This window comes from Methylopila sp. 73B (assembly GCF_000526315.1).
Taxonomy (GTDB): Bacteria; Pseudomonadota; Alphaproteobacteria; order Rhizobiales; family Methylopilaceae; genus Methylopila.
Genome location: NZ_JAFV01000001.1, coordinates 784,763 through 897,987, shown reverse-complemented (window position 1 = coordinate 897,987; position 113,225 = coordinate 784,763). Strand labels below are relative to the sequence as shown.

Here is a 113,225-nt window from a genome sequence, read left to right as displayed (position 1 = left end):
CGCAGCGCCGCCGCCTCCACCACCGCCTCGCGGCGGTCCTTGCCCTGCTCCTGCAGCTGGTTCGCGAACTCCACGATCAGGATGCCGTGCTTGGTGATCAGGCCGATCAGCGTGACGAGGCCGATCTGCGAGTAGACGTTGAGCGTGCCGCCGGTCAGCCACAACGCCCCGAGCGCGCCGGTCATGGAGAGCGGCACGGTCAGCAGGATGATGAATGGGTCGACGAAGCTCTCGAACTGCGCCGCGAGCACGAGGTAGATGAACAGGATCGCGAGGCCGAAGATCAGCCCCAGGCTCTGGTTGGAGGCGAGATACTCGCGGCTCTGGCCGTTGACGTCGGTCTGCACGGTCTCCGGCAGCGTCTCGGCGGCGATCCGCTCGAGATAGGCCAGCGCCTCGCCCATGGTGTAGCCGTCGGCGAGGTTCATCTCGATGGTCGCCGAGCGCAGCTGGTTGAAGCGGCGCAGCTCGCGCGGGGCGACGGAGTCCGCCACCTTCACAAGGTTCGACAGCTGGATCATCTGCGCGCCCTGCCCGCCCCGGTCCGGCGTGCGGACGTAGATCGTCGACAAGGTCTCCGGCGTCGCGCGGTCGGCGTTCGCGAGCTGCACGATGACGTCGTACTGTTCGCCGTCGCGCTCGAACCGGGTGACCTGCCGGGAGCCCAGCATGGTCTCGAGGGTTCGGCCCACCATCGCGACGTCCAGTCCGAGATCGGCGATCTTGGCGCGGTCGAGCTCCACCCTGAGCTCGGGCGCGTTCAGCTCCAGATCGCTCTCGATGTTCGTCAGGTTGGGGTTCTCGGAGATCTTCGCGACGAAGGCCTTGGCGGTGCGGTCCAGGTCCTCGTAGGCGCCCGAGGTCTGCAGCACGAACTGCACGGGACGCGCGCCGCCGCGCTGGCCGAGCGCCGGCGGATTGGTGGTGAACAGCGCGAGGCCGGGGATGTCGCGCAGCTTCTTCGACAGCTCCGCCATGATCTGCTGCTGCGAACGGTCGCGCTCGCTCCAGTCCTTCAGCGGCGCGCGGCCGAGCACGTTGGCGATCAGCGGCTGGCCGATGATGGTGAGGTAGCCGTCGACCTCCGGCGTGGCGCGCAGGATCGCCTCCAACTGCTCGGTGTAGCGGGTGCTGTAGGCGATGGTGGAGCCTTCGGGCGCCTGGCCGCGGATCTGCAGGATGCCGCGGTCCTCGACCGGCGAAAGCTCCGAGGTGAGGCTCGTGAACAGCAGGCCCGCCCCGCCGGCGACGCCGAGCGCCAGCAGCACGACCAGCACGCGCGCCTTGAGCGCCGCGCCGACGAGGCGCTTGTAGCCGCGCTCGGTGGCCCGGAAGCCGCGCTCCATCGCCATGAAGACGCGGCCGGGGTTCGGGTCGTGCTTCAGCATGCGCGAGCACATCATCGGCGTCAGCGTCAGCGCGACGAACCCCGAGACGATGACGGCGCCGGCGAGCGTCAGCGCGAACTCGGTGAACAGCCGCCCCGTCCGGCCAGGCGAGAACGCCACCGGCGCATAGACGGCGGCGAGCGTCACCGTCATCGCGATGACGGCGAAGCCGATCTCGCGCGAGCCCTTGATCGCCGCGTCGACGGGCTTCATGCCCTCCTCGACGTGGCGATAGATGTTCTCCAGCACCACGATGGCGTCGTCGACCACGAGGCCGATCGCGAGCACCAGCGCGAGCAGCGTCAGCGTGTTCACAGTGAAGCCCAGCGCCAGCATCATCGCGAAGGTCGCGACCAGCGAGACCGGGATCGTCACCACCGGGATCAGCGAGGCGCGCACGGTGCGCAGGAAGAAGAAGATCACCAGAACCACGAGCACGATCGCCTCGACGATCGTGTGCCACACCGCCTCGATCGACTTGTCGATGAAGACCGCCTGATCGTAGTTCAGCAGCACCGTGACGCCTTCGGGCAGCGTCCCCTGGATCTCGGGCATCGCCTTGCGGACGCCCTGCGACACCTCGAGCGGGTTCGCCGTCGCCTGCTTGATGACGCCGATCGCGACCGCGGGGCCGGAATCGTAGCGCGACTGCTTGCGCTCGTCGGCCGCTCCGAGCTCGACCTTTGCGACGTCGCGGAGGCGCACCTGGGCGCCGTCCGCCACCTTGACGACGATGTTCCCGAATTCCTCGGGCGTCTGCAGGCCGGTGCGCGACAGCACCGAGAACTCCCGGTCGGCGCTTTCGATCCGACCGGAGGGGATCTCGACGTTCTGCTGGGCGAGCCCGGTCTCGACGTCCTGGACGGTGAGCGCGTAGGCCGCGAGACGGTTGCGGTCGACATAGATCCGCATTGCATACTTACGCTCGCCGAAAATCTGGATGTCGGCGACGCCGGGCAGGATCTTGAAACGGTCGAGCACGTAGCGATTGACGTAGTCGGTCAGGTCCAGCTGGTTCATCCGGTCGGACCGGAACGCCAGATACATCACCGGCTGAGCGTCGGCCTCGACCTTGGCGATGACCGGCTCGTCGATCTCGTCGGGCAGGTTCTGACGCACACGCGCCACCCGGTCGCGCACGTCGCTCGCCGCGACGTCCGGGTTCACGTTGAGGTTGAACCGCACGGTGATGCGGCTCGACTCCTGCCGGCTCTGGCTCTCGATGACGTCTATGCCCTCGATGCCGGAGATCGAATCCTCCAGCACCTGAGTGACCTGGCTCTCGATGATCCGCGCGGCAGCGCCGGGATAGGCGGTCGTGACCGAGACCGTCGGCTCGTCGACGTTGGGATATTCGCGCACCGCCAGCCGTTGGTAGGACACGAAGCCGACCAGCAGGATGACGAGACTGAGCACCGTCGCGAAGACGGGACGGCGGATGCAGATTTCGGCGATCTTCATGGCGGCGCGCCCCGCGTCAGCGGGCGGCTTTGGCGGGCGCCGCGGCGGCCTGCCGGGCGGGATCGACGACCCGCACCGCAGCGCCGTCCTTCAAGCGCTGCTGGCCGGCGACCACGACCATCTCGTCGCCCGAGACCCCGTCGACGATCTCGACCTCGCCGACCCGCCGTTCGCCGAGCTTCACGGTCGTCTCGACCGCCTTGCCGTCCTTCACCCGGTAGACGAGATTCTCGGAGCCGCGCGGCACCAGGGCGCTTTCCGGGATCACCACCACCGATTGGGTCTCGTCCGCCGTCACGTCGACGCGGGCGAACAGGCCGGGCCGCAGCAGACGGTCCGCGTTGTCGAGGCGGGCGCGAACCTTCAAAGCCCGGCCGTTGACGTCGACCAGCGGATCGATCGCGTAGATCTTCCCCTCGAAGGTCCGGCCGGGATAGGCGTCGACCGACACCGAGACGCCGAGACCGACCTTGACGTCGCCGAGGCGGGTCTCAGGCACGCGGAAATCGACCTTCAGGGTGTCGATGCTCTCGAGATTGACGATCGGCTGGCCGGCCTGGACATAGGCCCCGACCGAAGCGAGTCGGAAGCCGACGACGCCGTCGAACGGCGCGCGGATCTCGGTCTTGCCGAGCCGCACCTTTACGAGCTCCACCGCGGCCTTTGCGATCGCCCGGTCGGCGATCGCCTGGTCGCGGGCGGTGTCGGTGGCGTAGCCCGATTTCGAGAGCGACTGGGCGCGCTTGTAGTTGGCCTCGGCGAGCGCGAGCCTCGCTTCGAGGTCCTGCAGCTCCGCCATCAGCAGCGTGTCGTCGAACTTGAGCACCGGCGCGTTCGCCGCCACCCGGTCGCCGTCCTTGAAGTTAATCGACACGAGCCGCCCGGGTTGTTCGGCCGCGAGTTGCACCGACTCCTCGGACACTAAAGAGCCCACGGAAGCGAAGCGCGACGAGACCGTCTGAGGCTTCGCCGCGACGGCCTCCACGGCGACGCCGGTCGCCGGGGCTTGAGCGGGCTTCGCCGCGGCGCTTGAGCCGGAACGGCCCGCAGCGACGGCGACCTTGTCGAAAGCGCTTTGGACGGGAGACGGCAACAGATCGTTCAGTCCGGCGTAAGCGCCGGCTCCAACCGCGGCGAGCGCCGCGAGGGCGATGAACGACGTGCGCATGCGATCTCCTGACAACAACCATAATCCAGCGCGAGCGGCGGCGCCATGGACACCCGCGCTGTCCTCTTACGACGCGGGGCTCCGCTCCGTGCGCCGCGATCACGCGATCGGGATGCGAAACGGCGGGACGCCAGCGCGGGAGCCATGCCATCCCCCGCCTTGACCCGGCGGGCGCGGGCGGCCCACCCTGCCGCCGCCTTCGCTTGTCTTCGAGACCGGATCAGCCGTCATGTCCCCGAGTTCCGCCGCCGCATTCGCCCCCGCGGCGACCAACAATCTCGACGCCTTCTGGATGCCGTTCACCGCCAACCGGCAGTTCAAGGACGCGCCGCGCCTGCTCGTGGGCGCCAAGGACATGCACTACACCACCTCCGACGGCCGGCAGGTTCTCGACGGCACCGCGGGGCTCTGGTGCGTCAACGCCGGCCACGCGCGGCCGAAGATCGTCGAGGCGGTGCAGCGGCAGGTGGCGGAGCTCGACTACGCGCCCGCCTTTCAGATGGGCCACCCCAAGGCCTTCGAGTTCGCGAGCCGCCTGACCGCGCTCGCCCCGAAGGGCCTCGACCATGTGTTCTTCACCAACTCAGGCTCGGAGTCGGTCGACACCGCGCTGAAGATCGCGCTCGCCTACCAGAAGGTGCGGGGCGAAGGCGGCCGCTTCCGGCTGATCGGCCGCGAGCGCGGCTATCACGGCGTCGGCTTCGGCGGCATCTCGGTCGGCGGCATCGTCACGAATCGAAAGGCCTTCGGTCCCGGCCTGCCTGGCACCGACCATCTGCGCCACACCTACGACCGCGAGCGAAACGCCTACTCGCGCGGGATCCCGGAACACGGCGCGGAGCTCGCCGACGACCTCGAGCGGCTCGTGGCGCTGCACGACGCCTCCACCATCGCGGCCGTGATCGTCGAACCGGTCGCGGGCTCGACCGGCGTGGTGCTGCCGCCCAAGGGCTATCTCGAACGGCTGCGCGCGCTCTGCGACAAGCACGGCCTGCTGCTGATCTTCGACGAGGTCATCACTGGCTTCGGCCGACTCGGCGCGCCTTTTGCCGCCGACTGGTTCGGCGTGACGCCGGACATCATGGTGACCGCCAAGGGCATCACCAACGGCGTGGTGCCGATGGGCGCGGTGTTCGTGTCCTCGGCGATCTACGAAGCCTTCATGAACGGTCCGGAGCACGTCATCGAGCTGTTCCACGGCTACACCTACTCGGCGCATCCGCTCGCCTGCGCGGCGGGGCTCGCCACCCTCGACACCTACGCCGAGGAAGGCCTGCTGACGCGGGCGAGCGAGACCGGCGCGCGGTTCGCCGACGAGCTGCATGCGCTGAAGGGCCTTCCCCACGTCGTCGACATCCGCAACATCGGCCTCGTCGGGGCGGTCGAGCTCGAGCCGATCCCGGGGCAGCCGACCAAGCGCGCCTTCTCCGCCTTCCTGAAGGCCTACGAGAAAGGGATCATGATCCGCACCACCGGCGACATCATCGCGATGTCGCCGCCGCTGATCATTTCGGAAGCGCAGATCGACGAACTGGTCGGCACGCTCGCCGACGTGCTGCGCACGCTCGACTGAGATGACGCTTCCCGACAGATCCCCCACCCCTCGCCCCTCCGACGACCGCCCCCTGAGCCGCGCCGCCTTCTTCGGATGGGGCCTCGGTTTCATCAGCCTGATCGCGCTGTCTGTGGTCGGCCTCGGCCACAGCCCGCAGATCCGCGGCGCAGCGAACCTGCGCTACGCGATCGTCGTCGTGCTCGTGGCCGCCGCGCTCGCCGCCGCCATCGTCATGCTGGCGCGCGCCGAGGCCGCGACCCGCGTGGGCGACGCCTTCCGGCGCTTCGGCGTGGCGTTCGGAGCGACGGCGCTCGTGCTGTTCGTCTGGGAGGCGATCGCGGTCGGCCGGGGGCTCTCCCCTTCGCCGGTCGGCATCGTCGCCGCCCTGCTCGGCTACTGATCCTCCGGAGGCATCCCATGGCGACGCCCACCACTCACAACCTTGCCGTCGACGGCCGGCGGCTCTGGGACGCAATCCACGAGACCGCGGCCTTCGGCGGCACGCCCAAGGGCGGCGTGCGGCGGCTGACGCTGTCCGACGAAGACCGTCAGGTGCGCGACTGGTTCCGCGCGGCCTGCGAGGCGCTCGGCTGCGCGGTGACGGTGGACGACATGGGCAACATGTTCGCCCGCCGGCCGGGCCGTCGCGACGACCTCGCGCCGATCGCCTTCGGCTCCCACCTCGACACCCAGCCGACCGGCGGCAAGTTCGACGGCGTGCTGGGCGTTCTGGCGGGGCTCGAGGTCCTCCGCACTCTTCACGACGCCGGCTACGAGACCAATGCGCCGCTGGAGTTGGTAAACTGGACCAACGAGGAAGGCTCGCGCTTCGCCCCAGCCATGCTCGCATCGGGCGTGTTCGCCGGCGCGATCGCGAAGGAGACGGCGCTCGCCCAGACCGACCGCGAGGGCGCGACCTTCGGAGCCGAGCTCGAACGCATCGGCTACCGCGGCGACGAGCCCTGCGGGGCGCGGACGTTCTCCGCCTTCTTCGAGCTCCACATCGAGCAAGGGCCGATCCTGCAGGACGAGGACAAGATGGTCGGCGTGGTCGAGGCCGTGCAGGGCATCCGCTGGTACGAGATCACGCTCATCGGCCAAGACGCCCATTCCGGCGCGACGCCGATGCGGCTCCGCCGCGACGCGCTGGTCGGCGCCTCGCGCGTGGTGGCGGCGGTCGATCGCATCGGCCGGGCGCGGCCGGACTGCGTCGGCACCGTCGGCCTGATGGAGGTCAAGCCGAACTCCCGCAACGTCTCCCCCGGCGAGGTCTTCCTCACCGTCGACTTCCGCTCGCCCGACGACGCCAAGGTCGCGGCCATGGAGGCCGACCTCATCGCGGCGGTCGCGGAGATCACGTCGGACCTCGGCCTCGAAGGCGCGCCGGTCCGCATCTGGGACCAGCCCGCGACGATCTTCGACGCCGAATGCGTGGCGGCGGTCGAGGCCGCGGCTGAGGCCTTCGGCCAAGGCTCGCGCAGGATGGTCTCCGGCGCCGGGCATGACGCCGCCTACGTGGCGCGGGTGGCGCCGACCGCGATGATCTTCGTGCCGTGCAAGGACGGGATCAGCCACAACGAGGCCGAAAGCTCCACGCTGGAGCAGTGCGCCGCCGGCGCCCAGGTCCTGCTCGACGCCGCCCTTCGCTACGACCGGAAGTTCGGCTAAGGCGTGGTCCGCTGACGGCACCCATCCTACGAACGGCGGCTGCGCTTTCCGTTGTCCCGCCCTCCGTCGTCTGCTACGCCTCGGTCATTCGCTTCGGCGTCCTTCGGGACCTCTGAGGGAATCCGGTGGGACGCGCCTCGGCGCGTCGAATCCGGAGCTGCCCCCGCAACTGTGAGCGGCGAGCGGCGCGCCAAGGACCATGGCCACTGGGTTTCGACCTGGGAAGGCCGGCGCGACCGCCGCGACCCGCGAGCCAGGACACCTGCCGGAACCGCGAGCAACCGCCAACGCCCTCGGTGGGAGGGCACATGAGGCCTGTGATGACCGACCTGACCCGTTCCCCGACCCGCGCCGGCGCCCTCTCCGCGACCCGCGCGCTGCCGATCGTCTGCGCCTTTCTGCTTGGCGTGATCGTAATTGGCGGGACCGGCTTCGCGCAGATGGCGGCCGCCCACAACGCGGCGCACGACCACAGGCATTCCATCGGCTTTCCCTGCCACTGAGGGAATCACCAAGATGACCCTCTTTCGCACCATCGTCCTTCTCGCGGCGCTGGTGGGCTTCGGCGCGGGCGTCGTCCTGACCGTCGTCCAGCAGTTCGGCGCCCAGCCGCTGATCGTGAAGGCGGAAGTCTTCGAGCAGGCGCGCTCCGAGGCGTCGGCGCCAAAGCCCCACGACCATGAAGCCTCTGGCGTCCATGACCACCTCGCGGCGTCCGCCGCCGACGTGGCGGCGGCCGAAGCCCACGAGCACGGCGGCGGCGACGAATGGGCGCCCGCCGACGGGGCCGAGCGCTTCCTCTGGACGCTCGCCGCCAACGTCGTCAGCGGCGTCGGCTTCGCGTTGCTGCTTGTGGCCGCGAGTGAGCTCAAGGGCGGCCTGACTTCGTGGCGCGAGGGCCTGTTCTGGGGCCTCGCCGGCTTCGCGGTGTTCACGCTCGCGCCCTCCATCGGCCTGCCGCCGGAGGCGCCTGGCGTCGAAGGGGCGCCGCTGATGGACCGCCAGATCTGGTGGATCGGCACGGCGATCGCGACCGCGGCCGGCCTCGCCCTGCTCGCCTACGGCCGCTCGCCCATGGCTGCGCTCGGCGCGATCGTGCTGATCGCCGCGCCGCACGTGATCGGCGCGCCACAGGCGACCGAAGCGCCGGCCATCCCGCGCGATCTGGAGCACGACTTCGTGGTGGCGGTGATCGTCACCGGCTTCGTGTTCTGGGCGGCGATCGGCGTTCTCGCCGGCGCCCTGCGCGGGCGCTTCGCGGCGGCCTGACGGGACGATGCCCATCCCCGCGCGCCGCGGGACCGTCACCCTCGTCCTCGGCGGCGCGCGCTCTGGAAAGAGCCGCTTCGCCGAGGGGCTGGTGACGGCGACCGGGCTCGACCTCGTCTATGTCGCAACGGCGCAGGCCTTCGACGACGAGATGCGGGAGCGGATCGCCCGTCACCGCGCCGACCGCGCCGGCGAGGGCTGGCGCACGGTCGAGGCGCCGCTGGCGCTCGCGGGCGTCGTCGCCGCCGAATCCGCGCCCGGGACGGCGCTGCTGGTCGACTGCCTGACGCTGTGGCTGACCAACGTGATGCTGGCGGATCTCGACGTGGAGCGCGAAGTCGATGGCCTGCTCGTGGCGCTCGGCGCCGCGCAAGCTCCCGTCGTCCTGGTCTCCAACGAGGTAGGCTACGGCATCGTCCCCGAGAACGCGCTGGCCCGCGCCTTCCGCGATCATCAGGGCCGGCTGAACCAGCTTGTCGCCGCGATCGCGGACCGCGTGACGCTGGTGGCGGCGGGCCTCCCCCTCAATCTCAAGCTCCCGAAGGAGCCGACCCCATGACCGCATCCCACAAGATCCCCGCGACCGTCGTCACCGGCTTCCTCGGGGCCGGCAAGACCACGCTGATCCGCCACCTGCTGCAGAACGCCGGCGGCCGGAAGATCGCGCTGATCGTCAACGAGTTCGGCGACGTCGGGATCGACGGCGACGTGCTGCGCGCCTGCGAAAGCGAGGCCTGCCGCGAGGAGGACATCGTCGAGCTCGCGAACGGCTGCATCTGCTGCACCGTCGCCGACGACTTCATCCCGACCATGGAGAAGATCCTCGCCCGCAACCCGACGCCGGACCACATCGTGATCGAGACCTCCGGCCTCGCCCTGCCCCAGCCGCTGGTGCGCGCCTTCCGCTGGCCGGAAATCGCGACCCGCGTGACGGTGGACGGCGTGGTGACCGTGGTCGACGGCCCCGCGGTCCGCGACGGCCGCTTCGCCCACGACGAGGAGGCGGTCGCCGCCCAGCGCGCCGCCGACCCCAACGTCGATCACGAGAACCCGATCGAGGAGCTGTTCCAGGACCAGGTCCGTTCGGCCGACCTCATCATCGTGCACAAGGCCGACCGCCTGTCGGAAGACGAGATCGAAGCCGTGAAGGCCGACGTGCTGACGCATTCCAGCGCCGGCGTGCGCGTGGTGTCCGCCGCCAACGGCGACCTGCCGGCCGACGTGCTGCTGAGCCTCGCCTCGGGCGTCGAAGACAAGATCGACGCGCGCCCCACGACCCATGAGCTCGAGGGCGAGGTGCAGCACGACCACGACGACTTCGAGAGCTTCATCGCCGAGACGCCCGAGGCCGCCGACGCCGGCGAACTGGAGGCGCGGGTGCGCCGCGTGCTCGAGGCGCACGACGTGCTGCGGCTGAAGGGCTTCGTGCCGGTGGCGGGCAAGACCGCGCGGCTCGTGGTGCAGGCGGTCGGGACGCGCGTCGACACCTATTTCGACCGCGCCTGGAAGCCCGGCGAAGCGCGGCTGGGCCGGCTGGTGGTGATCGGCGAGAAGGGCGTGGACCAGGCCGCGATCGCGAAGGCGTTGGCGGGGTGAAGCGGATGCCGTCATCCCGGCCGAGGCGTCAGTCGAGAGCCGGGATCGTCATGAGGAAGCGGCGCTTCGTTCTGAAGACGGTCCCGGCTCTGCGCGGCTGCGCCGCGCCGGCCGGGACGACGCGCGCCTCCATCGAGGAGATCTGAATGCACCTCCTGAAGGCCCAAGGGCAGCCGATCGGCGACGGGACGGAGGCGGTCGATCTCGACCTGACGCCGGCCGACGTCGTGATCGTCTCCGCGGCCGACACGGAGATCGCGGGCCTTGCCCGCGCGCATGCTGCGCTCGGCGACGGGGCGCCGTCGCTGCGGCTCGCGAGCCTGCAGAAGTTGCGCCACAACATGTCGGTCGATCTCTTCCTCGAGAAGACGGTCGCGCGCTCCAAGCTGCTGGTGCTGCGGCTCCTCGGCGGCGCCGCCTACTGGCCCTACGGGGTCGAGGAGGCGGTCCGCATGGCGCGGCGCCATGGCGTCAAGCTCGCGGTCATGCCCGGCTGCCACAACGCCGATCCCGACCTTATCGCCCGCTCCACCGTGCCCTTGGACGAGGCCGACCGGCTGTGGCGACTGCTGGTGGAGGGCGGGCCCGCGAACGTCGCGGCGGCGCTCGACGCCTGCCGCGCCTGGGTCGACGGAGCGCCGGTCGGCGCCGAGCCGATCGCGACGCCCGCCGCGGGCCTCTACTGGCCAGGCCTCGCCGCGCCGGACCTTGGCTCAATCGCCGCTCAGTGGCCAGAAGGCGCGCCCGCGTCGCCGATCGTGTTCTACCGCGCGCAGTACCAGGCCGGCGACGTCGCTGCGATCGACGCGCTCATCGCGGCGCTGGTCGCCCGAGGCCTCGGGCCGCTGCCGATCTTCGTCTCCTCGCTGAAGGAGGCCGCGGCCGCCGCCTTCGTGCGCGAGACCTTCGCGGCCGTCCGCCCCGCCGTGGTGCTGAACACGACCGTGTTCGCGGTGTCGAAGCCCGGCGCGGTCTGGGCCGCGACGCCGCTCGATTCGGCGGACGCGCCGGTGCTGCAGGTCGCGCTCGCCGCCATGGACCGCGCGACCTGGGAGGCCTCCCCCCGGGGCTTGAGCGCGCGCGACCTCGCCATGGGCGTGGCGTTACCCGAGATCGACGGCCGTATCTTCACGCGCGCCATCGCCTTCAAGACCGCCGGCCGCGTCGACGCCGCGACCGAGACGGAGATCGTCGCCTTCGAGGCGGCTCCTGACCGCGTGGCTTTCGTGGCCGACCTCGCGGCGAACTGGGCGCGGCTGCGCACCACGCCGCGGACCGACCGCCGGGTCGCGCTGATCCTCGCCAACTACCCCACCGGCGCGGCGCGCCTCGCCAACGGCGTCGGCCTCGACACGCCCCAAAGCACCGCCGTGATGCTCGACGCCCTGCGCTCCGCCGGCTACGCGGCGGGGGGCGCGCCGGAGACCGGCGCCGCGGTGGTGGAGGCGATGACGGCGGCGCTGACACGCTCCACCGCTTGTCCCGGCGAAGGCCGGGACACGAGCGCGGCGCTTCTCCACCTCCCCGCCTACACGCGCTTCCTCGCCGCCCTCCCGGACGCCGCGCGGAACAAGATGCGCGACCGCTGGGGCGCGCCCGAGAGCGATCCGACCTTCGACCGCGCCGCCGGCGGCTTCCGCCTCGCGCTGCGCGTCTACGGCAACCTCGTCCTCGGCGTGCAGCCCTCACGCGGCTTCGACGTCGACCCGAAGGCCGCGCATCATGATCCAGACCTGCCGCCGCCCCATGGTCACCTCGCCTTCTACGTCTGGCTGCGCGAGGTCTTCGGCGTCCATGCAGTCGTCCACGTCGGCAAGCACGGCAACCTCGAATGGCTGCCGGGCAAGTCGCTGGCGCTGAGCAGCGCCTGCTACCCCGAGATCGCGCTGGGGCCCCTGCCCCACGTCTACCCCTTCATCGTGAACGACCCCGGCGAAGGCGCCGCCGCCAAGCGCCGTGCGGCGGCCGTGATCATCGATCACCTCACGCCGCCTCTCGCGCGCGCGGACGGAACCGCTGATTTGCGCGAGGTCGAGACGCTGGTGGACGAATACGCCGAGGCGCAGGGGCTGGACCCGCGCCGGGCGGCAAGCCTGGGCAAGGAGATCCTCGCCCGCGCGGCGAGTCTCGGCCTCGACCGCGACTGCGGCTTCTCGATCGCCGACGACCCCGACGACGCCCTGACCAAGCTCGACGCCTTCCTGTGCGAGGTGAAGGAGCTTCAGGTCCGCAACGGGCTGCATGTCTTCGGCCGCTCGCCGACAGGCGCGAAGCGGGCCGAACTGCTTGTCGCGCTGGTGCGCTCCCCACGCGGGGCGCGGCCGGAGGACGCCTCGCTGACGCGGGCCTTGGCGAGCGATCTCGGGCTCCACGGCTTCGACCCGCTCAGGCCCGATTTCGCCGCGCCTTGGACCGGCCCGCGGCCCGTGGCGCTGGTCGAGGTGTCCGACGAGCCTTGGCGCACCGTGGGCGACACGGTAGAGCGGCTGGAGCGCCTGGCGTTGCGGCTGGTGGAGGCGAGCGCGGGGATCCCTCCTCGCGCCGAAGGCGTGGGGAGGGTGGCGCCGCCGGAGGCGGCGTCGGGTGGGGTCGCGGGCGTAGAGCTCAGTCCCGACGCCCACCCCACCCGACCCGGCTTCGCCGGGCCACCCTCCCCTGTCCCAGGGGAGGGATCGCGGGCCGTCCTCCATGAACTCGCGACCGTCGTCGCGCCGCGCGTCGACGTCTCCGGCGCGGCCGAGATCGACGGCCTGCTGCGCGCGCTCGACGGGCGCTTCGTGGCGCCCGGCCCGTCCGGCGCGCCGACGCGGGCGCGGCTTGACGCGCTGCCCACGGGCCGCAACTTCTTCGCGCTCGATCCGCGCTCGGCCCCGACCGAGGCCGCTTGGCGGCTGGGGCGGACGGCGGCCGACGTGCTGTGTCGCCGGCACTTCCAGGATCAGGGCGAGTGGCCGCGCCGGCTCGCCATCTCCGCCTGGGGCACCGCCAACATGCGCACCGGCGGCGACGACATCGCCCAGGCGCTCGCGCTGATGGGCGTCGCCCCGCAGTGGGAGGCGGGCTCGTCCCGCGTGGTGGGGCTCGTTCCGCTGACCTTGGCCGAGCTTCGGCGCCCGCGCGTGGACGTGCTGTTCCGCATCTCCGGCTTCTTCCGCGACGCCTTCCCGTTCCAGATCGACCTGATCGACGAGGCCGTTCGGCTCGTCGGCGCGCTGGGCGAGGACGACGAGGCCAATCCGATCCGCGCCCGCCTGCGCACTGAGGCGGAGGCCGGCCGCGCCGGCCACAGCGTGTTCGGGGCGGCGCCCGGCGCCTACGGCACGGGCCTCGCGCCGCTGCTGGACGCCGGCGCCTGGGAGACCCGCGCGGATTTGGCCGAGGCCTATCTCACGGCGAGCGGCTTCGCCTACGCCCAGGGCGTTGAGGGAACGGCGGCCCGGGCGGAGCTGAACGCGATCGCGCAAGGGGTCGACGGCGTGGTGCAGACGCAGGACGCCCGCGAGTTCGACCTGCTCGATTCCGACGACGTCCACGAGTTCGCCGGCGGCCTCTCCGCGGCGGTGGAGGCGCTGAAGGGCGTGGCGCCTGCGATCTACCACCTCGACACCTCCCGGACCGAGACGCCGGTGGTGCGCTCGCTCCAAGAGGAGATCGCGCTGGTGGTGCGGGCGCGGGCGACGAACCCCAAGTGGATCGACGCCATGCGCGAGCACGGCCACAAGGGCGCGGCGGAGATGCTGGCGACCGTGACGAACCTCTCGGGCTTCGCCGCCACCACCGACGTCGTCGGCTCGCACCAGTTCGACGCGCTCTACGGCGCCTATCTCGGCGACGAGGCGGTGCGCGGATTCATCGCGGAGGCGAACCCCGCGGCGCTCGCCGCCATGGCCCGCGCCTTCCTGGAGGCGGAGCGCCGCGGCTTCTGGCGGCCGACCCGCAACAGCGCGATGGCGCAGTTGGAAGCGCTAGCGATCCCTCCCCTGGGACAGGGGAGGGTGGACGGCGAAGCCGGCCGGGTGGGGTTCGCCGCCGGACTGCGCTCGACGTCGAAGACCCCACCCGACCTCGACCTGACGGCCGAGGCCACCCTCCCCGCGCTGGCGCGCGAGGAGGGATAAAGGAGAGCCCGATGACCGAAGATCTCGCCCGCCACGCCGAGAAGATGAAAAAGCGCAAGGAGCATCAGGACAAGATCGTCTCCGAGCGGCAGGTCGAAAAAGGGCTGCTGATCGTCCACACCGGCAAGGGCAAGGGCAAGTCCACCGCCGCCTTCGGCATGGCGATGCGCGCCATCGCCCACGGCCAGAAGGTCGGCGTGGTGCAGTTCATCAAGGGCCCGTGGGAGAGCGGGGAGCGCGACCTGCTGCGCAGGTTCCCGGATCAGGTCGAGGTGCACGCCATGGGCGAGGGCTTCACCTGGGAGACGCAGGACCGCGAGCGCGACATCCGCGCCGCGCAGGAGGCGTGGGAGATGTCGAAGCGCTTCATCGCGGATCCCTCGATCAAGATGGTGATCCTCGACGAGCTCAACATCGTGCTGCGCTACGACTACCTCGACCTGAAGGAGGTGCTCGCCGCCATCGCGGCGCGGCCCGAGGGCTGCCATGTGGTCGTCACCGGCCGCAACGCCAAGGACGAGATGATCGAGATCGCCGACCTCGTCACCGAGATGACCCAGATCAAGCACCCCTTCCGAGATGGCGTGAAGGCGCAGGCGGGAGTCGAGTTCTAGCGCGGAAGCCGGGGACACAGAATGAAGCGACGCTCTGCGTCGATGCGATCTATCGCGTCGTCATTCCGCCAAGGCCGCGATACGACGCGAGGCTCTCCCTTAGAGAGCCAGGATTTGCGAGCTCACGCCCGCCCTCACTTCCACTGCTTCTCCTCGTTCACCCAGAACGATCCCGGCAGCAGTCCGGGCTTAGTGAAGGCGTCGACCAGATTGCCCAGCAGCTTCGAGATGTTGTTGTCGAAGCCGTTGATCGGCAGCGCCTGGCAGAAGGCGATCGAACCGGTGCTGAACACGGCGCCGTTGTTGGGCGTCGGGAAGTACACGAGGTCGGCGCGCAGCCGGTAGTCCTGCGAGCCGGCGAGGCCGGGGTACGGGTAGAGGATCTCCTCGATCGACAGCATGTAGTTGTCGCTGTGGCCGCCCGAGGAGGCGATGATCTTGGCGTGCGGCGGCGTGCCGAGCGTGAGGTCGTAGCGGTCGAGTTCGAGGCCCGCGGCGCCGCCGTAGGCGAGGCCGAAGTCGCCGATGATCTCGCCCTCGATGCCCTCGAACATCCAGTCGACCGTGCGGTGGTAGCTGTCGGGCATCCGGCGGAACGGCCGGCTGGTCTCGAAGCCCTCGCCGATGAACCCGACGCCGAAGGTCTTCTGCGGCGGACGGCCGAGGTTCTTCCAGAGCCCGCTCTTCTGCCCGGTGGTGGCGAGATAGTGCTCGCCCGGCCGCGCCTGCCAGGCGCGCATGCCGGAGTCGAGCTTGCGCACCTCCATCACCCAGGGCTCCTCCTCCCGGAACGCCACGTTCCAGTAGAAGCCGTTGCCGCCCATGTAGATGAAGCGCCCGCCGCCGGCGACGTAGTCCTCCATCGCGTCCAGCATCGGCTCGGAGGTGTATTCGGGGTGCGAGCCGGTCAGCACGCAGGCGTAGGGCTCGATCGCCGCCAGGCCCTCGCGGTGCAGGTCCTCATCGGTGACGACGTCGTAGTCGTAGCCCTTCGTCTCCAGCCAGGCGAGGATCGAGAGGTCGGCGGGAAACGCCCAGGTGACGCCCATGCTCGACATGCGCGCCTTGGGCCGCATGTTCAGGATCGGGCGGCGGTAGGAGGTGTAGCAGACGCCGTTGCCGTCGGCCCAGCTGTCGTAGGTCGAGAAGCCGAACTCCCAATTCTTGTACATCTCGATGTCGATTTCGGTGACGATCGGCGGCTGCCCGGTCATCGGCTGGATGATCTGGGCGTCGAAGCTCAGATGCTCGTTGGCGTAGGCGAGATAGGTCGCGGTCGGGAACAGCAGCGCGACCTTGCCCTTCGGCGTCTTGGGCCGGACGAAGAACACGACGTACTCTTCCGCGAGGCCCTTGCCCGGCCCCGCCCGCAGGCGGATCGCGTAGCAGCCGCTCTTGAGTTCGTTGGGCAGCCGGACCGTCCGTGTCTTCTCCCAGTTCGAATCCACCACCTGGTCGTAGTGGAACTCGACCCCGCCGTACTCTTGCGGCGCGAGGCGGAAGCAGTCGTTGCGGCCGTTCCAGTTCCAGCCGGTCTGGGCGCGCACGGGACGGTTGAAGCCGAGCGCGTTCAGCCTGTGCGGGCCGACGTCGATCACGACGTCGCCGATCCCCTGGTCGGTGTAGCCCGCGGTCGTGTCCCAGTAGGCGACGAGACCGTCCGGCTTCGGCGGCTTGCCGTCGCGGATCTCGTCCAGTTCGGCGCGGGTCAGGGCGCGGCCGTAGACGCCGGGGCGGTCGATCTTGCCGCAGTAGGTCTCGGAGACGAAGGCGCCGCGGGTCTCGTGGAAATCCTGCGAACCGGCGATCAGGAACGGCGTTTCGGCCAGATGCTTCGGCCGGAAACGAAAGGTCTCGGTGACGTGGCTGCGGTACTCGATCGGGCAGACCTTGCCGAGCAGGCTGTTGTACCGGTTGGCGACGCTTTCCTGATAGATCTCCGTCCGGCCGGTCTTGGGATCGTAGCTCGCGGCGACGAAGTACCACATCTTCACCAGCAGCGGGGCCTCCGCCTGGATGTAGTCGACCTCGCTCCCCTGCCCCACCCAGAACTCCAGATGGCCGCGCTGGTTGATCCCGAGCGAGTAGCCGAAGTTGCGGTCGTTGTTCCAGCGCGCAAGCAGGCACTGCCGCAGGCCCGCGTCCGGTATGCCGGGGAAGATGAAGGCGAACAGCGTGATCGGCCCGTCGAGCGCCAGCACGTTGGTGGGGTCGTCGACCTTCAGGTAGGAGCCGACCTGGGTGTACTGCTTGCGCACGGCCCAGGCGCCGTCCGCCTCGCAAGCCACCTCCTCCTCGATGAAGCCGGGGCCGTCGGGATGCTCGTCGCCGTGGATCAGGCGCACGAGCTTGGCGTCCGCTGTCTCCACGCCGTCGGCCGAGACGTGGATGTCGATGCTCTCGCCCGGCTTCACCGAGATCTTGTCGGCGTAACCGAACAGTTTCACCTGGGCCATGTCATGCTCCGAAACGCGATCGCCGAGCGCCGTCGGCGGCGATGATCAGGACTCGAGGAGATCTCAGGACTCGAGGAGATCCTGGACGCGGCGGAGGAAGACGCCGTGATAGGCCTCGTCCGTCGACGTGTAGATCTTGTCCTCGACGATGCGCGGCGCGACGCCGCGCTGCCCCGAGAGGGCGACGATGCGGTAGGCCTTGAACGGCTCAACAGCCACGATCGCGTACTTGTCGTTCTGGGGCGCGCGGCGGAAGTAGAGCAGGAGGCGCTCCAGCGGCTCGCTGTGCTGGCCGAGCGGCTTTTTGCGGTGCTCCTCGATCAGCTCGGGCGAGATCACCGTCTTCAGGAACTCGCGCTGCATCTTGTCGTAGCGGCGCCAGTACAGAAGGTCCTTGTCCTTGGTCTCGGTGGCTTCCTCAGGCAACATCTCGCCTCCTTTCTCGGCCCGCATGGACCGGCGTTCGCTCTTCTTCTTGTCGCGCCAGGCCCGGAACTGGGCCTTGATGCCGAACAGCCCGCCTTTCAGGAACAGCACCACCCCAAGCATGATCAGGCCGATGAGGATCAGCCGAAGCGGGCCGGTGGAGAGCAGCACCTTGTCGAGCAGGATCACGATTGCGGTGCCGACCACCGCGCCCTCGGCCCGGCCGATGCCGCCGATGACCAGCATCGCGAGCCCGAGCAGCACCGTGTCGAAGCTGAAGATCGAGAACGACACGCCGCGGTAATGAGCGGCGTAAAACCCGCCGATGAAGCCGAGCCCGATCGACGAGATCACGAACACCCAGATGCGAGCGCGCCGAAAGTCGACGCCGGTCGCCTCCGCGAAGGCTTCGCGCTTCTCGGGCGCCATCTTCAGGATGCGTCCGAGCCTGCGGCCGTCGATGAAGCGGTAGAGCGCAAGGCCCGCCAGCATCACGCCGAAGCAGGCGTAGTAGGCGAGCAGCGACTGGTCGTACTGGTCCCACCCCTGCGGGATGTACGTATCGGCGCCGTAGAGCCCGCCGGTCGAGGAGCCGAACTGCTTCGACTGCAGCGTGTAGACCCGGCAGAGCTCGTTCAGGCCGATGGTCAGCAGCGCGTAGTAGAACCCGTCGAGACGGATCGCGGGCACGGCGATGATCATGCCGAACACCAGGCCGATGCCGGCGCCGACAAGCGGCAGCGCCCACCAGGGCAGGCCAAGGTTGATCGACAGCCACGACGTCCCGAACGCCGCGGCGCCCACCACGGCGTAGCTCGCCAGCGAGTAGATGCCGGCGGTGCCGATGATCAGCATCCAGCAGAGGTTGATCGCGGCGTAGATCGAGAAGGTCGCGCCCGCCGTCAGCAGCGTGTTCTGGAACGACGTCGGCATCACCAGCGGCGCCAGCATGAAGGCGAGCAGGCCGAGCACCCACCAGATCGGCCGCTTGTCGACGATGGTCTTCTCGAGACGCATCGTCTTCGGATTGTAGACGCTGCGGATGTTCAGCGCCCGCCGGCGCGTCCCCCAGTAGCGGAAGCGCGGCCAGGTCAGGCCGCCGTGGCCCGGCCACTTGTAGTAGTAGCGCAGCCGCCCGACCGGCAGCATCGTCGCCTTGGACGTGGTGGTCTCGTCCCACACGTCCTGCGGGCTCTTGTGCGGGATGGAGGGGACCTCCTTCTCCGCGCCTTCGACGCCCCAGAAATAAAGCGGATTGCGCCAGGTATGGCCGGTCATGCTCAAGCTTCCCGAGCGCGGTCGAGGATGCCCGCGATGCCGCGGGGACGGACGAGCAGGATCAGGATGATCAGGATGAACTGGGTGATCAGGACGTACTGGCCGCCGAGCAGGCGGGCGGTGAGCGCCTCGTTGAGGCCGAGGATGATCGCCGCGATCACCGCGCCGCGCACGCTGCCGAGCCCGCCGCAGAGCGCGATGCTGACGCCCTTGATCATCGGCGCGAGCCCGCCGAAGGGCGAGATGTAATAGGTCTGGGACAGCAGCACCGCCGCGAGGCCCGCGAGCCCGCCGGTGATCGCCATCACGTAGAAGCCGGTCTTGCGCACCCCGATGCCGACAATCGAGGCGGCGTGCGGGTTCATCATCATCGCCCGGATCTCGAGCCCCCGCCGGCTCGATCGCATCCAGAGCAGCACCGCGGTCACCACGACGATGGAGACGACGACGTTGCCGATTTTGTCGGAGGTCAGGACGATCCCGCCGACGTTCACCTTCCAGAAGCCGAAGATGTCCGGCAGGTTCTTCGACCGCGGGCCGAAGAAGTAGAGCAGCGCCTGCGTGCCGATGAGGCTGATGGCCAGCGTCGCGATCAGGCCGCGGACGGTGAAATTCGGCTTGTCGTGGATCGGGATGAAGGCCAGCGCGCAGACCAGCAGCCCGCCGAGCGCGCCGGTCAGGACGCCCGCGGTGAGCACCACCACGCCGTTGGTCGAGACGTACTGCGAGGCGAGCCAGGCGCCGTAGCCCGACAGCGCGAAGATGAAGCCGTAGCCGAGGTTGATCAGGCCGACGCTGGACCAGGTGATGGAGAGCCCGATCGCGAGCGTGCCGTAGATGCAGGCGAGCACGATCGCGTTGGTCAGGATGAAGCCGACGTCCATGGGATCAGAGCTCCCGGCGGGTCTGGAAGGACAGCGACGCCGAGGCCTCGCCCTTGAGCTTGCCGACATGCATGCCGATGACGCGGTCGACGCGGCCTTCGAGCAGCGCGACGTTCTGCTCGGCGATGATCATCGCGGACTGGCCGAGCTCGACGTCGAACAGAGCCTCCATCACGCCCTTGCCGATCTTGGGCGCGAGGCCGAGCGAGGGCTCGTCGACGAGGAACAGCGAGGCGTCCGCCATCAGCCCGCGGCCGATCGAGACCATGCGCCGTTCGCCGCCGGACAGCCGGCCGACCGGGGTCTTCAACAGCTTCACGAGAGGCGGGAAGATCTTGAGGATCTTCTCCTTGCGCTCCTTGCGCTCTTTCCAAGCGCGCGGCGTGAAGGCGCCGGAGTCGAGGTGCTCCTCGACGGTGAGGCCGTGGAAGATCTCGTCGCCCTGCGGAATGAGCGCGAGGCCCTGGCGCACCACGAGGTGGGTGTAGCGGCCCGGACCCTGGCTGCGCGTCCGCCCGACCTCCACGCCGTTCAGCAGGATCGAGCCGCGCTGCCAGCCCGTGAGCCCGGCGATCGCGTAGAAGAGGGTCGACTTGCCGTGGCCGTTCAGGCCAACGATGCCGACCCGCTCGCCGGAGTAGACCGACAGGTCGAGGTCGTGGATGACGCGCATCGGGCCGTAGCCGGCGGACAGGCCCTTGACCTTCAGGATCTCGCGCCGCTCCGGCGCCGCTGCCGGCGAGACGGCGGCGGGGGCGCTCACGCGGCGTCCCCTTCGCCGGGCCCTTCGAAGTAGGCGGCGTGGACCTTGGGGTCGGTCAGGATGTCGGCGAGCGACCCTGAGGCGATAACGGAGCCCGCATCCATCACCATCACGCGGTCGGCGATGGTCTCCAGCAGCTCGATCCGATGCTCGACGATGACGATCGCCACGTTCATCTCCTTCGAGAGCATGCGGATGAGGTGGTCGATCTCGTCGACCTCGGAGTTGATGAGGCCGGCCGCGGGCTCGTCCATCAGCAGGATCGCCGGGCGCCGCATGAGCAGGCAGGCCAGCAGCAGCTTCCGCCGGTTCATGGTTTCGAGCTGCGCGGTCGCGTCATCGTGGTCGACGTGCAGATGCACGAGTTCCGCGCCGTACTCCGCGTCGAGCCGCGTCAGATAGGGGCGGTAGGCCTGACGGGCGGCCTTGAAGGTCTGGCCGACCGTCAATTCGTCGGGCACCACCGGGGTCTGGTAGGTGCGCCCGACGCCGAGGCGCGCCCGCGCGTGCAGCGGCAGCCGGGTGATGTCCTCGCCCCTGAAGGTCACCCGCCCGCTCTTCGGCCGCATGCGGCCCGAGAGCACCTCGAACAGGCTGGTTTTGCCCGCGCCGTTCGGTCCGATGATCCCGAGCACTTCGCCGGGACGGACGCTCAGGCTGATTCCGTGCAGGATCGAGCGGCCGCCAAGATCGAGCGTGATGTCCTCGCACGCGAAGAGCGGCGCGTCCGAAACGCGCGCCGCAGGCGCCGCCATCAGCTCCACCACGGCGCGGGCTTGAGCGCCGATTCCTTGATCTCGTACGGGTAAATGATCTTATGCTCGACGTCCTGAACCTGGACGTAGAGCTGGCTCATGCCCTTCTCGAGCTCGGTCGCCGTGACCGCGAAACCGTTGTCCGGGAAATGCCCGGACTCCTGGTACTCGTTGTTCATGTCCATGTAGCCGCAGACCCCGCGGTAGGGGTGCGTGCGAATCCAGTCGCACACGGCCTTGAAGTTGGAGGGATCGCCCGTCGCCTCCCACGCGGCCTTCAGATAGTAGGCGATGTCGTAGCCGTTGCCGGTGTAGACGAGGCCCATGATGCCGGGGAAACGCTTCTTGTACTTGGCGCGGAAGGCGTTGCCCTTCTCGTCGGCGTAGACGCCGAGCACCGTCGACCAGCAGAAGCCGTTGGCCGCCTCCCCCGCGAGCGTCAGGAACTCAGGCTGCGACGGGCCGTACTGAAGATAAACCAGCGAGTCCGGCACCGGATCGGCCTGGAACTGTTTGCAGAAGGCGGCGTATTCGGCGGCGACCCAATGGTCGATCATGATCGCGCCGGCGTCGACCTCCTTCAGCTCCTGGATCACCGGGCCCCAATCCTGCACCGGGAACTGGATGTCGGTGATCTTGGCGACCTCGAAATCGCTCTTCTTCAGCGCCTCCTGGGCCGCGCGCGAAATCGTCTGGCAGTAGGCGACCTGCTCCTGGACGATGTGCACCTTGCGGTTCTTCGGCTTCCAGGCGCCGGAGCTCTCCATCGCCTTCAGCCAGATCGGGTAGGTGTAGCCGTAGTGGACTTCCGACGGGTCCGTCTGGAAGACATGGCTGTACTTGTCCGGATTCTTCTTGAACGCCTCGGTGGCGGCGCGCTGCGTATTGCCGTTGAGATAGGGGCACTTGTACTTGGCCGAGGCGTCCATCGCCGGGATCGGCACGAACACGAAGGCGTTCGAGATCGCGTGCACCTTGGCGTCGACGCAGGCGGCGATCGCCTGCTGGCAGCTCTCGGGAGAAAGCTTGTCGACGTCGGTGACGTAGAGCTTGAGCGGCCGCCCCAGGATGCCGCCGGCGGCGTTGATCTCCTCCATCGCGAGCGTGGTGCCGTTGAGGTGATCGAGGTCGTCGGCCACGCCCGCGGCGGCCGTCTGCGAGGTCGGAACGCCGAGCAGGATCGGCTCGGCCGCCCAGGCCCGCGAGATGAAGGGGGCTGAGAGCGCCGCCGCGGCGCCGCCCGCCGCCGTCGCCTTCACAAGTGTCCGCCGCGTGATGTCTTTCATCGTGCCGCCCCCAGGGTCGCGTTAAACGATCGCGAGATCACTACGCATTACGTCTAGCTCTCTGGGCTAGAGGCTAGGCGGCGGGCTTTTAGAGTGTCAACTGCATTTCGTCCCACGAAACGAATTTTCTTTTGCGCTCTGTTCTACGCCTCTCTGCGTTTGGCGCCTCGGTTCGCCTAAGCATGAGGCAGGCGTCTTCCCAAAGTGGCTATTGAGTAAGCTAGCCAATTCGTTTAGATCGGAACCATGCTGAACTCCCTCGAAAGCGTCGACCCCAAGCTGAGGCGCTGCGGCCGCGCAGGCGGCGCCGACCACGCGCCGCGTTCCGACGCTTCGCGCGAGGCCCCTGCGGGCGCGCGGCTGAAGGTCGTGATCGCCGACGATCACTGGATGGTCCGGCAGTCGCTCAAACAGGTCATGGAGCGGCTGGAGCAGACGATCGAGATCTACGAAGCGGAGAGCTTCGCGGAGGCTGCGGACACGCTGGCGCGCCATCCCGACGTCGATCTCATGCTCGTCGACCTGGTGATGCCGGGGTTCGAGGCTTTCGCGGGGCTGCGCCGACTGCGCAAGGAGTTCCCGACCGTCCCGCTCGTGGTCGTCTCGGTGCACGAGGACGTCGAGCACGTCATGCGCTCGGTCGAACACGGCGTCATCGGCTACATCCCGAAGTCGGCGGGCGCGCCCGAAGTGGAGCGCGCGCTGGAGCGCGTCCTCGCCGGCGAGGTGTCGTTCCCGCGCCGCATCATCGAGCGGTCGGCCCCCGGAACGTCGGCCGACGCGGCGCCCGAGCCGGCGTCGGACGCGCAGGCTCTCACCGACCGCGAACGCGAGGTTCTCGAGCTGCTGGGACGGGGCAAGTCGGTGCGGAAGATCGCGGAAGCATGCGGCGTCGCGGAGCAGACCGTGCGCGTCCACCTGCGCAACGCGATGAAGAAGCTGAACCTGCCCGACAGATCCGCGGCCCTGCACTACGCCATGAGCCTGTTCGGCGGCGCCAACCCCGGCCGTGGCTGACGGAGAGGCTGCGACGGAGGCGAACGCCGGTCGCGTGTTCGCCGGTTTCAACGCTTTGCCGAACGGGGCCGCGGTCTGGGACGAGACGGGCGCCCTGCTCTTCGCAAACCGCGCGTTCCGCCAGAGCTTCGACTTCGCGCTGCCTGTCGGCCTCCCCTACGCGCGCTTCCTGACGGCCGTCGCGGCCTCCCGGGAGTGGCGGCTGCCAGTTCCGCCGGAGCTCTGGATCGCGGACCAGGCCGTGGCCTTCGGAGACGAAAGCGAAGCCGACTACAAATCGGCGGACGGGCGCGTCGTCCGGATGTCGATCGCCCCCGTCGACGGCGGCGGCGCCGTCACCATGCTCTCGGACGTAACCGCCGCGGAGCGCCGGGAGGCGACGCTGCTGGCCGCAAAGGAGAAGGCCGAGGCCGTCGACGAGGCGAAGTCGCGCTTTCTGCGGGCCGCCAACCACGACCTCAGGCAGCCTCTCGCGGCGCTGAAGATCATGATCTTCAATTGCGTGCGCGAGACCGACGAGGCGCGCCGTCGCGAACTGCTGCACGGCATGGACGTGTCGGCGTCCGTGATGGAGGACCTGCTCGGCGCGCTGCTGCAGATCGGACAGTTGGACGCCGGCCGGATCAAGCCCCGGATCGCGACGTTCCAGCTGTCGACCCTGTTCGAGCGTCTGGAGATCCAGTTCCGGCATCAGGCGGCGGACAAGGGCTTGCGCCTGCGGATCGTCGGCGCCCGCGCCGCGGTGTCCAGTGACCGCGCCCTGCTCGAGCGGATCCTCAGCAACATCGTCGCCAACGCGCTCCGCTTCACCGACGTCGGCGGCGTGCTGGTCGGCTGCCGGCGGCGCGGCGACGGGCTGCGCATCGACGTCGTGGACACCGGGCGCGGCGTCCCGCCGGAGGACCAGGAGAGGATCTTCGACGAGTTCTACCGCGCGGCGGACGACCGGCGGCTCGAGAAGACCGGCCTCGGCCTCGGCCTCAACATCGTCAAGCGCCTGTCGGACCTGCTCGGCCATCGGATCCAGCTGAAGTCTGCGCCGGGCGCCGGGTCGCGCTTCTCGGTGTTCGTGCCGCTCGGCAACGTCTGGCACAGCGAGGTCGTGGAGACCGAGGTCAACGAGGCGGTCGCCGGAGAGTTCGTCGGCGCGCCCATCCTGCTCGTCGAAGACGATGACGCGCTGCGGGAGGCGATGGGCCAGCTGCTCGACCGCTGGGGCGTCGACCGGCGCTCCGCGGCGGGAGCGGAGGAGGCCGCGGCGATCGTCGCCGGCGGCTTCCGGCCACGGCTGATCATCGCCGACTACAGCATCCGCATGAGCACCGGCCTCGACGTGATCGCCCACGTCCGGGCCGTGTCGGAAGCGGAGATCCCCGCCTGCATCATCACCGCCGACGCGGAGCCCGGCGTCGTCGAGCGGGTCCGCGCCGCGGGCGTGCCCCTGATGGTGAAGCCCGTCAGCCCACCCCGGCTGAGGGTGATGATGCACCATCTGCTGTTCGAACGAGACCCCGTCTGAACACCGAAACGCCGGAAGGACGAACGCCGTGGTCGACGCCTTCATTCCCATCGGCAGCATGGTGCCCCTGACCGGGCCCTCGGCGGCCGACGGCGCCGAGTTCCGCAAGGGCGTCATCCTGGCGGCCGAAGAGGTGAACGCCCGTGGCGGCCTTCTGGGCCGCCCGATCAAGCCGATCTTCGCGGACACCGGACGCCAGGGGGCCGAGGACGTGGTCGCGGCGGCCCGCGCGTTGATCGGGACGCACAAGGTCCACGCCATCGTCAACGGCTACAACATCGGCCCGCAGAACTCCGAGTACGAGCCGGTGGCGGAGGCTGGCGTGATCTACATCCACGCCAACACGCTGCTCCAGCACCACGACACGGTGATGAGCGATCCCGACCGTTACTTCGGCTGCTTCATGACCGACCCGGCCGACTACTGGTACGGGCCGGGCTTCCTGAAGTTCATCTCGTGGCTGCGGGACTCCGGCCAGTGGAAGCCGTCGTCGAACCGCATCGCCATCGTGTCGGGTTCAAAACCCTACAGCATCGTCATCGCCCAGGCGATGGCCGCGTCCGCCGCCAAGTTCGGCTGGCGCGTGAGCTTCGGTCCCGAGATCGTGCAGACGCCGACCTCCGACTGGCGCGAGGCGCTCGACGCGATCCGCGCGACGGAGCCCGCGGTGATCGCCAACACGCATTTCTACTCGGGCGATCTTGCGAGCTTTCAGTTGCAGTTCATGGAGCGGCCGACCGACAGCCTCGTCTATCTCCAGTACGGCGCCATGCACCAGTCGTTCTCGGACATCGCTCAGGGCAAAGGCGTCGGCGTGCTGACGAGCACGGTGATCGGCCTGCTGCGCGACGAGATGGGCCAAAGCTTCGCCTCACGCTACGTCGCCCGCTTCGGCGAGGGCTCGACGCCGCACATCGGCTGCCAGTCCTACAGCGCGCTGCATCACTACGTGCTCGCCGCCTCCCTCGCCGGCGGCTCCGCCGGGCCCGGCGGCTTCGAGCAGAACCGGAAGGTGGCGAAGGCGCTGAAGGCGGTGATCTACCGCAGCGTCTCCGGCACGATCCGCTACGACGAGCAGTGGCAGGCCGCGGCGCCCTACCCCGTGGTCTCCCAGGACCCTTCGCTCGGCCTGCCGCACCTGTTCTTCCAGATCCAGGACTACCGGAAACCGCTCGCCCTGATCGCGCCGGAGCCGTTCAACACCGACCGCTTCGTCCTGCCGTTCTGGATCGACGCTCGCGGCTGACGACGGTCGAGCTTGAAGAGCCCTACGCCGCCGCCGATAGTCGTAAGCCGCCGGCACGGATCGTCGACGGCCAGGACAGGTTCGCATGAACGGCACCGAGCACAGCTCCGGCGACATGCTCCTCTCGGAGGAGCAGGCGGACGCGGCTCCTGCGCCGGGCATCCTCGGTCCCCTCGCGCCGGAGGATCGCGCGCGCGTCGAAGCCCATGGGCGGCGGATCGCGTATGAGCGCGGCCAGGCCATCTTCCGGCAGGGCGACGCGCACGACGGCGTGATGCTGATCCAGCGCGGGCTGGTCCGCAGCTTCTACGCCGCGCCGCAGGGCCGCGAGATCACGCTGGCCTACTGGCGGCCCGGCGCGTTCGTGGGCGGACCCGACGTCTTCGGCGGCGGGCGGCACATCTGGGCGGCTGAAGCGGCCCGCCCCACCGAAGCGCTGCACCTCCCCGGCGCCGGCCTGCGGGCTTTGGCGCGCGAGGTGCCCGACCTCGCCCTCGGCATAATCGACGCGCTCGCCTACAAGGCCCGCTGCTACTCCTCGCTGGCGCAGATGCTCGGCACCCGCTCGCTCGGCGAGCGGCTGGCGCATGTGCTGCTGCATATGATGCAGATCCATGGGGCGCCGGACGACGATCCGGCGAAGGGCGTCGCCATCGCGGCCTCGTTCACCCATGCCGAAATCGCGGCGCTGATCGGCTCCACCCGGCAATGGGTCACGATCAGCCTCAACCGGCTGCAGAAGGACGGGGTCCTCAGCCAGAGGCGGGGCGTGCTCCGGATCCTGAAGCCGGACGCGATCCTGGCGCTCGCCTCCGGCGGCGACCGCCAGGGCTGAGGCCCCGGCGCGGAACATGGCGACGTGCGCCCGGCCGGGCGCCCGACTTGGCGCCATTCCGCCCCCTGAGGAAATTTTCTGACACTTCGCCCGCCGTCGTCGCAGTCCGTTGATTTTCAACGGACGATGGCGCCGCGCGCCTCCCGACGAGCGGTTGCGAGAGCGTGGCATGGCGCTTGCGCTTGAGAGCCCGACAGCGGCGAACGCGCTTCATCGCCGAATAAGGAAACTAATCGACTCAACTGATCGATTTAATCTGGTAGATCGCCTCAGCATGACCACCGCCCTCCTTGCTCCCGCCCCCATGACCGACCTCCAGCGCCGCGTGCTCGACGCCGTCACCGAAGAGGCCTGGCTCAGCCTGGCCTGCGCCCTCATCCCCGCGGGGCAGCCGGAGGCGGAGAACCCGCTCGACCCCGATCAGCCGGCGGGGCGCGAGGAAGGCGCGGCGCTGTTCATCGGCGGCATTCTTCAAGACATGGGCTTCGCGGTGGAGTTTCCAACAAAGCGGGAGGGTCGGCCCAACGTCGTGGCGTCGCTGCCCGGCGAAGGCGGCGGCGCGTCGCTGATCCTGAACGACCATCTCGACACCTATCCCGCGGGCGACTGGTCCGCCTGGACCATGACCGGCGGCCATCCGTTCCGCCCAACGCGCCACGGCGACCGGCTCTACGCCCGTGGCGCCTCCGACACCCGCGGCAACCTTGCCTGCACGCTGCTCGCGACGCGCGCGGTGCTCGCCGCCGGCGCGCGGCTCAAGGGCGACCTGAAATGCGTCTACACCGCGGACGAGGAGAAGAACGGGCCGGACGGGTCGATCTTCCTGCTCGACGAGATGGGGCTTGACGCGGATTACGTCATCGTCTGCGAGCCCACCGCGTGGACCGCCCCCGACGAAAGCTGGGGCATGGGCGTCGCCGTCGCGAACGGCGGCAATTATCTGGTCGAGGTCGAGGCGCGGGGAACCAAGACCCACCTCTGGCGCCCCGACACCGGCGTCAACGCGGTCGCCAAGATGGCGCGGCTGCTGCCGGCGCTCGAGACCATGACCTTCGCCCACACGCCGGCGAAGCTCGAAGGCGGCACGCCGCCCCGCACCACCATCCTGCGCATCGGCGGCGGCGTTCCACGCGAGATGCAGTTCACGCCGGACGTCTGCCGCGTCGTTCTGGGCGTGGTGGGGATACTGCCTGGGATGACGGCGGAGAGCGTGATGGCCGACATCGACGCCGTGATCGCGAAGGCCATGAAGGCCGATCCGGAGCTCGACGCCTCCGCGCGGCCCTATCCCGGCGCGCTGTTCGTCGACGGCACGCTGGAGCAGGACGGCGACGCCGAGCCGACCGCGGCGCTTCGGCGGGCCTACGTCCGCATCCTGGGGAGCGAGCCGAAGCTCTACCGAAAGAACGCCTTCAACGACACGATCCGCTTCGCCGAACGCGGCAAGGCGGCGGTGACCTTCGGCCCCGGCGACGACGGCTGGGCTCCGATCAACGAAAGCATCCACATCGGCAAGGCGGTCGTGGCCACCCAGGTGCTCGCGCTCGCCATGCTGGACATCCTCGGCGTCGCCGAATGAGCGCCGCCCTGCCCCACCCATCGAGGAGACGTTCGATGATCCGCGCAGCCTTCGGCCTGAGCCGCCGTCTCGTACTTCTGGCCGGCCTTGCGCTTGGTCTCGCCGCCCCCGCCGCGGCGCAGGACGCGAAGCCGATCCGTCTCGGCTTCCAGACCGGCGAGATCAACGTGCTGCTGAGCTACGCCCTCGGCGCCGGCCTGTTCAAGAAGGAAGGGCTCGACGTCTCCACCAAGCCGTTCCCGGCTGGTCCTGCGATGCTGCCGGCGCTCGCGGGCGAAGAGATCGACCTCGCCTGGATGGGCGAGTTTCCCTCCGTCACCGGCTACGCCAACGGACTGCCGATCGCGATCCTTTTCATGGAGCGGATCGACGCCACCAACGTGCGGCTGGTGGTCAACCCGAAGGCGGGGATCGAGAAGCTGGAGGACCTGAAGGGCAAGCGCCTCGGCGTCGCGATCGGCTCCACCAGCCACTACCACACGCTGCGGGCGCTCGCGAAGGCGGGGCTGAAGTCCGAGGACGTCACCCTTGTCAACCTAACCCCGGCCAACATGCCGCCGGCCTACGTCGCCGGCCAGATCGACGCCGCCTTCGTGTGGGAGCCGAACGTCGGCGCCATGGAGCGCGAGGGCGCGAAGGCGATCGCGAACACCAAAAGTCTCGGCATGATCACCGGCGGCGTCTGGGTCGGACGGCGGCCCTTCATGGACGGCGAACCGGAGACCATGCGCCGCTTCCTGAAGGCGTGGGACCAGGCTCAGCAGGACTACAAGGCGAACCCCGCCGCGGTCCGCGTCTACGAGGCGAAACGCGTAGGCATGACCGCCGAACAGTTCGACAAGCTGGTCGAAGGCCAGAGCGTCGCGCACCCGACCTTCCGGGAGACCCTGACCGCCGACTTCCTGGGCGCGCCGGGCCAGGAGCTGGACTCCCGCCTGATGAAGCACCTGCAGGGCATCGGAGCCTTCCTGCTGGAGCAGAAGCGCATCCAGGCCGAGCCCAAGGACTGGCCGGGCCTGTTCGACACCAAGCCGATCCAGGCCTACCTCACGAGCGCGTCGCAGTGACGGTCGCGGCGCGTCCCCTGTCCCCGCCCGCGCCTGGGGCCGCCCCGCTTCAGGCCAAGGCCGCGGACGCGCCGCCGGTGCTGAAGTTCGAGAAGGTCGGCTTCGCCTACGACGGCCGCACCATCATGAAGGACGTCTCCTTCGCGGTCGCGCCGGGCGAGCTCGTCGCGCTGCTTGGGCCGTCCGGCTGCGGCAAGACGACGATCCTCAACATGGTCGCGGGCTTCCTGCGGCCGACGGACGGCGTCGCGGTGGTGGACGGACGCGAGATCACGGGGCCCGGCCCAGACCGCGGCGTCGTGTTTCAGGCGGCCGCGCTGTTCGACTGGATGACGGTGGCCGAGAACATCGCCTTCTCCCTGCGCTGCGCGGGCGCCCGTAAGGGTGAGCGTCGCGCGGTCGCCGAGGAGATGGCGGCCCTTGTCGGCCTCACCGGCTTCGAGGACGCCTACCCCTACCAACTCTCCGGCGGCATGCGGCAGCGCGTGGGCCTCGCACGGGTGCTGGCCGCGAAGCCCAAGGTCATGCTGATGGACGAGCCGTTCTCCGCGCTCGACGTGCAGACCCGGGAGAGCCTTCAGGAGGAGGTGCTGCGCATCCGCGACCGGACCGGCTGCACCATCCTGTTCGTCACCCACGCGATCGACGAGGCGGCGTTCCTCGGCGACCGCATCTTCCTGCTGAACGACCTCCCGTCCGGGGCCTACGACACCTTCGACGTCGATCTGCCGACGCCGCGCGCCTCGCCCGAGAACCGGCTTCACCCCTCGTTCCTGCGCCTGCGGGAGACGATCTACCGGAGGATGCGGCATTGAGCCGGACGGACGAGCGCCGCGAGCGCCTGCGGTACGTTCTGGTCGCGACGCTGTCGCCGCTCGCGATCCTGGCCCTCTGGGCCTTCGCGGCCGCGCGCGGCTGGACCTCGCCGATCATCCTGCCGCCGCCCTCCGCGATCTGGGCGAGCTTCCTCGACATGGCGACGAACGGCTACTCCGGCGTCTCGCTCTGGACGCATGTGGGCGCGAGCCTCGCGCGCGTGTCCGTGGCCTACGTCGCCGGCGCGGCGCTCGGCGTCGGGCTCGGCCTGCTGCGCGGCCGCTCCCGCCTGATCGACGCCCTGCTGCTGGCCCCCTCCGAGCTGCTGCGCCCGATCCCGCCGCTTGGGCTGATCCCGCTGTTCATCCTGTGGTTCGGCGTGGGCGAAACCTCCAAGGTGCTCCTGATCTTCCTGTCGGTCCTGCTGATCATGATGGTCAACGCCCAAGCCGGCGTCCGCGCTTGCTCGCTCGACTCGCTGCGCGCCGCGCAGTCCATGGGGGCCAATCGCTGGCAGGTGTTCCGGTTCGTGGTGCTGCCGTCGGCGCTGCCGCAGATCATGACGGGCCTGCGGGTCGCGATGGGGACCGCGCTCACCATCCTCGTCGCCTCCGAACTGCTCGGCGGCGACCGCGGCCTGGGCTTCCTCATCCTCGACGCCTCCAGCTTCTTCCGCACGACCTATGTCTTCGCCGGCGTCGCGGTGATCGGCCTGATCGGCCTCGCCACCGACCGCGGGCTCGCCTGGGCGGGGCGCCGCATCGTTCACTGGGAGGGACGGCGATGATCCTGGCCTCGCCGCAGGCGCGTCCCGCGCCGACCGATCTCGACGCGCCGCCGTTCGACTTCGCCTCCGTCCGCGCCGCTCTCGCGGACGGCGCCGATCCCGTCGCGCTCGCGCTCGAAAGCTGGCGGCGCGCCGCGGCGGCGGCGGGCGACGGCGTTTTCACCGCGCTCGTCCCGGAAGAGACCGTGCGCGCGCGCGCCGAGGACACGACCGCCCGCGCGCGCGCCGGCGAGGACCTGCCGCTGCTGGGCCTGACCTTCGCGGTCAAGGACAACATCCACGTCGCGGGAATGACGACGACGTCGAACTGCCCCGCGCTGGCGCTCGACCCCGGCGCGGGCTCGCCGCTGGTCGGCGTGCTGGAGCGCGCCGGCGCGGTGCTCATCGGCAAGAACACCATGGACCAGTTCGCGACTGGCCTGAACGGCACGCGCTCGCCGGAGCCGCTCTGCCGGAACGCCGTGAACCCCGCCTACATCCCGGGCGGCTCCAGCTCCGGTTCGGCGGTGGCGGTCGCGCGCGACGTGGTGTCGTTCTCGCTCGGCAGCGACACCGGAGGCTCCGGCCGCGTGCCGGCCGCCTGCAACGGGATCGTCGGCCTGAAGCCGACGCTCGGTCTCGTGAGCACGCAGGGGCTCGTCTACAACAGCCGCTTCCTCGACTGCGTGCCGGTCTTTGCAAAGCGGGTGGCCGACGCCGCGGAGATTCTGCGTGCGATCGCCGGTTTCGATCCCCTCGATCCCTGGAGCCGACGCGACGCCGGCGCCATCGACCTGACGCCGACGCCGCCGGACGTCGGCGCGCGGATCGCCGTGCCGCGCCGCGACCAGCTTCGCTTCTTCGGCGACGCCGCCGCGGAGGCGGCCCACGACGCCAATCTGGGCAACTTGCGGGCGATGGGCTTCGAGCTGGTCGAAATCGACTTCGCGCCGTTCGAAGAGGCGGGGCGGCTGGTGTTCCAATCGGCCTTGGTGGCGGAGCGCCTGGTCGACTACGGCGAGGTTTTCGCGAACCGACCGGAGGGCGTCCACCCCGTGGTGCGCGCCTCGATCGAGCCTGGTCTGGCCTACTCCGCGCGCGACGCCTTCGAGGCGATCTACCGCATGCGCGAACTTGCACGCGCCGCAGAGATCGCGCTCGACGGCTTCGCGGCGCTGGTGACGCCGACCGTCCCGACGATCTTCACGATAGAGGAGCTGCTCGCCGAGCCGATGGCGCGCAACACCGTGATGGGGACTTACACCTACTATGTGAACCCGATGAACCTCTGCGCCGCGTCCGTCCCCGGCGCGCCCCGGGCGGACGGGTTGCCGTCCGCGATCAGCGTGGTCGGGCTGGCGGCGGCCGACGGCCGGATCATAAGCCTCGCCGAAAGGTTCGAGAGGCGGCTCGACGAGGCGAGATAGCGCCGCGCGGCCGGCGCGATTCGGGCATCACCGGTGTATCAAGACCGCTCGGACGGCGCGGGAGAGCGGGCATGTCGAACTCTGAGACCGAGGCGAGCGCGCCGCATCGCGCGCGCGGTCCGTCGTTGGGCGATCTCGCGCGCGGGCGCGCCAGGGGCGACCTCGGCACGGCGCCCTACTGGTGGGACGCCGCCCCGCCGATGTCGTCCGGTTTCCCGCGACCGCCTGGAAAGGCCGACGTCGTCGTCATCGGCTCCGGCTTCACCGGCCTGTCGGCGGCGCTGGTTCTCGCGCGGGCCGGGCGTCAGGTGGTCGTTCTCGACGCCGGTGTTCCCGGCTTCGGCGCGAGCACCCGGAACGGCGGCCAGGTCGGCAGCGGAAACCAGAAGTTTCGCGTCCGCACGCTGATCGCAATGATGGGCGAACGGAAGGCCGTCGAACTGCTGCGCGAAGGCGTCGAGATGCTGGATGGCGTCGAAGCCCTGATCGCTCGGGAAAAGATCGATTGCGGCTTCACGCGCTGCGGCCGCTTCCGCGGCGCGATGCGTCCCAAGCATTACGAGAGCATGGCCCGCGACATGGGCGATCTAACGCGCTGGGCCGGCGTAGAGACCGCCATGGTCCCGAGGCCTGAGCAGACGAGCGAGATCGGCTCGGATCTGTTCCACGGCGGCGCCGTCCTGCCCCAGGATGCGGGACTTCATCCCGGCCGCTATCATGCCGGCCTGATGCAGAGGCTCATCGAGGCGGGAGCCGTCGTCTGCGGGAACGCCGCTGTCCGGGACATCGTCTCCGAGCATGGGCGGCGCTCTGTCCGCCTCGACGACCAGACGATCGACGCCCGTGACGTTCTGGTCGCGACCAACGGCTACACAAAGAACGTCGGCGCCTTCTTTGCGAAGCGCATCGTGCCGATCGTCTCGGCCCAGATCGCGACCGAATCTATGCCGCAGGAGCTGTTCGACGCGATCCTGCCCAAGACGCGCATGTTCGGAAACTCGAACCGCGTGTTCTTCTACTTCCGCCCCGCGCCGGGCGAGAACCGCCTGATCTGGGGCGGTCGGTCGAACCATCTGGCGTCAAAGACCTCGGCCGCCGCCTACGCCCATCTCGCGCGCGATCTGCTGCGCACGTTCCCGGCGCTCGAAAACGTCGCCGTCAGCCATGCCTGGAGCGGGCGGATCGGCTACACCTTCGACGAGTTCCCCCATCTCGGCCGGACCGACGAGGGCGTGCACTACGCCATGGGGTACTGCGGGACCGGCGTGTCGCGCTCGACCCATTTCGGGCGGAAGATCGCGCTCCAGATGTTGGGACGCCCCGAAGGCGTCAGCGCCTTCAGCGACATCACCTTCCCGAGCCACCGGTTCCAGAAGCTTGCGAAGGCGGCGGTCCCGCTGGTCGAATCCTGGTACCGGCTCCGCGACGCAGGCAATTTCTGACAGCCCAGCCTCGCCTCGCGGATCAATCCGGCCACCGACGTCGGCGACGAGAACCGCTCGCGCGTGCGATCCGGGAGGGAATCAGCGAAGACTGCGTCTGGCCGATTCGGGCTTCGGGAGACGGCGGTGACGACAGATCGCGAGACGGAGGCGCGCGCCGAAGGCGCGACGGTCGGACTTGAGCTCGCGCGCGCCGCGATCCGCCAGAGCCGGCAGAACCCGACCGACGAACAGCGCGCCCAGCTCCGGGCCGGCATCAACCGCCGCGTCAAGGCGGGCGCCGCGAGCCTCAAGATCGCGGGCGAGCCCGAGGCGGTGATCGACGCCTGGCTGGCCGGACTTCAGTCCGCGTTCACCCGCGAGGTCGACGCGGCGTCGCGGGTCATCAAATCAGCCCTTTCCCAGCGCGGCCCGCGCAAGGCCGGACGGGCCTAAGGGCGCACCGCCAATCGCCTCTGTAGACGAAAAAGGCCCCGCAGCTCGCGCTGCGGGGCCTTTCATTTCAGCCGACTAAAAAGCTTACCAGCCGAACTTGTAAGCGACGCCAACCATCACGCGGTGCTCGTCGGAGTCGACCCGCGCCGACTCGCCAGCGATGCGGAACGTGTCGCGGCCATAGTCGGTGTAGCGGTACTCAGCGCGAGCGACCACGTTGTCAGTCGCAGCAAACTCGACACCGCCGCCTGCGGTCCAGCCGACAGCCGTCTTGCTGTTCTTACCCACGCCCGAGACCTTCACTTCACGATCGGCGTAAGCCACACCGGCCGCGCCGTAGACTAGGAAACGATCGAACGCGTAACCGATGCGGGCGCGGGTCGCACCGGCCCAGTCGTAGCTCAGCTTGACGCCAAACCGGCTGTCGTCGACATCGGCGTAGTTGAAGTCGGTCTCGACGCCGATCACGAGCGGCGAATTGTCGAACTGGTAGTTGTAGCCCGCGTAAGCTCCCACCAGGAACCCATCCGGGTCAATGCCGCGACCATTCGAGTCGCCAAAGCCGTAGCCGGCCTGGACGCCGACGTAGGCGCCGGTCCAGGTGAAGGACGGAACGGCGATCGACGGAGCCGGCTCATAGGCCGGGAGGTCAGCCGCGAAAGCGCCGGTGGCGAGGGCGGAGAGAGCCGCGGCCGAGACGGCGACGGCGAGACGGTGACGAAGCATAGCTTCCCCCCAAACTTGAGTGGAACGCAGGTGACCCCCGCGCTTGCGGCACTGAAATGAGCGATGGACGATGAAAAGTCGAGCACCGATCGATGCGAAAGTCAGCAGTGTGGCGAAACCGCATCACTTAAAAGCGCGCGCCGCCAGATCGGCCCGCGCAACGGCGTACTCCGCGCACATGCGGCCAACAACCGTTTCGACCGAGGGCGCGTCCATGATTGCGCCGAGGCCCTGGCCTGCGCCCCAGACGTCCCGCCAGGCCTTTGCGTCGACCGCTCCGAAGTTCATGGCGGTCTTGTCGGCCCCGGGCAGCGCGTCGGGATCGAGGCCGGCGGCGGCGATCGAAGGCTTGAGGTAGTTGCCGCTCACGCCGGTGAAGAGCGACGAGGTGACGATGTCGCTCGCGGCGCCGTCGACCAGCATCCGCTTGTAAGCCTCGAGCGCATTGGCCTCCGCGGTCGCGATGAACCGGGTGCCGACGTAGGCGAGGTCGGCGCCCGCCGCCTGGGCCGCCAGCACCGCGCGCCCTGTCGCGAGCGCGCCGGACAGCAACAGCGGCCCGTCGTAAAAGGCCCGAACCTCCTGCAGCAGCGCGAACGGACTGAGGGCTCCCGCGTGGCCTCCGGCGCCGGCGCAGACCAGGATGAGCCCGTCGACACCGGCCTCCAGGGCCTTCTGCGCGTGCCGGACGGAGATCACGTCGTGCCAGACGATCCCGCCCCAGCCGTGGACGGCCTCGACGACCTCGTTCGGCGGCCGCAGCGAGGTGATGACGATGGGGACGCGGTGCTTGCCGCAGGTCTCCATGTCCTGCCGGAGACGGGCGTTGGACGCGTGGACGATCTGGTTCACGGCGAAGGGCGCGACCGGCTGGTCCGGATGCGCGCCCGCATAGGCGTCGAGCTCGGCGCGGATGCGCGTGAGCCAGAGATCGAGCTGGCCCTGCGGCCGCGCGTTCAAGGCCGGAAACGAGCCGACCACCCCCGCCTTGCACTGCGCGACGACGAGTTCCGGCCCCGACACGATGAACATCGGCGCCGCGACCACCGGCAGGGCGAGGCGTCCTTCGAGCACGTTCGGAATCGGCATGCAGATCTCCCGCTCGGGCGCCGTCGACGGGGGCTCGTCCGTTCGCCGATCCAGCCATATCCCGGTTCGGCCGGCGCGGGCCAGAGTTCGGGACGGCTGCGCTCGCCGGGGCGGCCGACTCTGCTACAAGGCGTCGGTCGTCAATACCCCCAGGAGGCGCAAGGTTCGTGCGGTGGTCCCCCCAGCAGGATGAGGCGCTCGCCTCCGTGGCCGATTGGCTGAAGCGGCCGCGGCAGCAGGTCTTCCGCCTGTTCGGCTACGCCGGCACGGGCAAGACCACGCTCGCCCGGCATCTGGCCGAGGATCTGGACGGCGACGTCGCCTTCGGGGCCTACACCGGCAAGGCCGCCCTCGTCATGCGCTCGAAGGGGTGCGAAGGCGCGACGACGATCCACGCGATGATCTACCGCCCGCGCGGCGGCGACGAGGAGGGCCCCTCCTTCGCGATCAACCGCGACGGCGCCGCCGCCAAGGCCGATCTGATCGTCGTTGACGAGTGCTCGATGGTGGACGAGGAGCTCGGCCGCGACCTGCTGTCGTTCGGCACCAAGGTGCTGGTGCTGGGCGATCCGGCGCAGCTGCCGCCGGTGAAGGGCGGCGGCTTCTTCACCGAGGCCGAGCCCGACGCGATGCTCACGGAGGTTCATCGCCAGGCGGTCGACGACCCGATCATCCGCATGTCGCTCGCCATCCGCGAGGGCGGGACGCTGGACTACGGCCCTTATGGCGAAAGCCGGGTGGTGACGCGACGGGAGATCACGACTGAAGACGTCACCTCGGCCGACCAGGTGCTGGTGGGCCTGAACAAGACGCGAAAGCTCTACAATGGCCGCCTGCGGGAGTTGAAGGGCCTGCTCGACCCCCTGCCCGCCGTCGGCGACAAGCTGGTCTGCCTCCGGAACGACAAGACCAAGGGCCTGCTGAACGGCGGCGTGTTCCAGGTGCAGCGGCTAAAGTCGTCGGACGCCACACGGGTGAAGATGGACCTCAGCCCGGAGGACGATCTCGGGCGCAAGTCCGTCTCGGTGAGCGTGCTCAAGGCCTTTTTCGAAGGCGACGCGGAGGGGATCCCCTTCGCCCAGCGTCGGAAATCGGACGAGTTCGACTACGGCTACGCGCTCACCGTGCACAAGGCGCAGGGTTCGCAATGGGACGACGTGGTGCTGTTCGACGAGAGCTACGCCTTCCGCGAGCACCGCGCCCGATGGCTCTACACCGGCCTGACGCGCGCCGCGAAGCGGGTGACGGTGGTGCGCTGAAGGGCGCTTTAAGCACTTCGGCCAGTCATCCGACGAGGCGCGTCCTTTCGTAGTATCGTGCGTTAGGAAACCGACCAAGACACGCGCAAGGCGTGCGTTCGCTCCGGGAGACCTCGATGTCCACGCCCTTCTCGTCCTCCGCTCGCGGCCTCCGTCGGGGAGCGTACGCGCTCGCGGCGCTCGGCTGCGCCGCCACGCTCGCCGTCGCGCCCGCGCGGGCCGAGGACACCGACAAGACCTTCGCCACCTTCAAGGATGACGCCTTCGGCGCGCGCCCGATCGAGGCGGACAGCCCGTTCGTCATCCTCGACGCGCCCAAGCGCGCGGAAGACGCCGCGGTGGTTCCGATCGACGTGCAGGTGAGGCTGCCCGACAACGATCCACGCAGCATCGCAAAGGTGACCCTGATCGTCGACGAGAACCCTTCGCCGGTCGCCGCCACCTTCGCGCTGGGCCAGAAGCGCCAGGAGTTCGGCCTGTCGACGCGGCTGCGCGTGAACGCCTACTCCTCCGTTCGCGCCGTGGTCGAGACCGACGACGGCAAGCTGCACATGGCCGCCCGCTTCGTGAAGGCGAGCGGAGGCTGCTCCGCTCCCGCCCTCAAGGACGAGGACCAGGCGCTGGCGCATCTCGGCGAGATGAAGTTCCGGCGCGTGACCGAGAAGGCCTCGGAGAGGCCGTCGGAGGCGAACGCCGGCATGTCGCAGGCGCAGCTCATGATCCGCCATCCGAATTTCTCCGGGCTGCAGATGGACCCGATCAGCCGGACCTACGTTCCCGCCCGCTTCGTGAACCACATCGTAGTGAAGCAAGGCGAGGAAACGGTGTTCACGATGGACGGCGGGATCTCGCTGAGCGAAGACCCGGCCATCTCGTTCACCTATCCCGCCGGCAAGGGCGGCGTGACGGTGGCCGCGAGCGACACCGAGGGCGTGCAGTTCTCGGGCGCGCTCGATCAGAAGAAGCCGGGTTCGTGAGCCTGAGGTAAGTCGCAGGACCAAGGCGCGGGGCGCTCGCCCCGCGACCTCTGGACGCGTCCGTAACCGGAAGCGCACCCCTCGCAACCGCCGTAAAGCGAGCGACCGTCAGCCGCGCGCCCCGAGCCGGCGACGGCGCTGGAGTTTTAGGGGAAACACTTCACCTCGGCCTCGGCCTGGGCGCGCCGCATGGTGGAGACCACGTCGCGCAACTGGCCGGTCGAGCGGAACACCTCGGACGACTGGCCGGCCACCTTGTTCATGCGCAGGACCGTCTCGGCCTGCTCGTACTCGGCGAAGGGCAGGATGGTCGCGATGGTGTCGATCGAGCAGGAGCAGCGATCGAGCGACTCGCGGGTCTGCCCGTTCGCGGCCATGCAGCCGAAGATGTAGTCGGCTTTTTCCGCCGTCGGATAATCCTCGCCGACCGCCGCCTGCGCGGCGCCGGCTCCGACCGCGCAGAACACCGCGGCCGCGATCAGCGAAACCTTGAACGTCATGGCTTGGCTCCCGATGCGCCCTCTCCTGTGACCGTCAGGGTCTCCACGAGCAACGGCGTCGTCGCGCCGGCCTTCGGCGTGACGGTGTGGATGGCGTAGAGGCCGCCGGGCACCTTGTCCGAGAAGGTGATCTCGTAGGTCCGGTCGGCGAAGTCCTTCAGCTTCGCGCGGTTCGGGTCTTTCAGGAACGGCGAAACCTTGATCGACCAGGCGTCGATTGATTGGCCCTTGTAGTCGACCTTGACCTCTTCGACCTTTTCCGCAGACGTCAGCGCGTCGCGAATCCGACCTCGGATGTAGTAGGGGCTGCCGCCCAGCACCTTCTGCATCTCGACCACGTCCTGCTCGAGCAAGACCAGCACGACCGGATTGTAGGTGGCGGGCATCGGCCCGAACGAGCGCGCCTTAGCGCCTGAGAAAAGCTGGACCACGGCCGCCTTGCCGCCGTCCGGCGCGTCGTCCGGCTTCACGACGCTGAGCGTCACGACGTCCTCGAACGACGGCGCAAGGTTGGCGTCGGCGGCGACCCGGGAAAACCGGTAGGAGATCGACGCGCCCGGCTCAAACGTCTCGAGGAAGGGCTGCTCGAACACCAACTGCTCGGGGGTCGGCGCGGCCTGCGCCGCCGCCCCGAACGCCCCGGCGAGCATCAGGGCCGACGCGGCGCCGGCGAAACGCCAGCGTACTGACTTCGACATTTTGAACGCTTCCCTTGCCAGGAGCTTCTCGCACGGTCGATCGAGCGGGCTCCGTGTTCTCAGAATACGCTCATTATGGCCCGACGGATGCGCCGGCGCCATGCCGGGGGCGCTCGGCAGATAGGAGGGGCGGGGTCAGTCCGGGGCGTACATGAAGCCGCGGCCGCGCACCGTGACGATCAGTCGAGCGCCGTCGGTCGTCGCGTCGGCGAGCTTGTGGCGGAGGTACCCGATGTAGACGTCGACGACGTTGAGCGAGGCGCCGCCATGCCCGGCCCACAGCGCCGCGAAGATGTCGGCGCGGGCCAGCGGCTCGCCGGCGTGGCGCATGAGCAGGGCGAGCAGATCGACCTCGCGCTCGGTGAGACGGGTGGAGCCCTCGGCGCTCGTCGCGACCCGCGTTTCGAGATCGAGGTCGAGCGGGCCGACGATCAGGTGGCGCTGGTCCGTTCCGTCGTTCTCGCGGCGCAGTTCCTGCACCTTCACGCGCGCCAGCAGCTCTTCGAAATCGAACGGCTTCACCATGTAGTCGTCGGCGCCGGCGAGCAGGCCTTCGGTGCGCTCGGAGACGCTGGAACGCGCGGACAGCATGATGATCGGCGCGGTCTGGCCCGCGGCGCGCAGCGCCTTGCAGACCTCGATGCCCGACCGCCCGGGAAGCATCACGTCGAGGATGATGGCGGCGAGCGGCTTGCCGGAGGCGGCCGCTAGCGCGGAATCGCCGTCGGCCACCAACTCGACGTCGTAGCTCTCGGCCGCGAAACCCCGCCTCAGGACCGAGCCGATGTCGGCGTCGTCTTCAACGATCAGAATGGTCATGAGCGTGCTCCGATCACGAGGCGATGCGTCAGCGCGGGAAGGCGGATGAGAACGGTGGTGCCGGAGGCGGCATCCGGCGAGGCGGTGCGGCTGTCGATCGCGATCGTCCCCTGGTGGCGCTCCACCACCCAGCGGGCCAAGGCGAGGCCGATGCCGAAACCGGAGCCTTCGCGCTCGGAGGCGCCGCGGTAGAACCGCTCGAACACATGGGGGAGATCGGCTTGGGGGATGCCCTCGCCGTCGTCCGAAACCGCGACGGTGACGGCGCCGTCCGAATCGATGCCGCCGATGACGCGGACCGTGCCGCCATAGGCGGTGTGGCGCAACGCGTTCGCGATCAGCGCCTCGACCACCTGGCGCAGCCAGTCGGCGTCGGCCTCGACCTGCAGATCGAAGGGCGGGAGCTCGGGTGCGAGCGCCACGCCACGGGCGCGCGCGCTGGGCTCGAGGCTGGCGCGCGCCGCGGTGATGAGGTCGTTCACCGACAGCGGCTCAAGCTCGAGCTCGAGCTGCCCGCTCTCGGAGCGCGCGACCCTGAGCAGGTCCTCGACGCGCCGGTGCAGGCCCTTGGCGCGTCCCCTGATCTTGGTCAGCGCAGCGGTGAGATCTTCGACGCCGCCCTTGGTGCGCAGCGTCACGTCCGCCTCGCCCAGGATGACGGTCAACGGCGTGCGAAGCTCGTGGCTGACGTCCGTGAAGAAGCGGCGGCGCGCACGGTCGGCGTCTGTCAGCCGCTCGTTCGCGCCCCGCAGCTCCGCCGTCCGCTCGTCCACGATCTCCTGGAGCCGCGCCTGCGCCTCCATCAGCCGCCGCTCGCGGCGGGCGAGCTGCGCGGCCATGCGGTTGAAGCGGATCATGGCGAGGCTGAGCTCGTCGTGACCACGCACCTTCAGCCGGATCCCGCTGTCGCCCCGGGCGATCTCCCCCGCCGCGGCCGCGACGTCCGAGATCCGCGAAACCAAAGGCCGCGCGATGGCGCGATAGAGCACGAAGGCCAGCAGGGCCGCGAGCCCGGCCGCGATCGCCGCGCCGGGCACCAGCGCGGAGCGCAAGCCCGCCATCGCGGCCTCCGCCTCGCGGGCGGTGGCGCGCTCCTCGCCGATCGCCTGGGAGAGCCCAGGCCCAAAGCTCGCGGCGAAACTGTCGAGGGCGACGCGCAGACGCTCGACGTTGCCGCCCTGCCCGTCCCGCGCGTCGCGGATCGACTGCAGGGCCTGACGGTCGAGGAAGTCGAACCGGCCGCGCATCTGCGCGAACACGCGGCTCCGAGCTGCGACCATCGTCGCGCCCTGTTCGTCCCGCGCCCTCGCCACCGCGCGGGCAAGCTCCTCGTCCAGCCGGACGAAGGTCTCCTGCACGCGCTTGCGGGGCAGCGAGAGCCGGTCGGGCTGGCCCTGCGATTCCGTGGTCTGAAGCGCGACGAGCGCGTAGTCGCCCACCCGGCCGGAGATCGCCGACAGCAGCTCAAGCCGGCGCTGCGCCGAGGCGAGCTCCTCCACGTGGTCGTCCGCCACCTTGAAGGTGAGGGCGACCGCCAGCCCCGCCGCCGCGGTCGTGAGCACCGCCGTCGCAAGCAGCAGGGCCATGCGGACCCGAAGCGATCTGAAGATCGAGCGCCACATCCGGCGAACGCCTTCTGGAGAGCCGGCGGCGCGGGGCCGTCGGCGTTCCGGGGGAGCGATGGGACGGGGCGCGGACGCCTCCGTCCCTGTGGAACGTGTCACTTTACTTGGCTCCGAGCGCCTTCTTGGCGTCGGCGACGGCGTCGAGACACTCGTCGTATTCCTTCTCGCCCTTCTCGCGCTTCGCGACCCGCAACGCGGTCTTAAGCGCGTCGGCGACGGGAGCCGGATGCGTCTTGGCCTGTTCGGCCTCGATCATCGCGATTCCCTGGTCGCACTCGGCGGCGTCGTCGGCGCGCGCGGCGCCCGCGCCGAGCGTCATCGCCGCAATCGCGGCGGCCAGAACCGTCATCTTCGTCATGCCAGTCGTTCCTTCCCTCTCGCAGATCGGCGCTTGGCGCGCCTTGTTCTGAGCGCCCGTCAGGGCTTGACCTTGAACGTCCCCGTCATGCCGCGGGATTCGAGGCCGTCGATCCACCATTTGAAGTCCCCGGGCCGGATCACGACGAACTCGATGCGGATAGCGCCGGCGTCGTCCCATTCCAGATGGTGCGGCGCGCCGGGTCCGTGGATCTCGAGGTGGTTGATCACGATCTGGTTGATCCAGATATGACGAAACAACTCCGGCGAGAAGAATTTGTACTCCTTGCCGCCCTTGGAGACGATGTCGAGCTGGTAGGCTTTGCCCGACTCGAGCTCGTAGTCTTTCTGGCTGACGGCGTAGTCGCTGCCGTTCTCCTCGCCGAGCACGAGGTCCGGAAGCGTCACCCGACCCTTGGCGAGGTCCCCCGCGCCCGCCGGCGCAGCCGCGAGGCCGAGGGCGATCGCAGCCGCCGCAGCGGCCAATCTCTTGAGCATCGTTCTCTCCGCGTTGGTCCGCTTGAGGTGCGGACATGTCGTTGGGATCCAAGATCCGTCGCCAAGACCGGAGACGAAACGTCACCCTTCCACGGAGGCCCGACGCGCCGCGCCGCCCGGATGGCCGCGTCGCCCGTTGCGAACGTCGTCGGTCGGAAGACCAAGACGCCACAACGGCGGAGCGCAGCATCGGGCGTGTCCCGTCCCAGTCTTGGACTGCAAGACTAAACACGAGAAAGTACGTCGTCCACTCTTCTAAGTATTATTCTTTTCTTATGATGAAGAGCTTACGGCTCAGTTTGCGCCGATCTTGCGGTCAAGCGCCGCCGCGCGCGACGCACGGCCGCACTTCCAGCGCGCGACGCGCCAGTCGGGGTTGGTCTCGGACCATTCCGCTATCACGGGAACGGCGCCGGCCATGCACATCCGGGGATCGGTCAGCTCGTAGCCGATCGCGACATGCTCTTCGCGGCAGATTTCCGGGGACGCAAGAAGGCACACCATCAGGACGAGATCCATCGGTCAGGCTCCCTTTGGACGCGGCGCGCCACAGCGCCGCCCGTGCGCGCGGGAAACCCAAGAGGCCCCCTCGGCAACTCCAGCCTACGCTTATTATTTTGCGCCGCAACAATGATATGTTGCAATGCAGTGACAGCCGGCGGATGATTTTTGGCCAGTCTGAAGCGGCAGGTCGTCGCGTGCGGCATATGGAGCGCTCCCTAAGAAGCGCTTGCGGTCGCCGGGAAGTCCCGACTAGTGTGCGCGCCGCATGCCCCTGCATGGCGCTATCGGGTCAACCGGTTCGGCTCCCACCGAACGCAGACGCAAAGATAGCCTAGGGCATCGGTCGGCGCGCCCTTCGGGTCGCCGGCTACACCATGGCTTAACCTGGGAGGATGCTTATGGCGAAGATCACCAAGACCCTGATCGGCGAGTCGCTCGTCGGCGACGGCAACGAGGTCGCTCACATCGACCTGATCATTGGACCGCGCGGCTCGACCGCCGAGTCGGCGTTCGTGAACGCTCTGACCAACAACAAGGACGGCTTCACCTCGCTCCTCGCGGTGGTGACCCCCAACCTGCTGGCCAAGCCGAACACGATCCTGTTCAACAAGGTCACCATCAAGGACGCCCGTCAGGCCGTCCAGATGTTTGGCCCGGCGCAGTACGGCGTCGCCAAGGCTGTCGTCGACTGCGTCGCCGACGGCACGATCCCCGAGGACGAGGCCGATGACCTGTTCATTTCGGTCGGCGTGTTCATCCACTGGGAAGCTGCTGACGACGCCAAGATCCAGCAGTACAACTACGAAGCGACCAAGGAAGCCCTCAAGCGCGCCGTCGCCGGCGAGCCGAAGGCCAAGGACGTCGTCGCCCAGTCGGCGACTGCGAAGCACCCCTTCGCTTCGAACGCGTAGAGCGGAAACCACCCTGGACAGACTCCGCCTGCAGCAAAGCCTCCAGGCCTGCTCCAGCGGTTGGCCGCGATCTTATTTGGTAAGTAAGACTGACGGCGACGGCTCGAAGCGCAAGCTTCGGGCCGTTTCCTTCTTCTGACATTCGCCGCGGCGCTGACGCGTCTCGGCGGTTCCAACGAAAAAGGCCCCCGACATCTCGCCGGGGGCCTTTTTTAGTTTCGGGCGTCCGACCCGTTTCAGTACTTCGTGACGAGCACGGGCGCGGGTTCGCCGCCGAACTTGTAACGCACGGACGCGGAGACGATGTGAACGTTGGACTTCGAGGTCGCCTCGAAATCGAACGGCAGGGGAGCGGGCAGGTCGACGTCGATCTTGGAGCGGCCTGGAACGAACACGTAGGAGTAGCCGATGTCGAACGACAGACGGTCGGAATAGTTGTACGTGCCGCCCGCCGACAGCCACCAGCGGTCGTCGTCCGGCAAGCGGACGTCGCGGTTCTTGTCAGTGATCGGCGAGAGCTCGTAGCCGACGCCGGCCCGTCCGGTGAACTCCGGCGAGAAGGCGTACTCGGCGCCGGCCGAGAAGAACCACCCGTCCTCATACTCGAACGGAAGCGAGGTCAACGTCGCGCCGCCGTTCCGCGCCTTGACGTTGATCGTGCTCAGACGGCTCCAGTTCGTCCATTCGACGCCGCCGAGGATCGTGAGCTCCGGCGTGATCGCCTGCCGCACGCCGACGGAGACCGTCTCAGGCAGCGTGACGTCGGCGTCGATCTTCGAATCGCCGAGCGGCGTCTTGAGCTTGCCTTCGAGCTTGTGCTTGATCGCCGAGCGGAAGCCGACGCCGACCGACGTGCCCTCGGCGGGCGTCACCGTGAAGCCTGCCGTGAATCCGAAGCCGACGTCGTCTCCGGTTAGCGTCGCCGACGGCGACGTCGGAAAAACGCCGGTCGCGCGCCGCAGCCGGATGTCGAAATACTGGATCTGCACGCCGCCCGCGATCGACAGCCAGTCGGTGACCGCCACGCCCAGCGTCGGCGAGACGTTGACCGACATGACCTTCGACGAGCGGGCCAGAACCTGCCCGCCCCACGCCCCGTGCGGGTCCGTCACCAGGCCGAAGGGCGCCGTGACGGTGAGACCGACGGCGACCTTGTCGCTGATGCGATAGGCGTTGTAGCCGGCGGCGAGGAGAGCGCCCTGCCCGATGTCGCCGGAGTCGCCGGTGGCGCCCGTCCCGAAAGTCGCAGCGCCGATGTTCCGCTTGGTCGCGTCGCTCACGTCGATCTTCGACGACGGGAACACGCCGGTGACGTGCTGCTCGCTTTGGAAGGTGGCGACCTGATTCACGACCGCCGGGTTCCAGAACATCCCCGAAATCGAGTCGCCGCCGCCCGCCGCCATGCCGGCGAACGACATGCCCTGCCCGGTCGTGCTCTGCTCGCGGAGACCGAACGCGCCCGCCATCGCGGTCGACGAGGCGCAGGCCAACAGCGCTGCGGCGGCGCCTGCCAAGACAAAGCGGCTAGGGCGGGTACGGATCGCGACCATGAACGTTTCCCTCGACAGGCGCCGACCCTGCGAAAGAGCCGGTCGTTGATTCCGTCTCGCTGGACGGCGTAGGTCGAGCGTGACGCGGCCGATTCCACCGAACAACCGTCGCGCCGGAGTTCGCCGCCGTTTCGCCGCAGCAGTGGCAAGCGAGCACCACATTTCGCAGCCGCCTCCCACGTTTCGGTGTCGAAAGTCTAAGGCTGGGGCGCTATTGCTTGCCGCCGCGCGGGTCCGGTCGCATGATCCGCGCGCAAAAGTTCAGGTGACGCACAACGCGCGCTGGTGAAATGAGGAGACGTCATGAAGCTTGTGCGATTCGGTCCCGCAGGCGCTGAGAAGCCCGGTATCGTCGACAAGGACGGCGCAATCCGCGACCTGAGCGGGATTGTTGCCGACATCGCCGGCGAGGCGCTGACCGCCGTGGGGCTCGACAGGATCCGCGCAGTCGATCCCGCCTCTCTTCCGCTCGCGCCGGCCGGCGCGCGGCTCGGGCCCTGCGTCGGCGGCGTTCGCCATTTCGTCGCCGTCGGCCTGAACTACGTCGACCACGCCCACGAGACCGGCCTTCCCATCCCCGAGGAGCCGATCCTCTTCAACAAGGCGCCGAACTGCATCGTCGGCCCGGACGACGACGTGATCCTGCCCAAGACCCATCAGAAGGTGGACTGGGAGGTGGAGATCGCCTTCGTCATCGGCGACAGGGCGGAAAACGTCGCGAAGGACGGCGCGCTGTCCCACGTCGCCGGCGTCTGCATCTGCAACGACGTCTCGGAGCGCCACTTCCAGGTGGAGCGCGGCGGCCAGTGGATGAAGGGCAAGGGCTGCCCGACCTTCGGTCCGCTCGGGCCTTGGCTCGTGACCCTGGACGAGATCCCGGATCTTCAGAACCTCGACATGTGGCTGGACGTGAACGGCGAGCGGAAGCAGACCGGCTCGACGTCGACGATGATCTTCGACATCGAATATCTCGTCAGCTACATCAGCGACTTCGTCACGCTGGACCCGGGCGACGTCGTCACCACCGGCACGCCTCCCGGCGTCGGCATGGGCATGAAGCCGCCGCAGTACCTGAAGGCGGGCGACGTCGTGACCCTCGGCATCGATCTTCTGGGCGAGCAGCGCCAGACCGTCGTTCCCTACGGCGGCTGACGCCCGGACGAGGCCGGCGGCGGCGCGTATTCGCTTTGTCGCCGGTGCGTCATGCGCCATTATTAACCTCCCGCAGCGCTTTGGTGGATCGGCGCGTGTCGCTCCCACGGGCGTAAGCGGACGAGGACACCTCTATGACGGCCTATTCGGTCGCGTCCGGCGACACGCTCGCCGAGCGCCTCACCATGGCGGGCGGCGACATGCTGCAGGTCGACGGGATCTTCTCGGTCGCGGCCAACGCCCAGACCGTGCGCTTCTCGACCGCGCCCGACGGCGCCGAGATCCAGAACGACGGCCTGATCGAGAACACGGCCGCGGGCGGTCGAGCCATCCGCTTCGAAAGCGGGGTCGGCGCGGAGCTCACGGCGGTCATCGACAACGAAGGCACGATCGTCGCTGTCGACGACGCGATCCAGATCGAGGCCGGGACGGTGAGTTCCGGCACGCTGACGATCACGAACGGCGTCCATGGAAAGATCCTTTCCGCGGAAGGCCAAGCCCTCGATCTGGCGGCCGCCAGCGGGGAGTTCGTGGCCTACGTCGAGAACGCCGGCTCCGTCGTCTCCCAGATCTCCGACGGCGTCCGGATCGGCGGCGGCATGCAGCTCCTCAACAGCGGAGCGATTCGCGGTGGCGCAGCCGCAGGCTACGTTCAGGGCGCGGACGGCGTGCAGATCGAGGATGGAGCAGCAGGCCTGATCTGGAACATCGCGGGGGCCGTCATCGTGGGCGACCGCCACGGAATCAACGCGAGCGAGACTCGCTTTTTCGGCCTCAGCAACGACGCCGGCGCGTCGATCGTGGGTCGGAACGGCTCCGGCGTGGGGTCCGACGGCATGGGGCTGGTCGTCAACTATGGCGTGATCACCGGCTTCTTCGCGGACGCCACGGGCTCGGACGTGAATGGGTCGACGACCGGCGTCGCTAACGGCGGCGGCCCGGACGGCGTCAACGACGGCGACGGCGACGGGATCGATATCGACGGCGAGGCGGGGATCGAGAACTACGGCCTCATCCGCGGCCTCGGCGCCGGGGGAACCGGATCGGATGGTCTGCCGAACACCGCCGAGGGCATAGCAGCCGGCGGCGGCGACATCACGAACTTCGCCGGCGCGCGGATCTACGGCGCGGGCCTCGGCATTCTGATCGACGACAGCTCCCAGGGCGACGCGCGGTTCGAGACCACGATCGAGAACGCCGGCACGATCCAGGGCGGCTCGAGCTACGCCATCAAGATCGTCAGTGACTTCGACGACGTCATCATCAACAGCGGGCGCATTCTCGGCGGCGGCGGACACGCCATCCTCTTCGGCTCCGGCGACAACGTGCTGGCGATCGACGCCGGCTCCGGCATCCGGGGCCTGAGCGACGGCGGCGCCGGCGACGACGCGCTCGACTACTCCTTCTACGGCGCGGCGGCCCGCGTCGATCTCGAGACCGGCCGCGCCTCGGGGACGGGCGTCGTCACCAACTTCGAGACCGTGGCGGGATCCGGTTTTGGCGACACGATCATAGGGAACGCTGCGGCGAACACGCTGTTCGGCCAGGACGGAAACGATCGTCTGTTCGGCGGCGCCGGCGACGACACGCTCATCGGCGGAGCAGGCGCCGACACGCTCCTAGGCGACAGCGGCGCGGACACCTTCGCCTTCGACGTCCTTCCGCCCGTCGGAGGCCAGGATCGGGTGGCCGACTTCACCCATGGCGAAGACGTCATCGCCTTCGACTCCGCGGTCTTCACAGCCTTGTCCGCCGGCGCGCTCACCGAGGACGCGTTCGGCGTCGGGTCCGCGGTGACGACCTTGGACCAGCGGATCCTCTACGACGCGCGCACGGGTCGCCTTTTCTACGACGCGGACGGCTCCGACGAGACGCAGGCCGCGGTGCTGATCGCGACGCTCACCGGCAAGCCGCCGGTCGAGGCCTCCGACATCCTGGTGGTGTGAGGCCTAGGACCAAAGCCAACGGCGGTCGTCGCGCGATGGCCGTCCGTTGCTCCGGCATAGGGCTGACGCCCGCCTATCGCCCACAGCGGGTCAGCGGCGTGCGGGCCACCACGCGTGAAAATGGTGCACCGGTCCGTGGCCCGCGCCGATCGTTAGATCGTCGGCCGCGGCGATCGCTGCGCTGACATAGGCCTTCGCGGTCGCGACAGCTTCGATCAGGCTGCGCCCCTTGGCGATCTCCGCCGCAATGGCGGAGGACATGGTGCAGCCTGTGCCGTGGGTGTTGCGCGTGACATGGCGCTCCGCCACGAAGCGCGTCACGCCGCCGTCTTCGTCGACGAGGACATCGACGCTGTCGGCGCCTGCCGCATGACCGCCCTTCACGAGCACCGCCCGGGCGCCCAGCGCCTGCAGCGCCCTCCCCTGCTCGGCCATCTCCTGTTCGTCGCCGGCCGTCGCGCCGCCGAGCAAAGCGGCGGCCTCCGGGAGGTTCGGCGTCAGGAGACGAGCGCGGGGAATCAGCCGGCGCTTCAGCGTCTCGACCGCGTCCTCCTGCAGCAACCGCGCGCCGGAGGCCGCGACCATCACGGGATCCGCCACCACGTCGACGACGGCGCGCGCTTCCAGAGCGGCGGCGATCGCCTCGATCGTCGCGCTCTGCGACACCATCCCGATCTTCACGGCGCCGACCGTGAGGTCGTCGAACACCGCGTCGATCTGCGCGGTCACGAAGGCCGCCGGCGCGTCGTGGATGGCCGTCACCCCGCGTGTGTTCTGCGCGGTGAGCGCCACGATCACCGACGCGCCATAGACGCCGAGCGCCGAGAAGGTCTTGAGGTCGGCTTGTATCCCCGCGCCGCCGGACGAATCGGAGCCGGCGATGGTGAGGGCGATGGGCGTGGTCATGCCTGTCTCTTAGCCGTGCGGCGATCCGTCGCCAAGCGCTCCGTCCCGTCGACGGCGGCGCCTAAAAGAGACCGCCGCGAACAACCCGTCGGCAGGGACCCGCGATCGATCGCGTCGACTTCGCGCGCGACAGCGATTGAAATCTGGCTCGATCCGGCGTAAACGACGGCCGTTCCGCATCGGCGCCCGAATAGCTCAGCGGGAGAGCACACCCTTCACACGGGTGGGGTCACAGGTTCGATCCCTGTTTCGGGCACCATTTTCATCAGTTTTCCATGCTCGGCGCGGACGAACCGCGCGCTACTTGGCGTTTGCGGGATCGGCCTATCGAAGGTTCGTCCCGCTGCTCGGGCGCGCCGGCGCTCCCTGACGTCGGGGCATAGGCTGTTGAAGCGATCCCTTTTCGTGCGGGAGTCCCTGTTAGGTTGACCGCTCACGCTTTCCTGAGACCGAGATGGCGCGCCGAGCGATATTTATCGATTGACGATAAAGACGGAATTGCGACAGATTGGGTGTTGCGGTTCGCTGAAATCCGACCTCGCTCCCCCCTTATGATGTAAGGTTTTATGAGCCACGCCGTCGAGGACCTGCGCGCCACGTTGGACCGCGCCCAAAGCCGTCTCGCCTACGTCCGTTATGTCGGAGCGAACACGACGATCGAGCAGGAAGCGCACGACCTCAATGCAGAGGCTGCTAGGCTGGTGAAGGAAATTGCGCGGCTTCGGAAAGAAATCGAATCCGCGTCAGTCGATCCCGAAGGATCAAACGCACGCGGATGCGGCTAGCGCCTCGCGCCGCTGACGCGAGATCGCAGCACGGACGCGTCCGGTATTCAAAGGGCGATTCCACAGAGCGCTGGACCTGCCCCATCCCGCCGCGGCCGATCGAGCGTGACGGCTATCGCTAGCGACCTCGATACGTCGTCGGCGCCCCCGGCCACATCGGCTTCATGCGATGCAGAAGCGGGGCTCGATCATCGTCGCGCACTTGGAGCGCGGGCCGGCGGCGGCTTGAATTCGCCTCGGCCCCATGTCATATGAGCCTCATCGGAACGTCCAGGCCTCGAACGCGGAAGCGTTTGTCACACGCCGGTCGCCCGACACTCTCATACATCGGACAGGCGTCGCTCCCCGCAGCTTCGCGCGCTGTCCGGCAGTTTGGGCCGCTGACTCAAAAGCTTCAGCGGCCAAAGGAAAACAATGAAAAAGACCACGAAAACTCTTCGCGCCAACGAGCGCAGCCATCGTCGCGTTCATGCGGCCCCGACGCCCATGACCTCAAAGGCGGCTTGGGCTCCCGAGCCCTGCGGTCTGTCGCGCGCGGAAATGCGCGTGATCGTCGCCGAGATGCTCGGCTGAACGAACGATCTGGCGGCGGCGAACCTCGCCGCCGCTCCGCATCGAAAAACGGCGTCTCTCACGACGCCGTTTTTTATTGTCCGCGAGCCAGGCGTGCGGAGTGCGCCCGACGGCGTTGTGAGCGCTCAGCCGAGCGCGAGGCTCTCCGGCGTGAGCCATGGGACCATGACGCCGATCTGCGGCAGCGCATGGGAGCGGGCCACCGCCCTGGCGACGTCGGCGATCCGCGGCGCCAGAGCCTCAAGATCGCCCCGCCGCATCGTCAGCAACAGGTCGCGCGAGAACCCGGGCCCCGGCAGCGGCAGCGCGACGACCGCGGCCGCATGCGCCAACCCCTGCAGCAGGCAGAGCGGGGTGGTGATCGCGACGCCCATGCCGGTCGCGACCATGGCGACCAGAGCGTCGGACGTGTCGAACTCGAAGGCGCGCGGCGGCCTCAGACCGATGCGCTCGAGGTGGCGCTCCACCTGCCGACCGGCATGGGAGCGGGCGCTGTGGCGCACCAGCCGGCGGCTCTCCAACACCTCGCGCAGCGTCGACGCGCGAAGCTCGTCCGCAGCGCCTCGGGGCGCGATCAGCACATATGGCTCCCGGAACAGTAGGATCCGCTCCATGTCCACGAGCCCTTCCATCGGGTCGCAGGTCAGCGCGGCGTCGATCTCCCGCCGCATCAGCGCCTCCGCGTGCGAATGCGCGAGGCCCGACCAGGCGGTGACGCTGAGCGCCAGGGCCCCGTCCGCGAGCTCCTTCACGATGCGCGCGCCGATGGTGCCGGCGAGCGAATCCACCAGCCCGATCCGAAGGTCGATCCGGCCCGGCAGCTCGGCTGCGGCGCGGGCGTCCGCCAGCAACGCTGCGGCGTCTCGCGCGAGGTCATGCGCGCGGCTCGCGACCATGCGGCCCACGGTGGTCGGCGTGAGTGGCCGTCGGCCTCGGTTGAACAGCGGCGCCCCGATCAGCGCCTCGGCGCGCCTCAACGCCTGCGAAGCGGCGGACTGGGTGACGCCGGCCCGTTCGGCCGCGGAGGTGACGCTGCCGGTTTCTGCGATCGCCGCGACGAGTTGCAGGGTCTTTAGGTCAAGGTCGATCATGCCACATCATAAGCTTGATTCATGCTTTGCGGTAGTTTGGCTTCATATGTCCGCCTGCGATTGCTTCAATGCCTCCGTCATGGTCGTTTAGGGACATGACCGATATTTATGCATCTCCTTCATCCGCAACGTCTGAACGCGTGCAGGTCGCCGTCGTCGGCCTTGGCGCGATGGGCGCGGCGGCGCTTTATCAGCTCGCGAAACTCGGGGCCGACGTGATCGGCGTCGACCGGTTCGCGCCGCCCCACACGCTTGGTTCGAGCCATGGCGAGACCCGTATCACCCGCCAGGCTGTCGGCGAAGGCGCGGCCTACGCGCCGCTCGTGCTGGCCTCCCACCGCATCTGGCGCGAGCTCGAGGCGGACACCGGCGAGAGCCTGCTCGAGGCCTGCGGCGTGCTGGTGATCGCGCCCGGCTCAGGGGCCTCCTCGCACCACGGCAAGCCGGATTTCGTCGCGCGATCGATCGCGACGGCGGAGGAGTTCGGCATTCCGCACGAGGTGCTGGACGGCGCGGCGGCGCGGCGGCGGTTTCCGCAGTTCGAGGGCCTCGCGGGCGACGAAAAGGTCTACTTCGAGCCCGGCGGCGGCTACGTGCGCCCAGAGCGCTGCATCGCCGCGCAGCTGTCGCGCGCCGTCGCGCTGGGGGCGCGGACCCGTCTCGACACGCAGGTGACGTCCATCCGGCAGGAGGGGGACATGGTCCGCGTCAGCACGCCCGGCGGCGACGTGCTCGCCGACCAGGCGGTCGTCTCCGCCGGGGGGTGGACCGCTCCGCTGCTCGGCGCGCCGTTCGATCGCCTGCTGACGGTCAACCGTCAGGTCCTGCACTGGTTTCGCCTCGATCGGCCAAGCGATTACGGCCCCAGCGCGCCGGTGTTCATTTGGATGCACGGATCGGGAGACGAGGACTATCTCTACGGCTTCCCGCCCCTGCCCGGCGACGATCGCCTGAAGGTCGCGACCGAACAGTACGGCGTCGCCACGACGGCGGAGGCGATCGACCGCGCGGTCACAGCGTCCGAATCGGCGGCGATGCACGGGACCCATGTCGCCGGCCGTCTCGCGGGCGTAAGGACCGAGGTCGCCGACGCCGCGGCGTGCCTCTACACGGTCACGCCTGACAACGGTTTCATCATCGACCGTCATCCCCGCCAGGATCGCGTGATGGTGGTGTCCGCCTGCTCCGGGCACGGCTTCAAGCATTCGGCAGGCATCGGGCAGGCGGTCGCGGAAGCTGTGGTCGGCGCGCCGAGCGCCTTCGATCTCGCGCCATTTTCGCTTGCCCGCTTCGACCGCTAACCGCAGCATGGCACGCCAATTACTCATCCCTCGCACGATCGTTCCCTTACAGCGACCGTATCCCCCGGGGCCCCTCGCCCAAGCTTCCGCACAAAGGCCCGCTTCCATGCGCAAGACCCTCGCTCTCATCATCGCCGCGGCGATCGCGCCGTTCGCTGCGCAGGCCGCCGACGGCGTCGACGCCATCAAGCAGCGCGGCACTCTCATCGTGGGCGTGAAGGCGGACTACAAGCCCTTCGGTTTCCGCGATCCGAGCGGCGCGGTCATCGGCATCGAGCCTGATTTGGCGGCCGACGTCGCGAAGCGCCTCGGCGTGAAGCTGGAGCTGGTGCCGGTGGTTTCGTCGAACCGGATCGAGTTCCTGCAGCAGGGCAAGGTCGACATGCTGATCGCGACCATGTCCGACAAGCCGGAGCGCCGGAAGGTCGTGCAGGCGATCGACCCGCAGTACTACTCGGACTTCGTCAACGTGCTGCTGCCCAAGAAGGCCGGCGTGAAGGACTGGAACGAGCTCAAGGGCAAGCCGCTCTGCGCCACCTCGGGCGCTTGGTACAACAAGGACATCGCGCGCACCTACGGCCCCGAGATCGTCGCGTTCGACGGCTCCGAGAAGCCCCTGTTCGCGCTGAAGCAGGGCAACTGCGTCGGCTACGTCTACGACCAGACCTTCATCCAGGGCCGCCTGCTGGATGCCGAGTGGAGCACGGACTTCGAGATGCCGCTGAAGGGCGTGCTCGACGCGCCGTGGATCATGGCGGTGGCGCTCGGCAACGACAGCCTCAAGACCCTTTTGGAGGAGACCACCAAGGACTGGATGAAGACCGGCTTCATCGTCGCCGAGGAGAAGAAGTACGGCATCGAGCCGACTGAATACTCGAAGGCGACGCACGAGAAGATGAAAAGCGCGACCAACTGATCGGATGCGCGGCCGGGGTCTCGTAAGAGTCCGGCCGCGCTCCGTTCCCGATGTAACGAACGGGGCGCGCCACGGCGGGCCCGCAACCGGATCGCGCAATGGACGTCATACCGGCCTGGTTCCAGAACCTCTACGAGACGACGGGCCTGAACTTTACGGTCTTCTACGACGCCTACGACTGGAACCGCTACGCCAACGGGCTGAAGACGACGCTGCTGCTGGTGGTGGTCACCATCGTCCTTAGCCTCGTCATCGGCGCCGTCGGGGCGCTGCTGCAGAGCGCGCCCTCGCGCGTGGTGCGCGGCGCGATCAACGCCTTCGTGGTGGTCTTCCGCAACACGCCGCCGCTGGTCCAGCTGTTCTTCTTCTATTTCGGCGTGGGCGCGGTGCTGCCCGCTGGGCAGGACCAGTTCGGCCTGCGCCAGCCGATCATCGACAACCTGCAATGGGCGATCATCGCGCTGTCGCTGTTCGCGGGCGCCTTCAACGTCGAGATCTTCCGGTCCGGCATCGAGGCGGTGCCGAAGACGACGGTGGAGGCGGCCGAGGCCCTCGGCTACACGCGGATCCGGGCCTACCTCTTCATCATCCTGCCGCTCGCGCTGCGGGTGTGCCTGCCGGCGCTCAACAACAACCTCGTCAATCTGCTCAAGACCACCACCCTCGCCTACGCGATCGCCGTGCCCGAGACGCTGTACGCGGTGAAGCAGATCTGGTCGGAATCGCAGAACGTGCTGGAGATGATGCTGGTGCTGTTCGCCACCTATGGCGTGCTGGTCGGCGTGCTGGTCTGGATCATGCACCGCTGGGAGAAGGCGCTGCGCATCCCGGGGTACGGCCGATGAGCGCCGAGCCGAAGACGGGCGCGCCCCTGGCCGTGCTGCTGCCGTTCAAGGTCGAGACCACACGCCTGTCCGCGCCGCGGCTCGCGCCGGTCCACGCCGCGCTGTTCGGCGCGGGGCTCGCGCTTCTGGCGGGGACGGCCTGGGCGCAGTCAGGAGCCGCGCAGCTCTCGCCGCTCGAGGTCATCGTGAAGTGGGCGCCGCTGCTGCTCAGCGGCTTCGTGTTCAACATCCTGATCTCGATGGTCGCCATGGCGCTCGGCACCGCGGCGGGGCTTGGGCTCGGCCTCGCCATGCTGGCGCAGAACCCGCTTCTCGCCCGCGTCGCCTGGGCGCTGACCCAGTTCTTCCGCAACGCGCCGTGGCTGGTGCTGCTGTTCTTCGTGATGTTCCTCGTGCCGTTCCAGGTCACGATCTTCGGCGTGCGCATCCCCCTGCCCGACTGGGCCAAGGCGACGGTGGGCTTCTCGCTCCCCGTCATGGCGAACGTCGCGGAGATCGTCCGCGGCGCCGTCCGCTCCGTGCCCTCGACGCAGTGGGAGGCGGCGGAATCGCTCGCCTTCACGCCGCGGCAGATCATGTGGCGGATCATCCTGCCGCAATGCGTGAAGCGCATGCTGCCGCCGTGGATGAACCTCTACGCGCTGGTGGCCATGGCGACGGTGCAGGCCTCGATCGTCGGCGTCTCCGAGATGCTGACGCTGACCGCGCAGGTCCACACCGCTGAGGGCGGCCGGCCCGAACTGTTCGCGCCGCTCTACGGCTTCGCCCTGCTCTGCTTCTTCCTCTACTGCTACCCGATCGACCGGTTCACCGCCCGGCTCGAGCGTCGGTTCCAGATCCGCTGAAAGCCTCAGTCCCCATGGCCGCTCCGACCGTCTCTCCCCCCGTCTGGACGCCCGATCAGCCGATCGTCCAGCTAATCGACGTCCACAAGTCCTTCGGCTCCTTCGAGGTGCTGAAGGGCGTCAGCTTCGACGTGAAGAAGGGCGAGGTGATCTGCATCATCGGCCCCTCCGGCTCCGGCAAATCGACGCTGATCCGCTGCATCAACGCGCTCGTGCCGGTGAGTTCCGGCACGATTCGGGTGGAGAACATCGAGGTCGCCGACCCGAAGCTCGACAAGCTGGCGCTACGCCGGAAGGTCGGGATGGTGTTCCAGCAGTACAACCTGTTCCCGCACAAGACGGCGCTGCAGAACGTGATGATGGCGCCTGTCCACGTGCTGGGTCAGGACAAGCGCGAGGTCGAAGAACGCGCACGCGCCCTGCTTCAGAAGGTCCGGCTGGCCGGCAAGGAAGACAGCTATCCCGGCGAGCTTTCCGGCGGCCAGCAGCAGCGCGTCGCGATCGCCCGCTCGCTCGCGATGCGGCCCGACGTGATGCTGTTCGACGAGGTGACGGCGGCGCTGGACCCTGAGACCGTGAAGGAGGTGCTCGTCACCATCCGCGAGCTCGCCGAGGAGGGCATGACCTGCCTGCTCGTGACGCACGAGATGAACTTCGCCCGCGACATCGCCGACCACATCTACTTCACCGACCGCGGGGTCATCGTCGAGCACGGCCCGCCGGCGACCTTCTTCACCGCCGCGAGCGACCCCCGCACCCGGGAGTTCCTCTCCCAGGTGCTGTGATGGCGGCCGGTCGGCCGACCGTCGCCGAGCAGGCCGCCGACTTCCTGCTCGGCCTGCGGTTCGAGATGCTTGACGCAGCGGTCGTCGCCGCGGCGCGCGAGGCGATCGTCGACTATGTCGGGGTCGCCCTCGCCGGCGCGCAGGAGCCCGTCGCCCGCAACGTCCGCGCCTGGGCCGCCGCCCGCTCCCACGCCCCTGACGCCGCGGTGCTGGGCGCCGGCGGACTGAAGCTCGACGCCGAGAACGCGGCGATGTGCAACGCCGTCGCCGGCCATGCGCTCGACTTCGACGACACCAGCTGGACCACCATCGGCCACCCGACGACCGTCGTCGCGCCCGCGGCCTTCGCCATCGCCGAGAGCCGTGGCGCGTCGGGCGCGGACGCGCTTGTCGCCTATGTCGCGGGCGTCGAGGTCGCCCATCGCATCGCGGAGTTGGCGATGCCGGGGGCGTCGGAGAACGGCTGGCACACGACAGGCGCGTTCTACGCCCTCGGGGCCGCGGCCGCCGCCTGCGCGCTGCTCCGGCTCGACCGCGCGACGACCGTCAACGCGCTCGGCCTCGCCGCTTCGCGCTCCGGCGGCGTCCGCGCAAATTTCGGGACGCAGGCGAAGCCGTGGCACGCGGGCGTCGCCGCGCGGAACGGGCTGGAAGCCGCATCTCTGGCGCAGGCCGGCGTCACCGCATCTCCCGCCTCGATCGAGGGGCCGGACGGCTTCGTGCGCTGCCTCGGGGGCGCCGAGGCCTTCGAGCGGCTTGACGATCGCCCCTTGCGGTTCGGCGCGCCCTTTGATCTCGCGGCGCGTGGGCTGGCCTTCAAGCGCTACCCCTGCTGCAGCGGATCGCATCCGGCCTGCGACCTGATCGCGGACCTCGCCGCCGCGCACGGCTTCCGGGCGGTCGACGTCGTCGCGATCGACGTCGGCGTAAGCTTGCTGGCCGAACGCGAGCTGGTCGCCCATGCGCCGACCACGCCGCAGGAGGCGCGCTTCTCCATGGAGTTCGCGCTGGCGGCGGCCCTCGTCGCTGGTCCGCTGACGCTCCGATCGTTCAAGGCGGAGACCCTCCACGATCCCGAGGTCCGGCGCCTCATGGGGATCGTGCGGATGAGCCTCGATCCCGGACTCGCCGCTCTTGGCTTCATCGGCACCGCGCCGGTCACCTTGGCCGTCCGACTCGCCGACGGCCGGACGGCGGCCGGAGAGCGCGATCTCGCCGTCGGGAATCCGGAACGGCCCATGAGCGCGCAGGACCACGCCGCGAAATTCATGTCGTGCGCCGGCAGGGCGCTGACCGCCGTCGGCTCCGCGGCGCTACTGGAGCGGCTTCAGGCGATCGAGCGCGAGCCCAGTCTCGTCGCGCTCTGGGCGACATCCCCGTCAGCGGCGTAATCCTCGAGCGCTGCACTGCAGCAGCCTCCGGCGGACCCCTTGCTGCGCCGCAGTATTCGGCATGCTGGTCTTTATTGATTCCTCGCGCTAATCTTCTCGTCGATACGTCTTGAACGACAACGACAGGAGGAACGCGATGCAGTGGCTCCAACTGACGGCGGCGGGGTCGCACGACGTCTTCGTGAACATGTCGCTAGCGGTGCACATGCGGCGCTTCGGCGAGAAGACCGTCATCGACATGCTGACGAGCGCGCTCGACCGGACGCACGCGATCACCGTGGTGGAAACGCCCGCGGAGATTCTGCAGAAGATGTGCGACTGCGGCTGGGTCTCCCCGCCCGCGACGGAAAGCGTGACCGTCCCGCCCCCGCACTGAGCGGGCTCGGCTCAGCCCCGGCTGAGGCCGCGTTCGGCGAGGGCCTTCTCATAGACGGCGAGAAGCTCGTCGCCCTCCTGGCCGAAGCGCCGGAGCGCGGGCCAGGTGAAGATGCCGGTGTCGTGCCCGTCGCTGAACACCAGGCGAACGGCATAGGAGCCCACCTCCTGCACGTCGCGGATCGCGACGTCGCGCTTTCCCGGAACGATGGTCTTCTGCTCCGCCGAGTGGCCCTGGACTTCGGCGCTCGGGCTCTCGACGCGCAGCAGCTCCGCGGAAAGCGCGTCGCTGCGGCCGTCCGCCCAGGTTAGGGTGAGCACGCGCCCGTCACGCGAAAGCTTGATCTCGATCGGCCAGTCCGCGTCCGCCATTTCGTCACCTCTTCGGGCGCTGACCTTTACGCGCGCCGCTCCAACTCCTAGCTTCTGGACGCTGTTCCGGCCAGCCATCCGTGGCGTCGGGACGAAAGAGGTTCCGCATCCCATGTCGTTTGCCGCCGTCACGCCCGCCCCGCTCGTCGATCCGTTTCAGCGGGCCATCAGCTACCTCCGCGTGTCGGTCACGGACCGCTGCGATTTTCGTTGCGTGTACTGCATGTCGGAGCACATGCAGTTCCTGCCGAAGCGCGAGCTTCTGACGCTCGAAGAGCTCGATCGGCTGTGCAGTTCGTTCATCACGCTCGGCGTGAAGAAGCTCAGGCTCACCGGCGGCGAGCCGCTGGTCCGACGCGATCTGATGACGCTCATCAGTTCGCTCGGCCGTCACCTCGACAGCGGCGCGCTCGAGGAGCTGACGCTGACGACGAACGGCAGCCAGCTGGAAACCCACGCGCGGGACCTGTTCGCGGCCGGCGTGCGGCGCATCAACGTGTCGATCGACACGCTCGATCCGGACAAGTTCCGCGAGATCACACGCCGCGGCGACCTCGCGCAGGTGATCCGCGGCGTCGACGCCGCTCTGGCGGCCGGCCTCAAGATCAAGATCAACACCGTGGCGCTGCGCGGCGTGAACGAGGACGAGATCGCCTCGATCGCCGAATGGTCCCATGCAAGGGGCATGGACCTCTCGCTGATCGAGACCATGCCGCTCGGCGACATCGACGGCGACCGGACGGACCAGTACCTGCCGCTCAGCCTCGTGAAGGCCCGCCTGGCGCAGCGCTGGACGTTGAACGAGAGCGCGTACCGAACCGGCGGGCCGGCGCGGTACGTCTCGGTGGCGGAGACCGGCGGGCGCATCGGCTTCATCACGCCGATGACCCACAATTTCTGCGAGAGCTGCAACCGGGTGCGCGTCACCTGCACGGGCACGCTCTACATGTGCCTCGGCCAGGACGACGCCGCGGACCTGCGGACGCCGCTGCGCGCGAGCGAAGACGACGGCAAGCTCGTCGAGGCGATCCGCGAGGCGATCCGGCGGAAGCCCAAGGGCCACGACTTCATCATCGACCGCCGCAACGCGAAGCCCGCCGTGGCCCGGCACATGTCGACCACCGGCGGCTGAGCCTTGCTCCGCCCATGCCCTGCGGCCTGAGCGGAGGTCGGAAACGTCCGCCGTCGTATCCCGGCCTTGAGCCGGGGCCCAGACGCTCGGCGCCGGACGACGTCGCTCGGCCCCCGTGATCTTTTTCGGATAGGGCGATGGTTCTGGGTCCCGGCTCAAGGCCGGGACACGAGCGAGCGATCCCTTGCGTCCGTTCGGAACGATCGCTCTTCAGCGAACGGCGGCGATCCGGCCCGCCTGCGGCGGCGCGGCCTCCTCGTTTTCCAGCGCGTCAAGAAAGCTGCGGCACCACCAAGCGACGTCGTACTCCAAGATGCGCTCGAACATCGACGACCACCGGTCCTTCCGCTCCTCGAGCGGCATATCGAGCGCGCGAGCGATCGACCCGGCGGTGCCGTCGACGTCGTAAGGGTTCGTCAGCAGCGCGCCGTCCAGTTCGGAGGCCGCGCCGGCGAACCGCGACAGCAACAGGACGCCGGGGTTTTCAGGGTCCTGCGCCGCCACGAACTCCTTCGCGACCAGGTTCATGCCGTCGCGCAGCGGGGTGACGAGGCCGACGCGGGCGTAGCGGTAGAGCCCGGCGAGGGCGTTCCGGCCGACGGTGCGATTGACGTAGCGGAGCGGCGTCCAGTCCAGCTCCGAGAAGGTCCCGTTGATGCGGCCGGCCAGACCCGCGACCTCCCGCTCCATGGCGGCGTATTCCGGCACCTCGCCGCGGGATTTGGGCGTGATCTGGAGGTAGGTGCAGCGGCCCCGCCACTCCGGGTCCAGCAGCAGAAAGGTCTCGAACGCCTGGATGCGTTCGGCGATGCCCTTGGAGTAGTCGAGACGGTCGACGCCGATGATCAGCTTGCGGTCGCCCAAGCTTTCCTTCGTCCGGCGCACCAGCGCGTTACGTTCCGAGGCGGCGGCCACGTCGGCGAAGGTCTGCGTTTCGATGCCGACGGGATAGGCCTCGACCCGCACAGTCCGGCCGTGCACCATGAAGCGCCCGTCCGGCAGCCGACGCCCGATCTTCTCGCGGCGGACGTAGGTCTCGAAATTCTCGACGTCGATCGGCGTCTGGAAGCCGACGACGTCGTAGGCGGCGAGCGACCGCACGACGTCGGCGTGGTTCGGGAGCACAGTCAGGATGTCAGGGGGCGGAAACGGGATGTGCAGAAAGAAGCCCATCCGGTTCTTGCAGCCGATGCTCCTGAGCTCGGCCGCGAGCGGGATCAGGTGGTAGTCGTGCACCCAGATGGCGTCGTCGGCGGCGATCTGCGGCGCGAGCAAACGGGAGAACAGCCGGTTGACGCGGTGATAGCCGGCGAGGTTGACCCGGGTGAATTCGGTGAGGTCCATCCGGTAGTGGAACAGCGGCCACAGCATCCGGTTGGAGAAGCCCGCGTAGTAATCGTCGAGGTCGCGTTCGGACAGGTCGACAACCGCGTAGGTCACGCCCTCGCTTTCGGTGAGTTCGGCGGCGCGAGGCTCGCCGGCGTCCGGAGGCAAGGTGCGGCCGCTCCAGCCGAACCAGAGCCCGCCGCGCGCCTTCATGGCGCCCGACAGGGCCACGGCGAGACCGCCGGCCGGCGGCGTGCCGGGCGTCGGCACGGGCACGCGGTTCGAGACGACGACGAGACGGCTCATGGGCGCTCCCCCTTGGTTGGGCCGAGGGCGATGCAGGCTAGCTCATCGTCGCCGGCCGCGGCTATGACCGTTGGCAAAGTCATCGCGCGCATGTGAAAACGGCCGCGTGCGGCCGCGAGTTCCGCCGTCGTGGGGCGGCCCGCCCTCAAAAGGCGTCTTCCCACGGGCGCGACAGACGCATCGCGGCCTTGACGACGCCGACCATCGAGTAGGTCTGCGGGAAATTGCCCCACAGCTCGCCGGTGCCGACATGCAGCCCCTCGGACAGCAGTCCGAGGTGGTTGCAGTGGTCGAGCACCTCCTGGAACGCCGCCCTCGCCTCGTCCATCCGCCCGACGGCGGCGAGCGCGTTGATCAGCCAGAAGGTGCAGGCGGTGAACGCGGTCTCCGGCTCGCCGAAATCGTCGGGCGCCTTGTAGCGGTAAATGTGATTGCCGTAGCGGAGCTGACGCTCCACCTCGGCCAAGGTGCCGAGGAACCGCGGGTCCTGCGGCGCGACGATGCCGATCTCCGGCAGCAGCAACAGGCTGGCGTCCACCGTGTCCCCGCCGAAGACGCTGGTGAAGCTCTTCATCTCGACGTTCCAGGCGCTCTGCAGGATGTCGGCCTTCAGCTCCGCCGCCCGTCCGCCCCACTCTCCGGCCTTCTCGGACAGGCCGAGCCGGTCGGCGATGCGGGAGAGCCGGTCGCAGGCGGCCCAGCACATCGCGGAGGAATGGGTGTGGACGCCCTCGCGGGTGCGGTACTCCCAGATCCCGGCGTCCGGCTGGTCCCAGCGCTGCACGGCCTGCCGGCCGAGCTTCTCAAGCCGCTCGAACAGCGCCTCGTCGCCTGGGGTCGGCAGGCGCGCGTCGAAGAAGCATTGCGCCACCGCGAGGATCACCGAACCGTAGCCGTCGTTCTGCACCTGCGTGTAGGCGGCGTTGCCCTTCCGGACGGGGCCGAAGTTCTGGTAGCCGGGCAGCGCCTCGGCTTGGGATTCGTCGAGCGTGGTCTCGAAGCCGAGACCGAAGAGCGGCTGCAGATAGCCGTTGGGGGACCCCGCCACGAGATTGGTCACGTAGGAGAGGTAGCCCTCCATCGTGTTGGTGGCCCCCAGCCGATTCAACGCTTCAACCGTGAAGTAGCTGTCGCGCAGCCAGCAGAAGCGGTAGTCCCAGGTCCGGCCCGTGTCGCCGTATTCCGGGATCGACGTGGTCAGCGCGGCGACGATGCCGCCCGTCTCCTCGTGGCTGCAGAGCTTCAGCGTGATGGCGGCGCGGATCACGATCTCCTGCCACTCGAACGGCAGCGAGAGGTAGCGCGTCCAGTCGATCCAGTAGTCGCGCGTGCGCTCGTAGAACTCGCGGCTGATGCGCGCCGGCGAGTCGGTCAGCGACTCGTCCGGGCCCAGCACGAAAGCGAGCGCGCGATCGAGCACGAAAGGCGTCTCGTCGGCGACGAAGGCCACCGGCGCGTCAGTCGTCAGCCGCAGCACGCTGTCGCCGAGCAAAAAGCGGATGTGGTTCGAGCCGCGCGTCGTGTCCGGCGCCGCGGCGCCCCAGTCGCGGCATGGCCGCATCCGCACGGCGACGCGCGGCGACCCGGAGATCGGCTCCACACGGCGGACGATCATGTTCGGCCGGAACATGCGACCGGAGCGGCGAAAGCGCGGGGCGAAGTCCACCACGCGGATTGCGCCCTCGTGGCCGAACAGGCGAGTCTCAAGGATCGCCGTGTTGCGGTGATACTCCTGTTCGACCCGCGTCAGGCCTTCAAGTTGGAAGTCCCAGAACCCCGTCTCGGCGTCGTCGCCGGCAAGCAGGCCGCAGAAGGTGGGATCGCCGTCGAACCGCGGCACGCACATCCACACCAGGCGCGCGCGCCGGTCGATGAGAGCGGCGGCGGCGGCGTTTCCGACGACCCCGAGTTCGAGCGACGCGCGACCGTTCGGAACCGTCATGCCGCCGCCGCGAGCGCGACGAGCCAGGCGCGCATAGCGTCGGGATCCGCCAGACCGTGCCGCGCGACGCTCGGACGGCAGACCGCGCCGATCAGAACCGAAACGCCGCCGAGATCGTTCGCCGCCGCGAAGGCGAACTCGTCGGTCAGATCGTCGCCGAACATCCAGGGGGTGCGCCCGGCGAAGGGCTTCTCGGCCATCATGCGCTTGAGCGCGGTGCCCTTGTCGCAGCCGCGGGGGCGCACCTCGACGACCATCTTGCCCGGCTGGAGCTCGTGTGTCGGCGCGAGCTGCGCGACGAGTTCGCCGATGCGCTCCTTCACCTCGCCCTCGCGGTGCGGCGCCTGGCGGAAGTGCACCGCGACGCTCGCGCCCTTGTCCTCGAGCGCAAGGCCGGGACGCGCGTCGACGAAGGCGCCGAGCGCCGCCGTGAGCCTGTCCGGGGGCGCGCCGACGCCGGCCTCGGACACCCGCCCGCCGCCGCAGCGGCGAAGCTCGGCGCCATGGAGTGCCGCGGCGGGAAGCCGAAGCGGCGACAGGATGCGGTCGACGTCCTCGAGCCCGCGACCGGTCACGATCGCTAGGGCGCCGTCGAGCCGCTGGGCCAGCACGCCGATCGCAGCCAGGGCTTCAGGCGTGATCGAGACGCCGCCCGGCGTGGCGGCGAGGTCGAGCACGGTGCCGTCGAGATCGAGAAACAGGGCGATCCGGTCCGGAAAGCCCGCGGGCGCCGAAGGCGGCGAACCGGGACGGCGCGAAGCGTCATTCTCGCGCGCGGCCGTCGCCGCAGTTTCGAGGCCCATCGTCGACGCTCCGATCACGGGATTTCACAAAGGCGACCGATAGCTAGAAGCCGTGGAGGCGAAGGGCAACCCCTGTGCGGCGGCGGGGCGGCGAATGGTGATCGAGTGGGACGTGCCGAAACCAACCGTCCGGGGCTTCGAGACAGCGCCGCATCGGCGAGCGTCACGCCGGGCGATCAGCCCGCGTGACCCGCCAGATGGTTGTCCCACCGCAGCACGCTCGCGCGCCGATCCACGATCGCCGCGCCGTCTTCGCGGACCGCGATCAACGCCACCTCGCCCAGTCCCGACGTCGCCACGAAGCGCCCCTCGCCGGTTGGGGCCAGCCCGCAGACGTCGGGGATCGCGACCGCGCCGACCGCGGCGTTGGTCAGGAGATCGAAGGCGACGACCGCCCCGCCCTTCGGACCGGACGCCGCAGCGAAGCGCCCCGACCGGTCGATCGCGAGCGAGCACACCGAGCCGCCGAGCCGCGCCAGCAGGTCGGGATCGGCGTCGAACCAGCGCAGCCGCGCGCCCTCAAGCCGCGCCACCAGCGGCCGGTCCCGCGCGCCGGCCTCGGTGTCCTGAGCCGCGACCAGAAGGCCGCCGTTCGGCGTCCCGACCACGTGGCGCAGCGACAGGCTCGCGAGATCGGCCTCGGTCTCGGCGATCGCCTCCACCGCGCCGGTCGAGGGGTCGAGCAGCGCCACATTGGAGCGCGCGGTCGTGACGCCGAGGCTCTTGATGCCCGGATCGGTCTTCGGCTCCTTCGCTCCGTTCGCGACGACGATGCGGCCGCCAAGGGACGCGACGTCGTGGGGCCCGATCCCGCCCGAGCGCCACTCCGCCCGCGGCGCGTAGCCGCCCGCGACGTCGCGCAGCACGATCCAGCCCTCGCCGGTGTCGGCGTCGATCTCGGTCGTCAGAAAGGTTCGGCCGCCGGCGGCGTAGGCGCCATGACCGGCGAAGCGGCGGCCGGGGCTGGCGCCGAACGTCGATCGCATCGCATCGCCCGCCTCGTCCAGCACCAGTGCGAGATCGCCGGGCCTGCGGCCCACCGCGACCGCCTCCGCGCCGTCCGGCCGGACGCTCAGCGCATGCAGCCGCACGGGGACCGCGACGCCGTCGCGGGCTTCGAGCGCGCCGTCGAGCCCGCCGATGCGGTACCCGCCGTCGCCGTCGCGGGCGGCGGAGAGAAACGCCCGCTTGTCCGGCGAGGCGTGGGCGCGGCCGTGGCCAAGCCCCGCGAGCGCCAGGGCGCCGAGGCCGCCCAGCGCGGCGCGGCGGGTGAGCGGCATCAGCTCAGTCCCCGTCCAGCGCATTGAAGCCGAGCGGAACGCCGATGGCGGGGGCCACGTCCTTGACGATGTTGGCCTGCGCGACCTTGAGCGCGGCGACCGCCTGCTCCACGACCTTGCGGCGCTTGGGGTCCGCCGCGGCCTCGCCGACGTCCTCGGGGAGCTTCGCCACGGCGGCCTGCGCCGCGGCGAAGGCCTTGCCGTCGCTCGCCGCGATCTCTGCGGGCGCGGCCTTGGCGAAGATCGCGGCCATGGCCGCGAGGCTCGCGACAGACGCCTTCAGCGCGCGCGCCGAGCGGTTCGAGCGCCAGCCTTCTGCGGCCTTCGGCCGCGCGGTGTCGAGGTTTGCGCCCAGCACCGGCAGCAACTTCATGTCCACGTCGCGCTGAATGCCGCCGGCGAGATCGGTGAGCAGGCGCGCGGCCGCCTGGCCTGGATCGGCGAAGTGCACCGGGTCGCCCTGCCCGGCCTTCAGCTTCGCCAAGGGCCCGGCGTCGCTGCGCCATTCGTCGCGGATCTGGCCGGTGAGCGTCGCAAGGTTGCCGGCGATGGCGACGCCGACCCGGCAACGGGCGGCGGGCTCCCCGTCCGGCGCCTCGTAGAGCAGGCGCTCCAGCGCGGGAAAGCCTTGCCCTGCCACGCTCGAGGCCCGGAACGTGTCGTCCGGCACCTCGTCGGCCTTGGCCTTGGCTTCGAGTTCGGCGAGCGCCTTCGCCACCGCGTTGCGCTTGTCGGGGAAGAAGAAGATGCGGTCCGGCCGGAGCGACAGGCTCACCGGCCCGGTAGTGACGTGCTCGACCGCCGCCCAGGCGTCGGCCGCCGCCTGGTAGCGCTGTTTCAGCGCGGCGAGGTCACCGGCGTAGTCGCCGTCCGCGCAGGCCGCGCGCCATGCGTCCCTCTGGACGGCCGCGGCCTCGGCCAAGGCGTCGATGCGCGGCAGGAGCCACTGCTCGATCACCGAGATGGCGAGAGGTCCTGGCTCGGGCGTCGCCGCCCAGGCGGCCCCGGCCGGGGCGAGGACGGAGCAGGCGATCATGAGGGTCTTGCGCATATTGCGCTGGAACCTTGATGTCATCTCTAAAGTCCTGAGACGTAGTCGACGAGCGTCTTACGCTCCGCCGGGGTCAAGGCGTCGAAGCGGGAGCGGGCGGCGGCGGCTTCGCCGTCGTGCCAGCGCACGGCGTCCGCAACCGTGGCCGCGCGGCCGTCGTGGAGCAAGCCCGACCCCTGCGCGAGCGTCCGCGACAGCCCCCACAGCGGAGCGGTCCGCCACTCGGCGCTCGCGGCCGCCTGCTCGCCCACGCCGTCGTCGAGGCCCGGCCCCATGTCATGCAGCAGCAGGTCGGTGAAAGCCGCGACCCCAGCGCCGCCGCCAAGCGGCAGCGACGGCGCGTGGCATGCGGCGCAGCCCGTTGCGGCGAAGAGCGTCACGCCGCGCCGAGAGAGTGCGGGCGGCGGCGGGGCGGGCCGATGTTCGAGAAAAGCGACGAGGCTCGCGAACAGATCGGACGCCACCTCCGGCTCGCCGGGCGGCGCCCCTTGCGGCGCGTCGCGGCACGCGGTCTGGAACGGCGTGCAGTCGCCGGCGACCTCGGGGCGGCGCTCGGTGGAAAGGCCAAGGTCGAGCGTGAACGCGGACGCCGCCTGTGCGGCGAGCGTCGGCTCGGAGGCTTTCCAGCCGAACCGGCCGAGCGACTTGCCCTTCGGGCCTTCGATCCAGTGCGGCCGGCCGGAGACGCCGTCGCGCGCCTCCGTCTCGGCGCGGGCGAGGATCGCGGCCTCCGGCACGCGTTCGAGCAGGCTGAGACCGGCGAGCGACGGCGCCACCCGCGCCGACATGGCGGTGGCCGGTGCGAGCGCGCCGTAGCCCGGCCCCTCGATCCGCCAGGACGGCTTGCCGGACGCTGCAAAGCTGACGGCCGCCCGGCCCTCGCCCGGCGCCTTGCCGAGGCCCTCCGGCTGAAGCTCCGCGCCGTAGATCGGGTCCGGCGCGCCGCTCGACGAACCGAGACGCACGACGAGGCCGGGGTCCTGGCCGGGATCGTCGCGGCCGAGACGGAAGCGCGTGCGGCCGGCCTCCGCCGAATGGCAGCTGGCGCAGGAGCGCGCGGCGAACAGCGGGCCCAGCCCGTCGGCATGGCGCGTGGAGGCCGGCGCCGGGACCCACATCCGCCCGAAGATCGCCTTGCCGATCGCGGCGTCGAGCCCGTCGCGGGCGGCCATGGAGGCTGTGGCGAGGGTGAGGGCTGCGACGCCGAGCGACAGGCCGATGAGGCGAGCTCTTCTCCCCTCCCCCTTGCGGAGAGGGGTAGGGGGTGGGGGTGGCGCCGCGGAGCGCTCACGGACCGTGGCGGACGCAGCGTCGCGTTCCGCGCCCTCTTCTGGACCACCCCCCTCCCCGACCCTCCCCCGCAAGGGGGGAGGGAGCAGAGGCCTAGCGAGCCGGCCCATCACGCGACCTTCAGGTAGCCCATCATCCCCGTCTCCTGGTGCTCGATCAGGTGGCAATGGATCATCCAGTCGCCTGGCCGGTCCGCGACGAAGGCGATGGTGATGCGCTCGTTCGGCGTCAGCAGCACGGTGTCGGCGAAGTGCACGGGCAGGTCGCGCTTGGTGGAGGCCAGCACCTTGAAGGTGAAACCGTGCAGATGGATCGGGTGCACGTGCGGCGTCTCGTTCGAAAGCTCCGCCACGTAGGTCCGTCCCTCCCGGAGCAGGGCGAGCGGCTTCGGAACCCGCGAGTGGTCGCCGACAGGCCAAGCTTCGCGGTTGATGCTCCAGTTCACGGTGGAGGCCGCGCACAGGCTGTCCAGCAGCGCGGCGGCGAGCGGGTCGCCGTCATCCGCCGAGACCGCGAGCGCCGCCTTCTGCTTGGACGCGGTGGCGAAGGCGAAGGTGAGCCGCTCCGCGCCCTTCATCCGGGGCTCGGGAATGGCGGAGCGCGTCAGCGGCGCGGGATCGAACGCCTTGCGTCGGAGCTGCCCTCCCTCGCCCAAGAGCGTCGCCAGGACCACCGGCTCGGCGGCGAAATAGTCCATCAGCCGAACCTCGCCGCCCGCCGCCGGCGCCCGCACCACGAGATCGAGCCGCATGGCGGGGCCGAGGCGCCAGTCCTTCAGCGGGAACGGCGCGATCGGGTTGCCGTCGATCGCGATCACGGCCGCCTCTCCGCCGTCCACGCCGATGTCGCCGACGCGGGTGGAGTCGAGGTTGAGCAGCCGCAGCCGCACGTCGCCGCCGGCGGGAACCCCAATGCGCGGCGCCGTCTCGCCATTGACGGTGCGCACCGTGCCGAAGGTGCCGGCCCGCAGCGCGCCGCGCTGGGTCATGAACGGCAGGTAGCCGCCGGTCGCCGCGTCAAGCCGCCAGTCCTTCAGCACCAGCGCGAGGTCGGCGTCGTAGCGCGCGGTCTCGTCGCCCTCGACGATCAGCACGCCCGCAAGCCCGCGGCCGAGTTGGGCGATCGTGTCGCAATGCGGGTGGAACCAGAAGGTGCCGGTGTCCGGCGGCGTGAAGCGGTAGCTGTGCCGCTCGCCCGGCCGCACCGGCGGCTGCGTGACGTAGGGCACGCCGTCCTGGTCGTTGGGGATCCGGAGGCCGTGCCAATGGATCGCGGTGTGCTCCGGCAGCCGGTTCTCCAGCTCGACCGCAAGCGTTTCGCCCTGGGACATCCGCACGACGTCGAATAAGCGCTCGCCATAGGTCCAGACCGCGCTGTCCGGGCCGTCGGGGCCGAGCAGCTTCGCCCGCCGTTCGGCGGCGACGAGCGACAGCGTCCGTTCGCCGGGCGTCTCCGCGCGGCTGCGCGGCGGCAGCGTCGCGGGCTTCGCATAGCTCCGCCCACGCACCGCGACGACGCCCGCGACGGCGAGCCCGCCGCCGAGAAGCGCGCGGCGGGTGAGACGACGCGATGCGGTGGCCGATGACATGACGCTGATCCTATCGCCTGCGGGCCGCGGCGGAACGAGGCTCGGCGCTCCCCTATGACGCGACGTCGTAGTACCTCTCCCCTTGCGGGAGAGGGGAAGGGTGAGGGGTCGTCCGGGACGCCACCCGTCAGCGTCGAGGATGTCCCGGACGACCCCTCATCCGGCGCTCCGCGCCACCTTCTCCCGCAAGGGGAGAAGGGAAGAGAGCGCGCGCTCGACTACCTTTACTGCGACACCTTCTCCGGCGCGTCGAGGCTGTCTGAGCCCTCGACCGTGATCTTCACGCCGAGCTTGGCGACCACCGCCTCCACGCCGCGGGTCTGCTGCACCAAGCCGTCGATCACGTCCTGCACGACCTTGTTCCCTTCGGCGTTGCCCTCGCCGATCATCTGGTCGTAGGCTTCCCTGCCGCTGTCGGCCCGGTCCTTCAGCACCTGCGCCTTCCCGAGAGTCGCGGCGAAATCCGCGTCGAGCGTCTTGGCCTCCGCCGGCGCCTTCGCCTCGGCGTAGGCCTTGAGCGAGGGCCCTTCCACCTTGGTCCCGTCGAGCCGAACGTAGGTTCCGGCCCAGATCTCGGTCATCCCCTTGATGTCGAAATAGTGCGAGTTGTGGGTGTTGTCGGAAAAGCAGTCGTGCTCCTCCTCTGGATCATGGAGGATGAGGCCGAGCTTCATGCGCTCGCCCGCCAACTCGCCGTAGGACAGGCTGCCGAGGCCGGTGAACATCGTGGCGATCGCCGCGCCGGGCTTCTTCTTGGTGAGCGCCACGCGCGCCTTGCCCTTCGGCCCCCAAAGCGCGGCCATGTCCTTGAGGTCCGCCACCAGCAGATCGGTGACGACGGTCAGGTACTGCGCGCGGCGGTCGCAGTTCTTGTTGGTGCAGCCCTCGCCCTGAACGTAGTCGGTCGCCTTGCGGTCGCCGGCGCCGGGGCTCGTGCCGTTCAGGTCCTGCCCCCACAGCAGGAACTCGATGGCGTGGTAGCCGATGGCGACATTCGACTCGACCTCGCCCGCCTCCTGCAGCGAGTTCAGCAGCTTCGTGGTGATCTTGCTGGCGTCGACCGTCTTGCGGCCGAGCTTCAGTTTCGGGTTCGCGATGACGTTGAGCGTGTAATAGGGGTTTTCGTCTGAGGTTTCGCCATAGGCGGGCGCCACGTAGTCGATCAGCCCCTCGTCCAGCGGCCAGGCGTTGACCCGGCCTTCGAGGTCGTCGACGGACGGGTTGCCGAAGCGGTAGCCTTCGGTCTTCTGGTAGGGAACCCGCGCCGCGATCCACGCCTTCCGGGCATCCGCCAAAGTCGCGTCCGTCGGGTCCTTCAGGAAGGCGTCGATCTTGGCCTTGAGGTCGGAGGCGGCGATGACCGCGTCGCCGTACATGGCGGCGGCGACGTCGGAATAGGTCTTCACCACCTCCTTCGCCGCGGGCGCCTCCGCCTGCGCCCCGCCGGTCGCCAAAGCCCCGAGCGCCACGGCCGTCAGCGCCCCGATCCAGGTCTTGGTCATTGTCCGTCTCCTCGGCCGTGCGACCGTCGCGCCATGCGGTCCGATAGCTCTCCGGGCCGCCCCGCAGAACCGAAACGCCTCGCTCACGAGAAAGTCAAACCCGCCCTAACGGATTTTGAATGAACGACTTTTTTCGCCCGCGACTTGATTTGGAATAAATCCAGTCTGGGCTGGAGCGCTGGGGCGGCGCGTGGTCAGCCGGGTCGCCGTGCCGAGCCGCGGCTCCGCTCCACCGCCGCGAGGATGACGGCGAGCAGTTCCGCCCGCGCCGAGTTCGCGTCGATCTCCCCGATCGCCGCGGCGCTGGACAAGGCGTCCGCGGCGCCGAGCGCGCCGACAAGAGCCGGCGTGGAGACGCCGCCCAACGCAAAGGGATCGAGAGCGGCGCGGCGTTTTTCGAAGAACGCGGCCTCGCACTTCCGTTTGACGCTTTCGAGTTCCGGCGTGTCCTTTCCCGCCGCCGCGCTTGATCGCGCCCGCGCCATCGGCCTCGCCGTCGCTCACGAGCACGGGGCTTGCGGAGGCCGGCGCGTGACGCCGCCGGCGGTCCTCACCGCTCGATGACGATCCGAGGCGCCGTGCGGCCCGGGGCGCCGGACGTCAGCCGGTTCCACACCGCGGCCGCGATGCGGCCGTAGGCCTTGGAGTGCTCTGAGCCGGGGTCCTTGGCGACGATCGGCGCGCCGGCGTCGGAGGTCGTGCGGATTTCAAGAGCAAGCGGAATTTCGCCGAGGAACGGCGTCTTCATGCGCTCAGCCTCCGCGCGGGCGCCGCCATGGCCGAACACCTCCGCCCGGTGGCCGCAGTTCGGGCAGCAGTAGTAGCTCATGTTCTCGACGATCCCGAGGATCGGCACGTCCACCCGTTCGAACATCGCGACGCCGCGCCGCGCGTCGGCGAGCGCGAGGTCCTGCGGCGTGGAGACGATCACGGCGCCGGACAGCTTCACGCGCTGCGCCATCGTGAGCTGGGCGTCGCCGGTGCCGGGCGGCATGTCGACCACCAGAACGTCGAGTTGGCCCCAGGACACCTCGGTCAGCATCTGGGTCAGCGCCGACATCACCATCGGGCCGCGCCAGATCATCGCCGTCCCGGCCTCGACCAGGAAGCCGATCGACATGATCTTGAGCCCGTGGGCCTCGAGCGGCTTCATCATCTTGCCCTCGACCTCAGGCTTCTCGTGCAGGCCGAACAAGGTGGGCACGGAGGGGCCGTAGACGTCGGCGTCCATCAGCCCGACGCGCAGGCCCTGCGCCCGGAAGGCGAGCGCCAGGTTGGCGGCCGTGGTCGACTTGCCGACGCCGCCCTTCCCCGAGGCCACCGCGATGATGTGGCGGACGCCCGGCACGCCGGCGCCGCCGGAGGCCTGTCGCGGCGCGGGCGCGGCCCCCGAGGGGGCGTCGCGGCCGCCGCGCGCGGCCATCGGGCTCGCGGGCCGCGGCGGCGGCGCGGACCCGGCCGGGCGATCGGCGGTGAGCGCGACCAGCACGTCGGTGACGCCGGGAACGGCGCGCACGGCGGCTTCGGCGGCCTTGCGGACCGGTTCGAGCGCGGCCGCGCGGTCCGGCGTGGTCTGGATCGAGAAGATCACCCGGCCGCCGGAGATGGAGATCGGCGACAGCGCGGGGGATTGCGCGAGGCTCGGCGCCCCGTCCGGCGCAGGCGCCGCGTCGAGAGCCCGCCGAACGTCGTCTTCCGTCACCGCCATGTCGCGTCTCCATCCGTGTTTTCTTGGGCTATGGACCTTTCGCCGCCCGAAGGTCAATCAAGTCCGGTGGGTCGAGGAAAGGAATGGCATGCCAGACGTCGAAGCTCCCCTCGCGAGGATCGCGGGGGTCGTCCTGATGGGCGGCGAAGGCCGCCGCATGGGGCGCGCGGACAAGGCGCTGATCGCGCTGCGCGGCCGCCCGATCCTCGCCCATGCGCTCGATCGCTTCCGTCCTCAGGTGGCGACGCTCGCGCTCTCCGCCAATGGCGACCCCGCGCGTTTCGCGGCCTTCGGACTGCGCGTGCTCGCCGACGCGGTTGACGGTCCCGGGGGGCCGCTGGCCGGAGTGCGAGCCGGCCTCGCCTGGGCGGCGACGCTCGAGGGCGTCACCCACCTCGCCACCATTCCGGGCGACGCGCCCTATCCGCCCGCGGATCTCGTGACGCGCTTGGTGGCCGCGGCGGGCGAAGGCCCGGCGGTCGCGGTCTCGCCCTCAGGCCTCGAGCCGCTGCATGCGCTGTGGCCGCTCGCCTGCGCGGAGCCGCTCGAACGGCTGGTGCGGGACGGCGTCTCCGCGCCGCGCCGGGCGCTGGCCGAGCTTGGCGCCGTCGAGGTCGTCTTTGCCGATACGAGCGGGTTCCGCGACGTCGACACGCCGGACGATCTGGCGCGTCTCGCCGCGGACGATGCCGCAAACATAGGCTCGCCCACCACTTGAGCGTGCGGGGCAACGGTGGAATGCTGCGCCGCGTTGGGGGCCTGCGAGCGGCCCGAAGCGTCAGCCTGAGTCGGAGACCGTCGTCATGTCGTCATCCCGGTTTGCATTCGCCGGCGCCGCGGCGCTTGCGCTCGCCTGCGCCCTGATCGCCGGTCCGGCTGCGGCCAAGGACTGGTCGAAGATCAAGATCGGGACCGAAGGCGCCTATCCGCCGTTCAATGTCGTGGGCGCGGACGGACAGGTCCAGGGCTTCGACATCGATATCGCCAAGGCGATCTGCGAGAAGATCAAGGCCGAGTGCACCTTCGTAGCGCAGGACTGGGACGGCATCATCCCCGCGTTGCTCGCCAACAAGTACGACGCCATCTTCGCCTCCATGTCGATCACCGACGAACGCAAGAAGACTATCGCGTTCTCCAAGCGCTACTACCAGACGCCGGCGCTGTTCGTGACCGACAAGCGCAACGCCTCGATGGGCACCTCCACCGACGCGATGAAGGGCAAGACGATCGGGGCGCAGTCTTCCACCGTCAGCGGCACCTACCTGCAGGACGTGTATGAGCCGGCGGGCGCGACCGTGAAGCTCTACGCGACCCAGGACGAGGCCAACCTCGACCTCGCTTCGGGGCGGCTCGACGCGGTGCTCGGCGACAAGACGGTGATGCTGCCCTGGCTGGAGAAGGCCGACGCCGGCAAGTGCTGCCAGGTGATCGGCCAGGACATCCGCGACGAGAAGTACTTCGGCGAGGGCATCGGGGCTGGCCTCCGCAAGGAGGACATCGAGCTGAAGGAGCTGATCGACAAGGGCATCGCGGAAATCCTCGCCGACGGCACCTACGAGAAGATCAACGCCAAGTACTTCCCGTTCAGCCTCTACTGACCGCCGCGTGACCGACCTCTTCGGGCTGCTGTCGTTCGGATCCGAAGGCTGGGGCGACGATCTCGCGCGCGGCGTGGTCGTCACGATTACGCTCGCGATCGCCACGCTGCCGCTCGGCCTCGCCCTGGGCCTCGGCGTGGCGCTGCTCAAGAACGCCAAGGGCCGGGTCGCCCGCGCGCTGGGCGAGCTCTACACCACGGTGTTCCGCGGTCTGCCCGAGCTGCTGACGATCCTGATCGTCGCCTTCGGCGCCCCGCGGCTGATCGCGTCGCTCACAGGCGCGACGGTGGAGATCAACAGCTTCGTCGCGGGCGTCGTGGCGCTCGGCCTCGTGTTCGGGGCCTTCTCCAGCGAGGTGCTGCTGGCCGCAATCCGCGCGGTGCCGAAAGGGCAGAGCGAGTCGGCCGCGGCGCTCGGCCTGTCGCGCCGCCTCGCCTTCCGCCTCGTGGTGTTTCCGCAGCTGTGGCGGGTCGCGCTCCCCGGCCTCTCCAACACCTGGCTCGTGCTGCTGAAGGACACCTCTCTGGTCTCGGTCATCGCCCTCGCCGACCTCACCCGGCAGACCAACCTCGCGGTCAACGCGACCAAGCAGCCGTTCTTCTTCTATCTCGTCGCCTGCCTGCTCTATCTGGCGCTCTCGGGCCTCTCGACGGCGATCGCCCGCCGGCTCGAGGCGCGCGCCGACCGCGGCTTCGCCGCCGCAGGGCGCTGAGACCGTGGAAGCGGCTCTCGGCCAGGCCATCCTGACCGTCTGGGGCGCGCTCGGCTTCGACGCCGAGCTGATGGCGCGCTACGGCCCGCGGGTCGTCGACGGGCTCTGGACGACGCTGGGCCTCGTCGCGGCGTCCTGCTCCGTGGGCTTCCTGCTCGCCCTGCCGCTCGGCGTCGCCCTGGTCGAGGGCGGGCGCGTCACCCGGGCGCTGTGCCTGTCGTTCTCCACCTTCTTCCGCGGCACGCCGCTGCTGGCGCAGGTCTTCCTCGTCTATTACGGCGCCGGCCAGTTCCGCGACGCGCTGGACGCCGTGGGCCTCTGGGGCGTGTTCCGGGACGCCTGGTGGTGCGTGGCGATCACCTTCACCCTCAACACCGCGGCCTATCAGGCCGAGATCATCCGCGGCGGCGTGCGCTCCGTCGCGCGCGGCCAGGGCGAGGCCGCGGCCGCGCTCGGGCTGCGGCGCGGCCAGACCTACCTCACCGTGATCCTGCCGCAGGCCCTCGCGCAGGGGCTTCGGCCGCTCGGCAACGAGCTGGTGCTGATGATCAAGGCGAGTTCGATCGCAAGCGTCGTCACGGTCTACGACGTGCTGGGCGCAACCAAATACGCCTTCAGCCGCTCCTACGACTTCGAGGTCTACCTATGGGCCGCGCTGATCTATCTCGTGCTGGTCGAGACCGTCCGCCGGGTCTGGAACCTGCTGGAGCGCCGCGCCACGCGGCATCTTCGGCCGCGCGAGGCCTGAGCGGCCTGTCGGGACGACCGATCCCAGGTGACCTTGCGCGTGCTTCGAGACGCCCGCCGAGAGGCGGGCTCCTCAGCATGAGGAGGGTTTGCTCCGGCCCAGCCCTCGTCATCCTGAGGAGCCGACCGCAGGTCGGCGTCTCGAAGTACGCATGTCGCTCCAGCGGGTCTTTAAATTTCCAAATGGGTTCCGACCGGCCCTTCGCTCAGGCGCGGTTCGCGACCGCGGCTTCCGAGAACGTCGCCATGCCGGAGTGGCAGGCGGCGGCGGCCTTGATGATCGCGACCGCGAGCGCGCCGCCGGAGCCCTCGCCGAGACGCATCCCCAGATCGAGCAGCGGCTTCAGCTCCAGACGCTCCAACAGGCGGCCATGGGCGGCCTCGGCCGAGCGATGTCCGGCGACGCAGTGGTCGAGCGCGCTGGCGTCGAGCGCGTGCAGCACGCTGGCGGCGGCGGTCGCCACATAGCCGTCGATGACCACCGGCACGCGCTCCATCCGCGCCGCGACGATGGCACCCGCGATCGCGGCGAGCTCCCGGCCGCCGAGCCGCCGCAGCGCCTCCAGCGGATCGCCGAGATGGCCTTTGTGGGTCTCGAGGGCGGCGCGCACGGCCTCGGCCTTGCGCTTCAACCCCGCCTTGTCGACGCCGGTGCCGCGGCCGACCCAATCCTCCGGCTCGCCGCCGTAGAGCGCGCAGGCGATGGCCGCGGCGACGGTGGTGTTGCCGATCCCCATCTCGCCCACGACCAGCAGATCGATCCCGCCGGCGATCGCCTCCATGCCGTAGGCCATGGTCGCCGCGCATTCCTGCTCGCTCATGGCCGCCCGCTCGGTGATGTCCGGGGTCGGCCGGTCGGAGGCGAGGTCGAACACCTTGAGGCCGATGTCGAAGCTCGCGCAGATCTGATTGATCGCCGCCCCGCCGCTGGAGAAGGCGCCGAGCATCTGGCTCGTGACCTCGACGGGGTAGGCCGAAACGCCCTTCGCCGTCACGCCATGGGCGCCGGCGAAGATCGCGACGAGCGGACGGGCGACGCGCGGCGGCGCCTTGCCCTGCCAGGCGGCGAGCCACTCCGCGATGTCCTCGAGCCGGCCCAGCGCGCCGGTGGGCTTCACCAACTCCGCCTCGCGCGCGCGAACCGCCGCGACGGCCTCGACGGCGGGTCCGGGCAGACGACCGAGCAATGCACGGATGTCGTCGAACGGCAGACCGCTCGCGGATGCGGGCCTCGCGGCGTCCGGAGAGCGGGTCATGGAAGCGTCCTCGTCACGTCGCCGGCGTGGGGGATCGCCGTCATCGGAGCGTCGCAGATAGCCGATCCCGCAGTGCACGCCAAGCGCGCTCCGCGCACGACCATGCTAGTGAGGCGCGACCGCAACCCTATTGTCGTCCGATGACCGCCAACCGTTCGAATTCCATGGCTCGCGCCGCGCGCGACGCCGCCGCCGACGCGCTGCGGTTCTTCACCCGGCTCCCCGTCCCTCCGGCCTGGGGATCGCCGGAGTCCGCCGCGATCTTCGAAGGGGTGGCGCGCGCCGCGCCCCTGGCCGGGCTTGTGGTGGGTCTTGTGGGCGGAGCGGTTCTCGCAGGGCTGACGGCGCTCGGGCTATCGCCCCTCCCCGCGGCGACGCTTGCGGTCGCGGCTGGCGTCGCCCTCAGCGGCGCGCTGCATGAGGACGGGCTTGCCGACGTCGCCGACGGCTTCGGCGGAGGGCGCGACCGCGAGCGCAAGCTCGCGATCATGCGCGACAGCCGCCTGGGAAGTTTCGGCGCGACCGCGCTGATCCTGACGCTGCTCGCCCGCGTGTCGCTCGGGGCCGCGCTTGTGGAAGGACTAGGCCCCGTCGCAGGCCTTGCAGTCGCCGCGGCCTCCACGATAGCGCGACCCGCCGCCGTGCTGCCGACCGTGCTGCTGCCGCCCGCCCGCGCCGAGGGCGCTGGCCACGCCGCGCGCCCGGCGGCGAGCGCCGTCGCCCTCGGCTGGGCGCTCGCCGCGGCGCTCGCGGCGTTGCTCGTAGGGATAGGGCCCGGCCTCGCTGCGGCCGCGTTCGCCGCGCTCGCCGCCTCGGCGCTGTCCGCCCTCGCCCGCCGCCAGATCGGCGGCGTCACCGGCGACGTCTGCGGCGCGGCGGCCGCTCTTGGCGACGCGGCCGCTCTCACCGCGCTCGCCTTGACCCTTATGTGACGCGCCCATCGAAGGAATAACGCGTCGCAGTCTTGCGCCCGGCGGAGCGGTCGGCCATCCGTTAGAGCATGCTCGACAGCCGTCCGATCAAAAGCCCCTGCATTTCGGTCTGCGTCATGGATCCCGCGACCGGCTGGTGCGAGGGCTGCCTGCGCACGCTCGCCGAGATCGGCGCATGGTCGCGGCTCTCGGCCGACGCGCGGGAGACGGTGATGCGTGGGCTCCCGGCGCGTCGCAGGATCTTCGCCGAGAAGCGCGCTCCGACGGAGGCCGGTCAATGAGGGAGCGCAGCATCGGCGAGATCCTCGTCGTCGCGATTCTCGCGACGATCCTGGTGTTCGTCATCGCGGACCTCGCCGGCGGCTTCGGCGATTTTCCGAACGAGCGCTGGGCGTCGGCGGTGGCGCTGGTCTGCGTCGCGGTCTGGATCGGACCGGGCCTGCTGGCGCGCTGGCGCGGCAACGCCAGCGGGGCCGTCCGGGCCGTCGCCCTCTGGCTCGCGATCGCGCTGGTGATCGCCCTCGCCTATGTCTACGGCCACGGTTTCCTGGCCGATATGGGCGTGCGGGTCTGAGGGCCGCCGCCGCTCAGGTCGCCAGATCGTAGAGGAAGCGGGCCGCGACGAGCGCGAGGAAGACACCGAACGCGACGGTCAGCCTGCGCTTCGACAGCCCATGCGCCAGACGCACCCCGATCGGCGCCACGAGCACCGAGATCGGCGCCATGAGCGCGAACCCGATCAGCGACACGTATCCGATCGAGAGCGGCGGCAGCTGGGCGAGGTGCGGCAGGCCGGCCACCGCGTAGCCGATCGCGCCGGGGACCGCGATCAGCGCCCCGAGGCCCGACGACGTGCCGATCGCCACATGGATCGGCCGGTTATGCAGCTTCAGGAACAGCGCGCCCAGCGCCCCGCCGCCGATGCCGATCAGCGCGGACAGCAGCGCGATGCCGAACCCCCAGATCGAGGTCGCCCGCCAGCCGGGAAGATCATCGGCGAGCCGCCAGTCGTCGCGGCCGAACAGCAGATTAGCCGACATGCCGAGGCCGAACAGGGCGAACACAAGCTTGAGCGCGTCGGAGCTGACGAAGGCCGCGACCCCGGCGCCGCTGACCGCTCCGAGCGTGACAGGGAGCAGCCACGCCCGAAGCGCCGGGCGATCCACCGACCCGCGCGCGGCGTGCGCGCGAAAGGAGCGGATCGACGTGGGTATGATGATGGCGAGCGACGTGCCGACGGCGAGCTGCATCTCGATGTCGTCAGGGACGCCGAGGTGATCGAACAGCACCGCCAGCACGGGCACGATCACCGCGCCGCCGCCCACGCCGAAGACCCCCGCCAGCAAGCCTGTCACGACGCCGCCGAGCGCGAGGCCGAGAACAAGCTCGACGATGTCGCCGATCGGCAGCGAAGCGAGAAGGTCCACGGCGGCGCTCCAGGAGGGGGTCGCAGCGCCGCCGCCGGAACGTCAGGCGGCTTCGCTTGCTCGGGCCATGGAGCCGCTCTCGTCCACGAGGTCAAGCGCGGCGCGCAGAACCTCGATCCCTGCGCCGGCCTTGGGCGCCTCCACGCTGAGATGGCGGCGGAACGCCCGCGCGCCCGGCTTGCCCGGGAACAGCCCCAGCATGTGGCGTGTGAAGTTCGACAGCCGCCCGCCGCGGGCGAGATGCGCCTCGATCGCAGGCGTCAGGCTCTCCGCCGCCTCTTTCGCGCTGGCGAAGGGCGCCGCGCGGCCGAACAGCAGCGGGTCCACGCCCAGCAGCAGCTCGGGGTTTTGGTACGCCGCCCGGCCGAGCATGACGCCGTCGAGCGCGACGCCGTCCCGCGGGGCGAGCAGCGCCTGCGCCGCGTCGAGGTCCGCGATGCCGCCGTTGATGGCGATGAACGCCTCCGGCCGCCGCGCCTTCAGCCGCAGCACGCGGCCGTAGTCGAGCGGCGGCACGTCGCGGTTCTCCTTCGGGCTCAGGCCTTTCAGCCAAGCCTTGCGGGCATGGACGATCAGCGCGTCGGAGCCGGCCGCGAGCACGGCGTCGGCCAGGGCGTCGAGCGCCTGCTCCGGGTCCTGATCGTCGATCCCGATGCGGCACTTCACCGTGACCGGGACCGAAACCGCGGCCTTCATCGCCGCGACGCAGTCGGCGACCCGCGTAGGCTCCGCCATCAGGCAAGCGCCGAAGCGGCCGTCCTGAACCCGGTCGGAAGGGCAACCGACGTTGAGATTGACCTCGACGTAGCCGAAGTCCTCGCAAATGCGCGCGGCCTCGGCGAGTTCCGCGGGCTCCGAGCCGCCGAGTTGGACCGCCACCGGCTGCTCGGCTGGGGAGAATCCGATCAGGCGCTCGCGGGGACCGAACCGCACTGCGCCGGTCGTCACCATCTCGGTGTACAGCAGAGCCTCGCGCGTCAGCGCGCGGTGAAACAGCCGACAGTTTCTGTCGGTCCAGTCCATCATGGGCGCGACTGAAAAGCGGCGCGCTGCGGCGGTCGTCACGGCGTCAGGCCCGATCGTTCGGAAAAGATGGGGGCTTATAGCGCAGATCGCGCGCGCTGGGCGCCCTTACCAGACCTCGTCGGTCCAGACCCTGAAGGTCTTGAGCGAGTTGGGTCCGAAGGCGTTGGTGAGCGCCACGTCCGCCGCGTCGCGGCCCCGCGCCATGACGATGCGTCCCACGCGCGGCTTGTTGTGCCGGGCGTCGAAGGTGTGCCAGCGACCGCCGAGATAGACTTCGAACCAAGCGCTGAAATCCATCGGCGCGGGGTCTTTCGGAACGCCGATGTCGCCGAGATAGCCTGTGGCGTAGCGCGCCGGGATGTTCATGCAGCGGCAGAGCGCGATCGCGAGATGGGCGAAGTCCCGGCATACGCCCTGTCGCTCGTTCCAGGCGTCGAACGCCGATTTCGTCGCGCGCGCATGGTTGTAGCCGAACGTGATGTGATTATGGACGAAGTCGACGATCGCCTGCACCCGGCCCCAGCCCAGTGGCGTGTTCCCGAACATCGCCCAGGCGTCGTTCACGAGGCGGTCGGTTTCGCAGTAGCGGCTGCCGAGCAGGAAGACGAGGGTGTCGTCCGGCAGGTCCTCGACCGCGTGCTGATAGGCGTCCCACGACGCGACGTCGGGCTCGCCGCTGTCGAGCACGACGGCGTCGGTCGTCAGCGTGAAGTCGCCCGCCGGGGCGACCAGCCGGCCGCAGACATTGCCGAAGCCGTCGAGGTACACCGAGATCGGCGTGTAGGGGTAGGACGTCACCTGGTCCGGCTTGACCAGGTCGAGCTCACGGCTCGGATGCACGTTCAGCATCACCATCATGGGGGTGGGCTGAGGAAAGTTATGCGTGATCTCGAAGCCGATATTGATCTTCACCGCGCAATCCCTCTCGTTCGAAGGCGCTCGCCGGCCAACGAGTGGCAGGTCGCGCGAGCCAACGCCGCAACGCGCTCATTCGTTGCGCTGCAGCGTTGAAATTCGCGACGATCAGCTCGCGGCGGCGTAGCGGGCCGACGCCTGGTCCGAAACGCCGGGGACATGGTCCGCGATCAGCCGCTCGCACAGTTCCCGCAGCGCGCCGCGGCCGCCCAGCGCCGTGGTGACGAAACGCGCGGCGGCCTTGGCCTCCGCGCGGGCGTCCGCGGGGGCCACGGGGAAGCCCACAGCCCTAAGGCATTCAAGATCGTTGACGTCGTTGCCGATGTAGACGGTCTGCTCGCGGGTCAGACCATTGGCGGCGAGCCAACGGTCGAGCTCCGGCAGCTTGTCGTCGATGCCTTGCAGCACCTCGATCTTGAGCTTGGCGCCCCGCGCGGAGACAACGGGGTTCGGCTCCTTCGACAGGATCAGAGTGCGGATCGAGGTCAGCTTGCGCAGCCGCTCGAGACCCATGCCGTCGGAGCGGCTGGCGAAGACGGCCTCGCGGCCGTCCTGATCCACCAGCACGCGGTCGTCCGTGAAGACGCCGTCGAAGTCCATCACCAGCGCTGTGACGCCGGCGAACCCGCTCGGCGCGCCGGCCGGGGCGGTCGAGCCCTCGCCCGCAGGCGCGCGGCCGTAGTCGTCCTCGATCCGCTCGATGTCGTCCTCGTCCAGCGGATCGCCGCGCTGCACTTCAATAAACACCAGGTCAACCTTCCCCGGGTTCTCGACGCGGTGCACGCAGTGCAGCGGGAGATGCACGGCGACGCCGGTCTTCACCGGGATGCGCTCGTCGTCGCGGGTGACGATCCCCTCGCCCTCGACGACGATCCAGTGCTCCTCGCGGTGCTGGTGCTTCTGCAGCGACAGGCGCGCGCCGGGCGACACCACGATCCGCTTTACCGCGTAGTTCTCGCCCCCGGCGATGACCTCCCACGTCCCCCAGGGCCGGGTGTCCTTCTCCCCGACCTCGTAGCGATTGGCCATGTCAGTCTCCTGAAAATTGCGCCCCAATGCGGCATGTCAAAAAGCATTCAAAGCGTGACCGATCGACGACCGGCGCATCCCCTAATGCTGCGGCGCCGAACGGCCTCTGCGAACTAACCGCCTCATGAGGCCGGCGGCAAGGCCAGAAGCCGGTTTTGGCGCTTCCGGAGCGTCCGGAATGATCCGGCCCGCGAGCGACTGGCGGAGCGGAAGCGCCGATTCGCGCAGGTCCTGGCCCATCAGCAGGGCCTCGCTCATCCCGAAAAGCCCGTCGGCCGAGGGGGCCAGCGCCGCGTTGGTGGCGTCCACGCCGAGCGCCGCCGCCACCCTGCCGTAGAGCGCGAGATCGGGATGGCTGCGCAGCCGCAGCACGTCGGCGGGCACCCGGGCCGCCATCCAGTCGACGGCGCCGGAGCCCGCCGGCGCCGCGTCGACGGCGATCACGAGCGGGCGCGACGGCTCCCGGGCGAGGTCGGCCTCGACATAGGCGGCGAACAGCGCCCGGAAGCCCGCGTCCGACAGCGCCGCGAGCACCAAGTGCGAGCCGCGGAACAGCCGCGACGCCGCGAGCGATTCGGGCAGGAAGACCGGCGGCTCCGGCTCGCCCTCCAGCGCGAGCGACGCGACGCGCAGGTCCGCGCCTTCCGCCCCGAAGGCCGCCGCGGCCTCCTGCGCGAGGCCGAGCGCCGCGTCCGTGTCGCCGAGCGCCAGCACGCGTCGCCCCTCGAAGCGGCCGCTCATGCCGCGATGACCTCGAAGCGGTTCACGTCGACCATGCCGAAGTCGCTGATCTTCAGATGCGGAATGACGGTGAGCGGCAGGAAGGCCACCTGCAGGAACGGCTCCGACAGCGTGCAGCCGAGCGCGACGGCCGCGGCGCGGAGCGCGACGAGCCGGTCGTGCACCGCTTCATGCGGCTCGAGACTCATCAATCCCGCCACCGGCAGCGCGAGTTCGGCCTTCACCTCGCCCTCGGCCGCCACGACGAAGCCGCCGCCGAGCGCGATGACCCGGTTGGCGGCCAGCGCCATATCGTCGGCCGTGACGCCGACGACGCAAATGTTGTGGCTGTCGTGCCCGACCGAAGAGGCGATCGCGCCGGCCTTCAGCTCGAAGCCCTTCACGAAGCCGCGGCCGATGTTGCGGTTGATCCCGTGTCGGGCGATCACCGCGACGGCGAGGGCGTCCTGGGCGAGATCGGGCCGCACCGCGCCGCCCTCGGCCGCGAGCTCCAGCGTCAGATGGTCGGTGACGATCTTGCCGGGCACGACGCCGATCACCGGCCGCGGCCCGCCGGCGCCCTTCGACGTCAGGTCGTCCGCCGTCACCGGCTCCGCCTTCATGCTGTCGAGGCCGACGGGGTCGGGGACCGCCCGGGCGGCGAACAGCGCGTCGGTCACCACGCGGCCGCCGGCGATCACCGTCTGCACGCGGCAGTCCTCGTAGTCGGACAAAAGCACGAGGTCCGCGCGCTTGCCCGGTGCCACGATCCCCCGGTCGCGCAGCCCAAAGGCGTTGGCCCCCGACCAGCTCGCCGCGCGGTAGACGTGGGCGGCGGGCGCTCCTTGCGCGATGGTCCAGCGGATCATGTGGTCGAGATGGCCCTCCGCCGCGATCTCGACCGGGTTACGGTCGTCGGTGCAGAAGGCGACGAAGGCCGATGTCTCGGCCGTCAGCAGCGGCCACAGCGCATGCAGATCCTTGGCGATCGAGCTTTCGCGGATCAGCACCGTCATGCCCTTGCGGAGCTTCTCCAACCCCTCCTCGTAGCTGGTGGCCTCATGGTCGGTGCGAATGCCGGCGGAGAGGTAGCCGTTGAGGTCCTTGCCGCGCACCAGGGGCGCGTGGCCGTCGATGTGGCCGTCCTGGAAGGCGGCGAGCTTGGCGAGACAGCCGGGATCGGCGTTCAGCACGCCTGGAAAATTCATGAACTCGGCGAGGCCCAGCGCCTTCGCCCGGCCGCGGAACGGCGTGAGATCGTCGACGCCGAGCCGCGCGCCCGAGGTCTCGAGCGGCGAGGCGGGCACGCAGGACGAGAGGTTGACGCGGATGTCCATCACCGTGGCCTCGGCCGCCCGCAGCGCGTAGTCGATCCCCTCCGCCCCCAGCACGTTGGCGATCTCGTGCGGGTCCCACACGATCGTCGTCACGCCGTGCGGCAGCACGCAACGGTCGAATTCCAGCGGCGTCAGCAGCGAGGATTCGATGTGGAGGTGGGTGTCGATGAAGCCCGGAACCACGGTCAGCCCGCGGCCGTCGATGATCTCCCGCCCCTCGTACTCGCCGAAGGTGCCGACGATCCTGTCGCCGGCGATCGCGACGTCGCTCTCGAACAGCGTCGCGGTGACCACGTCGAGCACCCGCGCGCCCTTGATGACGATGTCGGCGGGCGCGAGCCCCCGCCCCTGCGCGATGCGGCGGGCGATGGCGTCGGGGGTCGTCGCTTCGGCGGTCATGGCGTCTCCTGAAGCCGGGGAGCGGCGATCGTGGCCCGACCCCGGCTTCAGCTCAAGGTGCGGCGTGACGCTTCAAGGCCGCCTCCTCGGCGCGAATGCGGACGGCGAGCATGCCCGCGTTCAGCAGCGAAAACACGAAGGCGAAGACCGGCAGCCCGAAAACGAGCGGCAGGACGGCGATCTCGCCCGCGACGACCACATAGTTCGGGTGGGCCACGAAGCGATACGGCCCGCGGCGCACGAGCGTCTCGCCCGGAATCACCAGAATGCGCGTCGTCCAGCGCCGGCCGAGCGTGGCGAGCGTCCAGACCCTCAGGACCTGCAGCGCCCCGAAGGCCGCCAGCCAGCCGGGCGACACGGTCGCGTCACGCCCGAGCCACCACAGGCCGGCGAGCCACGACGTGTGGAGCGCGACCATCGCCGGATAGTGGCTCGCCCCCGCTTCGATCGCGCTCCGCGCCTTCAGCCCAGCGACGTTCCGGGCGGAAAGGACGAGTTCGCCAAGCCGGGAGGCGGTGACGAACAAGAGCAGAAGGACTGCGCCGCTCACGTCGTGGGCCTCAGCAGCGCCATGCTGGCGGTGAAGCCCGGCCCCAGGGCCAGCAGCGCCGTGGGGTCGCCGAGACCGCCGGCGAGCGCCCGCTCCAGCACGAACAGCACGGTCGGCGCGGACATGTTGCCATGCGCGGCCAGCACGGCGCGCTCGTCGGCCAGGGCGCCGTCGGCGAGGCCGAGCGCCCCCTCGAGCGCCATGGCAACCTTCGCGCCGCCGGGATGGCAGACGAAGCGGCGGACATCCTCCAGCGCGACGCCGCCGCCCGCGAGGATCGCACGCGCGGCGATCGGCAGGCGTTCCGCCGCGAACGCCGGGACCGCGCGGTCCAGCACGACGTCGAAGCCGACGTCGTCGAACCGCCAGCCCATCACGTCGAGCGTGTCCGGCCAGCGATGCTCGCCGACATAGGCCACCTCGGCGAGGCCGCCCGGCCCCGCCGCGAGCACGCAGGCCGCCGCGCCGTCGCCGAACAGGGCGGTGGAGACCACGCTCGCCATGTCGAGGCGGCCGAGCCGGAACGCCAGCGTGCAGGTCTCCACCGCGACGAGCAGCACGCGGGCGCCCGGCGTCCCGCGGGCGAGGCTAGCCGCGATCCCGAGGCCCGATACGCCGCCGGCGCAACCGAGGCCAAAGACCGGAACGCGCATGACGTCGGCGCGCAGGCCGAGCGCGTCGCCGAAGCGCGCCTCGAGGCTCGGCGTCGCGACGCCGGTGGAGGACACGGTGACGACCACGTCGATGTCTTCGGCCATGAGTCCGGCGGCGGCGATGGCGCGCTGGCCGGCCTGCACGAACAAGGCGCCCGCCCCTTCGAGGTAGGCCGCCGTTCGGTCCTCCCAGCCGTGCGGCTCGGCGTACCAGTCGAGCGGCCGGACGGACTGCCGGCGCAGGACGCCAGCGTTGGCGTATACCGGCGCGACGCGGTCGAAGTCGCGGCGGCCGGCGTCGAGGAAGACACGTCGCGCCGCGGCGACAACGTCGTCTTGCCCGAGGTCGTGCGGCGCGGTCGCGCTTGCGACCGAAAGCAACTTTGCAGGATGCGTCGTCATAGCGCCTCGCTCGGCCCGCGGCCGACACGACCGATCACGGTTCAGTTACGTGACTATGGCCTCTTTGGTTCGAAAGCTGGCTAAGCCGTCACGGCGTCGGGCGGAAAGCGGGCCATGCGAGCGCTTGAGCGCGGGCGTCGGGCGATCTGCTTGTCAGGCCGGCCGTTCCGGCCCAAGCATCGCGGCCCGCGCCGGCGGTCTGAGGGGATGCGCATGTCCGACACGGTCGAGGTTTCGCCCTATCCAGCGCCGGACGCCCGACGGCTTCCGACCCTCGGCGAGGCGCTGCGCGTCTGGCTCAAGGTCGCGCTGCTTAGCTTCGGGGGACCTGCCGGCCAGATCGCGACCATGCATCGCATCGTCGTCGAGGAGCGCCGTTGGGTGTCGGACGCGCGGTTCCTGCACGCGCTGAACTACTGCATGCTGCTCCCCGGGCCCGAAGCGCAACAGCTCGCGACCTATCTCGGCTGGCTGATGCACGGCGCCCGCGGCGGCGCGATTGCGGGCCTGCTCTTCGTCCTGCCCGGCGCCCTCGCCATGCTGGGCCTCAGCCTTCTGTACGTCACGGCGGGAACGACGCCGCTGATCGCCGGGGCGTTCTATGGGCTGAAGGCCGCCGTCATCGCCATCGTGCTGCAGGCGCTGCTGCGCGTCGGCCGGAAGGCGCTGACGGGCCTGGCGCAGGTCGGGCTCGCCGCCCTCGCCTTCCTCGCGATCTTCGCCTTCGGCGCGCCGTTCCCGGCCGTGATCGCGGCGGCGGCGCTAATCGGCTTCGCCGCCGTGCGTCTCGGCGTTCCGGGTTTCGGCGCGGGAGCGACCGCGGCCGCTCTCGACGCGGAGGACGGCGGCGTGCTGAGCCCGAACGCTCCGATGCGCGGGCGCGCGCCGTTCCGGGAGGCGATCGCGCCCGCGGCGACGGCGCTTGCGCTGTGGCTCGCGCCGGTCGCCGCTCTAACGTTCGCACTCGGGACCGGAAACGTGTTCGCGGACATCGCCACGTTTTTCAGCCAGATGGCGGTGGTGACCTTCGGCGGCGCCTATGCGGCGCTGGCCTACGTCGCCCAGCAGGCGGTCGAGGGCTACGGCTGGCTTCGGCCGGGCGAAATGCTCGACGGACTGGGGCTCGCCGAAACCACGCCGGGGCCGCTGATCCTTGTGCTCCAGTTCGTGGGCTTCCTCGCCGCGCACCGGGCGCCGGGCGGGCTTGACCCGCTGTTTGCCGGCGCGCTTGGAGGGCTGCTCGCGAGCTGGGTCACCTTTGCGCCGAGCTTTTTCTGGATCTTCCTCGGCGCGCCGTTCGTGGAGCGGCTTCGAGACAACCGCCTGCTGTCCGGCGCTCTCGCCGGCGTCTCCGCAGCGGTCGTGGGCGTAATCCTGAACCTGGCGCTCTGGTTCGCGCTCCACGCCCTGTTTCGGGAGACCGGGCGGACAACCGCCTATGGTCTCGACCTGTCCTACCCCGCACCCGCCAGCCTCGACGTGGTCGCGCTGGCGCTGACAGCTGGAGCGCTCCTATTTGCGTTCCGGCTGAAGGTCGGCATCGTAACTTTGCTGAGCCTGATGGCCGCAGCGGGCGTCGTCTGCAAGCTTTCTGGGATTAAGTGAAAGCGCGCGGCGCGCCAAACGCGAACCCTGTCAGCTCGCGAGACGCAGCCCGTCGTCGATCCATCCGCAGTTGAGAGACGCATAAGCCGGCAGATGGCCGGCCTGAAGGGCGTCAAAACGCGCCTCGACGGCGGCGCAGACCGCCGCCTTGTCGGAGAACACCTTGTCGTCGAGGTCATAGACCTCGGGGAGCGACGCCAAAAAGCGGAATCCGTCCTCGAGGCGAATGAGCAATCCCGCGTGGCGACCACGCACCTCGACCACAAACGCGTTGCCCATCTCCGCCTCTTTCACGACGCCGGCTGTCGCGCATCGCGCGCGAACTCCACCGTCGCGTCAAACGCCGCTGATGAGATTAAGTTCCTTCGATGGTGAACCCGATTTTCAACGTCACCTGATAGTGCGCGACCTTGCCGTCCTCGACATGGCCGCGAGTCTCGACGACCTCGAACCAGCGGATGTGATGGACGCTCTTCGCGGCGTCGGCGATGGCGCCGCTGATGGCCTCCTCGATCGAGGTCGCGGACGATCCGACGATCTCGATGATCTTGTAGGTCCGATCTGACATTCAGGTCCTCGTTCTGGCTGAGCCGCTCTGCGGCTTCGCGGTGGGGAGAACTGGAACGTCCCGGCCTTGGCGATCGATCCCTCGGGGGGAGCTTTTTGCGGCGCAGCCCGTCAGCGGGGGGCTGCGCGCTGGGCGACCCGTTGCGGCGAAGGGCAGACATTGGGCGTGGCGAACGAGGTGGCGTCGTAGGCCACGAGTTGGCCGGCCGAGCCGTCGCCTTGCGGGTCGAAGGCTAGCCGGCCCGTCGGATCGAGCCGGAAGATCGCGTCGGACGGGTAGTGCATGTAGGGGCCCTGCTCCAGCGAGCGCGCGACGTTGCCGGAACTCATGTCGTAGCCATAGGCCGTAAGCAGATCGACCGTGCGGTAGAGCCCAGCCTCGAGGTAGCGCCGCAGCGTGCGCTGGCGGCGCCCCGGCCCGGCCGGGTCCGGGCCCGCGAGAGCCGCCGGCACGCGGCGCACGAGCGCCGCAGGATCGCGCCCGACGAGCGAGGCGATCAGCGCCTTCCGCCCCGGCGCGGCCGCTCCGGCGAAGGCGACGTCGCGGCCGCCGGTGAGGCTCAGCCCGCCCGTCGTTTCGCTGAGGACGAACTGCCCCGGCGCCCAGATCGCGGTCATCTCAGGCGCGCTCGTGTAGGCGGTCGGGCGGCCTGCGGCGTCGAGCGCGCCCACGGCGTAGACGCCGTCGTTGAGCGCAAGCACGTTGATCAGGCCGTCCGGCCCTGTGTTGCCGGACGCCGCGAACACCGGCACGTCGAGCCGCGCGAGCGTCGCCAGCGCGTCGCGCACGATGCGATAGGGATTGCGCGGATCGCCGTCGCCCACGAGCGCCGCCATCACGTCTCCCCGCCGGGCGCGGAGGTCCGCCTCGGAGACGGCCTTGTCGGCCGGCAGGGCGCGATTGACGTCGTCGAGATCGACCGGCAGCACGATCGAGGTGACGACCGCGGCGGGACGGGCGACCTTGCCGCTCGCCACGTCGCGCGCGAGCGCGGCGATATCCCTTGCGAGGGTGAAGGCGTTGAAGACCGGGTCGATCTGGTAGGTCGTCACCGCGCCGTGGCCGAGCGCGGCGATCGCCGCCACGACGTCGCCGTGGCTGATGTGCGCGTCCGCGCCGTCCGACGGATCGCCGAGGTCGTCGTCCAGGTTGGCGGGGCGCCCGAAGCTGAAGCTGTCCAGCACGACGAAGGGCGCCGGCGATGCGCAGGCGCTGCGGACCACCGCCTCAACCGCCGCGTCGGCGTAGCGCCGGGGGTCAAAGCTCGGCCCGCGCCAAGCCGGCGGCTGGACGCTTTCCGCGGTCCGCGCGTCGCGATAGGGCCCAAACCGCTCGCCGCCGACCACGCCGCCCGCGAGCCCGAGCATCGCCGCGATTGCGACGCTTAAAAGGCCTGCCGATCGGAGACGCGGCCTGAAGGCCATACGCGCGATCCCTCTCCGTCAATCCCTGGGCGGCGACGCTCCAAGGATGTCGTACGACGACGCCGTGACGCAACGTACGATGCGAAACGTCTCATAGTTTTCTTATGCTGCAAAGCAGCATTCGCAGGACGCAGTCTCGCGCGGCCCAGAGAAGATCTGGGGTCGACGGTCCAAGCCCGGACGCCCGGCGTATCCGTGAGCGTCAGTTGCTGACCGAGGACGCGTTCCCATGCGCAAGGCTATCGTCGTGGCGTCGTATCTTCTTGCGACCGCCGCCGCCGCCGGCACGGAGACGCTTGGCGGCTGGACCACCACGTCGGAGCCCGACGAACGGGCCACGCTGGTGACGGCGCTCGCCGCAGCGCGCGGCGCCTCGCAGGACGATCCGTCCTTCATCATCGTGCGCTGCCTCGGCGGGCGCACCGAAGCGCTCGTCGGAACCGCGGGCGACTGGGGCCTGCCGCGCTCGTCGCTGGAGGTCGTGACGCAGTCGGACTCCGGGGCGCAGGAGACCTCACGGTGGGACGTCTCCACGAACGGCAAGGCGGTGTTCCGGTCCGAGGGGGTCGAGGATTTCCTGCGTCGACTGCCGGCCGAAGGACGGCTGACGATCGAGGTGAGGGATCGCATTGGCGGCGTTCACGCCAACGCATTCTCTCTCGATGGCTTCGGCGAGGTTCGCGCCCGGGTCGCATCCGCATGCGGCTGGACGCCCTGAGATCAGCCGCCGTTCGCGCGACCGCGTTTGGGGAACAGCTCGCGCAGCGCTTTGCCGACCAGCCTGAACTCCGCTTCCAGCCGCTGGATATGGGTGCGGCCGCGCACGGCGAGGTCGCGCGCCTCGATGTTTCGCCACGACAGGCATAGTTCGTACATGCCGCGCGCGCCGATGTTGGCCGCGCCGCTGCGCAGCGCATGGGCCTGCTCACGGAAAGCCGCCGTGTCGCGGTCCTCCACCGCCTGACGCAGCGCCTCCAGGACGATCTCGGCGTCCACGAGGAACTCGTCCACCAGATCGCCGACGAAGGCCCGGCCGCCGAGCTGCTCGAGTTCGGTCAGCGTCCTGCGATCCAGCACGACCCGGCGCGCGGGCCGGAAGCCGGGATGCCGGGCGAGCGGGGCGATGGTCTCGTCGTCGTGGAACGCGTCCGTCAGGGCTTCGGCCGCGGCGACGGCCTCGCCCGGTCCCTCGCCGGCCAGCTGGGCGATCAGCGCCAGCAACTGCGCGGGCTCGATCGGCTTGGTGACGCAGGCGTCCATTCCCGCCTCCTCGCAGCGCCGCCGCGCCTCGGGAGTGGCGTCCGCCGTGAGGGCGACGATGGGCGTGCGCGGCTTTCCGATCGACGCGAAGCGGAACAGCTTCGCGGCCTCGACGCCGTCGAGCACCGGCATGTTCACGTCCATCAGCACGATGTCGAACGTCCGCTCCGCGAGCGCGTCGAGCGCCAGCTCGCCGTTGTCGACGATGCGCGCCTCGTGGCCGGCGCGCTCCAGCACCTTGCGGATGACCTTCTGGTTGACTCGGTTGTCCTCGGCCACGAGCACGGACAGCTGGCGGGACGGGACGGCGTCGGGCGTGACGCTGCGCGGCCGGGGATCGCCCGCGACGCCGATGGTCGCGATCCGCACCATGGCGGCGAGCCCCGCCGCGTCCGGCAGATCGCGCGCGGCGGCGGCGCAGACGAAGCGCAGGTCGAGCTCCGGAAGTCCCTCGCCGACCCGCCCATCGATGATGACCGCCTCGAGATCGTCGCCGTCGAGACCGGCCCGCAGCGCGGTCGCGATCGCCTCTCCGTCGGCGCCGCGGCCGTCGATCACGGCGGCGCGCCGTCGTCCGGCGCGTTCGTGCTCCCGCAGGGCGCGAACCGCTTCGCGCACGCCGCCGCAGGCGTCGGCCACGACGCCGGCCTGCGCCAACGCGGCCGCGAGCTTCGCGGCGCGGCCTTGATCGGTCGCCACGGCGACGACATGGGCGGACCGCGGCGCGACCTCCGCGCCCGCGCCCGAAGCAATGGCGAGATCAATCTCGAACCAGAAGACGCTGCCGGCGCCGACTTCGCTCTCGACGCCGATCGATCCGCCCTGCAGCTCGATCATCTGCTTGGAGATGGCGAGCCCGAGGCCAGTCCCGCCGTGGGAGTTGATGATGCTGGCGTCGGCCTGCGTGAAGGTCTCGAAGATGCGCGCGCGGGCCTCCGGAGCGATGCCGATGCCGGTGTCCGCGACCTCGAAACGCAGCCGAACGCCCCGCTCGTCCCGTGAAATCGCGTCGACCGCGATCGTGACGCCACCCACGTCCGTGAACTTCACCGCGTTGCCGACAAGATTGACGAGGACGTCCTTGAGCTGACGCGCCTCGCCCGCCAGACGGTAGGGCGTGCGCGGCGTGACGTGCAGCGCGAGGCGCAGACGCTTGTCGCGCGCCTGCGCCGTCAGCATGCCGCGCACCTCCGCGAGCATCCCGTGGAGGTCGAAGTCGACCGTGCGGCTCGGCATACGGCCCGCTTCGATCCGGCTGAAGTTCAGCAGATCGTCGATCAGCCGCAGCAGCGTCCGGCCGGCGTCGCCCGCCGTGCGCGTCATGTCGCGCTGTTCCTCGTCCAGCGTCGTGCCGTCGAGCAGGTCCGTCATGCCGATGACGGCGTTGAGCGGCGTGCGGAGCTCGTGGCTGACGCTTGCCAGGAACAGGCTCTTCGCGCGGCTCGCGTCCTCGGCCGCCGATTTCGCGTTGGAGAGCTTGCGGATCAGCGTCGCGGCGTAGGCCGGCAAGATGAGCAGGCCCGCGAGAAGACCCAACGAGAGCCTGAGATGATCCCCCCAGTAGGGCGTCGTCACGATGACCACCGAGAAACCGGCGATCGCGATCGCCGCGCCGATGGCGAGCATTCGCAGGCCGAAGCGGAAGCCGTTGCCGAAGATCACCCAGAGGTAGATCGGATAGAGGATCGCGGTCGTCTCTCCCCCGACGTGCATGCAGTAGGAGATGCCGGACAGATCGAAGGTGATCGCGAGGACGCGACGCGGCAGCGAGGCCGCGGGACGCCACGCCAGATGGGCGACGAAGCCGAGCCCGCCGAGGAAGAAGGCCGCGGTGATCAGGAAGGCCTCGCCCAGCGGATCGCCGTAGAGCGCGGTCTCCGCCAGCAGATAGATCAGCACGCAGGTCGCCAGCGCGACGCGGTTCAGCGCGATCTCGTGCTCGCCGGCCTCGCTCGCCCGAAGACGGCGCATCACGGCGGCGAGCGGCCCGGCGGAGGCGCCGTCCTTGGCGGCCCGCCGCGCCGGCCGGGTGCTCATGCCGTCCGCGCGAGAAGCGTCTCGCGCCGCACAAGGGCGACGAAGTCGTCGGCGGGCATGGGCCGGCCGAAATAGTAGCCCTGAACCTCGTCGCAGCCCTCGGCGCGGAGATGCGCGACCTGCGCCGCCGTCTCCACGCCCTCCGCGACCACGTCCAGCCCGAGGCTGTGGCCGAGGTTGATGATGGCCCGGACGATCGCGGCGTCGTTGACGTCGGCCTTGAGGTTGTGAACGAACGACTTGTCGATCTTCAGCCGGTTCACGGGGAAGTTCTTGACGTAGGCCAGCGACGAGTAGCCGGTTCCGAAGTCGTCGATCGAGAACGTCACGCCGTGCTGCTGCAGCGCCTTGATCTGCGCGACCACGAGGTCGGTGTCCTGCAGCAGGATGGTCTCGGTCAGCTCGAGCTCGAGGAGGGAGGGTTCGAGCCCGGAGGTCGCGATGGCGTCCATCACGACCTTCTGGACGTCCTGCTTGCGGAACTGCACCGCCGAGAGGTTCACTGCGACGCGGAGCGGCGGCAGCCCCGCCTTCCGCCAGGCCGCCGCCTGCTGGCAGGCGTGGTTCAGCACCCATTCGTTGATCGGGATGATGAGGCCGGTCTCCTCCGCGCTGGGCAGGAAATCGCCCGGCGGCACCAGGTCTCCGTTCTCGCGCCGCCAGCGGATCAGCGCCTCGGCCCCGAGGATGCGGCCGGATTCGAGATCGACCTGCGGCTGGAAATGCAGCACGAACTCGCCGCGCGCCAAGGCTCGGCGCAGGTCGCTCTCGAGCACGGTGATCGCCCGCGCCGTCGTGTCCATGTCGGCCTCGAACACGCGGAAGCCGTCGCGGCCGTCGGCCTTGGCGCGGTACATCGCAATGTCGGCGCGCTTCAGCAGCTCCTCGAAATCGAAGGCGCTGTCGGGAAATAGCGCGATGCCGATGCTCGCGGAGGTCGTCACCTCCTCGCCGTCGAAGACGAAGGGCGCCGACAGCGCGGCGCGGACGCGACGCGCGAGTTCCTTGGCGTCGTCGGCATGGAGGACGTTGGTCTGCAGGATGGCGAACTCGTCCCCGCCGAGCCGCGCGACGGCGTCGGTCTCGCGCACGGTTCCGCGCAGGCGGTCGGACACCGCCTTCAGCAGCCGGTCGCCGACGTGGTGGCCCAGCACGTCGTTGATCGCCTTGAACCGGTCGAGATCGAAAAGATGCAGCGCGAACTTGGCGTCGTTGCGCCGCGCGTGGGCGATCTCGTGCCGCACGCGGTCCTGCAGCAGCGCGCGGTTGGGCAGGTCGGTCAGCGCGTCGTGGTGCGCGAGGTGGCGGAGGTGTCCTTCGGCGCGCTTCCGGTCGGTGATGTCGAGCGCGGTCGTCAGCACGGCGACGATCTCGCCGCCGCCATCCCGCAGCGGCGACTTCGTGGTGAGGAAATGCCGCCGCTCGCCGGAGCGAGTAACGAACTCCTCCTCGTAGCTCGGCAGAGCCGCGCCGCTCTCGCAGATCAGGCGGTCGAGCGACGCGCTGCGGCCGCCCTGCTCCGGCCCGAACATCTCGACCGCCGTGCGCCCGAGCAGCTCCGGCGGTTCGACGCCCTTCATCGCGGCCTGGTAGGCATTGACGAAGATGCAGCGCCCGGAACGGTCGGTCGCGCTGATCAGCGCCGGCACGGTGTCGATGACCTGCGCCAGCCGCTCGGAGCTGTCGCGCAAGGCTTTCTCGTGATCGCGCTCGCTCGACCGAAGCTCGCGCTCGAGCGACAGGGCGCGGCTGGCGATCAGCACCTGCTGCCGGCGCATCTTGAGAAGATTACGCGCGCGCGTAAGAAACTCGTGGTGATCGACCGGGCTCTGCAGAAAGTCGGTCGCGCCGGCCTCCAGCGCGTTCAGCCGGAAACTCCGCTCTTCATAGACCGTGAGGACCACGACGGGCACGTCGGCGCAGCCGTCCAGGGTGCGGAAGCGCCGGGTGAACTCGGCGCCGTCCAGTTCCGGCATCTTGTAGTCGGTGATGACGAGATCGGGCGTGTTGCCCGCGAGCCAGGCCAGCGCTTCGACGGGGGCGCCGAACGACCGAACGACCACCCCGCCTTCGATCGAAGCTGCCAGCTTCGCGAAGATGTTCCGGTTCGTAATCCGATCGTCGACGATGACAACGAGCGCCATGGATGACGTCCCATGCCTTCCCTTCGCACCGGGCCGCCCGCCGGGACGGTCGCGCGGGCCGAGTGATCGAGATAAGTAGGCGGTCTCAGCTTAAGGAAACGAGAATCACGATGCGAGCGCAGACGTGGATCGAAGTCGAATTTCTATCTTCCGAACCGATCGGAAGTCGATTCCTCTTTGGCGCACGCTGAAGTTCCATGACAGCGCAAGCACTCGTCATCGGCGGCGGCCCCTCCGGCCTGATGGCCGCCGAAACGCTCGCGGCGTCCGGGCTGCACGTCCGGATCGTCGATCGAATGCCGTCGCTTGCGCGAAAGTTCCTGCTCGCCGGGCGCGGCGGACTGAATCTCACGCACTCCGAGCCGCTGGAGCGCCTGCTTGACCGGTATGGGCTTGCGCGCCCGCGACTGGAGCGCGCCCTCCGCGACTTTCCGCCGGACCGGCTCGTCCGCTGGTGCGAGGACCTCGGGCTCGAGACCTTCGTCGGGTCGAGCGGCCACGTCTTTCCGAAGACGCTGAAGGCCTCGCCGCTGCTCCGGGCCTGGTTGCGCCGGCTCGAAGCGCAGGGCGTGGCCTTCGCGCTACGGCGACGCTGGACGGGCTGGTCCGACGACGGCGCGTTGACCTTCGAAGGGCCTGAGGGTGCCGAGACTGCGCGGCCCGACGTCGTCGTCCTCGCGCTCGGCGGCGCGAGCTGGCCGCGGCTTGGAGCGGACGGCGGCTGGACCGGCGCGTTTGAGGCGGCCGGGATCGGCGTTGCTCCGCTCGCGCCCGCGAACTGCGGCTTCCGCGTCGGCTGGTCGAGCTTCTTCGCCGAACGCTTCGCGGGTCAGCCGCTGAAGCGCATCGCCCTGACGTTCGATGGCGAAACCCGCCGCGGCGAAGCGCTGGTCACCGGCGACGGGATCGAAGGCGGGTTGGTCTATGCGTTCTCCGCCCCGCTTCGGGACGCGATCGCGCGAGACGGCTCCGCGATCGCGACCCTCGACCTGCGGCCGGACCTCGTCGAAACCGACCTTGCCGGCCGCCTCGGCGCCGGCCGCGGCGACCGGTCGCTGTCCACCCATCTCCGCAAGGCCGCGGGCCTGCCCCCGGTCTGCGTCGCGCTTCTGCGGGAGGGCGGCGATCTCCCCCGTGAGCCGGAGGCGCTCGCGCGGCGGATCAAAGCGACGCCGCTCCGGCTGATCGCCCCGCAGGGCCTCGCCCGCGCCATCTCGACCGCCGGAGGCGTCCGGTTCGACGGGCTCGACGAGCGGTTCATGCTGTCGCGACGGCCCGGCGTGTTCGTCGCCGGCGAGATGCTGGACTGGGAGGCGCCGACCGGCGGCTATCTGCTGCAGGCGTGTTTCGCGACCGGTCGCGCCGCAGCCGAAGGCGCCGTCGCCTGGACGCGCTCGGAGTTAGGCGTGGGATGAGAGCGCGAGGGGTCGGACGCAGGCCCCAATCCGGCACCCCCTCGCTCGTGTCCCGGCCTTGAACCGGGACCCAGACGCCCGCCGATACGGCAGGTTCGCGTTTGAGACTTCAGACGCACCCCGAAAGCGTCGTGTTTCTGGGTCCGGGCTCAAGGCCGGGGCACGATCGCGACTCTTGCTTCACCGCTCCCTCAGCTCTGGGTGGGCCTTGAGGCTCAGATCGTCCCGCCTCAGGCCTTCTTCCGCCAGCGCCCGTCGTCGTCCTGCTGCCAGTAGGTCAGCGCATGGCCGCCGGCCTTGAGCGTCTTCCACTGCGCGCGCGCGGCGTCGAGCGCCTCCGGATCATGCCCGTCGAACAGCAAGAGCGCGCGCTCGTAAGGCGCGAGGTCCGGAGGCGCGGCGCCGTCGACCAGCACCCGCACGGCGGCCCCGTTGGGATTGCCGTCCGAGGTCGTCAGCCAGATCGGCTCATCCGCTCCGTCGGCGTCGGCGCCGTGGGGGAGGAAGCTCTCGTCGGAGTAGGTCCAGAGCGCGTCGTCAAGCGCCGAAACGCGTTCCAGCGCAGAGGCCTGCACAACGACCTTCCACTTCCGCTCGAGGCATTTCTCGAGCAGCGCCGGCAACGCCTTGTCCAGCGGCTGGCGGGTGAGATGGTAGAAGAAAATCTCGGTCACAGGCGCGGCCCCTCGGCGAACCGGTCCAGAACAAGACGCGTCGTCCTCCGGCTTGACCGGAGGACCCATGTCGGACGTCGAACGCGACGTCGACGATGATGGTCCGGTCAAGCCGGCCCATGAAGCCCCGCCGTGACGGCGCCTCGCGCTTACTCCTCGTAGTAGTCCTTCACCAGCCGGTCGAGCAGGCGCACGCCCCAGCCCGAACCCCAGCTCTTGTTGATGTCGGAGGCCGGCGAGCCCATGCCGGTGCCGGCGATGTCCAGATGCGCCCAGGGCGTGTCGTTGACGTGCCGCTTCAGGAACTGGGCCGCGGTGATTGAGCCGCCATGGCGGCCGCCGGTCTGCTTCATGTCGGCGAACTTCGAATCGATCAGCTTGTCGAACTCGGGGCCCATCGGCATGCGCCACACCTTCTCGCCGGTGGCCACGCCGGTCTTGTAGAGCCGCTCGGACAGCTGGTCGTCGTTCGAGAACAGGCCGGCGTTGTCGACGCCAAGCGCCACCAGGATCGCGCCGGTCAGCGTCGCAAGGTCGACCATGAACTGCGGCTTGAAGCGGTCCTGCACGTGCCACAGCACGTCGGCCAGCACGAGCCGCCCTTCGGCGTCGGTGTTGATGATCTCGATGGTCTGGCCGGAGAGGCCAGTGACGATGTCGCCGGGCCGGTAGGCGTTTCCATCCGGCATGTTCTCGACGCAGCCGATCGCGCCGACGACGTTGACCTTGGCCTTGCGCGAGGCCAGCGCGTGCATGAGGCCGACCACGCAGGCGGCGCCCGCCATGTCGCCCTTCATGTCCTCCATGCCGGCCGACGGCTTGATGGAGATGCCGCCGGTGTCGAAGATCACGCCCTTGCCCACGAAGGCGACCGGCTGGGCGTCTTTGTCCTTGGCGCCGTTCCAGCGCATGATGGCGACGCGGCTCTCCTGGCTGGAGCCCTGCCCCACCGCGAGCAGCGCGCCGAAGCCCGCCTTCTTCAGCTCCTTCTCGCCAAGGATCTCGACCTCGACGCCAAGCTTCTCCAAGGCCTGCGCGCGCCGGGCGAACTCGCTCGGCGTCAGCACGTTCGGCGGCTCGTTCACGAGCGTGCGGGCGGTCTCCACGCCCTCGGCGAGGCCTTCCTTCAGCTTCCAGGCCTTCTTGGCCGCCGACTCGTCGGCGACGGCGAACGTGGCCTTGGCGAGGCCGACCGCGTCGTCGTCCTTCTTCTTAGTCTTGTACTGGTCGAAGGCGTAGCCGCGCAGGCGGAAGCCGAGAGCGACATCGGAGACGGCTTCGGCGTCGATCCCGGGGACGGCGTCGAGCAGGACGGTGGCGCTTTCCGCGAAGGTCGGCAGCTTGCCGCGGATCTGGCCGCCGAGCTTGACCCAGTCGGTCGGCTCCTTGCCGTCGCCGAGGCCCACCACGATCAGGCGCTCGACGCCGGGCAGCGCCGGCGACAGCAGCTCGAAGGCGGCGCCCTGGCGGGCCTTGAAGCGCTCCGAGGTGGCGGCCGCGCCCAGCGTTCCGAGGATCGGCGCGAGGAACTCAGCGGTTGCGGCGCCGAGGGCGAGGTCCGGCCCGGCGAGCGCCACGACGACGCCGCTCGCTCCCGCGCTCAGCTTCTGGAAGCCGATCTTGATCGGCCCACGGGCCTGGTCGGAGCTCTTGGACATCGGAAGCGGCACTCCTTGACTGCGTTCGCGCGCGCTCGAAGACCGCGCGCTGCGCTGGGTTGTCCTCATCTATACGACGCGACCTCCGCATGAAAGCGCCCGCGACCGCGTCGCGCAGGGCGCGCGCTTGCGTTTCGCTTCGAACCGGCTTTGAAGTGGCGGCGGGACGCGTTCGTGACCGCAGCAGGTGCGGCCGCGCGGTCGATCGTGAGCGCATGCCGGTTCTGGAACGCTACATTTTCGGCCTGACGGCGAAGGCCTTCGTCGCGAGCCTCGTCATCCTGACGGCGGTGATCTGGACGACGCAGGCGCTCCGCGAGCTGGACGTGGTGACCGCGCAGGGCCAGACGATCTGGATCTTCCTGCTGATCACGGGGCTCACCATTCCCTCGCTCTCGGTGATCCTCGCGCCGATCGCTCTGTTCGGCGCGGCCGTCTGGTCGCTCAACCGTCTGAACGCCGATTCCGAACTGGTGGTGATGTCCGGCGCCGGCGTCGGCCCCGCCCGGCTGCTACGGCCGCTGATGGCGCTGACGCTGATGGTCTCGGTCGTCGTCGGGCTGATGAGCGTCTGGGCCATTCCGGAGTCGCTCAGGGCGCTGCGGTTTCAGCTGACGCAGGTGCGCGCCGACGTCGTCGCCAACATCCTCCGCGAGGGGCAGTTCACGCCGATCGAACAGGGGCTCGTCGTCCATGTCCGGGAGCGCCGCGGCGGCGCCCTGCTCGGGATCTTCGTGCAGGACACCCGCGACGCGCCCCAGGAGGTGACCTACCTCGCCGAGCGCGGCCAGATCGTCGAGGAGCAGGGCTCGACCTTCCTCGTGTTGGAGAACGGCTCGGTCCAGCGCCGGGAGGCGCCGGACAAGGACCCTGCGATCGTCGTGTTCCAGCGCTACGCCTTCGACCTCTCGCCCTTCACCGGCCTGAGCGAGGTCACATCCTATAAACCACGCGAGCGCTACACTTCGGAGCTCGCGGCGCCGGACGTGAACGACGCGGCCTATCAGGCCCAGCCCGGCCGGTTCCGCGCCGAACTGCACGAACGGCTTGTCAATCCCTTGTACCCGGTCGCGTTCATGTTGATCGCCTTCGCCGCCATCGGCCGCCCGAGGACCACGCGTCAGACGCGGGCCTACGGCATGCTGGGCGCGATCGCGGCCATGGCGGCGCTGCGGATCGCGGGCCTCGGAGCCACCAACCTGCTGGTCGCCACGCCCTACGCCGCGCTTGCGGTCTACGGTCTCCCGATCGGCGCCGGCGCTGCGGCGCTCTGGCTCGCCTTCGGGCGCAGACCGCGGTCGCCGGCCCCGCCCGTCTCCTCCCCCCTCGCCGCCGCGGCCGGCGCGTGACCGGCTCGCTCGCCATGCCCGTCGGCGCGCTCACCGGGACGCTGTCGCGCTACTTCGCGCGCAAGGTCGCGCTCTCGATTCTCGGCGTCATCCTCGCCACGATCCTGCTCGTGTTCGTCGTCGATTTCGTCGAGCTCCTGCGCCGCGCGGGCGACGCCCGTGGCGGCGGCGCCTCGATCACGGCGATCGCCAATCTGTCGCTGCACCGGACCCCTGCGATCATCGAGCGCGTGCTGCCGTTCGCGACCCTGTTCGGCGCGATGGGCGCCTTTGTCATGCTCAGCCGTCGGCTCGAGCTCGTGGTGGCGCGGGCGAGCGGCGTCTCGGCCTGGCAGTTCCTAGCACCCGCCGTCGCGGTCGCGATCGGCGTCGGCGTGGTCTCCACGCTGGCCTTCAACCCCCTCGCCGCGCGCATGCAGGACCGCGCCGAGCGGATGGAGGCCCGCCTGTTCTCATCCGTCGGTCGATCCTCCGGGCAGGCCCGCTGGCTTCGGCAGCGCAGCATCGACGGCCAGGCGGTGATCCGCGCTAACAGCGCGGCCAGCTCCGGCGTGTCGCTGAACGGCGTCACGGTCTTCAGCTTCACGCCCGAGGGCCAGTTCCGCGAGCGCCTCGAGGCGCGCAACGCCAAGCTGGTCGACGGCGCCTGGGATCTCGAAGACGTGCGGGTGATCGCCGTGGGGCGGGAGCCGCAGTCCCTGGCGCGCTATCGGCTGCCGACGAATCTCTCGGCGGCGCAGGTGCGCGAGACGCTCGGCGCGAAGACCATGGTGGGCTTCTGGAACCTTCCCGCCGCCATCGCTCTTGCGGAACGCGCAGGACTGTCGCCTCTGCGCCACAGGCTTGAACTCCAAGAGCTTCTTGCCCGTCCAGCGTTGCTCACCGCCATGGTGCTGATCGCGGCCACCGTGGCGCTCCGGTTCTTCCGGTTCGGCGGCGTGGCCCGGACGATTCTCGGTGGCGTGGGTGCGGGCTTCGTGCTTTATGTCGTCACCGAATTCGCCGACGATTTGGGGGCGGCGGGCCTTGTGAATCCAGTCGCGGCGGCATGGCTTCCAGCCGTCGTTGGATGTCTCGTGGGCGCCACCGTGTTGTTGCATCAGGAGGACGGATGACGCCGGCGACGCGCCCCGCCCCTCCCACATCTGGCAGTTCATTCCGACCGATGCAGCTTCTCGGCCGTTTCCTTGTCGCCGCGCTTCTTAGCTCGACCGCGCTCGCCGTCGCGACGCCGTCGCTTGCGCAGAACGCGAACGAGTTCATTCCGGCTGCGCCCAGTTCGGGCAGGTCCAGCAAGGGCGGCGTGCCGAATTTCATGTCGGACCGCCCGTCCTCGAACGGCGCCGTCGTCGACCGCTATACGGCCGCCCGCCGCGACCCGAACGCGCGGATGCTGATGGAGGCGAAGGAGCTCGTCTACGACTTCAACAACGAGGTCGTGACGGCGGTCGGCTCCGTGGACATCTATTACGATGGCCGAGCCGTGCAGGCCGACCGAGTCGCCTACGACCAGAAGGCGAACCGCGTCCGCGCCACGGGCAACGTCAAGCTGACCGAGCGCGACGGCACCATCGTCTACACGAACGCCGCCGATCTCAGCGACGATCTCCGCGACGGCTTCATCGAGTCGATCCGTGTGCAGACCACCGACAACGCGCGGCTCGCCGCCGCCCGCGGCCGTCGCGAAGGCGGCAAGCTCTCGGTGTTCGACCGCGCCGTCTACACCGCCTGCGAGCCGTGCCGGGACAATCCCGAGAAGCCGCCGCTGTGGCAGATCAAGGCGAAGCGCATCATCTTCCGTGAAGACGAGAAGATGGTCTATTACGAAGACGCCACCTTCGAGCTCTACGGCTACCCGATCGCCTGGCTGCCGTTCTTCTCGCATCCCGATCCGTCGGTGAAGCGGAAGTCCGGCTTCCTCGCGCCGTCCTACGGTCAGTCGGGCGACATCGGCTATTCGATCGAGACGCCCTACTTCTGGGCGATCGCGCCGAACATGGACGCCACCATCGCCCCGATCATCACGTCCAAGCAGGGCGTGATGCTGAAGGGCGAGTTCCGTCACCGCCTCATCGACGGCGCCTACAAGATTCGGGCGGCCGGCATCCACCAGCTCGACAGCGATCAGTTCGACGACAAGCTCGACGAGTCGAACCCCAACAGCCTGACGGTCGGGCCGGGCGACAAGGACAACCGCTGGACCTTCCAGTCCGATGGCGAGTTCGCCATCAACGACAAGTGGAAATGGGGCTGGGACGTCGCGCTCTATTCCGACAAGTGGGTGCGCGGCGACTACGACCTCTGGGGCAGGAGCCGCGAAGCCGTCTCGACGCTCTATCTCACGGGCCAGGGCGACCGCAGCTACTTCGATTTGCGCGGCTACCACTTCTACGGCATGACCCGGTACGATCAGCAGGATCGCCTGCCGAACGTCGCGCCGGTGCTCGACTACAACTACGTGTTCGAGAACCCCGTCTACGGCGGCGAGCTGGCGTTCAACGTCAACGCCACCAGCCTCTACCGCGACGACAACGAGTTCCGCCGCGGCCGGCTGGGCGTCGGCTCGTTCAGCGACGTGGCGCTGATCGGCGCCGCAGGAACCTACAGCCGCCTCTCCGTCGACACCGAATGGCGCAAGCGCTATGTCGACCCGATCGGTCAGGTGTGGACGCCCTTCGCCTTCCTGCGCGGCGACCTGATCTATTCGAACCCGGACTCCTCGGCCCGGGTCGGGCCGTTCCTCGACGACGGCCAGGAGGCCTTCCTCCGCGGCATGGGCGGCGTCGGCCTGGAGTATCGCTATCCGTTCATCGCGATGAACAGCCTCGGCACGCATCAGATCGAGCCGATCGCGCAGATCATCCTGCGGCCGAACGAGACCCACATCGGCGACTTCGCCAACGAAGACGCCCAGAGCCTGATGTTTGACGACACCACGCTGTTCTCGTGGAACAAGTTCTCCGGCTTCGACCGCATCGAAGGCGGCAGCCGCGCCAACGTCGGCTTGTCCTACACGCTGACCACGGCTGGCGGGGCATCGTTCAATGTGATGGGCGGCCAGTCCTACCATCTGTTCGGCCAGAACTCCTTTGCGAACGGCGACCAGGACGTAACCCGCGCTGGATTGCAGTCCGGGCTGGACACGACGCGCTCCGACTACGTCGCCGGCGCGACCTTCGTGCCGGTCAAGAATTTCGCGATGGCGACGCACTTCCGGTTCGACGAGAAGAGCTTCGCCGTGCGCGCCGCCGAAGTCGAAGGTCGCGCGACGCTCGGCCGTTTCCAGGGCAACCTGTCCTACGGCCGCTACGACAAGCAGCCGGAGCTCGGCTACGACGACATCCGCGAAGGCGTGCTGGCCGGCGCGCGCGTGTTTGTCACCAAGGACCTCTATGTCGGCGGCGGCGCCCGCTACAACTTCGACCGCAACGAGTTCGACAAGAGCCAGATCGGCTTCGGCGTCAACAACATCGAGGACTGCATCAATCTCGCGTTCGACTACATCCGCGAGTACGACATCGACACCAGCACGAAGCGGCTCGACAGCATCGATCACAAGTTCCTGTTGCGCGTCGACTTCCGGACGCTGGGTTCGGCCAGCGTCTCGACCAGCCGGTCGAGCGATGTTTTCGACGGCGAGAACTGATCCGGCCGTTCACGACGGTTGACGGGCCGCCCGGCGGCGGAGAAAAAGACCGCCGCATGACAGCCGCGGCCGCGACTCCAGGCGTCCGCCCGACGAAACGGAACCCGACGTCCATGCTTTCGCATCCTCGTCCCCTGCGCTCCCGCCTTCGCCGGCTCGTCCTTCCCGCCGTCGTCGGCGCGGCGCTTGCCGGCGCCGCCCTGCCCGCTGCGGCCCAGTCGATCGCGGTCGTGGTGAACGGCCAGCCGATCCTGTCGAGCGAAGTGACGGGCCGCGTCGCCCTGATGAACCTCGCTGGCGGCGGCAAGGGCGGTTCCGTGGCGGCGGCCCGCCAGGAGCTGATCGACGAGAAGCTGAAGCTCACCGAGGCCAAGCGCTACAACATGGTCGTGAGCGACGAGCAGGTCGAGGCCGCCTTCGCCTCGATCGCCCAGCGCACCAAGCTGTCGCCCGCCCAGTTCACCCAGGCGATCGGCCAGCGCGGCGTGCCCGCGCGCACGCTGAAGGACCGGCTCAAGGCCGAGATCTCCTGGGCCCAGCTTGTGCGCCGCAAGTTCGCGGCGCAGATCGCCGCCCGGGAGAAAGACATCGCCTCGAGCGTCGGGGCGACCGGCAAGCCGGACAACCGCGCGACGCAATACACCCTGCGCCAGGTGGTGTTCGTGCTGCCGAAGAACGCCTCCGACGCGCAGGTCAATCAGCGCCGGGCCGAGGCCAACGCCGCCCGCGGACGCTTCCCCGGCTGCGAGCAGGCGGTTCAGTTCGCCTCCAGCCTGCGCGACGTGGCGGTGAAGGAGCCGATCACGCGCTCCACCGCGCAGCTCGGCAAACCGATTTCCGACAACCTCGCCAAGGTGAAGGTCGGCGGATTGACCTCGCCGGAGCGCAGCGAGCAGGGCGTCGAGATGATCGCGATCTGCGAGCGCAAAGACATCGCCGACGACAGCATGATCCGGCGCCAGGCGGCCGAGGAGCTCGGCAGCAAGCAGGCCGAAGAGCAGTCCAAGAAGTACCTCGAGCAGCTCAAGAGCCGCGCGATCATCGAAGTCCGCGGGTAGAATGACTGGTCTCGTCGACGTCCCGCTCGCCCTCAGCCAGGGCGAGCCCGCGGGCGTCGGCCCCGAGATTGCGCTCATGCTGTGGGCCGCGCGCAAGATGCGCGACGTGCCCGCCTTCGTCGCGATCGGCGATCCCGCGCTGTTCGCGGCGCGCGCGAAGCTGATCGGGCTCGACGTGGCGGTGGTCGAGGCGGAGCCCGAGGCCGCGCCCGCGCTGTTCGCGGACCGTTTTCCCGTCACGCCGATCGGCGAACGCTGCGTCGCGGAGCCCGGCCACCCCGATGTCCGCGACGCGCCCACGGTCATCGGCGCCATCCGCCACGGGGTCGAACTGGTGCACGCCGGCCGCTGCGGCGCGCTGGTCACCGCCCCGATCGCGAAGGCTCCGCTGGTCGAAGCCGGTTTTCCTCACCCCGGTCACACCGAGTACCTCGGCGCGCTGGCCGAGAGCCTGTGGGGCGCGCCCTGCCGCGCCGTCATGCTGCTCTGGGCCGAGGAGATCGCGGTCGTCCCCGTCACGGTGCACATCCCCTTGAGCGAAGCGCCCAAGCGCCTCACTGAGGAGGAGATCGTGGAGACGGCCCGGATCGTCGCGCGCGACATGCGCCGCCGTTTCCGCGTGGAGGAGCCGCGGCTCGCCGTCGCCGGGCTGAACCCGCACGCCGGCGAGAACGGCGTGCTGGGCTTCGAGGACGACGCGATCGTCGCGCCCGCCGTGCGCCGGCTGAAGGCCGAGGGCGTCATGGCCACCGGGCCGCACCCGGCGGACACTCTGTTCCACGCCGCCGCCCGCGCCCGCTACGACGTCGCGATCTGCATGTACCACGACCAGGCGCTGATCCCGGTGAAGACGCTGGCCTTCGACCGCGCGGTGAATGTCACCCTCGGCCTGCCGTTCGTGCGCACCTCGCCGGACCACGGCACGGCCTTCGACATCGCCGGCACGGGCACGGCGAACCCCGATAGCCTGGCGAGCGCGCTGACGCTGGCCCGCCGCCTCGCCCGCGAGCCCGCGCTCGCGTGAGCGCGATCGACGACCTGCCGCCGCTCCGCGACGTCATCGCCCGCCACGACCTCGCCGCCAAGAAGTCGCTCGGCCAGAACTTCCTGCTCGACCTCAACCTCACGGCCCGCATCGCCCGCACCGGCGGACGGCTGGAGGGCGTGACCGTGGTCGAGGTCGGCCCCGGCCCCGGCGGCCTCACGCGAGGCCTGCTGGCCGAGGGCGCGAAGCGCGTCATCGCGATCGAGAAGGACACGCGGGCGCTGGGCGCGCTGGCCGAGATCGCGGCGCGCTATCCCGGCCGGCTCGACGTCATCTCCGGCGACGCGCTGGAGGTCGACATGGCGGCGCTGGTCGGGGACGGACCGGCGCGGGTGGTCGCGAACCTGCCCTACAACGTCGCGACCCCGCTGCTGATCGGCTGGGTCGCCGCCGACCGCTGGCCGCCGTGGTGGGACGGGCTGACGCTGATGTTCCAGCGCGAGGTGGCGGAGCGCATCGTGGCGCAGGCCGGCGACGACGCCTACGGCCGTCTCGGCGTGCTCTGCGGCTGGCGCTGCGAGGCGCGGATCGCGTTCGACGTCGGCCCGCAGGCCTTCACGCCGCCGCCCAAGGTCACGTCCTCGGTGGTGCGGCTCACGCCGCGCGAGACGCCGCTGCCCTGCCCCATTCGCGCGCTGGAGGCCGTGACGCAGGCCGCCTTCGGGCAGCGCCGCAAGATGCTGCGCCAGAGCCTCAAGAGCCTGGGCGACGCCGCGGCTCTGCTGGCAGCCGCCGGCGTCGAGCCCACCCGCCGGGCCGAGGAGATCCCCGTGGAGGGCTTCGTCGCGCTGGCGCGGGCGTTCGAGGCGACGCGGGGCTGAACCTGCGCGCCGCGTTTGAAATCGTATAGGGTCCGTCGACCCTCCACGCCGCAAGGGACCGCCTTGGCCCGTAAAATTCCTGCTCCCCCGAAAGCTCCGAAGCCCGCCCTGCCGCGCGGCCTGCCCTCGCGCGACGAACTCGTCGCCTTCATCAAGGCCGAGGGCGGCAAGGTCGGCAAGCGCGAGATCGCCCGCGCCTTCCGCATCACCGGCGAGGGACGGATCGAGCTGAAGCAGATGCTGGCCGAGCTCGAATCGGAGCGGGTGCTCGACCGGCGCGGCAAGCAGATCGGCACGGCGGGCCACCTGCCCTCGGTCGTGCTCGCCGACGTCACCGGCCGCGACCGCGACGGCGACCTGCTCGCCAAGCCCGCGGACTGGGACGAGGACGAGTTCGGCCCCGCCCCGGTGATCCTTGTCGACGTGCCGACCCGCGGCCGCAAGCCCGGACTCGCGCCCGGCGTCGGCGACCGCATCTTGATGCGCGCCGAGCCGCTCGGCGACATCGACCCCGGCGGCCCGACCCACCAGGGCCGCGTCATCAAGATCCTGTCCAAGCCATCCGCGCGCGTGCTCGGCATCTTCCGCGCGCTGCCCGACGGCTCCGGCCGGCTGGTGCCGGTCTCCAAGCGCGACGCCGGCAAGGAGCTCGCGATCGCGGCCGACGCGACCGACGGCGCCAAGGACGGCGACCTGATCGCCGCCGAGATCGTCAAGCAGGGCCGCTACGGCTTGCCGGCGGCCCGCGTGCGCGAGCGCCTCGGCTCGCTCACCAGCGAGAAGGCGGTGAGCCTGATCGCGATCCACACCCACGCCATCCCGCACGTCTTCCCCCGCGAGGCGCTGGCAGAGGCTGAGGCCGCGCGGGAAGCCACCATGAAGGGGCGCGAGGACTGGCGCGGGCTGCCGCTTCTCACCATCGATCCCGCCGACGCCAAGGACCACGACGACGCAGTCCACGCCGAGCCGGACCCGGACCTGACCAACGCCGGCGGCCACATCGTCACCGTCGCGATCGCCGACGTCGCGGCCTATGTCCGGCCGGGCTCGGCGCTCGATCTCCAGGCGCTCGACCGCGGCAACTCGGTCTATTTCCCCGACCGCGTGGTGCCGATGCTGCCCGAGCGCATCTCCAACGACCTCTGCTCGCTGCGGGAGAAGGAGAACCGGCCGGCGCTGGCGGTGCGGATGGTTGTCGGCAAGGACGGACGCAAGCTCCGCCACTCCTTCCACCGCATCATGATGAAGTCGGCGGCCAAGCTCTCCTACAGCCAGGCGCAGGCCGCGATCGACGGCGCGCCGGACGACGCCACCGGCCCGCTGCTGGAGCCGGTGCTTAAGCCGCTTTGGGCCGCCTACGCCTCGCTGAAGGCCGCCCGTGACGCGCGCGGGCCGCTGGACCTCGATCTCCCCGAGCGGAAGCTGGTGCTGAAGCCGGACGGGACGGTCGACCGCGTGATCGTGCCGCCCCGCCTCGACGCCCACAGGCTGATCGAGGAGTTCATGATTCAGGCGAACGTCGCCGCCGCCGAGACGCTGGAGACCAAGCGCACGCCGCTGGTCTACCGCGTCCACGACGCGCCCTCGATCGAGAAGCTGACGGCGCTGCGGGAGCTGCTGGCGACGCTCGACATCGAGTTTCCCCAGTCCGGAAACCTGCGGCCGGCCGCGTTCAACCGCATTCTGGGCAAGGTCGAGGGCTCCGAAAACGCGAGCCTCGTCAACGAGGTGGTGCTGCGCACCCAGGCGCAGGCGGAGTACGCCTCCGAGAACTACGGCCACTTTGGCCTGAACCTGCGCCGCTACGCCCACTTCACCTCGCCGATCCGGCGCTACGCCGACCTGATCGTGCACCGGGCGCTGATCCGGGCGCTCGAGCTCGGCTCCGACGGCTTGCCGGAGACGGCGACGCCCGAGACGCTGGGCGAGATCGGCGCGCGCATCTCGGCGGCCGAGAGGCGCGCCATGGCGGCGGAGCGCGAGACGGTCGACCGGCTGATCGCGCATTTCCTGGCCGACCGCGTGGGCGCGACCTTCACCGGCCGCATCGCGGGCGTCACCCGCTCCGGCCTGTTCGTGAAGCTGGCCGAGACCGGCGCCGACGGCTTCGTGCCGATCGGCTCGCTCGGCAACGACTACTTCGTGCACGACGAGGCGGCCCGTGCGCTCACCGGCAGCGCCACGGGCGAGAGCTTCCGGCTGGGCGACACGGTCGAGGTGAAGCTCGTGGAGGCGGCGCCGGTCGCCGGCGCGCTCCGGTTCGAGATGCTGTCCGAGGGACGCGCCGCGCGCCCCGCCGGCCGCGGCAAGCGCGGCCTGCGCCGGGCCGCGGCGACGGCGCGCCCCTCGAAACCTGGTCCGAAAGGGCCTAAGTCAGGGCCGAAGAAGCCGCCGTCGAAGTCGGGCAAGGGACGCCGTTCATGAGCGCACAGGTCACGATCGCGGGCGGCGGGACCGAGGAAAGCCGCCCCGTCGCCCGCTCCATGGGACGAGGGCTGATGCTGCGCTGCCCGGCCTGCGGCGAGGGCCGGATGTTCCGGGCCTATCTCAAGGTGGTCGACGCCTGCGAAAGCTGCGGCGAGGAGTTGCATCACCAGCGCGCCGACGACGCGCCGCCCTATGTCGTCATCACCATCGTCGCCCACGTCGTCGTCGCGGGGCTGCTCGCGGTGGAGGTGGCCTACAAGCCCGCGATCTGGGTGCATCTCGTGCTCTGGATGCCGCTCACGATCATCTTGTCGCTCGCCCTGCTGCCGCCCGTGAAGGGCGCGCTGGTGGGGCTGCAGTGGGCCCTGCGCATGCACGGTTTCGGAGGCGAGGACGACAGCGCCCATCTCGCGGACGGCGGGCTCAAGCCGGAGAGCCGCCCGTGAGCGACGGCGGCGCCGAGCAGGTCGCCGAAGCCGCGCCGGCGAAGGCCTCCGCCCCCCGACTCGTGCCGAAGGACGCCGCGACCATCATCCTGGTGGACCGGCAGGCGTCAGAGCCGAAGCTGCTGATGGGCAAGCGCCACGAGGGCGTGCGCTTCATGCCCGGCAAATACGTGTTTCCCGGCGGGCGCGTGGAGCCGGAGGACGGCCGCGTCAACATCGCCGGCGCCTACGCGCCGCACGTGGAGCGCCGCCTGCAGGCGGGCGTCCAGCGCCCGTCGATCACCCGCGCCCGCGCCTACGGCCTCGCGGCGATCCGCGAGCTCGCGGAGGAGACCGGCCTGCTGATCGGCGAGACCGAGACCGGCGCCTTCGCGCCCCGCGGCGAGGCCTGGAAGCCGTTTGCGGACGCCGACGTGTTCCCCTCGCTCGAGGGCCTGCACTTCGTCGCCCGCGCCATCACGCCCCCCGGCCGGCCAAAGCGCTTCGACACCCGCTTCTTCGCAGGCGACGCCAGCCTAGTGACGGCGAAGGTGGACGGGATCGTCACGGCCGACGCCGAATTGGTCGAGCTGGTGTGGGTGTCGCTCTCCGAAGCCCGCGCGCTGGACCTGCCGGCGATCACCCGCATCGTGATCGACGATCTCGCCCGCCGGATGGATGAGGGCCTGGAGCGCGACCTGCCGGTGCCGTTCTACCGCCAGGGCTCCAAGTCCGAACGCGCGTACCTCTAGGTCAGCGCAGGCTCGTGTCCCGGACTTGATCCGGGACCCAGAGACTCGTGGGCGACCGGCATGACGTTCCGACCGCCATCAACCGTCTTCTTCGGAACGCCCGGTGGTTCTGGGTTCTGGGTCCCGGCTCGAGGCCGGGACACGAGGACGGAGCTGGCCTTCTGGCGTCAGCGAACCCCATCCGCGCAGTTGTAGTCATCCTTGGCGTTGGCGAGCGCTTTGGTCACCGTGCCGGACACCGTCCTGTCCAGGACCACGCAGACGTCGTAGCTCAGCGTGCCGCCCGCCGGAAAGCCGTCGAAGGGCTGCGAGGTCGTCGACGTGTCGTAGACTTGATTGATCGACATGCCGTAGTAGGCCGTCGAACCCCAGGCCGTCTTCTTGCTCGTCGTGGTGGCGTTGGCGTTGTTGTAGGGCAGCTCGTACTGAGCCGACTGGTAGGGCCACTCGTAGTCGCAGGGAATCTTCTGCGCCTGGAAGGGGCAGCCGTTGCCGCCGTTGTACGTCGTCGACGTGATCCCGCGGCCGTCGGCGTAGCCTTGGCGGGTGCGCGTGCTGCTGTAGGGCCGCGGCTCGACGAGCCCCATCTCGAACCCTTCCGCGGTCAGCACGGAGTAGCGCGAACCCTTGTTCGCGGTTTCCCAGGTCCAGGTGGAGTTTCGGGTCAACGGCGTGGTGAGCGTCCGGAACTGGAACCGGTCGCCCCAGAGCACCTGCTTGATCGGACCGGGCGTCGCGCCGTCGAAGTTGAGCGCGCCGTACGGTCCGCGGAGATCGAAGCTCGCGCGGTTCGCGCCCGGGAGGTTGTCGAGCATCACCTGCGTCCGGATGCGCGGGTGGTCCTTGCCCTCTTCGAAGTACCAGGTGATCCGCACCGGCAGCTGATAGAGCGCGTAGGAAGCCGCCGTCAGCGGCAGCTTGGGCGAATCGCCGCCCGTGTTCGGGTTGAGCGTCGTCGCGTTGACCGTGCCGTAGCGGGGATAGCTCACCTGATACTGGATCGCGGCCTTCTTCGGCGTCGAGGTCGAGAGCGGGACCCGGGTCGCCGCAAAGCCCCGCCCGAGCGGCGAGTCGTCCTTGCCGAAGATCTTGCCGGCGATCGTGTCCTGCGTGTTGTCCGAGAAGTCGCGGTAGCGCTCGTGCGACACGAAGTAGCCGAAGCCCTCGGCCGACGACGGCGGATTGGCCCTCATCGTCTTCCAGACGCCGTTTGCGAGGTACTGGTAGGTGAACTGAACGGCGTAGCCGCCATGCCCGGCGTTGCCCTCGCCCTCGCGCTTCAGCGACACGGAGCGCTTGCGGCCTTTGGAATCGAGCCAGCTGTAGCGGTCGACCTTGAAGCCGTTGACCGTCGTCTGCTGGATCAGAATGTTGGCGCTGGCAGGCGCCGTCGCCAGACCGCAGGCGAACGCCAGAGCGCCCGCCCCGGCGATGCGGATGAGTGTCATGATCTTAGTCCCCCTTGTGGTGCGCCGGTCCCGGCCGCCCGCGTCCCGCCTCGGCGGCGCTTGCGGCGGAGCCCCGGAACAGCGCCCCCCGACGCCGTTCGACCTGCGCGACAAGTCCAATCTAGGTCCAAAATAATCCTTCCAGTCAATCGCTATTTTCTGCCTGCGGTCGCTCGCCGGGCGCGGTCGGAGCGTGGGCAGTGGCGCT

The 113,225-nt window shown here is 69.7% G+C and carries 101 protein-coding genes, 1 tRNA gene and 1 riboswitch (1 of these 103 cut by a window edge); of the genes, 54 read left to right on the top strand and 48 right to left on the bottom strand.

Going from position 1 to position 113,225, the window contains the following annotated elements; genetic code table 11:
- A protein-coding gene (locus K244_RS0104310) for an efflux RND transporter permease subunit (protein WP_020185018.1) crosses the window boundary here: on the bottom strand, window positions 1-2,849 show its 5' portion. 241 nt of this gene lie to the left of the window's left edge; 2,849 of the gene's 3,090 nt are visible here — the first part of the coding sequence; it begins with the start codon at window positions 2,847-2,849; its stop codon lies beyond the left edge, outside the window.
- A gap of 16 nt (window positions 2,850-2,865) precedes the next feature.
- Window positions 2,866-4,017 (bottom strand): efflux RND transporter periplasmic adaptor subunit, encoded by a 1,152-nt coding sequence (locus K244_RS0104305; protein WP_020185017.1) that lies wholly within the window; start codon window positions 4,015-4,017, stop codon window positions 2,866-2,868.
- A gap of 229 nt (window positions 4,018-4,246) precedes the next feature.
- Here K244_RS0104305 and K244_RS0104300 point away from each other — a divergent pair, with 229 nt between their 5' ends.
- The 9 genes from K244_RS0104300 to cobO all read left to right on the top strand — a co-directional run bounded on the left by K244_RS0104300 (window position 4,247) and on the right by cobO (window position 14,837).
- Window positions 4,247-5,590: an aspartate aminotransferase family protein gene (locus K244_RS0104300; RefSeq protein ID WP_020185016.1), complete on the top strand. Its 1,344-nt coding sequence runs from the start codon at window positions 4,247-4,249 to the stop codon at window positions 5,588-5,590.
- Between the two features lies 1 nt (window position 5,591).
- Window positions 5,592-5,972: a hypothetical protein gene (locus tag K244_RS0104295; protein WP_020185015.1), complete on the top strand. Its 381-nt coding sequence runs from the start codon at window positions 5,592-5,594 to the stop codon at window positions 5,970-5,972.
- Between the two features lie 17 nt (window positions 5,973-5,989).
- Window positions 5,990-7,240, top strand: coding sequence for a Zn-dependent hydrolase (locus K244_RS0104290; RefSeq protein WP_020185014.1), 1,251 nt, complete (start codon window positions 5,990-5,992; stop codon window positions 7,238-7,240).
- Between the two features lie 77 nt (window positions 7,241-7,317).
- Window positions 7,318-7,525, top strand: a riboswitch (cobalamin riboswitch).
- A 35-nt stretch (window positions 7,526-7,560) separates the two neighbouring features.
- Complete coding sequence (locus K244_RS0104285; protein WP_020185013.1) at window positions 7,561-7,743, top strand: CbtB-domain containing protein; 183 nt, start codon at window positions 7,561-7,563, stop codon at window positions 7,741-7,743.
- Window positions 7,744-7,756: 13 nt separating this feature from the next.
- Window positions 7,757-8,509 carry a CbtA family protein gene (locus tag K244_RS0104280; RefSeq protein WP_020185012.1) on the top strand — a complete coding sequence of 251 codons (753 nt, stop codon included), beginning with the start codon at window positions 7,757-7,759 and terminating at the stop codon, window positions 8,507-8,509.
- A 7-nt stretch (window positions 8,510-8,516) separates the two neighbouring features.
- Window positions 8,517-9,068, top strand: a complete 552-nt coding sequence (gene cobU / locus K244_RS0104275; protein ID WP_020185011.1) for a bifunctional adenosylcobinamide kinase/adenosylcobinamide-phosphate guanylyltransferase — start codon at window positions 8,517-8,519, stop codon at window positions 9,066-9,068.
- The gene (gene cobW / locus K244_RS0104270) at window positions 9,065-10,105 is read left to right on the top strand and encodes a cobalamin biosynthesis protein CobW (protein ID WP_020185010.1); all 1,041 of its coding nucleotides are present in this window, start codon (window positions 9,065-9,067) and stop codon (window positions 10,103-10,105) included. The genes cobU and cobW overlap by 4 nt, the downstream gene beginning before the upstream one ends.
- Before the next feature lie 146 nt (window positions 10,106-10,251).
- Complete coding sequence (gene cobN, locus K244_RS0104260) at window positions 10,252-14,223, top strand: cobaltochelatase subunit CobN (RefSeq protein ID WP_020185008.1); 3,972 nt, start codon at window positions 10,252-10,254, stop codon at window positions 14,221-14,223.
- Between the two features lie 11 nt (window positions 14,224-14,234).
- Window positions 14,235-14,837, top strand: coding sequence for a cob(I)yrinic acid a,c-diamide adenosyltransferase (gene cobO / locus K244_RS0104255; protein WP_020185007.1), 603 nt, complete (start codon window positions 14,235-14,237; stop codon window positions 14,835-14,837).
- Between the two features lie 134 nt (window positions 14,838-14,971).
- Here cobO and K244_RS0104250 read toward each other — a convergent pair whose 3' ends face one another.
- The 6 genes from K244_RS0104250 to K244_RS0104225 all read right to left on the bottom strand — a co-directional run bounded on the left by K244_RS0104250 (window position 14,972) and on the right by K244_RS0104225 (window position 22,685).
- A complete protein-coding gene (locus K244_RS0104250) occupies window positions 14,972-17,293 on the bottom strand; it encodes a N,N-dimethylformamidase beta subunit family domain-containing protein (protein ID WP_020185006.1) in 2,322 nt (773 codons plus the stop codon).
- A 63-nt stretch (window positions 17,294-17,356) separates the two neighbouring features.
- The gene (locus K244_RS0104245) at window positions 17,357-18,997 is read right to left on the bottom strand and encodes a branched-chain amino acid ABC transporter permease (RefSeq protein ID WP_020185005.1); all 1,641 of its coding nucleotides are present in this window, start codon (window positions 18,995-18,997) and stop codon (window positions 17,357-17,359) included.
- Window positions 18,998-18,999: 2 nt separating this feature from the next.
- Window positions 19,000-19,881 carry a branched-chain amino acid ABC transporter permease gene (locus K244_RS0104240; protein ID WP_020185004.1) on the bottom strand — a complete coding sequence of 294 codons (882 nt, stop codon included), beginning with the start codon at window positions 19,879-19,881 and terminating at the stop codon, window positions 19,000-19,002.
- A gap of 4 nt (window positions 19,882-19,885) precedes the next feature.
- Window positions 19,886-20,644: an ATP-binding cassette domain-containing protein gene (locus tag K244_RS0104235; RefSeq protein WP_020185003.1), complete on the bottom strand. Its 759-nt coding sequence runs from the start codon at window positions 20,642-20,644 to the stop codon at window positions 19,886-19,888.
- Window positions 20,641-21,399, bottom strand: a complete 759-nt coding sequence (locus K244_RS0104230) for an ATP-binding cassette domain-containing protein (RefSeq protein ID WP_036306209.1) — start codon at window positions 21,397-21,399, stop codon at window positions 20,641-20,643. The genes K244_RS0104235 and K244_RS0104230 overlap by 4 nt, the downstream gene beginning before the upstream one ends.
- The gene (locus K244_RS0104225) at window positions 21,399-22,685 is read right to left on the bottom strand and encodes an ABC transporter substrate-binding protein (RefSeq protein WP_024816301.1); all 1,287 of its coding nucleotides are present in this window, start codon (window positions 22,683-22,685) and stop codon (window positions 21,399-21,401) included. The genes K244_RS0104230 and K244_RS0104225 overlap by 1 nt, the downstream gene beginning before the upstream one ends.
- A 246-nt stretch (window positions 22,686-22,931) precedes the next feature.
- Between K244_RS0104225 and K244_RS0104220 the strand changes: the two genes are divergently transcribed.
- The 11 genes from K244_RS0104220 to K244_RS0104170 all read left to right on the top strand — a co-directional run bounded on the left by K244_RS0104220 (window position 22,932) and on the right by K244_RS0104170 (window position 34,834).
- On the top strand, window positions 22,932-23,702 hold the full coding sequence (locus K244_RS0104220; RefSeq protein ID WP_020185000.1) for a response regulator transcription factor: 771 nt from the start codon (window positions 22,932-22,934) through the stop codon (window positions 23,700-23,702).
- Window positions 23,695-25,221 carry a hybrid sensor histidine kinase/response regulator gene (locus K244_RS21460; protein WP_020184999.1) on the top strand — a complete coding sequence of 509 codons (1,527 nt, stop codon included), beginning with the start codon at window positions 23,695-23,697 and terminating at the stop codon, window positions 25,219-25,221. The genes K244_RS0104220 and K244_RS21460 overlap by 8 nt, the downstream gene beginning before the upstream one ends.
- A 28-nt stretch (window positions 25,222-25,249) precedes the next feature.
- A complete protein-coding gene (locus K244_RS0104210; RefSeq protein ID WP_020184998.1) occupies window positions 25,250-26,467 on the top strand; it encodes an ABC transporter substrate-binding protein in 1,218 nt (405 codons plus the stop codon).
- An 85-nt stretch (window positions 26,468-26,552) separates the two neighbouring features.
- On the top strand, window positions 26,553-27,302 hold the full coding sequence (locus K244_RS0104205; protein ID WP_020184997.1) for a Crp/Fnr family transcriptional regulator: 750 nt from the start codon (window positions 26,553-26,555) through the stop codon (window positions 27,300-27,302).
- A 274-nt stretch (window positions 27,303-27,576) separates the two neighbouring features.
- Window positions 27,577-28,881: a M20/M25/M40 family metallo-hydrolase gene (locus tag K244_RS0104200; protein ID WP_024816299.1), complete on the top strand. Its 1,305-nt coding sequence runs from the start codon at window positions 27,577-27,579 to the stop codon at window positions 28,879-28,881.
- Window positions 28,882-28,916: 35 nt separating this feature from the next.
- Window positions 28,917-29,948 (top strand): NrtA/SsuA/CpmA family ABC transporter substrate-binding protein, encoded by a 1,032-nt coding sequence (locus tag K244_RS0104195; RefSeq protein WP_020184995.1) that lies wholly within the window; start codon window positions 28,917-28,919, stop codon window positions 29,946-29,948.
- Window positions 29,945-30,763, top strand: a complete 819-nt coding sequence (locus K244_RS0104190; RefSeq protein ID WP_020184994.1) for an ABC transporter ATP-binding protein — start codon at window positions 29,945-29,947, stop codon at window positions 30,761-30,763. Before K244_RS0104195 ends, K244_RS0104190 begins: the two co-directional genes overlap by 4 nt.
- A complete protein-coding gene (locus tag K244_RS0104185; protein WP_020184993.1) occupies window positions 30,760-31,551 on the top strand; it encodes an ABC transporter permease in 792 nt (263 codons plus the stop codon). The genes K244_RS0104190 and K244_RS0104185 overlap by 4 nt, the downstream gene beginning before the upstream one ends.
- Entirely contained in the window at window positions 31,548-32,957 is a 1,410-nt protein-coding gene (locus K244_RS0104180) for an amidase family protein (protein ID WP_020184992.1), read from the top strand. The genes K244_RS0104185 and K244_RS0104180 overlap by 4 nt, the downstream gene beginning before the upstream one ends.
- A 71-nt stretch (window positions 32,958-33,028) precedes the next feature.
- Complete coding sequence (locus tag K244_RS0104175) at window positions 33,029-34,399, top strand: FAD-binding oxidoreductase (protein WP_020184991.1); 1,371 nt, start codon at window positions 33,029-33,031, stop codon at window positions 34,397-34,399.
- A 126-nt stretch (window positions 34,400-34,525) separates the two neighbouring features.
- Window positions 34,526-34,834 carry a hypothetical protein gene (locus K244_RS0104170; RefSeq protein ID WP_020184990.1) on the top strand — a complete coding sequence of 103 codons (309 nt, stop codon included), beginning with the start codon at window positions 34,526-34,528 and terminating at the stop codon, window positions 34,832-34,834.
- Window positions 34,835-34,918: 84 nt separating this feature from the next.
- Here the strand turns inward: K244_RS0104170 and K244_RS0104165 are convergent, their stop codons facing one another.
- The gene (locus K244_RS0104165) at window positions 34,919-35,560 is read right to left on the bottom strand and encodes an outer membrane protein (protein ID WP_020184989.1); all 642 of its coding nucleotides are present in this window, start codon (window positions 35,558-35,560) and stop codon (window positions 34,919-34,921) included.
- A gap of 123 nt (window positions 35,561-35,683) precedes the next feature.
- Complete coding sequence (locus K244_RS0104160) at window positions 35,684-36,649, bottom strand: nitronate monooxygenase family protein (protein ID WP_020184988.1); 966 nt, start codon at window positions 36,647-36,649, stop codon at window positions 35,684-35,686.
- Window positions 36,650-36,816: 167 nt separating this feature from the next.
- Here K244_RS0104160 and K244_RS0104155 point away from each other — a divergent pair, with 167 nt between their 5' ends.
- Both K244_RS0104155 and K244_RS0104150 read left to right on the top strand, forming a co-directional pair.
- Complete coding sequence (locus K244_RS0104155; protein ID WP_020184987.1) at window positions 36,817-37,908, top strand: ATP-dependent RecD-like DNA helicase; 1,092 nt, start codon at window positions 36,817-36,819, stop codon at window positions 37,906-37,908.
- 116 nt (window positions 37,909-38,024) lie between these two features.
- Window positions 38,025-38,885: a quinoprotein dehydrogenase-associated SoxYZ-like carrier gene (locus K244_RS0104150; RefSeq protein ID WP_020184986.1), complete on the top strand. Its 861-nt coding sequence runs from the start codon at window positions 38,025-38,027 to the stop codon at window positions 38,883-38,885.
- A 146-nt stretch (window positions 38,886-39,031) separates the two neighbouring features.
- On the opposite strand, the gene K244_RS0104145 is transcribed toward K244_RS0104150, so the two are convergent.
- From K244_RS0104145 to K244_RS0104115, 7 genes are all read right to left on the bottom strand, one after another.
- A complete protein-coding gene (locus K244_RS0104145) occupies window positions 39,032-39,385 on the bottom strand; it encodes a hypothetical protein (RefSeq protein ID WP_020184985.1) in 354 nt (117 codons plus the stop codon).
- A complete protein-coding gene (locus K244_RS0104140) occupies window positions 39,382-40,083 on the bottom strand; it encodes a hypothetical protein (RefSeq protein WP_020184984.1) in 702 nt (233 codons plus the stop codon). The genes K244_RS0104145 and K244_RS0104140 overlap by 4 nt, the downstream gene beginning before the upstream one ends.
- 135 nt (window positions 40,084-40,218) lie before the next feature.
- Entirely contained in the window at window positions 40,219-40,902 is a 684-nt protein-coding gene (locus K244_RS0104135) for a response regulator transcription factor (protein ID WP_020184983.1), read from the bottom strand.
- Window positions 40,899-42,524 (bottom strand): ATP-binding protein, encoded by a 1,626-nt coding sequence (locus K244_RS0104130; protein WP_020184982.1) that lies wholly within the window; start codon window positions 42,522-42,524, stop codon window positions 40,899-40,901. The genes K244_RS0104135 and K244_RS0104130 overlap by 4 nt, the downstream gene beginning before the upstream one ends.
- 103 nt (window positions 42,525-42,627) lie before the next feature.
- Window positions 42,628-42,885, bottom strand: coding sequence for a hypothetical protein (locus tag K244_RS0104125; RefSeq protein WP_020184981.1), 258 nt, complete (start codon window positions 42,883-42,885; stop codon window positions 42,628-42,630).
- Between the two features lie 59 nt (window positions 42,886-42,944).
- Window positions 42,945-43,382, bottom strand: a complete 438-nt coding sequence (locus K244_RS0104120; protein ID WP_020184980.1) for a hypothetical protein — start codon at window positions 43,380-43,382, stop codon at window positions 42,945-42,947.
- Window positions 43,383-43,676: 294 nt separating this feature from the next.
- On the bottom strand, window positions 43,677-43,901 hold the full coding sequence (locus K244_RS0104115) for a hypothetical protein (protein WP_020184979.1): 225 nt from the start codon (window positions 43,899-43,901) through the stop codon (window positions 43,677-43,679).
- A 383-nt stretch (window positions 43,902-44,284) separates the two neighbouring features.
- Between K244_RS0104115 and fae the strand changes: the two genes are divergently transcribed.
- On the top strand, window positions 44,285-44,797 hold the full coding sequence (gene fae, locus K244_RS0104110) for a formaldehyde-activating enzyme (protein ID WP_020184978.1): 513 nt from the start codon (window positions 44,285-44,287) through the stop codon (window positions 44,795-44,797).
- 236 nt (window positions 44,798-45,033) lie between these two features.
- On the opposite strand, the gene K244_RS0104105 is transcribed toward fae, so the two are convergent.
- Window positions 45,034-46,347 carry an OmpP1/FadL family transporter gene (locus tag K244_RS0104105; RefSeq protein WP_020184977.1) on the bottom strand — a complete coding sequence of 438 codons (1,314 nt, stop codon included), beginning with the start codon at window positions 46,345-46,347 and terminating at the stop codon, window positions 45,034-45,036.
- Window positions 46,348-46,650: 303 nt separating this feature from the next.
- On the opposite strand from K244_RS0104105, the gene K244_RS0104100 reads away from it, so the two are divergent.
- Complete coding sequence (locus K244_RS0104100) at window positions 46,651-47,499, top strand: fumarylacetoacetate hydrolase family protein (RefSeq protein WP_020184976.1); 849 nt, start codon at window positions 46,651-46,653, stop codon at window positions 47,497-47,499.
- Window positions 47,500-47,633: 134 nt separating this feature from the next.
- The gene (locus tag K244_RS0104095; RefSeq protein WP_020184975.1) at window positions 47,634-49,445 is read left to right on the top strand and encodes a calcium-binding protein; all 1,812 of its coding nucleotides are present in this window, start codon (window positions 47,634-47,636) and stop codon (window positions 49,443-49,445) included.
- A 90-nt stretch (window positions 49,446-49,535) separates the two neighbouring features.
- On the opposite strand, the gene thiD is transcribed toward K244_RS0104095, so the two are convergent.
- On the bottom strand, window positions 49,536-50,351 hold the full coding sequence (gene thiD / locus K244_RS0104090) for a bifunctional hydroxymethylpyrimidine kinase/phosphomethylpyrimidine kinase (protein ID WP_020184974.1): 816 nt from the start codon (window positions 50,349-50,351) through the stop codon (window positions 49,536-49,538).
- 184 nt (window positions 50,352-50,535) lie between these two features.
- Here thiD and K244_RS0104085 point away from each other — a divergent pair.
- Both K244_RS0104085 and K244_RS23480 read left to right on the top strand, forming a co-directional pair.
- Window positions 50,536-50,610 (top strand) — tRNA-Val (locus tag K244_RS0104085).
- A 307-nt stretch (window positions 50,611-50,917) separates the two neighbouring features.
- Window positions 50,918-51,136, top strand: a complete 219-nt coding sequence (locus K244_RS23480; RefSeq protein WP_155931584.1) for a hypothetical protein — start codon at window positions 50,918-50,920, stop codon at window positions 51,134-51,136.
- Window positions 51,137-51,834: 698 nt separating this feature from the next.
- Here the strand turns inward: K244_RS23480 and K244_RS0104075 are convergent.
- A complete protein-coding gene (locus K244_RS0104075; protein ID WP_020184972.1) occupies window positions 51,835-52,800 on the bottom strand; it encodes a LysR family transcriptional regulator in 966 nt (321 codons plus the stop codon).
- A gap of 95 nt (window positions 52,801-52,895) precedes the next feature.
- Between K244_RS0104075 and solA the strand changes: the two genes are divergently transcribed.
- From solA to K244_RS0104040, 7 genes are all read left to right on the top strand, one after another.
- Window positions 52,896-54,101, top strand: coding sequence for an N-methyl-L-tryptophan oxidase (gene solA, locus K244_RS0104070; RefSeq protein ID WP_051459999.1), 1,206 nt, complete (start codon window positions 52,896-52,898; stop codon window positions 54,099-54,101).
- A 106-nt stretch (window positions 54,102-54,207) separates the two neighbouring features.
- Window positions 54,208-55,017 carry a transporter substrate-binding domain-containing protein gene (locus K244_RS0104065; RefSeq protein WP_020184970.1) on the top strand — a complete coding sequence of 270 codons (810 nt, stop codon included), beginning with the start codon at window positions 54,208-54,210 and terminating at the stop codon, window positions 55,015-55,017.
- A 98-nt stretch (window positions 55,018-55,115) separates the two neighbouring features.
- A complete protein-coding gene (locus K244_RS0104060) occupies window positions 55,116-55,862 on the top strand; it encodes an amino acid ABC transporter permease (RefSeq protein ID WP_020184969.1) in 747 nt (248 codons plus the stop codon).
- Entirely contained in the window at window positions 55,859-56,707 is an 849-nt protein-coding gene (locus tag K244_RS0104055; RefSeq protein WP_020184968.1) for an amino acid ABC transporter permease, read from the top strand. Before K244_RS0104060 ends, K244_RS0104055 begins: the two co-directional genes overlap by 4 nt.
- A 14-nt stretch (window positions 56,708-56,721) precedes the next feature.
- Window positions 56,722-57,492: an amino acid ABC transporter ATP-binding protein gene (locus K244_RS0104050; RefSeq protein ID WP_020184967.1), complete on the top strand. Its 771-nt coding sequence runs from the start codon at window positions 56,722-56,724 to the stop codon at window positions 57,490-57,492.
- Window positions 57,492-58,883, top strand: a complete 1,392-nt coding sequence (locus K244_RS0104045) for an MmgE/PrpD family protein (protein WP_020184966.1) — start codon at window positions 57,492-57,494, stop codon at window positions 58,881-58,883. The genes K244_RS0104050 and K244_RS0104045 overlap by 1 nt, the downstream gene beginning before the upstream one ends.
- Before the next feature lie 136 nt (window positions 58,884-59,019).
- Window positions 59,020-59,259: a hypothetical protein gene (locus K244_RS0104040; protein WP_020184965.1), complete on the top strand. Its 240-nt coding sequence runs from the start codon at window positions 59,020-59,022 to the stop codon at window positions 59,257-59,259.
- Window positions 59,260-59,270: 11 nt separating this feature from the next.
- Here K244_RS0104040 and K244_RS0104035 read toward each other — a convergent pair whose 3' ends face one another.
- Entirely contained in the window at window positions 59,271-59,630 is a 360-nt protein-coding gene (locus K244_RS0104035) for a DUF971 domain-containing protein (RefSeq protein WP_020184964.1), read from the bottom strand.
- 112 nt (window positions 59,631-59,742) lie between these two features.
- Between K244_RS0104035 and moaA the strand changes: the two genes are divergently transcribed.
- Entirely contained in the window at window positions 59,743-60,762 is a 1,020-nt protein-coding gene (moaA, locus tag K244_RS0104030) for a GTP 3',8-cyclase MoaA (protein WP_020184963.1), read from the top strand.
- 210 nt (window positions 60,763-60,972) lie between these two features.
- On the opposite strand, the gene otsA is transcribed toward moaA, so the two are convergent.
- From otsA to K244_RS0103980, 10 genes are all read right to left on the bottom strand, one after another.
- On the bottom strand, window positions 60,973-62,394 hold the full coding sequence (otsA, locus tag K244_RS0104025) for an alpha,alpha-trehalose-phosphate synthase (UDP-forming) (protein ID WP_020184962.1): 1,422 nt from the start codon (window positions 62,392-62,394) through the stop codon (window positions 60,973-60,975).
- 145 nt (window positions 62,395-62,539) lie between these two features.
- Complete coding sequence (locus K244_RS0104020; RefSeq protein WP_020184961.1) at window positions 62,540-64,336, bottom strand: glycoside hydrolase family 15 protein; 1,797 nt, start codon at window positions 64,334-64,336, stop codon at window positions 62,540-62,542.
- Window positions 64,333-65,139: a trehalose-phosphatase gene (gene otsB / locus K244_RS0104015; protein ID WP_020184960.1), complete on the bottom strand. Its 807-nt coding sequence runs from the start codon at window positions 65,137-65,139 to the stop codon at window positions 64,333-64,335. Before otsB ends, K244_RS0104020 begins: the two co-directional genes overlap by 4 nt.
- Before the next feature lie 176 nt (window positions 65,140-65,315).
- Window positions 65,316-66,419: a DUF1513 domain-containing protein gene (locus tag K244_RS0104010; protein ID WP_245259734.1), complete on the bottom strand. Its 1,104-nt coding sequence runs from the start codon at window positions 66,417-66,419 to the stop codon at window positions 65,316-65,318.
- A gap of 4 nt (window positions 66,420-66,423) precedes the next feature.
- Window positions 66,424-67,470, bottom strand: a complete 1,047-nt coding sequence (locus K244_RS0104005) for an imelysin family protein (protein ID WP_020184958.1) — start codon at window positions 67,468-67,470, stop codon at window positions 66,424-66,426.
- Between the two features lie 26 nt (window positions 67,471-67,496).
- Window positions 67,497-68,642, bottom strand: a complete 1,146-nt coding sequence (locus tag K244_RS0104000; RefSeq protein WP_020184957.1) for a di-heme oxidoredictase family protein — start codon at window positions 68,640-68,642, stop codon at window positions 67,497-67,499.
- Window positions 68,643-68,869: 227 nt separating this feature from the next.
- On the bottom strand, window positions 68,870-70,348 hold the full coding sequence (locus tag K244_RS0103995) for a multicopper oxidase family protein (protein ID WP_020184956.1): 1,479 nt from the start codon (window positions 70,346-70,348) through the stop codon (window positions 68,870-68,872).
- A 224-nt stretch (window positions 70,349-70,572) separates the two neighbouring features.
- Entirely contained in the window at window positions 70,573-71,850 is a 1,278-nt protein-coding gene (locus K244_RS0103990; RefSeq protein WP_020184955.1) for an imelysin family protein, read from the bottom strand.
- Window positions 71,851-72,044: 194 nt separating this feature from the next.
- Window positions 72,045-72,335, bottom strand: a complete 291-nt coding sequence (locus K244_RS0103985) for a hypothetical protein (RefSeq protein WP_020184954.1) — start codon at window positions 72,333-72,335, stop codon at window positions 72,045-72,047.
- Between the two features lie 65 nt (window positions 72,336-72,400).
- The gene (locus K244_RS0103980; RefSeq protein WP_020184953.1) at window positions 72,401-73,558 is read right to left on the bottom strand and encodes an Mrp/NBP35 family ATP-binding protein; all 1,158 of its coding nucleotides are present in this window, start codon (window positions 73,556-73,558) and stop codon (window positions 72,401-72,403) included.
- A gap of 88 nt (window positions 73,559-73,646) precedes the next feature.
- Between K244_RS0103980 and mobA the strand changes: the two genes are divergently transcribed.
- From mobA to K244_RS0103960, 4 genes are all read left to right on the top strand, one after another.
- Complete coding sequence (gene mobA / locus K244_RS0103975) at window positions 73,647-74,276, top strand: molybdenum cofactor guanylyltransferase MobA (RefSeq protein ID WP_020184952.1); 630 nt, start codon at window positions 73,647-73,649, stop codon at window positions 74,274-74,276.
- A gap of 85 nt (window positions 74,277-74,361) precedes the next feature.
- Entirely contained in the window at window positions 74,362-75,156 is a 795-nt protein-coding gene (locus tag K244_RS0103970) for a lysine/arginine/ornithine ABC transporter substrate-binding protein (RefSeq protein WP_020184951.1), read from the top strand.
- Between the two features lie 7 nt (window positions 75,157-75,163).
- Window positions 75,164-75,868: an ABC transporter permease subunit gene (locus K244_RS0103965; RefSeq protein ID WP_020184950.1), complete on the top strand. Its 705-nt coding sequence runs from the start codon at window positions 75,164-75,166 to the stop codon at window positions 75,866-75,868.
- A 4-nt stretch (window positions 75,869-75,872) separates the two neighbouring features.
- Window positions 75,873-76,616 (top strand): ABC transporter permease, encoded by a 744-nt coding sequence (locus K244_RS0103960; RefSeq protein ID WP_020184949.1) that lies wholly within the window; start codon window positions 75,873-75,875, stop codon window positions 76,614-76,616.
- A 205-nt stretch (window positions 76,617-76,821) separates the two neighbouring features.
- Here K244_RS0103960 and cobT read toward each other — a convergent pair whose 3' ends face one another.
- Entirely contained in the window at window positions 76,822-77,871 is a 1,050-nt protein-coding gene (gene cobT / locus K244_RS0103955; RefSeq protein WP_020184948.1) for a nicotinate-nucleotide--dimethylbenzimidazole phosphoribosyltransferase, read from the bottom strand.
- A 164-nt stretch (window positions 77,872-78,035) separates the two neighbouring features.
- Here cobT and cobS point away from each other — a divergent pair, with 164 nt between their 5' ends.
- The 3 genes from cobS (at window position 78,036) to K244_RS0103940 (ending at window position 79,377) form a co-directional block, all read left to right on the top strand.
- Complete coding sequence (gene cobS / locus K244_RS0103950) at window positions 78,036-78,803, top strand: adenosylcobinamide-GDP ribazoletransferase (protein ID WP_081761541.1); 768 nt, start codon at window positions 78,036-78,038, stop codon at window positions 78,801-78,803.
- Window positions 78,804-78,871: 68 nt separating this feature from the next.
- Window positions 78,872-79,084 (top strand): DUF1289 domain-containing protein, encoded by a 213-nt coding sequence (locus K244_RS0103945; RefSeq protein ID WP_020184946.1) that lies wholly within the window; start codon window positions 78,872-78,874, stop codon window positions 79,082-79,084.
- Window positions 79,081-79,377 (top strand): hypothetical protein, encoded by a 297-nt coding sequence (locus tag K244_RS0103940; protein ID WP_020184945.1) that lies wholly within the window; start codon window positions 79,081-79,083, stop codon window positions 79,375-79,377. Before K244_RS0103945 ends, K244_RS0103940 begins: the two co-directional genes overlap by 4 nt.
- 13 nt (window positions 79,378-79,390) lie before the next feature.
- Here the strand turns inward: K244_RS0103940 and K244_RS0103935 are convergent, their stop codons facing one another.
- The 8 genes from K244_RS0103935 to K244_RS0103900 form a co-directional block, all read right to left on the bottom strand.
- Window positions 79,391-80,230 carry a sulfite exporter TauE/SafE family protein gene (locus K244_RS0103935; RefSeq protein ID WP_020184944.1) on the bottom strand — a complete coding sequence of 280 codons (840 nt, stop codon included), beginning with the start codon at window positions 80,228-80,230 and terminating at the stop codon, window positions 79,391-79,393.
- 42 nt (window positions 80,231-80,272) lie between these two features.
- Window positions 80,273-81,295 carry a tRNA dihydrouridine(20/20a) synthase DusA gene (gene dusA / locus K244_RS0103930; protein WP_081761421.1) on the bottom strand — a complete coding sequence of 341 codons (1,023 nt, stop codon included), beginning with the start codon at window positions 81,293-81,295 and terminating at the stop codon, window positions 80,273-80,275.
- Window positions 81,296-81,361: 66 nt separating this feature from the next.
- On the bottom strand, window positions 81,362-82,168 hold the full coding sequence (locus tag K244_RS0103925) for a transglutaminase family protein (RefSeq protein WP_020184942.1): 807 nt from the start codon (window positions 82,166-82,168) through the stop codon (window positions 81,362-81,364).
- Between the two features lie 111 nt (window positions 82,169-82,279).
- On the bottom strand, window positions 82,280-83,200 hold the full coding sequence (locus K244_RS23845; protein ID WP_020184941.1) for a cupin domain-containing protein: 921 nt from the start codon (window positions 83,198-83,200) through the stop codon (window positions 82,280-82,282).
- 81 nt (window positions 83,201-83,281) lie between these two features.
- Window positions 83,282-83,941 (bottom strand): hypothetical protein, encoded by a 660-nt coding sequence (locus K244_RS0103915; protein WP_020184940.1) that lies wholly within the window; start codon window positions 83,939-83,941, stop codon window positions 83,282-83,284.
- Entirely contained in the window at window positions 83,938-85,656 is a 1,719-nt protein-coding gene (gene ade / locus K244_RS0103910) for an adenine deaminase (RefSeq protein WP_020184939.1), read from the bottom strand. Before ade ends, K244_RS0103915 begins: the two co-directional genes overlap by 4 nt.
- A gap of 52 nt (window positions 85,657-85,708) precedes the next feature.
- Complete coding sequence (locus K244_RS0103905; RefSeq protein ID WP_020184938.1) at window positions 85,709-86,206, bottom strand: isoprenylcysteine carboxylmethyltransferase family protein; 498 nt, start codon at window positions 86,204-86,206, stop codon at window positions 85,709-85,711.
- Complete coding sequence (locus tag K244_RS0103900) at window positions 86,203-87,261, bottom strand: type III polyketide synthase (protein ID WP_020184937.1); 1,059 nt, start codon at window positions 87,259-87,261, stop codon at window positions 86,203-86,205. Before K244_RS0103900 ends, K244_RS0103905 begins: the two co-directional genes overlap by 4 nt.
- Window positions 87,262-87,474: 213 nt before the next feature.
- On the opposite strand from K244_RS0103900, the gene chrA reads away from it, so the two are divergent.
- On the top strand, window positions 87,475-88,866 hold the full coding sequence (chrA, locus tag K244_RS0103895) for a chromate efflux transporter (RefSeq protein ID WP_020184936.1): 1,392 nt from the start codon (window positions 87,475-87,477) through the stop codon (window positions 88,864-88,866).
- Window positions 88,867-88,896: 30 nt separating this feature from the next.
- Here the strand turns inward: chrA and K244_RS0103890 are convergent, their stop codons facing one another.
- The 3 genes from K244_RS0103890 to K244_RS0103880 form a co-directional block, all read right to left on the bottom strand.
- A complete protein-coding gene (locus K244_RS0103890; protein WP_020184935.1) occupies window positions 88,897-89,145 on the bottom strand; it encodes a hypothetical protein in 249 nt (82 codons plus the stop codon).
- Between the two features lie 76 nt (window positions 89,146-89,221).
- Entirely contained in the window at window positions 89,222-89,434 is a 213-nt protein-coding gene (locus K244_RS0103885; RefSeq protein WP_020184934.1) for a dodecin, read from the bottom strand.
- Between the two features lie 110 nt (window positions 89,435-89,544).
- On the bottom strand, window positions 89,545-90,801 hold the full coding sequence (locus K244_RS0103880; protein ID WP_155931580.1) for a S8/S53 family peptidase: 1,257 nt from the start codon (window positions 90,799-90,801) through the stop codon (window positions 89,545-89,547).
- A 286-nt stretch (window positions 90,802-91,087) separates the two neighbouring features.
- Between K244_RS0103880 and K244_RS0103875 the strand changes: the two genes are divergently transcribed.
- Entirely contained in the window at window positions 91,088-91,576 is a 489-nt protein-coding gene (locus K244_RS0103875) for a hypothetical protein (RefSeq protein WP_020184932.1), read from the top strand.
- Between the two features lie 2 nt (window positions 91,577-91,578).
- Here the strand turns inward: K244_RS0103875 and K244_RS22545 are convergent, their stop codons facing one another.
- Together K244_RS22545 and K244_RS0103865 are read right to left on the bottom strand one after the other, a co-directional pair.
- On the bottom strand, window positions 91,579-94,155 hold the full coding sequence (locus K244_RS22545; protein ID WP_020184931.1) for an ATP-binding protein: 2,577 nt from the start codon (window positions 94,153-94,155) through the stop codon (window positions 91,579-91,581).
- On the bottom strand, window positions 94,152-96,299 hold the full coding sequence (locus K244_RS0103865; RefSeq protein WP_020184930.1) for an EAL domain-containing protein: 2,148 nt from the start codon (window positions 96,297-96,299) through the stop codon (window positions 94,152-94,154). Before K244_RS0103865 ends, K244_RS22545 begins: the two co-directional genes overlap by 4 nt.
- Window positions 96,300-96,496: 197 nt before the next feature.
- On the opposite strand from K244_RS0103865, the gene K244_RS0103860 reads away from it, so the two are divergent.
- Window positions 96,497-97,714, top strand: coding sequence for a TIGR03862 family flavoprotein (locus tag K244_RS0103860; protein WP_020184929.1), 1,218 nt, complete (start codon window positions 96,497-96,499; stop codon window positions 97,712-97,714).
- A gap of 230 nt (window positions 97,715-97,944) precedes the next feature.
- Here K244_RS0103860 and K244_RS0103855 read toward each other — a convergent pair whose 3' ends face one another.
- Together K244_RS0103855 and K244_RS0103850 are read right to left on the bottom strand one after the other, a co-directional pair.
- A complete protein-coding gene (locus K244_RS0103855) occupies window positions 97,945-98,388 on the bottom strand; it encodes a DNA polymerase III subunit chi (protein ID WP_020184928.1) in 444 nt (147 codons plus the stop codon).
- 149 nt (window positions 98,389-98,537) lie between these two features.
- Window positions 98,538-100,046 carry a leucyl aminopeptidase gene (locus K244_RS0103850; protein WP_020184927.1) on the bottom strand — a complete coding sequence of 503 codons (1,509 nt, stop codon included), beginning with the start codon at window positions 100,044-100,046 and terminating at the stop codon, window positions 98,538-98,540.
- Between the two features lie 215 nt (window positions 100,047-100,261).
- On the opposite strand from K244_RS0103850, the gene lptF reads away from it, so the two are divergent.
- The 9 genes from lptF to K244_RS0103805 all read left to right on the top strand — a co-directional run bounded on the left by lptF (window position 100,262) and on the right by K244_RS0103805 (window position 111,569).
- Window positions 100,262-101,395, top strand: a complete 1,134-nt coding sequence (gene lptF / locus K244_RS0103845; RefSeq protein ID WP_020184926.1) for an LPS export ABC transporter permease LptF — start codon at window positions 100,262-100,264, stop codon at window positions 101,393-101,395.
- Between the two features lie 14 nt (window positions 101,396-101,409).
- A complete protein-coding gene (gene lptG, locus K244_RS0103840; RefSeq protein WP_024816297.1) occupies window positions 101,410-102,510 on the top strand; it encodes an LPS export ABC transporter permease LptG in 1,101 nt (366 codons plus the stop codon).
- Between the two features lie 50 nt (window positions 102,511-102,560).
- Window positions 102,561-105,041: an LPS-assembly protein LptD gene (locus K244_RS0103835; RefSeq protein WP_020184924.1), complete on the top strand. Its 2,481-nt coding sequence runs from the start codon at window positions 102,561-102,563 to the stop codon at window positions 105,039-105,041.
- Window positions 105,042-105,154: 113 nt separating this feature from the next.
- Window positions 105,155-106,099, top strand: coding sequence for a SurA N-terminal domain-containing protein (locus tag K244_RS0103830; protein ID WP_020184923.1), 945 nt, complete (start codon window positions 105,155-105,157; stop codon window positions 106,097-106,099).
- 1 nt (window position 106,100) lies between these two features.
- Entirely contained in the window at window positions 106,101-107,123 is a 1,023-nt protein-coding gene (gene pdxA, locus K244_RS0103825) for a 4-hydroxythreonine-4-phosphate dehydrogenase PdxA (protein WP_020184922.1), read from the top strand.
- Window positions 107,120-107,965: a 16S rRNA (adenine(1518)-N(6)/adenine(1519)-N(6))-dimethyltransferase RsmA gene (rsmA, locus tag K244_RS0103820; protein WP_020184921.1), complete on the top strand. Its 846-nt coding sequence runs from the start codon at window positions 107,120-107,122 to the stop codon at window positions 107,963-107,965. Before pdxA ends, rsmA begins: the two co-directional genes overlap by 4 nt.
- A 63-nt stretch (window positions 107,966-108,028) precedes the next feature.
- A complete protein-coding gene (gene rnr / locus K244_RS0103815; RefSeq protein WP_020184920.1) occupies window positions 108,029-110,389 on the top strand; it encodes a ribonuclease R in 2,361 nt (786 codons plus the stop codon).
- Window positions 110,386-110,838, top strand: a complete 453-nt coding sequence (locus tag K244_RS0103810; protein WP_020184919.1) for a DUF983 domain-containing protein — start codon at window positions 110,386-110,388, stop codon at window positions 110,836-110,838. The genes rnr and K244_RS0103810 overlap by 4 nt, the downstream gene beginning before the upstream one ends.
- The gene (locus K244_RS0103805; RefSeq protein ID WP_020184918.1) at window positions 110,835-111,569 is read left to right on the top strand and encodes an NUDIX hydrolase; all 735 of its coding nucleotides are present in this window, start codon (window positions 110,835-110,837) and stop codon (window positions 111,567-111,569) included. The genes K244_RS0103810 and K244_RS0103805 overlap by 4 nt, the downstream gene beginning before the upstream one ends.
- A gap of 167 nt (window positions 111,570-111,736) precedes the next feature.
- On the opposite strand, the gene K244_RS0103800 is transcribed toward K244_RS0103805, so the two are convergent.
- Complete coding sequence (locus tag K244_RS0103800) at window positions 111,737-113,017, bottom strand: hypothetical protein (RefSeq protein WP_020184917.1); 1,281 nt, start codon at window positions 113,015-113,017, stop codon at window positions 111,737-111,739.
- Window positions 113,018-113,225 lie beyond the last annotated feature (208 nt).

What these genes read in the sequence shown, in the direction of transcription:
- K244_RS0103860 (WP_020184929.1), top strand. Translation starts at nt 96,497, where the DNA reads ATGACAGCGCAAGCACTCGTCATCGGCGGCGGCCCCTCCGGCCTGATG.
- K244_RS0103850 (WP_020184927.1), bottom strand. Translation starts at nt 100,046, where the DNA reads ATGTCCAAGAGCTCCGACCAGGCCCGTGGGCCGATCAAGATCGGCTTC.
- solA (WP_051459999.1), top strand. Translation starts at nt 52,896, where the DNA reads ATGACCGATATTTATGCATCTCCTTCATCCGCAACGTCTGAACGCGTG.
- moaA (WP_020184963.1), top strand. Translation starts at nt 59,743, where the DNA reads ATGTCGTTTGCCGCCGTCACGCCCGCCCCGCTCGTCGATCCGTTTCAG.
- K244_RS0104075 (WP_020184972.1), bottom strand. Translation starts at nt 52,800, where the DNA reads ATGATCGACCTTGACCTAAAGACCCTGCAACTCGTCGCGGCGATCGCA.
- lptG (WP_024816297.1), top strand. Translation starts at nt 101,410, where the DNA reads ATGCCCGTCGGCGCGCTCACCGGGACGCTGTCGCGCTACTTCGCGCGC.
- cobU (WP_020185011.1), top strand. Translation starts at nt 8,517, where the DNA reads ATGCCCATCCCCGCGCGCCGCGGGACCGTCACCCTCGTCCTCGGCGGC.
- K244_RS22545 (WP_020184931.1), bottom strand. Translation starts at nt 94,155, where the DNA reads ATGAGCACCCGGCCGGCGCGGCGGGCCGCCAAGGACGGCGCCTCCGCC.
- K244_RS0104140 (WP_020184984.1), bottom strand. Translation starts at nt 40,083, where the DNA reads ATGTCGAAGTCAGTACGCTGGCGTTTCGCCGGCGCCGCGTCGGCCCTG.
- K244_RS0103995 (WP_020184956.1), bottom strand. Translation starts at nt 70,348, where the DNA reads ATGTCATCGGCCACCGCATCGCGTCGTCTCACCCGCCGCGCGCTTCTC.
- K244_RS0104225 (WP_024816301.1), bottom strand. Translation starts at nt 22,685, where the DNA reads ATGAAAGACATCACGCGGCGGACACTTGTGAAGGCGACGGCGGCGGGC.
- K244_RS0104060 (WP_020184969.1), top strand. Translation starts at nt 55,116, where the DNA reads ATGGACGTCATACCGGCCTGGTTCCAGAACCTCTACGAGACGACGGGC.
- K244_RS0103990 (WP_020184955.1), bottom strand. Translation starts at nt 71,850, where the DNA reads ATGACCAAGACCTGGATCGGGGCGCTGACGGCCGTGGCGCTCGGGGCT.
- thiD (WP_020184974.1), bottom strand. Translation starts at nt 50,351, where the DNA reads ATGACCACGCCCATCGCCCTCACCATCGCCGGCTCCGATTCGTCCGGC.
- K244_RS0103800 (WP_020184917.1), bottom strand. Translation starts at nt 113,017, where the DNA reads ATGACACTCATCCGCATCGCCGGGGCGGGCGCTCTGGCGTTCGCCTGC.
- K244_RS0103945 (WP_020184946.1), top strand. Translation starts at nt 78,872, where the DNA reads ATGCTCGACAGCCGTCCGATCAAAAGCCCCTGCATTTCGGTCTGCGTC.
- K244_RS0103880 (WP_155931580.1), bottom strand. Translation starts at nt 90,801, where the DNA reads ATGCTCGGGCTCGCGGGCGGCGTGGTCGGCGGCGAGCGGTTTGGGCCC.
- K244_RS0103835 (WP_020184924.1), top strand. Translation starts at nt 102,561, where the DNA reads ATGCAGCTTCTCGGCCGTTTCCTTGTCGCCGCGCTTCTTAGCTCGACC.
- K244_RS0104165 (WP_020184989.1), bottom strand. Translation starts at nt 35,560, where the DNA reads ATGCTTCGTCACCGTCTCGCCGTCGCCGTCTCGGCCGCGGCTCTCTCC.
- K244_RS0104040 (WP_020184965.1), top strand. Translation starts at nt 59,020, where the DNA reads ATGCAGTGGCTCCAACTGACGGCGGCGGGGTCGCACGACGTCTTCGTG.
- K244_RS0104205 (WP_020184997.1), top strand. Translation starts at nt 26,553, where the DNA reads ATGAACGGCACCGAGCACAGCTCCGGCGACATGCTCCTCTCGGAGGAG.
- K244_RS0104105 (WP_020184977.1), bottom strand. Translation starts at nt 46,347, where the DNA reads ATGGTCGCGATCCGTACCCGCCCTAGCCGCTTTGTCTTGGCAGGCGCC.
- cobN (WP_020185008.1), top strand. Translation starts at nt 10,252, where the DNA reads ATGCACCTCCTGAAGGCCCAAGGGCAGCCGATCGGCGACGGGACGGAG.
- K244_RS0104000 (WP_020184957.1), bottom strand. Translation starts at nt 68,642, where the DNA reads ATGGCCGCCCGCGACGGGCTCGACGCCGCGATCGGCAAGGCGATCTTC.
- K244_RS0103970 (WP_020184951.1), top strand. Translation starts at nt 74,362, where the DNA reads ATGTCGTCATCCCGGTTTGCATTCGCCGGCGCCGCGGCGCTTGCGCTC.
- K244_RS0104180 (WP_020184992.1), top strand. Translation starts at nt 31,548, where the DNA reads ATGATCCTGGCCTCGCCGCAGGCGCGTCCCGCGCCGACCGATCTCGAC.
- K244_RS0104250 (WP_020185006.1), bottom strand. Translation starts at nt 17,293, where the DNA reads ATGGCCCAGGTGAAACTGTTCGGTTACGCCGACAAGATCTCGGTGAAG.
- K244_RS0103885 (WP_020184934.1), bottom strand. Translation starts at nt 89,434, where the DNA reads ATGTCAGATCGGACCTACAAGATCATCGAGATCGTCGGATCGTCCGCG.
- K244_RS0104200 (WP_024816299.1), top strand. Translation starts at nt 27,577, where the DNA reads ATGACCACCGCCCTCCTTGCTCCCGCCCCCATGACCGACCTCCAGCGC.
- K244_RS0103900 (WP_020184937.1), bottom strand. Translation starts at nt 87,261, where the DNA reads ATGACGACGCATCCTGCAAAGTTGCTTTCGGTCGCAAGCGCGACCGCG.
- K244_RS0103985 (WP_020184954.1), bottom strand. Translation starts at nt 72,335, where the DNA reads ATGGCGCGGGCGCGATCAAGCGCGGCGGCGGGAAAGGACACGCCGGAA.
- K244_RS0104305 (WP_020185017.1), bottom strand. Translation starts at nt 4,017, where the DNA reads ATGCGCACGTCGTTCATCGCCCTCGCGGCGCTCGCCGCGGTTGGAGCC.
- cobW (WP_020185010.1), top strand. Translation starts at nt 9,065, where the DNA reads ATGACCGCATCCCACAAGATCCCCGCGACCGTCGTCACCGGCTTCCTC.
- K244_RS0104065 (WP_020184970.1), top strand. Translation starts at nt 54,208, where the DNA reads ATGCGCAAGACCCTCGCTCTCATCATCGCCGCGGCGATCGCGCCGTTC.
- K244_RS0104290 (WP_020185014.1), top strand. Translation starts at nt 5,990, where the DNA reads ATGGCGACGCCCACCACTCACAACCTTGCCGTCGACGGCCGGCGGCTC.
- K244_RS0103915 (WP_020184940.1), bottom strand. Translation starts at nt 83,941, where the DNA reads ATGAGCGGCCGCTTCGAGGGGCGACGCGTGCTGGCGCTCGGCGACACG.
- K244_RS0104150 (WP_020184986.1), top strand. Translation starts at nt 38,025, where the DNA reads ATGTCCACGCCCTTCTCGTCCTCCGCTCGCGGCCTCCGTCGGGGAGCG.
- K244_RS0104145 (WP_020184985.1), bottom strand. Translation starts at nt 39,385, where the DNA reads ATGACGTTCAAGGTTTCGCTGATCGCGGCCGCGGTGTTCTGCGCGGTC.
- K244_RS0104300 (WP_020185016.1), top strand. Translation starts at nt 4,247, where the DNA reads ATGTCCCCGAGTTCCGCCGCCGCATTCGCCCCCGCGGCGACCAACAAT.
- K244_RS0104020 (WP_020184961.1), bottom strand. Translation starts at nt 64,336, where the DNA reads ATGACGGTTCCGAACGGTCGCGCGTCGCTCGAACTCGGGGTCGTCGGA.
- K244_RS0104245 (WP_020185005.1), bottom strand. Translation starts at nt 18,997, where the DNA reads ATGACCGGCCATACCTGGCGCAATCCGCTTTATTTCTGGGGCGTCGAA.
- fae (WP_020184978.1), top strand. Translation starts at nt 44,285, where the DNA reads ATGGCGAAGATCACCAAGACCCTGATCGGCGAGTCGCTCGTCGGCGAC.
- mobA (WP_020184952.1), top strand. Translation starts at nt 73,647, where the DNA reads ATGCCAGACGTCGAAGCTCCCCTCGCGAGGATCGCGGGGGTCGTCCTG.
- K244_RS0104160 (WP_020184988.1), bottom strand. Translation starts at nt 36,649, where the DNA reads ATGCCGATTCCGAACGTGCTCGAAGGACGCCTCGCCCTGCCGGTGGTC.
- K244_RS0104095 (WP_020184975.1), top strand. Translation starts at nt 47,634, where the DNA reads ATGACGGCCTATTCGGTCGCGTCCGGCGACACGCTCGCCGAGCGCCTC.
- K244_RS0103890 (WP_020184935.1), bottom strand. Translation starts at nt 89,145, where the DNA reads ATGGGCAACGCGTTTGTGGTCGAGGTGCGTGGTCGCCACGCGGGATTG.
- K244_RS0103875 (WP_020184932.1), top strand. Translation starts at nt 91,088, where the DNA reads ATGCGCAAGGCTATCGTCGTGGCGTCGTATCTTCTTGCGACCGCCGCC.
- K244_RS0104280 (WP_020185012.1), top strand. Translation starts at nt 7,757, where the DNA reads ATGACCCTCTTTCGCACCATCGTCCTTCTCGCGGCGCTGGTGGGCTTC.
- K244_RS0103810 (WP_020184919.1), top strand. Translation starts at nt 110,386, where the DNA reads ATGAGCGCACAGGTCACGATCGCGGGCGGCGGGACCGAGGAAAGCCGC.
- K244_RS0104230 (WP_036306209.1), bottom strand. Translation starts at nt 21,399, where the DNA reads ATGGCGGCGCCTGCGGCGCGCGTTTCGGACGCGCCGCTCTTCGCGTGC.
- K244_RS0104240 (WP_020185004.1), bottom strand. Translation starts at nt 19,881, where the DNA reads ATGGACGTCGGCTTCATCCTGACCAACGCGATCGTGCTCGCCTGCATC.
- pdxA (WP_020184922.1), top strand. Translation starts at nt 106,101, where the DNA reads ATGACTGGTCTCGTCGACGTCCCGCTCGCCCTCAGCCAGGGCGAGCCC.
- K244_RS0104120 (WP_020184980.1), bottom strand. Translation starts at nt 43,382, where the DNA reads ATGCTCAAGAGATTGGCCGCTGCGGCGGCTGCGATCGCCCTCGGCCTC.
- K244_RS0104125 (WP_020184981.1), bottom strand. Translation starts at nt 42,885, where the DNA reads ATGACGAAGATGACGGTTCTGGCCGCCGCGATTGCGGCGATGACGCTC.
- K244_RS0104055 (WP_020184968.1), top strand. Translation starts at nt 55,859, where the DNA reads ATGAGCGCCGAGCCGAAGACGGGCGCGCCCCTGGCCGTGCTGCTGCCG.
- K244_RS0104130 (WP_020184982.1), bottom strand. Translation starts at nt 42,524, where the DNA reads ATGTGGCGCTCGATCTTCAGATCGCTTCGGGTCCGCATGGCCCTGCTG.
- K244_RS0104115 (WP_020184979.1), bottom strand. Translation starts at nt 43,901, where the DNA reads ATGGATCTCGTCCTGATGGTGTGCCTTCTTGCGTCCCCGGAAATCTGC.
- K244_RS0104220 (WP_020185000.1), top strand. Translation starts at nt 22,932, where the DNA reads ATGCTGAACTCCCTCGAAAGCGTCGACCCCAAGCTGAGGCGCTGCGGC.
- cobS (WP_081761541.1), top strand. Translation starts at nt 78,036, where the DNA reads ATGGCTCGCGCCGCGCGCGACGCCGCCGCCGACGCGCTGCGGTTCTTC.
- K244_RS0103980 (WP_020184953.1), bottom strand. Translation starts at nt 73,558, where the DNA reads ATGGCGGTGACGGAAGACGACGTTCGGCGGGCTCTCGACGCGGCGCCT.
- K244_RS0104045 (WP_020184966.1), top strand. Translation starts at nt 57,492, where the DNA reads ATGGCGGCCGGTCGGCCGACCGTCGCCGAGCAGGCCGCCGACTTCCTG.
- ade (WP_020184939.1), bottom strand. Translation starts at nt 85,656, where the DNA reads ATGACCGCCGAAGCGACGACCCCCGACGCCATCGCCCGCCGCATCGCG.
- K244_RS0104135 (WP_020184983.1), bottom strand. Translation starts at nt 40,902, where the DNA reads ATGACCATTCTGATCGTTGAAGACGACGCCGACATCGGCTCGGTCCTG.
- otsB (WP_020184960.1), bottom strand. Translation starts at nt 65,139, where the DNA reads ATGGGCCTCGAAACTGCGGCGACGGCCGCGCGCGAGAATGACGCTTCG.
- K244_RS0104050 (WP_020184967.1), top strand. Translation starts at nt 56,722, where the DNA reads ATGGCCGCTCCGACCGTCTCTCCCCCCGTCTGGACGCCCGATCAGCCG.
- K244_RS23845 (WP_020184941.1), bottom strand. Translation starts at nt 83,200, where the DNA reads ATGGCCAATCGCTACGAGGTCGGGGAGAAGGACACCCGGCCCTGGGGG.
- K244_RS0103865 (WP_020184930.1), bottom strand. Translation starts at nt 96,299, where the DNA reads ATGGCGCTCGTTGTCATCGTCGACGATCGGATTACGAACCGGAACATC.
- K244_RS0104175 (WP_020184991.1), top strand. Translation starts at nt 33,029, where the DNA reads ATGTCGAACTCTGAGACCGAGGCGAGCGCGCCGCATCGCGCGCGCGGT.
- K244_RS0104195 (WP_020184995.1), top strand. Translation starts at nt 28,917, where the DNA reads ATGATCCGCGCAGCCTTCGGCCTGAGCCGCCGTCTCGTACTTCTGGCC.
- K244_RS0103940 (WP_020184945.1), top strand. Translation starts at nt 79,081, where the DNA reads ATGAGGGAGCGCAGCATCGGCGAGATCCTCGTCGTCGCGATTCTCGCG.
- K244_RS23480 (WP_155931584.1), top strand. Translation starts at nt 50,918, where the DNA reads ATGAGCCACGCCGTCGAGGACCTGCGCGCCACGTTGGACCGCGCCCAA.
- K244_RS0104295 (WP_020185015.1), top strand. Translation starts at nt 5,592, where the DNA reads ATGACGCTTCCCGACAGATCCCCCACCCCTCGCCCCTCCGACGACCGC.
- K244_RS0104035 (WP_020184964.1), bottom strand. Translation starts at nt 59,630, where the DNA reads ATGGCGGACGCGGACTGGCCGATCGAGATCAAGCTTTCGCGTGACGGG.
- lptF (WP_020184926.1), top strand. Translation starts at nt 100,262, where the DNA reads ATGCCGGTTCTGGAACGCTACATTTTCGGCCTGACGGCGAAGGCCTTC.
- cobO (WP_020185007.1), top strand. Translation starts at nt 14,235, where the DNA reads ATGACCGAAGATCTCGCCCGCCACGCCGAGAAGATGAAAAAGCGCAAG.
- chrA (WP_020184936.1), top strand. Translation starts at nt 87,475, where the DNA reads ATGTCCGACACGGTCGAGGTTTCGCCCTATCCAGCGCCGGACGCCCGA.
- K244_RS0103830 (WP_020184923.1), top strand. Translation starts at nt 105,155, where the DNA reads ATGCTTTCGCATCCTCGTCCCCTGCGCTCCCGCCTTCGCCGGCTCGTC.
- K244_RS0104100 (WP_020184976.1), top strand. Translation starts at nt 46,651, where the DNA reads ATGAAGCTTGTGCGATTCGGTCCCGCAGGCGCTGAGAAGCCCGGTATC.
- K244_RS0104010 (WP_245259734.1), bottom strand. Translation starts at nt 66,419, where the DNA reads ATGCCGCTCACCCGCCGCGCCGCGCTGGGCGGCCTCGGCGCCCTGGCG.
- otsA (WP_020184962.1), bottom strand. Translation starts at nt 62,394, where the DNA reads ATGAGCCGTCTCGTCGTCGTCTCGAACCGCGTGCCCGTGCCGACGCCC.
- K244_RS0104285 (WP_020185013.1), top strand. Translation starts at nt 7,561, where the DNA reads ATGACCGACCTGACCCGTTCCCCGACCCGCGCCGGCGCCCTCTCCGCG.
- cobT (WP_020184948.1), bottom strand. Translation starts at nt 77,871, where the DNA reads ATGACCCGCTCTCCGGACGCCGCGAGGCCCGCATCCGCGAGCGGTCTG.
- K244_RS0104005 (WP_020184958.1), bottom strand. Translation starts at nt 67,470, where the DNA reads ATGCGCAAGACCCTCATGATCGCCTGCTCCGTCCTCGCCCCGGCCGGG.